The organism is Bifidobacterium pullorum DSM 20433 (genome assembly GCF_000771405.1).
Classification (GTDB): Bacteria; Actinomycetota; Actinomycetes; order Actinomycetales; family Bifidobacteriaceae; genus Bifidobacterium; species Bifidobacterium pullorum.
This window is the reverse complement of record NZ_JDUI01000001.1, coordinates 1-115,343: the sequence shown is the minus strand read 5'-3', so window position 1 is coordinate 115,343 and position 115,343 is coordinate 1. Positions and strand designations below refer to the sequence as shown.

95 protein-coding genes, 3 tRNA genes, 1 pseudogene and 2 riboswitches (1 of these 101 running past the window's edge) are annotated in these 115,343 nt (G+C 66.1%); of the genes and pseudogenes, 75 read left to right on the top strand and 24 right to left on the bottom strand.

The features are described 5' to 3' along the window. Positions 1 to 244, bottom strand: partial view of a ribosome assembly RNA-binding protein YhbY gene (gene yhbY, locus OU11_RS00485; protein WP_033513886.1) — the 5' portion only. It extends 62 nt beyond the left edge of the window; the window shows 244 of its 306 coding nt (coding positions 1–244); it begins with the start codon at positions 242 to 244; its stop codon lies off the left edge, out of view. Positions 245 to 427: 183 nt separating this feature from the next. Beyond that, positions 428 to 529, top strand: a riboswitch (TPP riboswitch). Here yhbY and tenA point away from each other — a divergent pair. After that, positions 520 to 1,266 (top strand): thiaminase II, encoded by a 747-nt coding sequence (gene tenA, locus OU11_RS00480; protein ID WP_033513885.1) that lies wholly within the window; start codon positions 520 to 522, stop codon positions 1,264 to 1,266. It overlaps the preceding riboswitch by 10 nt. Before the next feature lie 139 nt (positions 1,267 to 1,405). Here tenA and OU11_RS00475 read toward each other — a convergent pair whose 3' ends face one another. From OU11_RS00475 to OU11_RS00460, 5 genes and pseudogenes are all read right to left on the bottom strand, one after another. Beyond that, positions 1,406 to 1,999: a hypothetical protein gene (locus tag OU11_RS00475; protein WP_033513884.1), complete on the bottom strand. Its 594-nt coding sequence runs from the start codon at positions 1,997 to 1,999 to the stop codon at positions 1,406 to 1,408. Between the two features lie 41 nt (positions 2,000 to 2,040). Then, complete coding sequence (locus OU11_RS00470) at positions 2,041 to 2,406, bottom strand: YccF domain-containing protein (RefSeq protein ID WP_033514026.1); 366 nt, start codon at positions 2,404 to 2,406, stop codon at positions 2,041 to 2,043. A gap of 189 nt (positions 2,407 to 2,595) precedes the next feature. Further along, on the bottom strand, positions 2,596 to 4,242 hold the full coding sequence (locus tag OU11_RS00465) for a CbiQ family ECF transporter T component (protein WP_420885317.1): 1,647 nt from the start codon (positions 4,240 to 4,242) through the stop codon (positions 2,596 to 2,598). Positions 4,243 to 4,365: 123 nt separating this feature from the next. After that, positions 4,366 to 4,934, bottom strand: a pseudogene (locus OU11_RS09550) (energy-coupling factor ABC transporter ATP-binding protein); the annotation flags it as partial. Positions 4,935 to 5,072: 138 nt separating this feature from the next. Then, positions 5,073 to 5,672 carry an ECF transporter S component gene (locus tag OU11_RS00460; RefSeq protein ID WP_033513883.1) on the bottom strand — a complete coding sequence of 200 codons (600 nt, stop codon included), beginning with the start codon at positions 5,670 to 5,672 and terminating at the stop codon, positions 5,073 to 5,075. 6 nt (positions 5,673 to 5,678) lie between these two features. Further along, a riboswitch (FMN riboswitch) is annotated at positions 5,679 to 5,829 on the bottom strand. 108 nt (positions 5,830 to 5,937) lie between these two features. Between OU11_RS00460 and OU11_RS00455 the strand changes: the two genes are divergently transcribed. Further along, entirely contained in the window at positions 5,938 to 6,984 is a 1,047-nt protein-coding gene (locus OU11_RS00455) for a glycosyltransferase family 2 protein (RefSeq protein WP_052122502.1), read from the top strand. 185 nt (positions 6,985 to 7,169) lie between these two features. Here the strand turns inward: OU11_RS00455 and OU11_RS00450 are convergent, their stop codons facing one another. Next, entirely contained in the window at positions 7,170 to 7,952 is a 783-nt protein-coding gene (locus OU11_RS00450; RefSeq protein ID WP_033513882.1) for a nitroreductase family protein, read from the bottom strand. Between the two features lie 237 nt (positions 7,953 to 8,189). On the opposite strand from OU11_RS00450, the gene ppgK reads away from it, so the two are divergent. Then, a complete protein-coding gene (gene ppgK, locus OU11_RS00445) occupies positions 8,190 to 8,954 on the top strand; it encodes a polyphosphate--glucose phosphotransferase (protein ID WP_033513881.1) in 765 nt (254 codons plus the stop codon). Between the two features lie 57 nt (positions 8,955 to 9,011). After that, positions 9,012 to 10,325, top strand: coding sequence for a pyridoxal phosphate-dependent aminotransferase (locus tag OU11_RS00440; protein WP_033513880.1), 1,314 nt, complete (start codon positions 9,012 to 9,014; stop codon positions 10,323 to 10,325). A 246-nt stretch (positions 10,326 to 10,571) separates the two neighbouring features. On the opposite strand, the gene OU11_RS00435 is transcribed toward OU11_RS00440, so the two are convergent. From OU11_RS00435 to OU11_RS09305, 3 genes are all read right to left on the bottom strand, one after another. Beyond that, positions 10,572 to 11,375 (bottom strand): ATP-binding cassette domain-containing protein, encoded by an 804-nt coding sequence (locus OU11_RS00435; protein WP_033513879.1) that lies wholly within the window; start codon positions 11,373 to 11,375, stop codon positions 10,572 to 10,574. Between the two features lie 213 nt (positions 11,376 to 11,588). Then, entirely contained in the window at positions 11,589 to 13,250 is a 1,662-nt protein-coding gene (locus OU11_RS00430) for an aryl-sulfate sulfotransferase (protein ID WP_033514023.1), read from the bottom strand. Between the two features lie 126 nt (positions 13,251 to 13,376). Beyond that, positions 13,377 to 15,410 carry a glycosyltransferase gene (locus tag OU11_RS09305; protein ID WP_223224073.1) on the bottom strand — a complete coding sequence of 678 codons (2,034 nt, stop codon included), beginning with the start codon at positions 15,408 to 15,410 and terminating at the stop codon, positions 13,377 to 13,379. 230 nt (positions 15,411 to 15,640) lie between these two features. Here OU11_RS09305 and OU11_RS00420 point away from each other — a divergent pair, with 230 nt between their 5' ends. The 5 genes from OU11_RS00420 (at position 15,641) to OU11_RS08575 (ending at position 26,675) form a co-directional block, all read left to right on the top strand. Beyond that, positions 15,641 to 18,922 (top strand): hypothetical protein, encoded by a 3,282-nt coding sequence (locus OU11_RS00420; protein ID WP_033514021.1) that lies wholly within the window; start codon positions 15,641 to 15,643, stop codon positions 18,920 to 18,922. 95 nt (positions 18,923 to 19,017) lie between these two features. Then, positions 19,018 to 21,771: an NAD-dependent DNA ligase LigA gene (gene ligA, locus OU11_RS00415; RefSeq protein ID WP_033513878.1), complete on the top strand. Its 2,754-nt coding sequence runs from the start codon at positions 19,018 to 19,020 to the stop codon at positions 21,769 to 21,771. 126 nt (positions 21,772 to 21,897) lie between these two features. Next, a complete protein-coding gene (locus OU11_RS00410) occupies positions 21,898 to 23,586 on the top strand; it encodes an FAD-dependent oxidoreductase (protein ID WP_033514019.1) in 1,689 nt (562 codons plus the stop codon). A gap of 116 nt (positions 23,587 to 23,702) precedes the next feature. Next, on the top strand, positions 23,703 to 24,800 hold the full coding sequence (locus OU11_RS00405; protein WP_033513877.1) for an Mrp/NBP35 family ATP-binding protein: 1,098 nt from the start codon (positions 23,703 to 23,705) through the stop codon (positions 24,798 to 24,800). A gap of 228 nt (positions 24,801 to 25,028) precedes the next feature. Then, positions 25,029 to 26,675 (top strand): ATP-binding cassette domain-containing protein, encoded by a 1,647-nt coding sequence (locus OU11_RS08575; protein WP_034887720.1) that lies wholly within the window; start codon positions 25,029 to 25,031, stop codon positions 26,673 to 26,675. Positions 26,676 to 26,740: 65 nt separating this feature from the next. Here the strand turns inward: OU11_RS08575 and glnA are convergent, their stop codons facing one another. Continuing rightward, positions 26,741 to 28,177, bottom strand: a complete 1,437-nt coding sequence (gene glnA / locus OU11_RS00395; RefSeq protein ID WP_033513876.1) for a type I glutamate--ammonia ligase — start codon at positions 28,175 to 28,177, stop codon at positions 26,741 to 26,743. 195 nt (positions 28,178 to 28,372) lie between these two features. On the opposite strand from glnA, the gene OU11_RS00390 reads away from it, so the two are divergent. Then, on the top strand, positions 28,373 to 31,048 hold the full coding sequence (locus tag OU11_RS00390; protein WP_033513875.1) for a heavy metal translocating P-type ATPase: 2,676 nt from the start codon (positions 28,373 to 28,375) through the stop codon (positions 31,046 to 31,048). Positions 31,049 to 31,166: 118 nt separating this feature from the next. Here the strand turns inward: OU11_RS00390 and OU11_RS00385 are convergent, their stop codons facing one another. The 3 genes from OU11_RS00385 to OU11_RS00375 form a co-directional block, all read right to left on the bottom strand. Further along, positions 31,167 to 31,952, bottom strand: coding sequence for a DUF4191 domain-containing protein (locus OU11_RS00385; protein WP_033513874.1), 786 nt, complete (start codon positions 31,950 to 31,952; stop codon positions 31,167 to 31,169). Between the two features lie 72 nt (positions 31,953 to 32,024). After that, positions 32,025 to 33,503 (bottom strand): FAD-dependent oxidoreductase, encoded by a 1,479-nt coding sequence (locus OU11_RS00380; protein ID WP_033513873.1) that lies wholly within the window; start codon positions 33,501 to 33,503, stop codon positions 32,025 to 32,027. Between the two features lie 176 nt (positions 33,504 to 33,679). Further along, the gene (locus OU11_RS00375) at positions 33,680 to 34,297 is read right to left on the bottom strand and encodes a DUF3043 domain-containing protein (RefSeq protein ID WP_033513872.1); all 618 of its coding nucleotides are present in this window, start codon (positions 34,295 to 34,297) and stop codon (positions 33,680 to 33,682) included. A gap of 140 nt (positions 34,298 to 34,437) precedes the next feature. On the opposite strand from OU11_RS00375, the gene OU11_RS00370 reads away from it, so the two are divergent. The 23 genes from OU11_RS00370 to OU11_RS00260 all read left to right on the top strand — a co-directional run bounded on the left by OU11_RS00370 (position 34,438) and on the right by OU11_RS00260 (position 63,779). Further along, positions 34,438 to 35,805, top strand: a complete 1,368-nt coding sequence (locus OU11_RS00370) for a dipeptidase (RefSeq protein ID WP_033513871.1) — start codon at positions 34,438 to 34,440, stop codon at positions 35,803 to 35,805. 457 nt (positions 35,806 to 36,262) lie between these two features. Continuing rightward, complete coding sequence (locus OU11_RS00365) at positions 36,263 to 36,877, top strand: ECF transporter S component (RefSeq protein ID WP_033505859.1); 615 nt, start codon at positions 36,263 to 36,265, stop codon at positions 36,875 to 36,877. 175 nt (positions 36,878 to 37,052) lie between these two features. Further along, a complete protein-coding gene (locus OU11_RS00360) occupies positions 37,053 to 39,509 on the top strand; it encodes an ATP-binding cassette domain-containing protein (protein ID WP_052122529.1) in 2,457 nt (818 codons plus the stop codon). A gap of 102 nt (positions 39,510 to 39,611) precedes the next feature. Next, on the top strand, positions 39,612 to 40,250 hold the full coding sequence (locus OU11_RS00355; RefSeq protein WP_052122500.1) for a response regulator transcription factor: 639 nt from the start codon (positions 39,612 to 39,614) through the stop codon (positions 40,248 to 40,250). After that, a complete protein-coding gene (locus OU11_RS00350; RefSeq protein WP_033513868.1) occupies positions 40,229 to 41,530 on the top strand; it encodes a sensor histidine kinase in 1,302 nt (433 codons plus the stop codon). Before OU11_RS00355 ends, OU11_RS00350 begins: the two co-directional genes overlap by 22 nt. A gap of 55 nt (positions 41,531 to 41,585) precedes the next feature. Further along, positions 41,586 to 42,548: a TrmH family RNA methyltransferase gene (locus OU11_RS00345; RefSeq protein WP_033514017.1), complete on the top strand. Its 963-nt coding sequence runs from the start codon at positions 41,586 to 41,588 to the stop codon at positions 42,546 to 42,548. A gap of 81 nt (positions 42,549 to 42,629) precedes the next feature. After that, positions 42,630 to 43,697, top strand: coding sequence for a phenylalanine--tRNA ligase subunit alpha (pheS, locus tag OU11_RS00340; RefSeq protein ID WP_033513867.1), 1,068 nt, complete (start codon positions 42,630 to 42,632; stop codon positions 43,695 to 43,697). A 7-nt stretch (positions 43,698 to 43,704) separates the two neighbouring features. Continuing rightward, positions 43,705 to 46,314: a phenylalanine--tRNA ligase subunit beta gene (gene pheT, locus OU11_RS00335; protein ID WP_033513866.1), complete on the top strand. Its 2,610-nt coding sequence runs from the start codon at positions 43,705 to 43,707 to the stop codon at positions 46,312 to 46,314. Positions 46,315 to 46,418: 104 nt separating this feature from the next. Next, a complete protein-coding gene (locus OU11_RS00330; RefSeq protein ID WP_033514016.1) occupies positions 46,419 to 47,042 on the top strand; it encodes a DUF4190 domain-containing protein in 624 nt (207 codons plus the stop codon). Positions 47,043 to 47,177: 135 nt separating this feature from the next. Beyond that, complete coding sequence (argC, locus tag OU11_RS00325) at positions 47,178 to 48,272, top strand: N-acetyl-gamma-glutamyl-phosphate reductase (RefSeq protein WP_033513865.1); 1,095 nt, start codon at positions 47,178 to 47,180, stop codon at positions 48,270 to 48,272. Next, positions 48,269 to 49,438: a bifunctional glutamate N-acetyltransferase/amino-acid acetyltransferase ArgJ gene (argJ, locus tag OU11_RS00320; protein WP_033513864.1), complete on the top strand. Its 1,170-nt coding sequence runs from the start codon at positions 48,269 to 48,271 to the stop codon at positions 49,436 to 49,438. Before argC ends, argJ begins: the two co-directional genes overlap by 4 nt. A gap of 9 nt (positions 49,439 to 49,447) precedes the next feature. Then, the gene (gene argB, locus OU11_RS00315) at positions 49,448 to 50,401 is read left to right on the top strand and encodes an acetylglutamate kinase (RefSeq protein WP_188599635.1); all 954 of its coding nucleotides are present in this window, start codon (positions 49,448 to 49,450) and stop codon (positions 50,399 to 50,401) included. Continuing rightward, positions 50,391 to 51,692, top strand: a complete 1,302-nt coding sequence (locus OU11_RS00310) for an acetylornithine transaminase (RefSeq protein ID WP_033513862.1) — start codon at positions 50,391 to 50,393, stop codon at positions 51,690 to 51,692. The genes argB and OU11_RS00310 overlap by 11 nt, the downstream gene beginning before the upstream one ends. 22 nt (positions 51,693 to 51,714) lie before the next feature. Continuing rightward, positions 51,715 to 52,680, top strand: a complete 966-nt coding sequence (gene argF, locus OU11_RS00305; RefSeq protein ID WP_033513861.1) for an ornithine carbamoyltransferase — start codon at positions 51,715 to 51,717, stop codon at positions 52,678 to 52,680. A 16-nt stretch (positions 52,681 to 52,696) separates the two neighbouring features. Next, the gene (argR, locus tag OU11_RS00300) at positions 52,697 to 53,218 is read left to right on the top strand and encodes an arginine repressor (protein ID WP_033514015.1); all 522 of its coding nucleotides are present in this window, start codon (positions 52,697 to 52,699) and stop codon (positions 53,216 to 53,218) included. Positions 53,219 to 53,304: 86 nt separating this feature from the next. Then, positions 53,305 to 54,543: an argininosuccinate synthase gene (locus tag OU11_RS00295; protein ID WP_033513860.1), complete on the top strand. Its 1,239-nt coding sequence runs from the start codon at positions 53,305 to 53,307 to the stop codon at positions 54,541 to 54,543. Between the two features lie 170 nt (positions 54,544 to 54,713). Continuing rightward, positions 54,714 to 56,189, top strand: coding sequence for an argininosuccinate lyase (gene argH / locus OU11_RS00290; protein WP_033513859.1), 1,476 nt, complete (start codon positions 54,714 to 54,716; stop codon positions 56,187 to 56,189). Beyond that, entirely contained in the window at positions 56,189 to 58,984 is a 2,796-nt protein-coding gene (locus OU11_RS00285) for an FtsX-like permease family protein (RefSeq protein WP_033513858.1), read from the top strand. Before argH ends, OU11_RS00285 begins: the two co-directional genes overlap by 1 nt. Before the next feature lie 349 nt (positions 58,985 to 59,333). Further along, complete coding sequence (locus tag OU11_RS00280; protein ID WP_033513857.1) at positions 59,334 to 60,803, top strand: anthranilate synthase component I family protein; 1,470 nt, start codon at positions 59,334 to 59,336, stop codon at positions 60,801 to 60,803. Further along, entirely contained in the window at positions 60,800 to 61,372 is a 573-nt protein-coding gene (locus OU11_RS00275) for an anthranilate synthase component II (protein WP_033513856.1), read from the top strand. The genes OU11_RS00280 and OU11_RS00275 overlap by 4 nt, the downstream gene beginning before the upstream one ends. A 42-nt stretch (positions 61,373 to 61,414) precedes the next feature. Beyond that, entirely contained in the window at positions 61,415 to 61,960 is a 546-nt protein-coding gene (locus tag OU11_RS00270; RefSeq protein ID WP_033513855.1) for a pyridoxamine 5'-phosphate oxidase family protein, read from the top strand. A 477-nt stretch (positions 61,961 to 62,437) separates the two neighbouring features. Beyond that, the gene (locus OU11_RS00265) at positions 62,438 to 62,992 is read left to right on the top strand and encodes an HD domain-containing protein (RefSeq protein WP_033513854.1); all 555 of its coding nucleotides are present in this window, start codon (positions 62,438 to 62,440) and stop codon (positions 62,990 to 62,992) included. A gap of 13 nt (positions 62,993 to 63,005) precedes the next feature. Beyond that, positions 63,006 to 63,779 (top strand): putative ABC transporter permease, encoded by a 774-nt coding sequence (locus tag OU11_RS00260; protein ID WP_033513853.1) that lies wholly within the window; start codon positions 63,006 to 63,008, stop codon positions 63,777 to 63,779. 18 nt (positions 63,780 to 63,797) lie between these two features. Here the strand turns inward: OU11_RS00260 and OU11_RS00255 are convergent, their stop codons facing one another. Continuing rightward, the gene (locus OU11_RS00255) at positions 63,798 to 65,663 is read right to left on the bottom strand and encodes a DUF975 family protein (RefSeq protein WP_223224068.1); all 1,866 of its coding nucleotides are present in this window, start codon (positions 65,661 to 65,663) and stop codon (positions 63,798 to 63,800) included. 109 nt (positions 65,664 to 65,772) lie between these two features. Here OU11_RS00255 and tyrS point away from each other — a divergent pair, with 109 nt between their 5' ends. From tyrS to OU11_RS00235, 5 genes are all read left to right on the top strand, one after another. Next, positions 65,773 to 67,095 (top strand): tyrosine--tRNA ligase, encoded by a 1,323-nt coding sequence (gene tyrS / locus OU11_RS00250; RefSeq protein WP_033513851.1) that lies wholly within the window; start codon positions 65,773 to 65,775, stop codon positions 67,093 to 67,095. 149 nt (positions 67,096 to 67,244) lie between these two features. Beyond that, a complete protein-coding gene (locus tag OU11_RS00245; RefSeq protein ID WP_033513850.1) occupies positions 67,245 to 68,915 on the top strand; it encodes a helicase in 1,671 nt (556 codons plus the stop codon). A 6-nt stretch (positions 68,916 to 68,921) separates the two neighbouring features. After that, the gene (locus OU11_RS00240) at positions 68,922 to 69,962 is read left to right on the top strand and encodes an HAD-IIA family hydrolase (RefSeq protein WP_033513849.1); all 1,041 of its coding nucleotides are present in this window, start codon (positions 68,922 to 68,924) and stop codon (positions 69,960 to 69,962) included. Between the two features lie 19 nt (positions 69,963 to 69,981). Then, positions 69,982 to 70,155 (top strand): hypothetical protein, encoded by a 174-nt coding sequence (locus OU11_RS09360; RefSeq protein WP_169743490.1) that lies wholly within the window; start codon positions 69,982 to 69,984, stop codon positions 70,153 to 70,155. Beyond that, positions 70,152 to 70,931: a TlyA family RNA methyltransferase gene (locus tag OU11_RS00235; RefSeq protein WP_033513848.1), complete on the top strand. Its 780-nt coding sequence runs from the start codon at positions 70,152 to 70,154 to the stop codon at positions 70,929 to 70,931. The genes OU11_RS09360 and OU11_RS00235 overlap by 4 nt, the downstream gene beginning before the upstream one ends. Here OU11_RS00235 and OU11_RS00230 read toward each other — a convergent pair. The 3 genes from OU11_RS00230 to OU11_RS00220 form a co-directional block, all read right to left on the bottom strand. Continuing rightward, positions 70,919 to 71,593: a hypothetical protein gene (locus tag OU11_RS00230; RefSeq protein ID WP_033513847.1), complete on the bottom strand. Its 675-nt coding sequence runs from the start codon at positions 71,591 to 71,593 to the stop codon at positions 70,919 to 70,921. The two genes, OU11_RS00235 and OU11_RS00230, sit on opposite strands and share 13 nt — an antisense overlap. Before the next feature lie 149 nt (positions 71,594 to 71,742). Continuing rightward, positions 71,743 to 72,396, bottom strand: coding sequence for a potassium channel family protein (locus tag OU11_RS00225; protein WP_033514014.1), 654 nt, complete (start codon positions 72,394 to 72,396; stop codon positions 71,743 to 71,745). Between the two features lie 52 nt (positions 72,397 to 72,448). After that, a complete protein-coding gene (locus tag OU11_RS00220) occupies positions 72,449 to 73,831 on the bottom strand; it encodes a potassium transporter TrkG (protein WP_052122528.1) in 1,383 nt (460 codons plus the stop codon). 212 nt (positions 73,832 to 74,043) lie between these two features. On the opposite strand from OU11_RS00220, the gene OU11_RS00215 reads away from it, so the two are divergent. From OU11_RS00215 to OU11_RS00185, 7 genes are all read left to right on the top strand, one after another. After that, positions 74,044 to 75,054, top strand: a complete 1,011-nt coding sequence (locus OU11_RS00215; RefSeq protein ID WP_081963356.1) for an NAD kinase — start codon at positions 74,044 to 74,046, stop codon at positions 75,052 to 75,054. 4 nt (positions 75,055 to 75,058) lie between these two features. Next, positions 75,059 to 76,792 (top strand): DNA repair protein RecN, encoded by a 1,734-nt coding sequence (recN, locus tag OU11_RS00210; RefSeq protein WP_033513846.1) that lies wholly within the window; start codon positions 75,059 to 75,061, stop codon positions 76,790 to 76,792. Between the two features lie 95 nt (positions 76,793 to 76,887). Beyond that, on the top strand, positions 76,888 to 77,547 hold the full coding sequence (locus tag OU11_RS00205; protein WP_033513845.1) for an HAD family hydrolase: 660 nt from the start codon (positions 76,888 to 76,890) through the stop codon (positions 77,545 to 77,547). A 116-nt stretch (positions 77,548 to 77,663) separates the two neighbouring features. Further along, complete coding sequence (locus OU11_RS00200; RefSeq protein ID WP_033513844.1) at positions 77,664 to 78,041, top strand: GntR family transcriptional regulator; 378 nt, start codon at positions 77,664 to 77,666, stop codon at positions 78,039 to 78,041. Next, positions 78,038 to 78,925 (top strand): ABC transporter ATP-binding protein, encoded by an 888-nt coding sequence (locus tag OU11_RS00195; RefSeq protein ID WP_033513843.1) that lies wholly within the window; start codon positions 78,038 to 78,040, stop codon positions 78,923 to 78,925. Before OU11_RS00200 ends, OU11_RS00195 begins: the two co-directional genes overlap by 4 nt. A 5-nt stretch (positions 78,926 to 78,930) precedes the next feature. Then, entirely contained in the window at positions 78,931 to 79,635 is a 705-nt protein-coding gene (locus OU11_RS00190; protein WP_223224074.1) for an ABC-2 transporter permease, read from the top strand. 2 nt (positions 79,636 to 79,637) lie between these two features. Beyond that, positions 79,638 to 80,363: an ABC-2 transporter permease gene (locus OU11_RS00185; protein WP_033513841.1), complete on the top strand. Its 726-nt coding sequence runs from the start codon at positions 79,638 to 79,640 to the stop codon at positions 80,361 to 80,363. 201 nt (positions 80,364 to 80,564) lie between these two features. On the opposite strand, the gene thrC is transcribed toward OU11_RS00185, so the two are convergent. Then, positions 80,565 to 82,052 carry a threonine synthase gene (thrC, locus tag OU11_RS00180; protein ID WP_033513840.1) on the bottom strand — a complete coding sequence of 496 codons (1,488 nt, stop codon included), beginning with the start codon at positions 82,050 to 82,052 and terminating at the stop codon, positions 80,565 to 80,567. A gap of 134 nt (positions 82,053 to 82,186) precedes the next feature. Here thrC and OU11_RS00175 point away from each other — a divergent pair, with 134 nt between their 5' ends. The 8 genes from OU11_RS00175 (at position 82,187) to OU11_RS00140 (ending at position 88,636) form a co-directional block, all read left to right on the top strand. Beyond that, entirely contained in the window at positions 82,187 to 83,473 is a 1,287-nt protein-coding gene (locus OU11_RS00175) for a glutamate-5-semialdehyde dehydrogenase (protein WP_033513839.1), read from the top strand. Then, the gene (locus OU11_RS00170; protein ID WP_033513838.1) at positions 83,470 to 84,039 is read left to right on the top strand and encodes a hypothetical protein; all 570 of its coding nucleotides are present in this window, start codon (positions 83,470 to 83,472) and stop codon (positions 84,037 to 84,039) included. The genes OU11_RS00175 and OU11_RS00170 overlap by 4 nt, the downstream gene beginning before the upstream one ends. Continuing rightward, the gene (gene nadD, locus OU11_RS00165) at positions 84,036 to 84,767 is read left to right on the top strand and encodes a nicotinate-nucleotide adenylyltransferase (RefSeq protein WP_033513837.1); all 732 of its coding nucleotides are present in this window, start codon (positions 84,036 to 84,038) and stop codon (positions 84,765 to 84,767) included. The genes OU11_RS00170 and nadD overlap by 4 nt, the downstream gene beginning before the upstream one ends. Positions 84,768 to 84,895: 128 nt before the next feature. Beyond that, a complete protein-coding gene (locus OU11_RS00160) occupies positions 84,896 to 85,918 on the top strand; it encodes a ribose-phosphate diphosphokinase (RefSeq protein WP_033513836.1) in 1,023 nt (340 codons plus the stop codon). A gap of 116 nt (positions 85,919 to 86,034) precedes the next feature. Next, a tRNA-Gln gene (locus OU11_RS00155) sits at positions 86,035 to 86,105 on the top strand. A 68-nt stretch (positions 86,106 to 86,173) separates the two neighbouring features. Further along, complete coding sequence (gene glmU / locus OU11_RS00150) at positions 86,174 to 87,556, top strand: bifunctional UDP-N-acetylglucosamine diphosphorylase/glucosamine-1-phosphate N-acetyltransferase GlmU (protein ID WP_033513835.1); 1,383 nt, start codon at positions 86,174 to 86,176, stop codon at positions 87,554 to 87,556. Between the two features lie 4 nt (positions 87,557 to 87,560). Further along, positions 87,561 to 87,938 (top strand): ribosome silencing factor, encoded by a 378-nt coding sequence (rsfS, locus tag OU11_RS00145; protein WP_033513834.1) that lies wholly within the window; start codon positions 87,561 to 87,563, stop codon positions 87,936 to 87,938. After that, positions 87,935 to 88,636 (top strand): histidine phosphatase family protein, encoded by a 702-nt coding sequence (locus OU11_RS00140; RefSeq protein ID WP_033513833.1) that lies wholly within the window; start codon positions 87,935 to 87,937, stop codon positions 88,634 to 88,636. The genes rsfS and OU11_RS00140 overlap by 4 nt, the downstream gene beginning before the upstream one ends. Before the next feature lie 102 nt (positions 88,637 to 88,738). Here OU11_RS00140 and OU11_RS00135 read toward each other — a convergent pair whose 3' ends face one another. Continuing rightward, positions 88,739 to 89,506: a DUF1287 domain-containing protein gene (locus tag OU11_RS00135; protein WP_033513832.1), complete on the bottom strand. Its 768-nt coding sequence runs from the start codon at positions 89,504 to 89,506 to the stop codon at positions 88,739 to 88,741. A gap of 225 nt (positions 89,507 to 89,731) precedes the next feature. Here OU11_RS00135 and OU11_RS00130 point away from each other — a divergent pair, with 225 nt between their 5' ends. From OU11_RS00130 to OU11_RS00120, 3 genes are all read left to right on the top strand, one after another. Next, positions 89,732 to 90,796: a hypothetical protein gene (locus OU11_RS00130; protein ID WP_052122498.1), complete on the top strand. Its 1,065-nt coding sequence runs from the start codon at positions 89,732 to 89,734 to the stop codon at positions 90,794 to 90,796. A gap of 141 nt (positions 90,797 to 90,937) precedes the next feature. Further along, positions 90,938 to 91,010, top strand: a tRNA-Ala gene (locus tag OU11_RS00125). Between the two features lie 32 nt (positions 91,011 to 91,042). Further along, positions 91,043 to 91,115 (top strand) — tRNA-Ala (locus tag OU11_RS00120). A 206-nt stretch (positions 91,116 to 91,321) separates the two neighbouring features. On the opposite strand, the gene OU11_RS00115 is transcribed toward OU11_RS00120, so the two are convergent. Beyond that, the gene (locus OU11_RS00115) at positions 91,322 to 91,837 is read right to left on the bottom strand and encodes a hypothetical protein (RefSeq protein ID WP_033513831.1); all 516 of its coding nucleotides are present in this window, start codon (positions 91,835 to 91,837) and stop codon (positions 91,322 to 91,324) included. A 434-nt stretch (positions 91,838 to 92,271) separates the two neighbouring features. Further along, positions 92,272 to 92,853, bottom strand: a complete 582-nt coding sequence (locus OU11_RS00110) for a GNAT family N-acetyltransferase (protein ID WP_033513830.1) — start codon at positions 92,851 to 92,853, stop codon at positions 92,272 to 92,274. Between the two features lie 339 nt (positions 92,854 to 93,192). On the opposite strand from OU11_RS00110, the gene OU11_RS00105 reads away from it, so the two are divergent. The 3 genes from OU11_RS00105 (at position 93,193) to OU11_RS00095 (ending at position 95,509) form a co-directional block, all read left to right on the top strand. Next, positions 93,193 to 93,819, top strand: a complete 627-nt coding sequence (locus OU11_RS00105) for an endonuclease III domain-containing protein (RefSeq protein WP_373869289.1) — start codon at positions 93,193 to 93,195, stop codon at positions 93,817 to 93,819. Between the two features lie 174 nt (positions 93,820 to 93,993). Continuing rightward, complete coding sequence (locus OU11_RS00100; protein ID WP_223224069.1) at positions 93,994 to 95,001, top strand: VanZ family protein; 1,008 nt, start codon at positions 93,994 to 93,996, stop codon at positions 94,999 to 95,001. Between the two features lie 103 nt (positions 95,002 to 95,104). Further along, positions 95,105 to 95,509 carry a pyridoxamine 5'-phosphate oxidase family protein gene (locus tag OU11_RS00095; RefSeq protein ID WP_033513828.1) on the top strand — a complete coding sequence of 135 codons (405 nt, stop codon included), beginning with the start codon at positions 95,105 to 95,107 and terminating at the stop codon, positions 95,507 to 95,509. A gap of 113 nt (positions 95,510 to 95,622) precedes the next feature. On the opposite strand, the gene OU11_RS00090 is transcribed toward OU11_RS00095, so the two are convergent. After that, positions 95,623 to 96,135: an LURP-one-related/scramblase family protein gene (locus tag OU11_RS00090; RefSeq protein WP_033513827.1), complete on the bottom strand. Its 513-nt coding sequence runs from the start codon at positions 96,133 to 96,135 to the stop codon at positions 95,623 to 95,625. Positions 96,136 to 96,277: 142 nt separating this feature from the next. On the opposite strand from OU11_RS00090, the gene OU11_RS00085 reads away from it, so the two are divergent. From OU11_RS00085 to OU11_RS00055, 7 genes are all read left to right on the top strand, one after another. Then, complete coding sequence (locus OU11_RS00085) at positions 96,278 to 97,843, top strand: S10 family peptidase (RefSeq protein WP_033513826.1); 1,566 nt, start codon at positions 96,278 to 96,280, stop codon at positions 97,841 to 97,843. Between the two features lie 216 nt (positions 97,844 to 98,059). Beyond that, positions 98,060 to 99,046, top strand: coding sequence for a hypothetical protein (locus OU11_RS00080; RefSeq protein ID WP_033513825.1), 987 nt, complete (start codon positions 98,060 to 98,062; stop codon positions 99,044 to 99,046). A 113-nt stretch (positions 99,047 to 99,159) separates the two neighbouring features. After that, complete coding sequence (locus OU11_RS00075) at positions 99,160 to 99,378, top strand: DUF2628 domain-containing protein (protein ID WP_033513824.1); 219 nt, start codon at positions 99,160 to 99,162, stop codon at positions 99,376 to 99,378. Positions 99,379 to 99,493: 115 nt separating this feature from the next. Next, positions 99,494 to 101,413, top strand: a complete 1,920-nt coding sequence (locus OU11_RS00070; RefSeq protein WP_033513823.1) for a DUF5696 domain-containing protein — start codon at positions 99,494 to 99,496, stop codon at positions 101,411 to 101,413. Between the two features lie 139 nt (positions 101,414 to 101,552). Further along, the gene (locus OU11_RS00065) at positions 101,553 to 101,933 is read left to right on the top strand and encodes a GntR family transcriptional regulator (protein WP_033513822.1); all 381 of its coding nucleotides are present in this window, start codon (positions 101,553 to 101,555) and stop codon (positions 101,931 to 101,933) included. After that, entirely contained in the window at positions 101,930 to 102,826 is an 897-nt protein-coding gene (locus tag OU11_RS00060) for an ABC transporter ATP-binding protein (RefSeq protein ID WP_033513821.1), read from the top strand. The genes OU11_RS00065 and OU11_RS00060 overlap by 4 nt, the downstream gene beginning before the upstream one ends. After that, positions 102,823 to 103,539 carry an ABC-2 transporter permease gene (locus OU11_RS00055; protein WP_033513820.1) on the top strand — a complete coding sequence of 239 codons (717 nt, stop codon included), beginning with the start codon at positions 102,823 to 102,825 and terminating at the stop codon, positions 103,537 to 103,539. Before OU11_RS00060 ends, OU11_RS00055 begins: the two co-directional genes overlap by 4 nt. A 40-nt stretch (positions 103,540 to 103,579) precedes the next feature. Here OU11_RS00055 and OU11_RS00050 read toward each other — a convergent pair whose 3' ends face one another. Continuing rightward, complete coding sequence (locus OU11_RS00050; RefSeq protein WP_033513819.1) at positions 103,580 to 104,110, bottom strand: DNA-deoxyinosine glycosylase; 531 nt, start codon at positions 104,108 to 104,110, stop codon at positions 103,580 to 103,582. Between the two features lie 294 nt (positions 104,111 to 104,404). Here OU11_RS00050 and OU11_RS00045 point away from each other — a divergent pair, with 294 nt between their 5' ends. The 9 genes from OU11_RS00045 (at position 104,405) to tsaD (ending at position 115,219) form a co-directional block, all read left to right on the top strand. Continuing rightward, positions 104,405 to 105,355 carry a magnesium transporter CorA family protein gene (locus tag OU11_RS00045; RefSeq protein WP_033513818.1) on the top strand — a complete coding sequence of 317 codons (951 nt, stop codon included), beginning with the start codon at positions 104,405 to 104,407 and terminating at the stop codon, positions 105,353 to 105,355. Between the two features lie 69 nt (positions 105,356 to 105,424). Continuing rightward, entirely contained in the window at positions 105,425 to 108,391 is a 2,967-nt protein-coding gene (gene leuS / locus OU11_RS00040; protein ID WP_033513817.1) for a leucine--tRNA ligase, read from the top strand. Between the two features lie 304 nt (positions 108,392 to 108,695). Then, positions 108,696 to 109,373 (top strand): ComEA family DNA-binding protein, encoded by a 678-nt coding sequence (locus tag OU11_RS00035; RefSeq protein WP_033513816.1) that lies wholly within the window; start codon positions 108,696 to 108,698, stop codon positions 109,371 to 109,373. After that, the gene (locus OU11_RS00030; protein ID WP_081963353.1) at positions 109,370 to 111,196 is read left to right on the top strand and encodes a ComEC/Rec2 family competence protein; all 1,827 of its coding nucleotides are present in this window, start codon (positions 109,370 to 109,372) and stop codon (positions 111,194 to 111,196) included. Before OU11_RS00035 ends, OU11_RS00030 begins: the two co-directional genes overlap by 4 nt. Positions 111,197 to 111,229: 33 nt before the next feature. Next, positions 111,230 to 112,210 carry a DNA polymerase III subunit delta gene (holA, locus tag OU11_RS00025; RefSeq protein ID WP_052122496.1) on the top strand — a complete coding sequence of 327 codons (981 nt, stop codon included), beginning with the start codon at positions 111,230 to 111,232 and terminating at the stop codon, positions 112,208 to 112,210. Continuing rightward, positions 112,207 to 112,764 (top strand): tRNA (adenosine(37)-N6)-threonylcarbamoyltransferase complex ATPase subunit type 1 TsaE, encoded by a 558-nt coding sequence (gene tsaE / locus OU11_RS00020; RefSeq protein WP_033513814.1) that lies wholly within the window; start codon positions 112,207 to 112,209, stop codon positions 112,762 to 112,764. The genes holA and tsaE overlap by 4 nt, the downstream gene beginning before the upstream one ends. A gap of 61 nt (positions 112,765 to 112,825) precedes the next feature. Next, on the top strand, positions 112,826 to 113,656 hold the full coding sequence (tsaB, locus tag OU11_RS00015) for a tRNA (adenosine(37)-N6)-threonylcarbamoyltransferase complex dimerization subunit type 1 TsaB (protein ID WP_033513813.1): 831 nt from the start codon (positions 112,826 to 112,828) through the stop codon (positions 113,654 to 113,656). Further along, the gene (gene rimI, locus OU11_RS00010; RefSeq protein WP_033513812.1) at positions 113,656 to 114,183 is read left to right on the top strand and encodes a ribosomal protein S18-alanine N-acetyltransferase; all 528 of its coding nucleotides are present in this window, start codon (positions 113,656 to 113,658) and stop codon (positions 114,181 to 114,183) included. Before tsaB ends, rimI begins: the two co-directional genes overlap by 1 nt. Then, positions 114,176 to 115,219, top strand: coding sequence for a tRNA (adenosine(37)-N6)-threonylcarbamoyltransferase complex transferase subunit TsaD (gene tsaD / locus OU11_RS00005; RefSeq protein ID WP_033513811.1), 1,044 nt, complete (start codon positions 114,176 to 114,178; stop codon positions 115,217 to 115,219). The genes rimI and tsaD overlap by 8 nt, the downstream gene beginning before the upstream one ends. The last annotated feature ends 124 nt before the right edge of the window (positions 115,220 to 115,343 follow it).

Below are 115,343 nucleotides of genomic sequence, written 5' to 3'. Positions count from 1 at the left end.
ACCGGTTGCCGATCACCTGCACAAGCTCGGCACCCAGACGCTCGGCCAGCTCCTCGCCGGCCTCCTTGGCAGTCAGACCGGAGCCGTCCAGCACATCGCACTTGATGAGCTCGCGCTTCTCGATCGTCTCGTCGGCCTGCTTGACGGCCGCATCGGACAGATCGTTCTTGCCGACCTGGATGATCGGATTGAGATGGTGGGCCAGCGCCTTGAGCTGCTTGACCTGCTTCTTCGTCAATGCCATGTAAGACTCGCTTTCATCCTCTGCCTGATGCGACTGCACGTCGGTGAACCGACCATCTACGGTACGCGAAGGTACGGAGAATCGCGGCGGCGGATTCATGGTTTGGGGAATGGTCTTGGATGGCTTCGAACGACTCGGACATACGACGGCCGCCGGTTGTACCCGGTGGCATGCCATAATATTGATGGTATGCAGGGGAACCCGTTTGGGTTGAGAAAGGCTTCGGACCTGACCCTTGGAACCTGTTGGTTAACACCATCGTAGGGAGGCATCATATGACCGACACCGCCGTATCATCATTCGACATCGCCACCATGACCCCGGAGCATGTGCCGCCGTTCGCACAGCGGATGCGCGAGGCCGCCGACCTGGTCTGGGAGCAGGGCTACCGGCAGCCGTTCATCCGTGAACTCGGCGAGGGCACGCTGAAGCGCGAACGCTTCGCGTTCTACCTGCTGCAGGATTTCCGATACCTGACCGAGTACGCCAAGGTCCACGCGCTCGCGGCCACCAAAACCGACGACCCGGAGATCATGGCGTTCATGGCGCAGGTGCAGTCGAACATCTTCGCCGTGGAAAGCAGCGTGCATCGCGCGTATATGGCCAGCTACGGCATCAGCGAACAGGAGATGCTCGACGTGCGGCAGTCGGCGTTCGCCCGCGCCTACACGTCGAACATCCTCTCCATCGCCTATGCCAAGCCGTTGGTCGACATCCTGGTCGCCGTGCTGCCCTGCGCGTGGGTGTATGCCGATTACGGACAGCGTCTGGCCCGCGAATTCGCGGACACGCTTGATGCCAACCCGTACAAGAGCTGGGTCGACATGTATAAGACCGATGAGTTCTGGCAGGGGTCGGTGTGGCTGATCGACCACATCGAGCGCCTTGTCGCCGACCTGTCCGAGGAGCGCAAGCGCGAGCTGATCGACATCTTCGTCACGGGCGTGGAGAACGAGTACATGTTCTGGGCCAGCGCCTATGAGATGCACTACTCGTGGAAGCCGGAGTGGGACCGGCGGTAGGTTGGGTCGTCAGCCATCAACAGACATCCGGACATGACGCTGCCCGGCGCATCATCGATACGATGCGCCGGGCAGCGTCATATGAACCGTAGGGCGTGAGCCTCACCACATGCCGGGACGAGGCAAGGCTCACGTCGGATCAGTCGTCGACGCCCATGCGCCGTTCGAGCGAATCCTTGGCTCGGTCGATCTGATCGTCGATCACGTCCAGCCTGTCCTCCATCGTCCACATCGTGTTGCGGTCGATGGAATGGCTGCGATGCGCGGTTTCGACCTGGTCGTCCAGCCAGTCGACCTCGTCGTCCAGCGCCTCCAACGGCCGGGTGGCGTCGAAGTACGCCTGGGGGCGATCCGCGGGGGACGACGGTACGGTCACGGCATCGGCCGTGGCCACCGCGTCGGCCACGCGGGATTCCAGGTCGGAGATCGCCTCATCGAATCCGGCCTCGTCGGTCGGCGTGGCATATGTGGTGCCGGAATCCGAACCGCCGGTCGAACCCGTGGTATCGCCGGACGAGTCGGTGCCGGACGCATCATCGCCGGACGAGGAACCGGCATTGGAGGAAGAACCTGTGGAACCGGAGCGCAGGTCTTCGATTTCACGCTGCATGGTGTCAAGGCGTTCGAGGATTTCATCCGTGGCGTCATCGCGATCGGCACATCCGCCCAGCGACATCGCCAGGGCGGCTGTCAGGCACAACGCGGCGCCAATGCTACGCAGTGTCTTGCTCATACCTATCAGTGTAACGGAGAACGCCTCAGGACAGGCGGACCTTACAGGTTAACGATCTCGGCGCCGAACGGCCACAACGCCAGCTTGGCCATCTTGAACGATTGCAGTCCGAACGGGATGCCGATGATGGTGATGCAGTTCACCAGCCCGGCGAGGACATAGCTCAGCGCCATCCACCAGCCGACCAGAATCACCCACACGATGTTGACCAGGGTGGAACCGATGCCGCCGCCGTACGCCACGGTTTTGCCGAACGGCGTCAGCGTCAGCGTGGCCATCTTGAAGCATTGCAATCCCAGCGGGATGCCGATGATCGTGATGCACAGCACCAATCCGATCAGCGCCCAGCCGATGGCGATGAATAGGCCGCCCAGCAGAATCCACAGGATGTTACCCAAGAGTCTCATGCACCCCAGCATACGCTTGCGCGGGCTGCCCCACCATCCGGGAAACCCCGGAAACGAATCGGGTGCTTTCAGTAGGGGATTATGCGCTTCAGTTGGGAACTGTTCCGTCTTACCGCGTGTGATGGGGTGGAAAATGAGCCAAGTGCAGGCCCGGAACCCGCCGAGGTTTCCAACTGAATGGGGAATCCCCTACTGAATGAGGAGCTGGAGTGCCGCCAGAGCGGCAAGGTACAGTGCGGCCGTGGCGACGAACGCCATATCGCGCCAGCGGACGCGCATCTGCCGCCAATGCGTGCGGCGCGCGCCCTCCTCGTAGCAGCGCGCATCCAACGCAAGCGCCAGATGATCCGCATGACGCAGCGTGCCCGCGAACACCGGCACCGTGATCGCCGCCAGCGAACGGAGTCGTTTGGCGGGGGTGCCGGTTTCGATGTCGCCGCCGCGCGCCGCCTGCGCATCGATGATCGCATGGGTCTCGCGTGCCAACGTGGGCAGGAAGCGCAGCGCCAGGCTCAGCACCAGCGCGATTTCCTGCGTGTGCACGCCGAATCGGCGCAATGGCGCCAGCAGCGAGCCGATGGCATCGGTGAGTGCGGTCGGCGTGGTGGTCGCCAGCATGACCGCGCCCAACAACACGACCAGCGCAAAACGCAGCGTATACAACGCCGCGGTGCCGAGGCCCCCGGTGGTGATGGCGATCGGCCCCCAGGTTGCCAGCACGTCGCCGCCGCGGGCGAAGAAGATGTTGAGCAATCCCATAACCGCCAGCATGCCGAGAATCCACCGTACCGAGGTGAACAGCTGTAGCGGGTTCACCCGTCCGATGGCGATGACGCCCACCGTGAGCACGGCCGCGAGCCCCAGCTGCCAGGCGTTCGATATGGCGAACGCGGTGAACATCAGCACCAGGAACGTGACCATCTTGACCCGCGGATCCAAGGTGCCTAAGGGGCCGTTGACCCCGGAGCGGTGCCGATCGCGGTCGTTCCCGCGGCCGGCATGGCGCGTCGATGTCCGCTGCGCCGCAGTGGCCTGGCCGAGTCCGTCCGCCGTCGCGGCCGGCGTTGCCTCGCCGTTGCCGAGGTCGATGATCCGGGCATGCAACGCTGCGGCTTCGGCTGCGGAATGGGTGATGATGACCATCGTGACGCCCCGCCCGTGCAGCGTGCGAACCAGGTCGTGGATGCGTGCGCTGGCCGCGGCGTCCAATCCCGCGGTCGGTTCGTCCATGACGAGCACGTCCGGCCGGCATGCGATGACCCCGGCGATGGCCGCCAGCCGTTGCTGTCCGCCGGACAGGGCGAACGGCGATCGGTCGGCCAGATGCTCGATGCGCAGGAGCCGTAGCGCCCAGCTGACGCGTTCGCGCACCTCACTGTCGGACAGCCCCTGGTTGCGGGGACCATAGGCGACATCCTGCGCCACTGTTTCTGCGAACAGCTGGCGTTCGGGGTGCTGCATCACGTAGCCGACATGCCGGCGCAGTTCGCGCCGCTGCTTGCGGGAGCCGGTGGGGATGCCCGCCACCGTGACCGTGCCGCCAGCCGGCCTTTCCAAAGCGCACAGCAGCCGGGCCAGCGTGGTTTTGCCCGCGCCGTTCGGCCCCATCAGCGCCACCGTTTCGCCGCGCGCCACGGTCATTGACAGGTCGTCGATCGTGGGTGTTTCGTCCTCCGGGTAGCTGAACGACACATGGGTGACCGCGATGGCCGGTTCGGCGATGGGGGACGACTCGCTGGTCTGCGGCTGTCGGTCGGTGTCGGGGGAGACGGGGCGGTCGACAGCCGAATCGGCTCGGCCGGCAGGGATGTCGCCTCCATCCGCGTCGCGATCCATGACGACTCGGCTGCCGGCCTTGTCGTCAGCTGCGGCGCTGGACAGACCTTGCGTGACATCCGCCGCGATCCGCCCGGCCTTCATGCGGATGATGCGGTCCGCCGCCCGTGTCTGGTCGATGTGGTGGGTGATATGCACGATGGTGGTGCCGCGCGACTGCAGCTCATCGAGAACCGTCATGACCTCGCCGCACGCGACCGGATCGAGCATGGCCGTCGGCTCGTCGAACACGACCATCGCCGGCAGCATGGCCAGCGTGCCGGCGATGGCGATGCGCTGCTGCTGGCCGCCGCTCATCAGGGTCGGATCCGCGGCGCGGAAACCGGCCATATCGACCGAGTCCAGCGCATCGGCGATGCGACGTCCGATATCCGCGCGCGGCACGCCGAGATTCTCCGGGCCGAACGCCACATCGTCCTCGACCACCGTCGTGACGATCTGATCCTCCGGATTCTGGAACACCGCGCCGATACGGCGGCGCGCGCGACGGTACGCATCCGGGTCCGGCCCGGCCCCATCCGTGAACACCCGTTCGCCGAGCAGTGTGACGGTGCCGCCATCCGGTGCGGCCAGTCCCGCGATGACCCGCGACAACGTGGTCTTGCCCGAGCCGTTCGGGCCGACGATGCACAGGCGCTCGCCGGTCCGAACCGTCAGATTCACATCATCCAACGCCCAGGTCGTCCCGCCGTCGTAGCTGAAACGGACGTTGCGCAGTTCCGCGGCGATGGAGGCGCCGGGACCACCGGTGACGCCGTCGCCGCGATCGGCGAGGGAGGCGCCGGCGTTGGAGTCGTCGCCGGCGGACGGCGGGAGGGAACGGTCAGCGTTCATCGATGAAGCAGATTCGAAATCGGCTTGTAGATCAGGAACGTGACCACGCCATGCACCGCCAGCTTGGCCAGGTTGAACGGCAACAGCGCCGGCACGATCATGGCGGCCACCTGTTCGACGGTCATATGCGCGTAGATCGGCGTGACCAGCAGGTTGCCGATGATCGCCATCACCAGCGCCACCACGGCGCCCACGATGATGCCGGCCAGCGCGCCACGGCGTGTCCGCATGCGGCGATACACCAGCGCGGCGGGAACGCTCATCGCCAACGCCACGGCGATCGCCATCAGCGAACCCCACGGGTCGGCGAACACATGCGGCACGAATCCGAGCACGCTGACGATCGCCGCGGCGGCGGGGCCGTATGCGAAGCCGGCCACCAGACTCACGATGCCGGACGGGTCGTATTTCAGCCACGGCACACCGGGGATCAGCGGGAATTCGATGAAGCTCACCGCCATCGACAACGCGACGAACAGCGCGTACACGGCGATGCGGCGTGTGGACCAGCGCCCCGAATCGGCGACGCCGGTGGCGTGCGACGATACGGATGACGCGGACGTGGAATGGGTATCGGTATGCGAAGATACGCTCATGCGAGCACCTCGTTTCTTCCATCCGGACTGTAACCGTTGGCCCCGGATTCGCACCGGATCAACCGCTGACGCGGGTCGCGGGCTTCGACGGCCGCCGTTGTGAATCCGGTTCCGCCGTTACCGCCAGTAAGGAATTGCACCTTCCCTGAAACTTGCAATCCCATTCGTACAACCACGTTGGGACGAGCACGGGCTGCGTGACCGCATATCGGACGATACGGCCATGGGTTGCCCGGTGGCGACGGTGGGTGCAACAATGGAGAGCATGAATGCACGGAACAAACGGAACGCAAGGACTCCGCAGACGCGGCATGCCGAGCGTCCGGGCATCGAGAAACTGGCGATCGTCATCGTCACCTATAAGCGGCAGGAGCTGCTGCGCACACTGTTCCGGTCGATTCTGGACCTGACGCAGGCGCCGTGGCGCATCGTCGTCGTCGACAACGAGCACAGCGACGAGACGCGTGGCATCGTCGAGGGTTTTGCCGCCGCCGTCAAGCGTCAGTGGGGGGATACCGTCTCGGACCAGGAGGGGAACGAACGTCGTGTGGTATACGCGCCGCAATCCGACAACCTCGGCGGGGCCGGAGGATTCTCGGCCGGTGTGAAGAGGGCGTACGAGCTAGGGGCGGCCTGGTTCTGGGTTATGGATGATGACGTGGCCGTGCTGCCGGACGGCATCGAAAAGCTGACGAAGTGGACGAAACGTCATGAGGTCATCCAAGGCAGCCGCTATGACTACGATGGCGGTCCGTTCTACTGGCAGTACCAGTTCATCGTGCCGTTGGGCATCCCCAATCCGATCGCGCCGGCCGCGTTCGGCAAGGCGGGCTACCGGGTGATGAACACGCTCTGCTTCGAGGGTGGCCTGTTCAGCAGGGGCGTCGTGGAGCGGATCGGTTTGCCCGACGCGCGGTTCTTCATCTACTGGGATGATACGATGTACGGCTATCTGGCCAGCAAGGTCACCAATCCGATCGTCGTGCCGGACGTGGTGCTGCGCCGCACGCGCGAGATCGGGAACTGGGATATCGCTGGATTGCGCCAGTTGAACTCCACATCGGACGTGAACCGGTATCACATCATGCGCAACCGTGGGTACATGGCCCGGTATTTCATGGAATACGGCGACTTCCGGCCGTTCCTGTTCGGCTTGGGCACGGCGGCCACCGCAGCCAAGGAGCTGATTCGGCTGGTGGTCGTGGACCGCGAGCATCTGCGCACCGGGCTGGTGCAGATCGCCAAGGGTTGGTGGGATTCGCGCAAGCTGCTGCATGATCCCGACTGGAAACCGATGCCCCCGCTGCACTAGGCGCATGCGCGTATGCGTTAGGGGTGCCCGTCCCCCTTCGGGCGTTTTCCGGATGTCTGCCGCGGATGTCCCCACGGACCTCTCCGGGCGTGTTCTCCTCTCAGACACGGGACTGGACCGGATGCACGGTGACCGTCCCGGTGAGGAAAGGCCACCATGCATCCGAGCCCCGCATCCGGGTCGGATCACTTGTGGGTGAACAGACCGCCGTCTCCCCAGGTCCAGGTGCCCGCGCCAGCGCCGATCTGGAAGTGCAGCTTGGCGATGCCAAGGTCGTTCACCGCCTGACCGCTCTCCACGTTCGGGTCGATCGTCGCGGCGACGGTGCCGTCATCGGGATGGTAGGAGAACACGATCGGCTGGCGGTTCATCGCGCTCGGGGCCTTCATCGCGGCCTCGACGCCGGCCCTGAACCAGTCCGGTGCCGACTCGCGCGCCTCATCGGACATCGGGGCGGTGAACTGTTCGTAGGTCTTCGAATCGCGGTGCGAATCGCGGAACGCGGCCAGTTCGGGGAAACTCTTCGCCATGCGGTCCAGATGATGCTCCGGGTGTCCGATGACGATGCCCAGATACAGCTCTTCGCCGTCGCCGATCCGGCAATGGCGGGCGGCTTCGTCCCGATCCCAGCTGCCGCCGACCCAGCAGGTGCCCAGGCCGCGCAGCGTGGCCGCGAGCACCACGCGTTCGGCGTAGAATCCGGCGCGCTCCCGGGCTTCGGCGTCGTCCTTCGGGCCGACGATGGCCAGATAGTTGGCGGCGTTCTTCAGATGTCCGGAGGCGTTGGCCGCCGCGAACACGGCCGGCTGGTCGCGTACGAGCTGGATGTGTACGCCGGCGAGCATGTTGACCGCGTCGATGGTCATGTCGAGCTGGCGGGCCGTATCATCGTCGATCGGATCGGGGTCGTAGGCACGGATGGAGGTGCGGACGCTGATTGCGTCAATGAGTTGTGTATGCTCTGCCATGATTCCATTATCGCGCGTCGGCGCCGATGATGATGCATTGCGCCGGCGGTCGAGCCTTCGACGGAGCGTGCCCTGTAATCGTGTTCCCGGCTCGGGAACGGACCGATTATGTCGCCGGAACGACAGTTCGTGCATACGTTTGCATCGCATGGTGTGTTGGCGTGCGTGTCGGTGCGGGCACGCGATAGAATGCGGGTACCGGGTTAACCACCAAACCTTCTACGAGAGAGGTCAACGATGATTGAAACAGCACAGGCGTTTGGCGTGGATATCGGCGGCTCCGGCATCAAGGCCGCGCCCGTCAATCTGGAGAAGGGCGAGTTCGCCGAACCGCGACTGAAGATTCTCACCCCCGAGGTGTCCACCCCGCAGGCCGTGGCCGCCATCGTGCGCCAGCAGCTCGACCATTTCGAAGTGCCCGAGACCGCACCGGTCGGCATCGCGTTCCCGGCCCCGATCAAGCCCGGCAAGCCGCTGGACTTCATGGCCAATCTTGACCAGTCCTGGATCGGCGTGGACGTGACCGCCGTGTTCTCCGAAGCCTGCGGCCGCCCGGTCGTGGTCGTCAACGACGCCGACGCCGCCGGTCTGGCCGAACAGCAGTACGGTGCCGCGCAGGGCCAGAACGGCCTGGTCATCGCCACCACGCTGGGCACCGGCATCGGCACGGCGCTGATTTACAACGGCGTGCTGATCCCGAACAGCGAGCTCGGCCATATCGAACTGCCGAAGGGCAAGGGCGACGCCGAGAAGTACGCCGCCTCCTCGGTGCGCGAGCGCGAGGACCTCGGCTACAAGAAGTGGGCGAAGCGCTTGACCAAGTACTACGGCCTGATGGAGAAGTACTTCAACCCGGACCTGTTCGTGGTCGGCGGCGGCGTGAGCCGTCAGAGCGATAAGTTCCTGCCGTACATCGACATCAAGACCCCGATCGTTCCCGCCAAGCTGCGCAACGAGGCCGGCATCGTCGGCGCCGCGTTCTACGCCAGCACCAAGCAGTGAGCATCGCGCGCTGAGCGCTGAAAATAACGCCGCCCCTCATCCGGGCGGCGTTACCATATGGCTGCCGGCTGTGACGTGTACAGTGGAGTCGTGCGTTTTTCGTCCCGTGTTGATATCAGTGAGCCCAATCCCATCGCCCAGGCCGAAGCCGCGGCACGATGCAGTGGCATCGTCCTCGGCAAGCTGAACGATTCGAACCCCACCCGTCATGGTCTGGCCCCGGCGCAGGTGCCGGGCGTGTATGCCGCCGACCCGCGCGGCGACCGTACGGCGCGCGAGGCACTCGCCAGGTTTCTGACCAGGCGGTCATCGGACGGTTGCAGTGAGACGGACACCCGCCATGTGGACAATGCCGGCATTCAACCGGATGTTGCGGATACAGCCGACACCACACACCGGAATGGTGTTGCCGCTCGCGGCATCCGCCCCGTCGACCCCGACCATCTGTATCTGCTCAGCTCCACGTCGCAGGCGTATTCGTGGCTCATCAAGCTGCTGTGCGACGCGGGCGACGCGGTGCTCGCCCCGAAACCCGGCTACCCGCTCATCGAATCAATCGCGCGGCTGGAATGCGTCGAGGCGATCGAATACCAGCTGTGCTACGACGGCTCCTGGTTCATCGACACGGCGGAGTTGCGTGAACTGCTGGAAGGTCCGGACGGCGAGCGCATCCGTGCGCTGATCGTGATCAACCCGAACAATCCGACCGGCTCCTACGTCAAACCGTCCGAACGCGAGGCCATCGTGACGATGTGCCGGACGCATGATGTGGCGTTGATCGCCGACGAGGTGTTCTACGACTACGCGCTGGAGCCGTTCGCCGGCAACGCGCGTCTGGCGGGGGAGCCCGGCGCGCTCACGTTCGCGCTCGACGGGTTCTCGAAGATACTGGCGGCCCCGCAAGCCAAGGTCGGCTGGATTGAGGTGTCCGGCCCCGACGAGGATGTGCGCGAGGCGATGCGCCGGCTTGACGTGATCGCCGACGACTATCTGCCGATGGGCGACATCATCGCCGAGCGGATTCCGGAGCTGTTGGAGGCCGCCCCCGTGCAGACCATGCGTGTGCGGGAACGTGTGCGAGGCAACCTGGCGATGTTGCGGCGCATGTTGGCCGATGACCCGCATGGTGTGACGTCGCTGCCGCGGCCGGAGGGCGGATGGAACGTGCTGCTGCGCGTGCCGTCCGTGATCGACGAGAACGCGCTGGTGCTGCGGATGATCGCCGACCACCGGCTGACCGGGCAGCCGGGATACTTCTTCGACATGACGTCGAACGGATACCTGGCGGTCTCGCTGCTGCCCGAGCCCGACGAGTTCGCGCGCAACATCCGCGCGGTGTTGGATACGATCGCCACGATGATTGGCGAGTAGGACGAAGGCCGTCGCCCGCGGGCATCCAACCTGCTCCGCCCACTCTGCACGCTCTGCCCGCCTCACGCCCGACGCGCCCGGCCTGTGCGGACTCTGATACTTTGTGACCGTGATCTCAATCCAAAAACGTTGGAATTGCAACGATTGAGAACTGAGATCACGGTCACGATGCATCAGAGTCCGGAGAAGCCGGGCATGTCGGGGCGGGTATGGTCGGGTATGGTCGAGTTGGGGAGGGGCGGTGCTTCACGACTGCGCCCTGGCGGCCTCGAACTTGGCTCGGATCAGGTCGTTGTAGAAGGCCACGGACTCCGCCGGCGTGCCGTCGAACACGATCCGATGGTCATCGAGCACCAGTGTGCGGTCGATCGCGTATTCGGGGCGCACGATCATCTCGGTGTCATGCGTGGCGAACACGACCTGCTTGTTGTATCCGAACAGGGCCTTGGCCACATGTGCGGTGCCGATTTCGTCCAATCCCTTGCTCGGCTCGTCGGCCACGATGGCGGCGGGGGAGAAGCTCAGCGCGGAGGCGATGGCCAGCAGATGCCGTTTCTCGGAATCCAACGCCGACGCCGGCTGACGCGAGACCTCCGCCAGACCGAAGTGGGCGAACAGGTTGCCGATGATCGCCTGCCGTTCCGACTCGGGCACCTTGTGCTTCTTCAGCGGCTCGTCGATGGCCTCGGCGATGGTGGCCGCCTTGTAGTAGCTGTTCGGGATCTCCTCGCGCCGCACCCGGCCGACGATGGCCTCGATGCGCTTCAGATTGCGTTTGACGGCCGGGTCGAGCGTCTCGTCGCCGCCTGCGATGCTCACGGTGCCGCTTGTGGCGGTCAGCGCGCCGTCGAGCAGTTTGAGCAGCGTGGTCTTGCCGGACCCGTTCAGGCCGATGACAGCCACGCGCCGTTCGGTGATGGTCAACGAGGTCGGCTCCAGGCCGACGTTGCCGTCGTCGTACGTGTATCCGGCGTCGGCCAGCGTGAACGTGAGTGCGCTCGGCGCGGGGGCGGCCGGCTTGCGGCTCATCAAAGCGTCAAACAATCCCATAGGCGACCATTGTACCGACGCAAGGTTGCGTGAATGTGGAGAGAGAGGCGGCATCCCGGATGCCCCGGCCAGCTTGGACTGGCGGTTCCTGCCTGAGGAACGGAAACATCCGGGTTCGCGGGCCGGTCTTGCGTGACCCGGAGAACCGCCGGGACACGGCCACGTCATGAATCGACCGGGGGCCGCGGGACGACCTCGTGCGACCGCGCGGGATCAGGCGAAGTAGAAGCCCTTGAAATCGTACCGGTAGACCCGGTAGATGTAGCTCGTGTTGAGCTTCATGCGGTACTGCGCCAGCAGCTCCCCGGTCGATTCGTCGTACACGCCGAACAGCCCCTGCAGTCCGGAATCGATGAGCACGCGGTCGCCGTCGAGCTCCTGTGCGGAGCTGACCAACGGCGAGTACGGCACGTCGAAGGCGTTGACCTCGGTGTAGGTGCCGGCGTTCTCGTCGACCAGATACCGGCGGTACTGCGAGTACGCGCCTTCGGTGGCGATGCTGTACTTGGTCACGATGCCGTCGATTACGGTCCAGTCGAAGTCGGGTCGCGTCTGCGCCGAACCGTAGTTGTTGTCGAACATGTACAGATAGTACTGGCCATCCGGCAGCGCCGGATCATCCACGTAGGTGATCGAATGCTGGCCGCCGGTGTCGGAGAAGTCGCCCACCTTGGTCAGGAAGTCATCCTCCTGCGGCGTGCCCGCCCATACCGAGGGTTCGCCGATCATGTAGTCCAGCGTCGGCGTGCCCTCCAGATCGTCGATCTTGATGATGGTGGAGGTCTCGCGTGCCGACAGCAGCGCCGAGCCGTCCGACAGCATCTGGATCGTGTTGAAATGGATCCAATCCCACTTGCCGGTGGCCGTGATGTCGGATTCGTCGATGCCGGCGTGGTCGGTGGACATCTTGTATTCGGGGAACATGTCGCCCATGTCGAGCAGCGGCGTCACCTCGCCGGTGTCCGTGTCCAGCTTGATGATCTGATCCTGCACGCAGCCGTCGTCGCGGTTCAGCTCGGTGGCCAGCAGCACCAGGTTCTGGTCGGCGTCGAACGCGTAGTCATGGTGCAGGATGTACCGGTCGCCCAGGTCCAGGATTCTGACGAGCCGTCCGAGCCGGTCCATCGCCGCCATCTTCTCGGTGGACACGGAGAACCACATCAGTCCGTCGTCGTCGAACAGCAGGCGGTGGCTGCGGTAGAACAGGATCGGCACCTCGCCGCGCAGCACGCCGTTGACGTCGTAATAGAACATGAAATCCTGATCGTCGCTGTCGTTGCCGAGGATCGCGTACAAGCCGTCGCCCAGTTCGGTGCCGTCGGCCGCCGTGACCGGCTGTTCCAGGCGCACCTCCTCGGTGCCGAGCAGCCCCAACCCCTTACGTTCGATGACTCGTTCGACGACATCGCCCGACTCGTCGGTGATGCTCAGCGTGATTGTGTTCGTCACGTCGGGCAACAGGCCGAGCACCAGGAATTCGTGCTCGGTCACGGGGCCGTCGGCACCCTCGTAGGCGTCCGCGGAGAAGTCGGGATACCCTTCGGCCGACACCGTATAGCTGACGCTCGCCGGCTGTTCGGTGGTGAAGTAGACGTACAGCGAGCGCGTGTTCGTGCCGTACGGGTCGTCCTTGACGTAGATGTCGTCGATGCCGTGCGGTTCCTTGTCCCGTTCGGCGGTCAGCTGTTCCTGCCGCATCTGCTGGAAATCGGCGGTGTACACGTTTTCGATCTGCGCGTTGAGGCGTTCGACACGGGTCTGGCGGATCGACGCGTCGACATCGGGTTGCGGCAGTATGCAGACCAGCACCATGACGATCGTCGCAATCGCGGCGAGGATCCAGCGCAGCGTGCGGGAATGCGGGATGGTGGACATGCGGCTCATCGGATGATTGGCCTTCCGTTCCTTCATATGACGGACGATATTGCGATTACGTGCAACCGTTATACGCTCGAAGACCGACGAATGGCTGGCGATTGTCCGATAGACGGCTGGACGTCGTCACAACAGGGCGAACCAGGAACGCACGGTGTGGTACAGGCCGGTATTGACGCCGATGAGGGCGTCGTCTCGTCCGGGGACGAAGAAGCCGAGCACGGTGACCGCGATGACGGCCAGCAGCACGGCCACAATCAGCAGACGGCACACACGCCGCGCCGGTGTCGTTCCGCCGTCGGCGTTGACGATGAAGAGGAATGCGGGCAGCGCCGCCAACGCCATCAGCCATGCGAAATCGATCATATACCGCCAGCCGAGGCCGCCCTCCCAGGCGTCGAACGCCAGCAACGCCAGGGCGAGCGCCAACGCGCAGGTCAACATCGCCCAACAGCCGCTCGGACGCAGCCGATGGCGCAGGAACGGCACGGCGAATGCCAGAACGAGCAGCGGACACAGGGCGAACAGGCCTCCGATCATCTCCTCCGCATACGCCCAGGACGGCAACGGTGTCGGCGAAAGCGTCAGGAAGGGGAAATCCGCCGTGAACCGCAACGGCAGGAACAGGTAGTAGACCATCAGCAGCAGGAAGGTATCGGGCGCGGGGGTGAACCGCGTCATGTCGGTGACGGTGAACTGGTAGCTGTTGCCGAAATCCAGCGGCGTGCCGAACCGGGCGACGTTGTACGCCAGCAACGGCAGCACGATGGCGACGGCGGGCAGCAGCACGGCCAACGGCATGCGCAACGCCTGCCGCACGCCTATCGAGCGGTTCCGGATGCGGCCGCACAGCTCCGTCAACTGCGGCCAGAACAGCGGTATGCCCAACAGCGCGACCAATGCGAACGCGGGACGGCACCCCAGATTGGCGGCGATGCACAACGCGCCGGCGGCCAGATGCCCGAGCTTCAATGGCGCGGCATCCGGGCGCGCCGGGCGTCGGCGCGGCATCGCAGCCCCCATCCACAGCCACAGGCCCAGCGTGGACAGGAGCATCGACGCGGCGCAGGGCACCGAATAGAAGTTCGTGCGGAACCACAGGTATGGCGCGTTCGACCCCACGAGCACGAACACGATCGCCATCGACGTGGCGGCCAGCGAGGAGTGCGGGGCCACACGCCGAATCAGACGGATCGTCAGCAGGCAGAGGAACACCAGCGCGCCGAACATCAGCACCAGCTCGGCCGCCCCCGACGGCAGCATGCGCCCGGTGGCCAGCTGATAGGGCAGGAACAGCAGCACGGCCGGCAGCACGCCGAAATATGAATACCAGTGTTCATCGTGGTAGGCGTAATCCCAGAACAGCGGCACGCCCTGGGACAGCAGCCGGTTGCGCGTGGCCGCATCATACGGGTTCTCTACGATCGTTAACGCCGGATCCACCGGCAGATCCACCCACACGCGTCCGTGGAGCAGCGCGTCGGCCACCCTGCCATACTGTTCGAAATCATAGGTGTAGGCACCCGGCTTGTGGAAGGCGAGCGGCGCCGGGTCCGAGACCAGCTGGCCGGCCAGCTGCGAGACCATCGGTATCAGCGTCGCCACCCCGGCCGCCGTCATGATTCCGGCGAAGATCAGACGTTGCCTGCGGTCTGCCGTATCCAGCGGAATCCGCCACAGGCGCGAACCGGGCCGCCACAGGGCCACCAGCAGCACGACGGCCCCCATCGCCGCCACACGCAACGCATCGACGCTGAACGGCACGCGCACATTGGCGCGGACCGCGGCGAACGGCACCACCGATCCCGCCGGTTCGGCGATCCACAGCCGCACCGTATCGTCCGCCTGCACCTTCAGATACAGGGAGCGCGGCGCGCCGACCGCCACCGACGTCATCCGTCCGGCCCTGCCATCGCCGTCGGCGCGCACGTACAGCGTGCGGTAGGGCGCATCGTCCGGATCCGCCGCGTCGCGAACGTCCGCGGACACCGGATCGATGCGGATATAGGAGGACGTGCCGTCGGCGGACACGTCCAGATACGCCTGGGTCGGGTCGGTGACGACCAGCATGCCGTCGTCCCGTCGTTCCAGGCCCGCCCCCATGACGTTCGCCGCCGACGCCGTGTCCGTGCTGGCCGCCAGCGTGGTCCAGAACGGCATGTTGCACGCCACGCATTCGACGCAGGCGATGATCAGGACCGCAACCAGTACGGCCCACGGCCGGCGGGGATGTCGGGAAGTGCTCACGCGATTATTCTAACGGCTTCATGTCTGAGTGAATTGGGACAATGACAACCATGTCTTCGTTCAACTCACGACCGCAGGGCTCCGGACGCCCCCGCCACGGCTTGGATGCGGTCCTCGGCGCGCTGCGCACCCTGTTCGGCTCCATGACCGAGGAGCGTACGTCCGGGGTGTCGCATGGCAACGCCTTCGAGGCGGCGGTGCGTGCCCCGGAAGACATGCTGGGGGAGTTGGCGCGGCACGCGATCAGACTGACGCCGCTCGTCAAACGTCGGCTGTTCGACGGTTTCGACGGCGTGCCGGAGACGTTGCGGCTCGGATGGGCGCAGCTGCCCAGCAGCGGTCCCAGATCGTTCTCGCTCGGCGTGTTCGTGGATCGTGGGAGGTTCTGCCAGATCGCGCTCGCCGATGCGCAGGGGCGCGTGTTCGTGGGTGACGATCCGACGATGGACACCCACGGCATGGAGACCCGGTTCATGTTCTCCCGTGAGGAGGAGGTGCCGCTGCCCGCGGCATCGGGACGGTCCCGGGGGCGGGGCAAGGCCATCCGCGGCGGCGTGGTCGGACGTGACGCGAACGGGCGGATGATGTGGCTGGCTTCGTGGCTGAAATCCGGCAACCGGTACACGCTCGAGCAGATGCGGGCGAACCTGCCGGACACCATGCGTCATGACCTGGAATACCGTGACGCGATCGCCATCGCGTTCTTCGCCGCCTATATGCTGCCGCAGATGCAGGGGCTGCTGTTGGGCTTCGGCTCGGGCAACATCTTCCGTCGGCTCAACCGCGAGGCGCCGATGGGCGCGATCCGCCGTTCGCTGCGCGACACGATGGAGGCCCGCGCCCACGGGCTGCGTGCCTCGGGTCTTGAGGACCATTTCGCCGATCTGATGCGCGAGGCCGGCGCGCTGGACCAGACGCCGGGGCTTGAGGCCGTGCATGGGGCCGAACCGCTGCATCTGTATACGTCGACCTATTCCGGCTGCTACTTCTTTGCCTGGGACGCCAATATGACCTTCGCCCCGGTGCTCAAATCCCTGAGGATCGAAGGCAATCTCAACCGGTTCGCGGCCGTCAGCGCATGGCTGGAACGTAACGCGCGCCTGGGCCTGCAACCCACGGAGGATACGGTCACCCGCGCCCAGGCCGCGCAGATCGACATGGCGTTGCTCGACGATCCCGCCCTGATCGCCCTGTACAACGCCGAAGGCGACGATATCGCCGTCGATCCGTTGCATGACGACGGCGTCACCGCGGTCGTGCGCATGGTGGACGACGCGCGCCGCCTATCCGCCGACATCTGCGAGAGGCACCCCGATCCCGCCCAGACCGCGCATGAGCCGGGGCAGGGTGCGGACCCCGCGGACGCGGACGGATCCGAATGGGTGTACCGGCAGACCATGTCGCTGCTGCTGCGCCGTCTGCGCCTGCCCTACCGGTTCGACGCGGAGATCCGGTCGAACCTGAAGGACGGCAACGTGGCCATCGCGTTCACGACGGCCGGCGCTTCGATGATGCCGGAAAGCCGGTATGACGCCGACCGCCACGGCTGGGTGGCGATCGACGGGCATCAGCGTGCGGCGATGAGCGCCGCGTACAACCTGCGTGTGGGGCTGCTGATCGCCGCGCTGAGTTTCGGCGCCGACAGCCGGGTACGGCAGGTGTCGTTGCATATCGATTCGATCGGCCTGGAGGAGGCCGTGGCCGAGCAGGACAGCGCGATCAGCGAGCTGATGAGCCAGGCGCTGCACATGTTCGAGCGCATCCGCACCTCCGAGGTCGGCCTGGGCGGGGCCAAGGGCGACCCGAAGGACGGCGACATGCACGGCGACCCCGCCCGCCGGTATATTCCGCAAGCCGATGAGCCGACGGAGCAGCCCGAACCCGCCGACGGTCCGGAGCGGGGTCCGGCATCGGATGGCGATGATGCGCAACGGCTGGACGAGTCGAGCATCGACGCGCAGTTCGAGGATCTGATGCGCGACGTGGACATCGATGCGATGATGTTCGCGTCGCCCGAGGACGTGCAGGATGCCAGTGGGGTCTCCGAATCCACCGACATCACCGCCGACGGGGACGACGACCCCTTGGAGGCGTTGCGGCGCAACCCGACCGTGCGCAATCTGGTGACGGTCACGTTCGGGCGGGAGGAATTCCTGACGCTGCTGCGCCGTGACGGGCTCAACCATCCGTTGGAGACCTACCGGCGGTTCGACGCGGTGCTGGACGTCGACGCCGACGGCGGGCTGCAGCCGGTGGACGCGCAGTTCGACCTGCGCGACAGCCGGTTCTCCCCGGTCGGCTCCCAGGAGGAGCCCGAACTGGCGGAGGTGGAGTTCTCCAAACCCGTGGGCCGTATCCTGGGTGCCCGCGACGTGACGGGACTGTCGATCCAGCGTGCCGATCTGCTGCAGCGCGGTGTGGCGGAATTCCATCGGCTCGCCGCGGACGCGTCCATGCCGACCGTGGCCAAGGCCCAGCAGGCGATGGCGTTGATCGAACGCATCGGCGACCCCGAACTGACCGAATTGGCACCGCAGGTCACCAGCGCCCTGATCGATGGCACGGACACGCCCGACTTCGAATTCCGCGTATCCTCCGATCTGGATGCCGAGCGGCTCAAGTCCCGCGATCTGCTGTTCTCCGGGCGTGCGGAGCAGGCGATCCAGACAGCCGAGGCCGCGCTCGGACAGGTGGAATCGCTGTTCGCCGCCGTGGACGGCGTGCCCCGGTATTTCAACTCGTATGCGGAACGCGTGGTCTACAACCGGCTGTTCGCCACGCCGGGGGAGCGCACGGTGCTCATCCCCGACAACGTGTTCTACACGCATATGGAACTCGCCGACATCCTCTCCCAGTTGAAGGGCGTCGAGGCGGCGCTGCCGCATCTGAACGCCATGGTCGGGTACGCGCCCGCATACCCGTTGGCGCACATGAAGCTGGCCGTGCAGCTGGCGCGCAATGAGGATTGGGACTCGGCGCGTGCCGCCTGCCTGAACGCGTTGCGGGTGGCCCTGGACCGGGACGACGCCGCATTCGCGTACTACCGGTTCGCGTACGCTGAGTGGATGCGTGACCAGTTCGACGTGGCGGCGGCGGCCTATGTGATGAGCGAACACATCGCTCCCGGCAAGATCGGTGCGTTGGAGGCGGAATTGGGCGAACTGGTCGCCCGCGCGCATTCGCAGTGCATCCGCGTGCCCGAAAGCGTGGAGGCGGCGGCCAAGGTGCTCGCCGACCACGACCTGCCGGTCTGGCCCCATACCGAGGTCGCCTCGATCGTGCGCAAGGCGGCCCGCGTCTGCGTGGACCAGGGCATGTTCGTGCCGGCCCGCACACTGTCCGTGGCAGCCGCGCGCATGAACGACTCCGGCAATGACGGCATCGACGTGGTGCAGGCCCAGTTCCTGCGGTCCCTGAGCTCCTGAAGGCCGCCGGGCCGGGGCCATCCGGTTTCGACGGGGTGGAAGGCGGCGGCCGGTAGAATCGAATGAGCATAGCAGTCTAGACGCGGGGAGCAGCGATGGGCAAGACCTCTTCCGGCCAGGAATCCGAGCAGCTGGCATGGGATTTCGACGCGATCGGTGATGCGGACCGGACGCCGGTCGAGGCGGCAACGCCGACGGGCGCGGCCATGTACGCGCCCGGGACGTCGGCGTGGATCGGCGCGCTGCAGGCCACCGACGCCGACGCGATGCGACTGTCCTCACTGGACGTCGCCATGCTGGACGCCGACGATGCGGCGAGGCTGTGGGCCAAGGTGGCCGCATGGGTGGAGACCGATCAGATCGCCTATTACATCGACGACGCGCCCGTATCCTCCGACGCCGCCTATGACGCGCGCATGCGCTGCCTGCAGGCATTGGAGGCGGCGTTCCCCTCCCTGGATTCGCCGCAGTCGCCCACGCACCGCGTCGGCGGCACATTCTCCAACGAGTTCGCCTCGGTACGCCACCCCTCGCGCATGATGAGCCTGGATGATGTGTTCTCGATCGAGGAACTGCGTGACTGGTACGACGGCGTGCGCCGTGACCTGGACTGGGCGGAGGGCCGTCCGCTGCCGATGAGCTGCGAGGTCAAGATCGACGGGCTGGCTCTGAACCTCATCTACCGTGGCGGCGTGCTCGAACAGGGGCTGACGCGCGGCGACGGCGTGACCGGCGAGGACATCACGCTCAACGTGCGCACCATCGCCTCGATACCGCAGACACTCGGCGGCGAGGCCGACGACATCCCCGATTTCGTGGAGATCCGCGGCGAGGTGTTCATGCGATGGGACGATTTCCGCACGCTGAACGCCGAGACCGAGGAGGCGGGGCGCGCCCCCTTCGCCAACCCCCGCAACGCCGCCGCCGGATCGCTGCGGCAGAAGGATCCGCGCATCACCGCCACCCGTCGCCTGAGCTTCTATGCGCACGGCATCGGCCGGCTCGACTGGGGGTCGGGTCGCGCCTCGGGCTCCCATGACGAGGTCGCCGACCAGTCGCAGGCCTACGACCTGTACCGCAAGTGGGGCGTTCCCGTCTCCCCGCACAACCGCACCGTCTCCACCTTCGACGAGGTCCTGGGGATGATCGACTACTACGGCGAACACCGCGGCGACATCGAGCACGCGCTGGACGGCATCGTCGTCAAGGTGGACGACCTGGCCCTGCAGCGAGCGCTGGGCGCCACGTCGCGCGCGCCGCGTTGGGCGGTGGCCTACAAGTACCCGCCGGAGGAGGTCAACACCGAACTGCTCGACATCACTGTGCAGGTCGGCCGCACCGGCCGCGTCACCCCGGTCGCCATCCTCAAGCCCGTGCATGTGGCCGGCTCCACGGTGGCCCGCACCACCCTGCACAACCCCTTCGAGGTCCAGCGCAAAGGCGTGCTCATCGGCGACACGGTCGTCGTGCGCAAGGCCGGCGACGTGATCCCCGAACTGGTCGGCCCAGTGCTGGAACGGCGCAAGGGACGCGAGGACAGGCTGCGCGAGTTCGTTATGCCCGAACATTGCCCCTCATGCGGGGCGAAGCTCGCCCCGGCCAAGGAGGGCGACAAGGATATCCGCTGCCCGAACGTGGAGAGCTGTCCGGCGCAGCTGACCGAACGCATCATCAACCTGGCCTCGCGCAAGGCCTTCGACATCGAGCATCTGGGCGACCAGAGCGCCGTCGCCCTGACCAACCCCGAGGAGAACCGACCCGATTCGGTGGAACAGTACGCGCCGAATCTGGGCGGCAGCCGGCACGAGATCGTGGTGGCCCCCGGCGAGGAACCGTCCGACTACGAGCCTGCACCCGGCCTGACGCTGCCGTCCGTGCAGACTCCCGTGCTGACCAGTGAGGCGGGCCTGTTCTCGTTGAATGTGGACGACCTGCGCGATGTGCGCGTCTGGCGTGAGATCCCGATCATCGAGGTGCGCGAGGTCGCCGGGCAGAACGGCAAACCCAAGAAGGTGCGCAAACGCATCGGCGGCAGCGGCCTATGGTATCAGACCGAGGCGTTCTGGACCGCGCCGGCTCCCGCCCGGAAGCTCACCGCCAAACAATTGGCCGAACGGGGGAGCGCATCGCAATCCGTGGATGGACATGCCGAGGAGCGGACGGACGCGGAGCGCCATGCCGACTACGCGGATGCGACGGCGTATCCGGGCTACGACGTGCCATCCGATGCGGTTGTCGTGCGCACGGAGACGAAGGGGACGGGTGTTCAACCGGTCATCATCAGACCGATGGAGAACACGCGCAAGATGCTCGAGGAGATCGACAAGGCCAGGCATGCGGACCTGTGGCGCGTGCTCGTGGCGTTGTCGATCCGCCGCCTGGGCCCGCCCACCGCACGGCTGATCGCCAACGCCTTCGGCTCCCTGGACGCCATCGCGAACGCGACGACGGAGGAACTCTCGCAGATCGACGGCATCGGCCCGGAGATCGCTGAATCCGTGGTGCATTGGTTCGCCGCGGCACGCGACGGGAACGACTGGCGCGGGGCGACCCTGAACGCGTGGCGCGCCGCCGGCGTCGGCGCCACCGTGGAGACCAACGATCTGCCCCAGACCCTGGCCGGCATGACCGTGGTGGTCACCGGTTCGCTCGAGGACTTCTCCCGCGATTCCGCCAAGGAGGCGATCATCGCCCGCGGCGGCAAGGCCGCCGGATCGGTCAGCAAGAAGACCACCTACGTGGTGGTCGGCGCCAACGCCGGATCCAAGGCCGCCAAGGCCGAGGAATTGGGGGTGCCGATGCTTGACGAGGACGGTTTCAAGCGGCTGCTGGAAACCGGCGAGGCGTGACCGCCGTAGGTGGCGCGCCGGATGGGTCGATTCGGTGCGGCCCGCCGCCGCGGCCGATTCTCGCCGGTTATGCTGAAGGAATACGTCGGCTCGCAGGATGAGCCCATGGTGTGCAAGGAGGTTGCCATGAAGGTCGTGATCATCGGAGGCGTGGCGGGAGGCGCTACCGCGGCGACACGTCTGCGTCGGCTGGACGAGCGGGCCGAAATCGTCATGCTCGACAAGGGCCCGCACGTCTCGTTCTCCAACTGCAGCCTGCCGTTCCGGCTGAGCGGCACCGTCGACGCCACGGACAAGCTCGTCATGATGACCCCGCAGGCGTTCGCCGCCAGGTACCATATCGACGCCCGCGTCAACAGCGAGGCCGTCGCCATCGACCGCGCCGCGCACACCGTGCACGTCAGGAACCTCAACGACGGCGCCGAGTACGACGAGTCCTACGACACACTCATCCTCTCGCCGGGCGCACGGGCCATCGTCCCGCCCATCCCCGGCATCGACCAGGCCGACGTGTTCACACTGAAAACCGTCACCGACGTCGACCGCCTGCACACGTTTCTGAACGAACGCGGCGTTAGCCGGGTCAGTGTGGTCGGCGGCGGGTTCATCGGCGTGGAGACCGCCGTCAACCTCGTCGAGGCCGGCTACCAGGTCTCGCTGGTGGAGGCCGCGCCCCAGATCCTGACGACCTTCGACCACGACATGGTCCAGATCCTGCACAAGGCCATGCTCGACCACGGCGTCAACCTCATCGTCAACGACCAGGTCTCACGGTTCGACGGCAACGACCTGACCCTGGCCTCCGGACGACGCGTCGAAGGCGAAGCCGTCGTCATGGCCGTCGGCATCCGGCCGGACACGGCGCTCGCCGCCGAGGCCGGACTGGACGTGAACGAGCGCGGGGCGATCCTGACCGACGCCTCCTACCGGACGAACGACCCCGACATCTACGCGATCGGAGACGCCATCGAGGTCGTGAACGCACTGACCCACCGCCCGATGATGCTACAGCTGGCCGGCCCCGCGCAGAAGCAGGCGCGGCAGGTCGCCGACCACATCTGCGGACGCGCCGTGCGCAACACCGGCTATATCGGATCCAACTGCATCAGGGTGTTCGAATGGAACGCGGCCGGTACCGGCCTGACCGCCGCGCAGTGCGAGCGGGAGGGCCTGCGCTACGACTACGCGTACGTCATCCCGCAGGACAAGGTCTCGTTGATGCCCGACTCGCGGCCGCTGCACGTCAAACTCATCTTCGAGGTGCCGACCGGACGCGTGCTCGGCGCGCAGGCGATCGGGCAGGGCGACGCCGCCAAACGCATCGACGTGGTGGCCACGGCCATCAAGTTCGGCGCCGTCGTGGATGACCTGCGCGATCTGGAACTGTGCTACGCGCCGCCGTTCTCCAACGCCAAGGATCCGGTCAACGTGGCCGCGCTCGTGGCCGGCAACCTGCTGGGCGGCGACTACCGGCAGACGCACGTGAGCCAGGCGCGCGAACTCGTGGAATCCGGCGCCACGATCATCGACGTGCGCGAACCCGGCGCCTTCGCCAAGGGACACCTCAAGGGGGCGGTCAACATCCCGCTCACGCAGATGCGCGCGCGGCTGGACGAGATCCCGACGGACCGGCCGGTGTATCTGAACTGCCGTTCCTCCCAGACCAGCTACAATGCGGTCCGCCTGCTGCAGGGGCACGGGTTCGCGAATGTGGTCAACCTGGGCGGCAGCATGCTTGGCATCAGCCTGTATGAATACTTCACCGACGTCACCACCGGCCGAGAGCCGATCGTGACCGCCTACTGCTTCGAGTGAGCCGATGCCGGACGCCCGCCGGACCGCCCGACACGGCGGGCGCCGCTCTGGCATGGCGTGCGATCGCACGCTAGGGTGGAAGCAAACCCAAGCAACGGCCGACGCAAGGAGGAGCCATGGAACGGATCGAAGCCGACATCTACGACCGTCTGAGCAAGGTCATCGACCCCGAACTCGGCCGGTCGGTCACCGAACTGGGCATGATTCCGGCAATCGAGGTCACGCCCGCCTCGGACGGCGCCTATGACGTGACCGTACACGTGGAGCTCACCGTCGAAGGGTGCCCGCTGGCGGAGACGATCACCCGCAGGATCAACGCGGCCGTCGCCTCCTATCCGGACGCCGACCTCATCCCGCACGTCGAGGTCTCCACGATGGACGACGACAAACTCGCGGCGCTTGTGGCCGGGCTCAAGGCGGAACGCCGGCAGAACCCATTCACCAAGCCGGGCAGCAAGACCCGCATCTTCGCCGTCGCCTCCGGCAAGGGCGGCGTTGGCAAATCGTCGGTCACAGCGAACCTGGCCGCCACGTTCGCGGCGCTCGGATACGATACGGCCGCCATCGACGCCGACATCTACGGATTCTCCCTGCCGAGTCTGTTCGGCGTGACCAGTCAGCCGACCAATCTCAACGGCATGCTGATGCCGGTGACCGCCTGGGGCGTCAAACTCATTTCGATCGGCATGTTCGCCGGCGCGGACCGGGCGATCCTGTGGCGCGGGCCCAGGCTGCAGCGTTCGCTGGAACAGTTCCTGTCCGACGTATGGTGGGGCGAACCGGACGTGCTGCTGCTCGACCTGGCGCCCGGCACCGGCGATATGGCAATCTCGGTGGCGCAGACCCTGCCGAACGCGGAACTCGTGGTCGTCACCACGCCACAGCCCAGCGCCTCCGACGTGGCGGTGCGTTCCGGACTGGTCGCGCTGCAGGTGCCGATGAAGGTGCGCGGCGTGGTCGAGAACATGAGCTGGTTCGAGCACAAGGGCGAGCGGCTGGAGATCTTCGGCAACGGCGGCGGCGAGCGCGTCTCCGACCAACTGACGCGCGCCCTGGGCTATGAGGTGCCGCTGATGGGCCAGCTGCCGCTGGTCCCGGAGATCCGCGAGACCGGCGAGTCGGGGCGTCCCGCCGTGCTCAACAGGGACGGCTCCCTGAGGACGGACGGCCTGGGCCGCATCTTCAAGTCCGTGGCCGAACGGCTGATGGACTAGCCGGAGTTGGCGGTTGCGCCGTCAACCGCTATACTGGGCGGCGGATATGCAGGACGGTCTCCCCATATGCCAAGGAGGCCTCACGGAAGGATGTTCGGGACATTGCTCAGCCGATAGGATGACTGTTGCGGATGGCGATGCGCATTGAGGCGCGCCGCCGCACCCATCCTATGCCTTCAGCAGTCGCCATTGGTCGTATCCGTTCGCGGCGCGCCTGAGAGGAACATCATGGCGCAACCCATCATGCTGACGTTATCCCATATCGGTTTCACCTATCCGGGAGCCCCCGATCCGCTGTTCGAGGACATCTCCGTCTCCTTCCCGCGGGGATGGACCGCCGTCCTCGGCGACAACGGCATCGGCAAATCGACCCTGGCCGCCATCGCGGTCGGACGTCTTGCCCCCGACTCGGGGAGTGTATCGCCGAATCCAAGAAACCTGATCATCGCCACCTGCCCGCAGTCGACCGACGACGTTCCCGACAACCTTGAGGACTTCGCCGCCGACTGGTCGCCCGAGGCCATGGCGGTCAGACAGGCGTTGGACCTCGACGACGGCTGGCTGTATCGCTATGCCACGCTCTCCGGCGGCGAGGCCAAACGCGTGCAGGTCGCCTGCGCCCTGGCCAGGCAGCCCGACGTGTTGGTGCTCGACGAACCGACCAACCACGTGGACGAGCCGACCCGCAGCGCCATCGCGAAAGCCATGGCCGGATTCCGCGGCATCGGCATCCTCATCTCGCACGACGTCGACCTGATCGACGCCACCTGCGGACGGTGCATGATGTTCGAACGCAGACACATCGGCCATCGCAACGTGACCGTGTCCAACGTCTATCAGGGCGGCTATACGCAGGCCAGCGCCCAGCGACGGGCCAACGACGAGCGTGACGCCGGCCTGCTGCGGTCCGCCCGCCGCGAGCACGAGCGACTGCGCGCCGCGCAGGCCGACCGCTTCCAGCAGGTGCAGCATGTGAACGCGGCCAGGGACAAGGGCGGCCGGCGCATCGACCCGAAGGACCATGATGCGCGTGGCGCCCTGCACTTGGCCAAGGCGACGAGTCTGGACTCCGGCGCGTCACGGGCCTATGCCCAGTTGGACGGTCGCATCGCCGCCGCCGAGCGCAGGGTCGCGTCGCTGAGCGTCGCCGCCAAGCGATACGACGGCGACATCTGGATGGATGCCGCGCCCAGCCATCGCGCGGAACTGATGCGGATCGGGCCGGGCGTCGTGAGATTCGGGGATGCGGCGATCGTCGACGATGGCGCGACGGTGGCGAATGGCCGGACACCGCGTCCGGATGGTTCATCCGATAGCGTGGGGATGTGCTCGCATCTGCACGTCGATGGCGGCGTGTGGCGCATCTCGGCGGAAGGCGACGACCATGACCGTGCCGGAGGCATCATGGGCGTGCGCATCCCGCTGCTGAGCGTCGGCCCGCGCGATCATATCGGCCTGACCGGGCCGAACGGGCTGGGCAAGTCCACAATCATCCGGGCGCTGTTGCGGGCGGCCGCCGACGTGCGGACGCTGACCATCGTCCAGAACACCACCGACGACGACGCGCGGCGTGCGGTGGCCCAGCTGGCGGGACTGCCGGCCAGGGACCGTGCACGGGTGCTCTCGTCCTACGCCCAATTGAACGCCGACCCGGACAAGCTGCTGGCGGGGGAGAGTCCCTCGCCCGGCGAGCTGCGCAAATTGCTGCTCTGCCTGGGGCTGCTGGACCGGCCGGAACTGATCGTGATGGACGAGCCGACCAACCACTTGGATCTGGAATCCAAGGAGGCGCTCGCCAGGGTGCTCGCCGAGTATCCCGGCGCGCTGGTCGTCGTCTCGCACGAGCGATGGTTCATCGAACGGGTTGCCGCATAAGACGCGGGCATACAAGAGGGCCCCGGCCAGCCAGCCGGGGCCCAAGTTAGCTCATCAAGCCAAACTCAGATGTGGAAGTAGAGCTCGTACTCCAGCGGGGTCGGGCACAGGCGGGCCTGGTCGATCTCGCCGCGCTTCAGGTCGATCCACGTCTCGATGAGGTCCTCGGTGAACACGTCACCGGCGGTCAGGAAGTCGTTGTCCTCCTCGAGCGCGTCGAGCGCCTCGGACAGCGAGCCCGGCACCTGCTTGATGCCCGCATGCTCTTCCGGCGGCAGCTCGTACAGGTCCTTGTCGATCGGTGCCGGCGGCTCGATGTGGTTGAGGATGCCATCCAGACCGGCCATGAGCTGGGCCGAGAACGCCAGGAACGGGTTGCAGGACGGATCCGGCGCACGGAACTCGATGCGCTTGGCGGCCGGCGAGGTGCCGGCGAGCGGGATGCGGATGGCGGCCGAACGGTTGCGGGCCGAGTACACCAGGTTGACCGGGGCCTCAAAGCCGGGGACCAGACGGTGGTACGAGTTCAGCGACGGGTTGGTGAACGCCAGCACCGACGAGGAGTGCTTGATCAGACCGCCGATGTACCAGCGGGCGATGTCGGACAGGCCGCCGTAGCCCTGCTCGCTGTAGAACAGCGGCTTGCCGTCCTTCCACAGCGACTGGTGGCAGTGCATGCCGGTGCCGTTGTCGCCGGCGATCGGCTTGGGCATGAAGGTGGCGGCCTTGCCCGCCAGGAAGGCGGTCTCGTGGATCACGTACTTGAACTTCATCAGATCGTCGCCGGCGTGCTGCAGCGTGTTGAAGCGGTAGTTGATCTCCTGCTGGCCGGCGCCGCCGACCTCGTGGTGCGCGCGTTCCAGGATCAGGCCGACCTTCTGCAGGTTGGCGACCATGTCGTCGCGCAGATCCTGGTAATGGTCGCACGGCGGCACCGGGAAGTAGCCGCGCTTGACGCGGTTCTTGAAGCCGATGTTCGGGGTGCCGTCCTCTTCCACGTCGTTGCCGGTGTTCCACGGGGCCTCGATGGAGTCGACCTCGTAGAACGAACGCTGCATCGTGTTCTCGAAGCGCACCTTGTCGAACAGGAAGAACTCGGCCTCCGGGGCGAAGCAGGCGGTGTCGGCGATGCCGGTGGCTTTCAGATAGGCCTCGGCCTTGGCGGCCACCTGGCGCGGGTCGCGCGAATACGGTTCGTCGGTCAGCGGATCGACGATCGAGAACGCCACGTTGAGGGTCTTGTGCTTGCGGAACGGATCGATGTAGGCGGTTTCGACATCCGGGATGAGCTTCATATCGGATTCGTTGATGGCCTGGAAGCCCTCCACCGAGGAACCGTCGAACGGCATGCCCTCGTCGAAGGCGTCCTTGAGGAATTCGCTTGCGGGCACGTTGAAGTGCTGCTGGACGCCGATGAGGTCGGTGAATCGGACGGAGACGTATTCCACGCCTTCCTTGTTGATCAGGGCCTCGGCATCGGCCTTGGTTTGCAGTGCAGTCACTGGACCGCTCCTTTCGCATGAGATGGTTACGAGTTCCAAGTGTAGAAGAAATGGTTTCGGTTACGCGCCCATTGGGTTACGGGAATGTTTCATAAGTGCACCATGAGAGGGATTCGCCGCCGGCTGACGGCAGGTGTGCGGATGCTATGTTGTTATCAGACACGGTCGTCGAAGGTATGAGAGGAGACGCGGACGATGACGCAGGAACGCTATGACGTGACCGGCATGACGTGCGCGGCCTGCCAGGCGCATGTGCAGAAGGCGGTGAGCGGGCTGCCGGGCGTCCGCCAGGTGTCCGTGAACCTGCTGAAGAACAGTATGACCGTGGATTACGATGAGTCGAGTCTGGACGGCCGCCGGATCGTGGAGGCCGTGGAGAAGGCCGGATACGGTGCCACCTTGGAACGGCCGAAGGCGATGGGGGCCGCGGTGCCGGGAACGGCCGAGACGCCGGCGGACAGGGCGCGTCGGCAGTATCGGGTGATGCGCCGCCGCGTGGTGTGGTCGTTCGTGTTCGCCGTGCCGCTGTTCTATCTGGCGATGGGGCACATGATGGGCTGGCCGCTGCCGGGCATCGTGCTGGGCGAACGAAACGCGATGATCTACGCCTTCACCCAGTTCCTGCTGTTGCTGCCGATTCTGGCGGTCAACGCGCAATACTTCAAGGGCGGGTTCACGAGTCTGCTGCACCGGGCGCCGAACATGGACGCGCTGATCGCGCTGGGTGCCGGTGCCTCGGTGGTCTACGGCGTCTATGCGCTGTATAAGATCGCGTTCGGCCTGGGGCATGGCGACACGGCGATGGTCGCGCAGTTCTCCCACGACCTGTACTTCGAGGGCGCGGGCACGATCCTGGCGTTGATCACGCTCGGCAAGTTCTTCGAGGCCCGCGCCAAGGGGCGCACATCCGCCGCGATCGACGCGCTGCTGGATCTGCGGCCCAAGCGGGCCGTCGTCTTGCGTGACGGCGTGGAAACCACGATTCCCGTCGAACAGGTGCAGGTGGATGACGTGCTCGTCGTGCGCACCGGCGAATCGATTCCGGTGGACGGCATCGTGCTCTCCGGCACCGCCGCGGTCGACGAATCGGCGATCACCGGCGAATCCGTACCGGTCGACAAGCAGGTCGGGGATACGCTCATCGGCGCCACGATCAGCCGCAGCGGCTACATCACCATGCGGGCGACCAAGGTGGGGGAGGAGACCGCCTTGGCCCAGATCATCCGTTTGATCGATGAGGCCACGAGCTCCAAGGCCCCCATCGCCAAACTGGCCGACAGGGTGGCGGGCGTGTTCGTGCCGGTCGTCATCGCGATCGCCGTCATCACGGCCGTCGTCTGGCTGCTCGTCGGACAGACCCCCGAATTCGCATTGACCATGGCCGTATCCGTGCTCGTCGTCTCCTGCCCGTGTGCGCTGGGACTGGCCACTCCCACCGCCATCATGGTCGGCACCGGACGCGGCGCGGCGAACGGCATCCTGATCAAATCCGCCGAAGCCTTGGAGATCGCTCATGGCGCGGACACCGTCGTGCTCGACAAAACCGGCACGATCACGCAAGGCGACCCCCGCGTCACCGACATCGCCCATCGTGCGGATGCCACGGTGGACGATGTGCTGCGCGTCGCCGGCGCATTGGAACGCCCGTCCGAGCATCCCTTGGCCAAGGCCATCGTGGCCGAGGGGGAGCGCCGCGGCATGACCGGGACGATCGCCGGGGCATTCACGCAGATTCCCGGACAGGGGGTGCGTGGCGTCGTCGACGGCAAGGATTGTCTGGGCGGCAACATGGCCATGATGACGGCGTTCGGCGTCGATGTGACCGTGGCCGAACCAATTTGCGACCGGTTGGCCGGCGAGGGGAAGACCCCGTTGTTCTTCGCCGTCGAAGGCCGGCTGCTCGGTGTCGTCGCCGTGGCGGATACGGTCAAGCCGAGCAGCCGCGCGGCCATCGCCGATATGAAGGCGATGGGACTCGACGTGGTGATGTTGACCGGCGACAACGACCGTACCGCCCGTGCGATAGGGCACCAGGTGGGCGTGGACCGCGTGGTGGCCGATGTGCTGCCTCAGGACAAGGAGCGTGAGATACGCCGCCTGCAGGATGAAGGCCGGCGGGTGGCGATGGTGGGCGACGGCATCAACGACGCCCCCGCGCTGGTCCGTGCCGACGTGGGGTTGGCGATCGGCGCCGGCACCGACGTGGCCATGGAATCGGCCGACATCGTGCTGATGCGCAGCGATCTCAACGACGTGCCGGCCGCCATCGAGTTGAGCCGCGCCACCATCCGCACCATCAAGCAGAACCTATTCTGGGCGTTCTTCTATAACATCATCGGCATCCCGATTGCCGCCGGCTGCTGGTATGCGGCCTTCGGCCTGAGGATGAACCCGATGGTGGCCGCGCTGGCGATGAGTTTCAGTTCGGTGTTCGTGGTCGGCAACGCGCTGCGGCTGCGCCTGTTCAAACCGAGGTATTCGGCCCTGGCCGGCAGCGCGCAGTCCGATGGCGAACAGGCCGGCGCGGGGGACACGGTGATGGTTTCGGCATTCGGAACGGATGCCGAACCATGCCGGGAAACGCTGCGCACGGAAGAATCGTCGGCGTCGGCCACTGCGGACGGCGCCACACAACCAACCATCCAACAAGGAGGAATCACGATGAGGAAAACACTCGGCATCGAAGGCATGACCTGCGGCAACTGCGTCAAGCATGTCACCCGTGCGCTGGAAGGCCTGCCGGGGGCGAGCGATGTGTCGGTCAGCCTGGAGGACAAGTCGGCCGTGGTCAGCGTGCCGGAAGGCGTGACCGACGAGCAGATCACCGCCGCCGTGGTCGATGCCGGCTACGAGGTCGTCTCGATCGCCTGACCGGTTTTCGCGCTTGCCGTCGATCCCGGCCGGGCGGACCGGCGGGGAATGAACGGCAGAGGATATGGAAAGAGCCGCCCATCGGGCGGCTCTTTCCATGCATGAGATCTGCGCCAGGTCAGCGGCCACGCATGGCGCGACGGCTGATCTTCTGCGGGCGGGTCGGGTCGATGCCCTTCGGGATGCCCAGACCCTGCTTGGTCTGCAGCGTACGCAGACGGTCGTTCAGGATGTCCAGCTCACGCTGCGTGAGCAGGAAACGGGAACGCGGATGGATCTTGGCGATCAGCTTGTTCTTATGGTTCGACGGCACGTAGGACTTCTGCTTGACGATGGTCTTGCGCAGATCCTTGAGCTTGACCTGCTTGTCGCCGGAGCCCACGCAGATGCGGTACACCGGAATCGACGAACCGGCGGTCACGCCCTTGATCGCATGCTCCTGACGGTCCATGGCCCGCATCACACGGCCGTAATCGCCCTCGCCGAGCAGATAGATGCCGTTGAACCCGGTGCCGCGCCAGATGGCGTCCTTGGTCTTGGCATCGAACCACACCGGCTGCTCGGGGAAATTGAAGCCGGCCTTGCTGATGTTGCGCAACACGCTGACGGCGGCGCCGGGCTTGCCCTCCAGATGGGCATAGCCGACGCGATCCGCACGGTTGGTCAGGGTCATGGTGGCGAACAGCGCGCCGATCATGATGGCCATGATCATCACGAAGATCCAGGTCAGCCACGTCCAGTGGAACACAAGACCCAGAATCACGAACACCACCACAGGGGCCAGCCATGCGCCGGCCAGCAGCCACGGCAGCTGCTTGTCGTCGGCATACGTGTACTTGTAGATCTGTGCGATCTGCTTGAACAGGTTCTGCTTCTTCTGCGGCTTCTCGTCCTTGGACGCCATGCGAATCCTCACTTCCGCTCGTTGTACGGACACACTAGACCCTTAGTCTAGCAGTACGGCGACATCGCCGGCCTACCGTGTGTGCAACGGACGGTCATCCGCCTTCAGCAGCGCCTCGCCCATGGTCTCGGCGAATGTCGGATGCGGATGGATGAGCCGCGCGGCCTGCGCGAGCGGCACATGATTGCCGACCAGCTGCTGCGCCTCGGCGATCAGGTCGCTGGCGACCGGCGCCACCATGTGCACGCCGAGCACCAGCTCGACGTCCGGCCGGTCGGCGGCCGCGCCGGTGACCACGGACAACGACCCCGCGGCCCCGCTCATCATCATGCGCGCATTGCCCATCATCGGATACGGCGTCTCGCGCACATCGACCAGATCGGCGCGGGATCGCGCCTGATCCGCGGTCAAGCCGACGCTCGCCGCCTCGGGCAGCGAGAACACGATCTGCGGCACCGTGGTCTCGTCCACCGGTCGGGGATCGCATCCGGCGATCGCCTCCGCCACGACGATGCCCTGCTCGAACGCGCGGTGCGCCAGCGCATGCCCGGGCGTGATATCGCCGACCGCCCACACACCCGGCGCCGAGGTCCGTCCCATCGCGTCGGTGACGACGAAACCTCGGCCATCCCGATCTATCCCGGCATCGTCCATCCAGTCGAAATCGGTGACCGGGTCACGCCCCACGGCCGCCAGCACAATCTGCGCATATGCCTGCTGCTCGCCGTCCTCGCCCTCACGTGTATACCGTACGGTGGCACCGAGGTTCACGCCGGTCTCCACCGCCGTCACATGGCTGCGGGTCACCACGTTCACGCCGGACCGTTTGAGCTCGCGCGTCAGCGTCGTGGCGGTGCGGCGGTCCCAGCCGGAGAGCACACGGTCCTTGCGGATCAGCAGCGTGACCTCGCAGCCGGTCTGGCTCCACAGGGAGGCGAATTCCACGGCGATCGCCCCCGATCCGATGATGATCGCGCTGTCCGGGAACGTGTCCTGCTCCAACGCCTGCGTGGAGTCGATCAGCGCCCCGCGGAACGGTTCGCCCGGCAATGCACGCGGACGCGAGCCAGTTGCCAGTACCACGTTCGCCGCGTCCAGTCGCAGCGAATCCCCTACGGGTTCCGCCACCTCCGCCTTGGCGTACCGCAGCACGGCCCCGCAGCCGGGGGAGGGGGCGACGACGACCTGATGCGCGTCGGCGAGCGCGGCTTCGCCCCGGAACACGATGATGCCGCGGTGCGCCACCAGTCCGGCCAGACCTTTGACCATCGTGTCCACGGCGCGCATCCGGTAGTCGCGCAATGCGCCGAAATCGAATCCGGTCACCTGCAACTGCAGGCCGGCGGTCGACGCCCACTTTGCCGTATGCATCGTGTGCGCGGCGGTCAGCAGCGCCTTGGAGGGGATGCATCCGCGGTTCAGACAGGTGCCGCCGAGCGTGGCGTCGCGTTCCACCAGTGCGACCGACAACCCCAGCTCCGCCGCACGCAGCGCCGTCGCGTACCCGCCGGGACCCGCCCCAATGACGACGATATCGAATGTCTGCGGCATCGATGCCTCCTAAGCATAGTGAACCAATGAAGTGCCGTGTCCCATTGTAGAAACGGTTGCGGAAACCGTCGCGGACACCGCCCCCGGATACGACGAAGGCCGCCGCACGAACGCGACCGGCAGGCGGTGCGATCGTGCGGCGGCCCGTGAGATTTGGGCGAGATCTGGGTTCCCCGTCACTCGGGCCAGTGACCGCGCTTGGGGTACTTGGGCTTCGGCAGACGCCAACGGCGCAGCTGAATGGCGCGGCTCCACGCATAGGAGCCGGAACGCATGCCCTTGGCCACCGACTTCTCGCCGAACTTCTCGATGAGCTTCTTCTTGAGCTTGCGCCACATGACCACCACGTCGATGATCGCGGCGAACAGGTACACGTACAGCAGCAGCATCAGCGGCAGCGACAGAACCGGCCAGAAGAAGGACACGACCATCGAGAGGATGAGGATGCCGAACGCCACCGGGATGAAGAACTCGCCGAGGTTGAAGCGGGCGTCCACATAGTCGCGGATGTACACGCGCCACGGCAGACGCTCGGCCTTGGGCATATGGTTGATGTCGCCGGTGCGCATGGCCTCGTACTCGGCGTTCTCCTTCTCGCGCTGGCGCGCCTTGGCGGCCTTGGCGCTGGCCTTGCGGTCCTTGGGCACCAGCGGGCGCAGGTTCTGTTCCTGGGCGTCCTTGCGCTTCGGGGTGGCATGCCCCTTGCCGGCGGTGGGTTCGGGCCTGGCGGCCTTGGCGGATTCCTCGACGGGCACCTGTGCCTCGTCCTGCTTCTTAAACGGGTTCCATGTCATGCTTGCAGGTTACGGTGACGTCTAGACGCTCGATTCCGGCCATTCGTCGGCACTTCGCCGGCAGCGGCGCACGCGGAGGGCCGGGGCGGGCGGAGGACTACGCCCTGGAAGACCAGGAACCCCAGATATAAAGGAGAAACATGGCATCCGTGAACGTGGATGAGATCCGGTCCCGCGTTGAGGAGGACTGGCCGCGCATCGTTGAACTGATCGAGCGCAAGATCGCGTTGAAGTCGATCTCCGCCGAAGGCATCACCGGCGAGCAGATGCGCCGTTCCGCCGAATTCGTGGCCGAGGAGCTGCGCCTTGTCGGCATCGACGCCAAGGTGGCCCAGGCGCACAACGCCGACGGCACCCCCGGTGCCTGGGAGGTCATCGGCTCGCGCATCGTGGACCCGGACGCCCCGACCGTACTGCTGTATGCGCACCATGACGTGCAGCCGGTTCCGGACCCGAGCGTGTGGCAGACCGAGCCGTTCGTGGCCACGCAGGTCGGCGACCGCCTGTTCGGCCGTGGCTCGGCCGACGACTGCGGCGGCATCGCCATCCATTCCGGTGCGTTGAAGGCGCTCGGCGACGAACTCAAGGTCAATATCAAGGTGTTCATCGAAGGCGAGGAGGAGATGGGCTCGCCCAGCTTCATCCCGTTCATCGAGGCGCACCGCGACGAATTCGACGCCGACGTGATCATCGTGGCCGACTCCGGCAACTGGTCCGCCGACATCCCCTCGCTGACCACGTCGCTGCGCGGCAACACCACGCTCGACGTGCATGTGCGCGTGCTCGAGCACCCGGTGCACTCCGGCCAGTACGGCGGCCCGATCCTGGATGCGAACACGCTCGCCGCCATGCTCATCGCCTCGATGTACGACGCCAACGGCGAGATGCAGGTGCCGGGCGTCGCCGCCGAGGAGCCGATCGGTGGCCTGCAGCGCGATCTGGACGAAGCCGACGTGCGCCGTGACGCCGGCATCCTGCCCGGCTACCGTCTGGCCGGCACCGGCTCGCTCGCCTCCCGCCTGTGGACCAAGCCGAGCGTGACCGTCATCGGCTTCGACGCCCAGCCGGTCGAGGGTTCGTTCAATGTGATCAGCCATGAGACCACGTTTCGTCTCTCGCTGCGCACCGCGCCGAACCAGCGCCCCGAACAGGCGCAGCAGGCGCTGGCCGACTTCCTGGTGGCGCACGCGCCGTTCGGCTGCGAGGTGACCGTGACCCCCGGCGAGAACGGCATGGGCTGGGCCATGGATCCGAACGCGGAGGCCACCAAGGACGCGCTGGCAGCCATGGAGGAGGCCTTCGGCGTCGCCCCGGTCAACAAGGGCGAAGGCGGCTCGATCCCGTTCATCCCGGATCTGCAGCGCATCTTCCCCGAAGCCCAGGTGCTGGTCACCGGCCCGGAGGATCCGAAGGCCAACGCGCACAGCCCGAACGAGTCGATCTCGATGCCGAGTCTGAAGAAGAACATCGTCACCGAGGCGCTGCTGCTCGACAAGCTCGCCCGCTGAGCGGAGAGGGGCGTGGGCGTGGTATGGAAGCGAAATATATCCACTGGAAGGATTCCGTACCGTACCACGGCGATTCAGGCCCGATAGGAATGGCTTGATTCCAAGGAATTGATGGTTGATTCCGTGCCATGGTACGGTACGGAATCAACCATTTGGGGTTAGATGGGTTCCGTACCGCATACTGGTGGTACGGAACCTTTTCCATTGGCCGGATTCTGTACCGTACCGCGCCACACTGTTTCGTGCCACGGTTTTGGACAGGGGATGCGGTAGGGTCGGAAACCGACACGGGGGCTTCGCCGCCGGTTCCCGCATCCGCAGGAACGGCGAGGCTGAGATGAGGGCTACCTCGACCGATTGAACGTATACCGGGTAATGCCGGCGCACGGACGTCGCTCTTTTCCCGTGCCTTGACGCAGCGCCGAAAGTCGGCGCGCGGGAGAGAAAGGCACATCGCATGTCTTCTGCTATTACCGAATCCAAAGCCGTCCTGAAATGGCGTGTCGTCGATATCGCCGTCGCCTCGGTGATCGGCGTGGCCAGCGCCCTGATCTACTGGGTCGTCGCCATCGCCACCGCCGCGCCGTGGAGCGCGCTGGAGGCGATCATCCCCGGCCTGGCCGGCGTGTTCAACGGCCTGTGGCTGTTCGCCGGACCGCTGGCCGCGATCATCGTCCGCAAGCCGGGCGCCGCCGTCTACGCCGAGGTTGTGGCCGGCGTGCTCGAAGCGCTGATGGGCAACATGTGGGGCGGCGTCGAAACCTTCCTGATCGCCCTGGTGCAGGGCCTGTTCGCCGAGATCGCCTTCCTGATCTTCGCCTACCGCAAGTGGAACCTGCCGGTGACGATCCTGTCCGGCGCCCTCTCCGGCGTCGCCTGCTGGGGATACTCCTTCCTGACCAACCTGCAGGCCATCGACGTGTTCCAGACCTACGGCGTGGTCTACGTCCTCACCACGGTGATCTCCGGCATCGTGTTCGCCGGCGTGCTCATGTGGTACCTGTACATCGCGCTCGCCAAAACCGGTGCGCTAGACAAGTTCGCCTCCGGTCGTGAGGTGCGCGGCCGCTGAACCTGACGCATGGCGCGGGCCGCAACGCCCGCGCCGTCAACGTCGTATGAACCGCCGCCTATGCGGCTGAGGACCATCAAGGGGAATCGTGGACGAACAGCTGAGCATCGACACCGCGCGACAGGGAACCGACCCCACGCCGGCGAATCATGACGCAACGCATGCCGACAACGCGGTGCTGCGCTTCGAGAACTGGGGGTACCGTCACGCCTCGCGCCGGCATTTCGCCGTACGGGGGCTGAACATCACCGTCGAGGCGGGACAGCGTGTGCTGCTGCTCGGCGCGTCGGGCATCGGCAAATCCACGATCCTCGAAGGCGCCGCGGGTCTGCTTGGGGGAGAGGAGAACGCGGAACGCACCGAGATGATGGCCGACGGCACGATGCTGACCACCGACGCGGAGGGCGGCGTGACCGAAGGCCGCGTGCTGGTCGACGACGTGCCGGTCACCCGCGCGCGCGGACGCATCGGCCTGGTGCTGCAGGACCCCGATGCGCAGGCGATCTTCCAGCGGCTCGGCGACAACGTGGCGTTCGGCCCCGAGAACCTCAACGTGCCGCGGGACCAGATCTGGCAGCGGGTGCGCGACGGTCTGCGTGCGGTGGGACTGGAAGGGGTTCAGCTGCACCGTTCGACCCTGCACCTGTCCGGCGGGCAGATGCAGCGACTCGCCCTGGCCGGCGCGCTGGCCATGCGCCCGGGTGTGCTGCTGCTCGACGAACCCACGGCGAACCTCGACCCCGACGGCGTCACCCAGGTCGTGGACGCGGTACGCGATGTGCTCGACACCTATCATTCCACGATGGTGCTGGTCGAGCACCGCGCCGGACCGTGGATCGACATGATCGACCGCGTGGTGGTGCTCGGGTTGGAGACTGACGAACAGCAATCCGCCCGCATCGCCCAGCAAGGCGATGAGGAGGAGGTCGACCGCGGCGGATTCAAACGCACGGTCGTCGTCGCCGACGGCACCCCGGACGAGGTGTTCCGTGATCCCGGACTCGACTTCGCCGAACTCGGCATCTGGCTGCCGGATCGATACCGCCGCCCCGAGGACGAGATCGTCCGCATCCACACCGACGATGAGCCGCCATACGATCCGTCCGTCGGTACTGGCCAGGTGCTGCTGTCCGCGCGGGATCTGTCCATCGGCCGCGATGGGAAGGCCATCGCCGAGCATATCGACCTCGATTTCACCGCCGGACAGATCACCGCGCTGGTCGGCGCGAACGGCGCCGGCAAATCCACGTTGTCGCTGACGCTGGCCGGTCTGCTCGAACCGGTGCGCGGGCAGGTGCAGGCTTCGGCCCAGCTGGCCGCGGACGCGGACGGCGACGCGCCGATCGCTTGGAAGTCCACCGAGCTGGCCTCCCGCATCTCCTACGTGTTCCAAAACCCCGAGCACCAGTTCGCGCGCGGCAGCGTACTGGAGGAGGTCATGCTCGGGCCTCTGCGCACCGGATGCAGTGAAGCGGAGGCGGAACGCCGCGCGCGTGAACTGCTGACGCGGTTCCGGCTCATCCAATACGCCCATCAGAACCCGTACACGCTCTCCGGCGGCGAGAAGCGGCGGCTGACCGTGGCCTCCGCCCTGGCCGCGGCGCCGCGCGTGCTCATCCTCGACGAGCCGACCTTCGGCCAGGACCGGCGCACCTGGATGCAGATCGTGCGCCTGATCCACGGCCTGCGCGGCGACGGCGTGAGCATCATCGTGGTCACGCACGACCGCGAACTGGTCACCGCGCTCGGCGCCCGACTGGTGGAGCTCACCCCCTCCGACCGGACAGGGGAGTGGACGGCGTCCGGCGCGTCCGACCCCCGCATCCCCGTCAGCCCGGTCAACGAGCGCGTCGAGGACCCCAAGCCGTCGAGCCGCTCGCCGTTCCTGGCCGCCCGCAATCCCGCGTACCGGCTGATCGGCGCGTTCCTGGCCTCGCTGCCGATGCTGCTGAGCTTGGATTGGGTCTCGGCCACGGTGGCGCTGGCGCTGGAGCTCATCATCCTGTGGTGCATCGGGCTGACCCCCTGGCGCGTCGTCAGGTCCACCTGGCCGATCTTCATCGGCGCCCCGGGCTCCGCCCTTGCCGTGCTGCTGTATGGCAAGGAGGGCGGCGAGACCTGGTGGCAATGGGGACTGATGCACGTCACCGACCGGTCGGCCGAGCTGGCGGTGGCCACCGGCATACGAATCCTGGCCATCGGCATCCCCGCCATCATCGCCGTGCTCGGCATCGACGCCACCGACCTGGCCGACGCGTTCAGCCAGATCCTCAGACTGCCCGACCGGTTCGTGTACGGCGGCCTGGCCGGCATGCGGCTGTTCTCCGTGCTGCATGACGACTGGGCGGCGCTGACCGCGTCGCGCAGGTCGCGCGGCCTGGGCGACGAGAACAAGGTCAAGGCGTTCCTCCCGCAGACCTTCGCGCTGCTGGTGCTGTCGATCAGACGGTCGACCACGCTGGCCACGGCCATGGAGGCGCGCGGGTTCGGCGGCGACGGGCCGCGCAGCCACGCGCGTGTCAGCACCGTGGATGTCCTCGATTGGGTATATCTGTGCGCGTGCATCGCCATCCCCGCGATTGCGTTGATTACAGCGGTTTGCGCCGGGTCGTTCTCCTTCCTCGGGCAATGAGCGGCGCCTGCCGATTTGGATCCGGGGAGGGGGATTACACGTAGGATGCTGATAAGAGGAGACAAATCCCGTATGGGATCAGTGTGATTGGGAGGTATCCGAGTGAATCGGGAAATCACCGTCGGCATCGTGGACAACGACCGATTTGTACTGCCGAGTCTGAAGGCCAGCATCGAGGAATTGTCCGACGACATGCAGGTGATCTGGACCACGTCCGACGGCGGGCAGGCTGTGTCCAACTGCCTGACCGCCGCGACCCGTCCGAAGGTGCTGCTGGCCGACATGTCGATGGAGGGCGTGTCCGGCATCTCGGTGTGCCGCCGCATCCGTACGCGCATCGGCAAGGTCGGCATCCTGGCGATGACCGCCTACTCCATCGACAGATACGCCGAGAAGGCCTCGCTGGCGGGCGCGCAGGGCATCGTCGGCAAGTCCGATGACCAGCAGATCGTCACCGCCATCCGTACCATCGCCTCCGGCGGGACGTGGGGCGATGGATTCGAGATCGCCCTGACCGCGCATGTGCGGCTGAAGAACCAGACCTCCGCCAACGCCGTGTTGACCGACCGCGAATTCGAGGTCATGGACTCGTTCGCCGCTGGCATGTCCATCCAGGCGATCGCCGAGACACTGAACATCACGCCGGAGACGGTCAAGAAGCACGGGCAGCGCGCCATGCACAAGCTCGGCGCGAACTCGCGATGGCAGGCGGTGGCGATGTGGCTCAACTCGCAGGCCTGAACCGGCTGGCCCATATCCTGAGGATCGACGAGACCCCCGAATTCCCGGACAACCACCATCTGGCCGGCACCAAGCCGATTGTCATCAATCCGCTGCGGCATCCCACACGCCTGTGGCAGGTGGGCGCATTGGCGATGGTGCAGCTGATCGAGACCCTGGTGATGCCATCCGGCGACACGTCGAACATGATCGTCGCCCTGATCTTCCTCGCGCTGTATCTGTCGATCTGCGTGTTCCCCGTGCCGTCCTCGGTGATCGTGGCCCTGTACTTCTCGGTGGCCTGCTGCCTGACGCCGCTGCACGGTTCCGGCGAGCTGCTATGCATGGCGTACACGCTGGGCACGTTGGTGTATGACACCAGCATGCGCCTGGGTCTGGTCGCCGCGGTCCCGGTGCTGGTCGGCATCTATGTGCAGGCGTGGCGGTTCCCGGACACCAGCTGGAATCTGGCCCTGAACAGCGCCCCGGTGCTCACGTTCCTGCTGCTGCTGATCCTGAACTTCGGCCAGGTCAACCGCAACCGGTCCAAGCTGATGGAGCTCAGGCTACGGGATGAACGCGCGCAGGACCTGATGCATCGCGTGAAGGTGGCGCGCATGATCCACGACTCGGTGACCGGTGATCTGGCGAACATCGCACGGGTCTCCCAACGGCAGATGCGTCAGTGCGGCGATCCCGAACAGCATGAGGCCTGGCGTCAGATCAACGAGCAGTCTGTCCGCGTGCTCGACGGCGTGCATGCCGTCATCCGCCAGTTGAGCGCCGAGACGGCGGAGAAGCATCCGGACGGAGCGCATGAGGGACCGCAGGAGCGGCTGAACGAGCGCGTGCGCGTATGGGAACGCCGGCTGTCCGAGTCCGGTATCTACGGCGACGTGCGCGTGATCGACCATAACGGCGCCCCGACACCGTTCTCGGGCAAGGATGCGAGCGTACGGCAATCCTGCATGCTGGCGATGATCGACGAGACGTTCACCAATATCATGCGGCATTCCGTGCGCGGCGAGAACGCCTACAACATGGTGATCACCTTGGGCGAACGCCATCTCGAACTCGTGGAGATGAATCCGATTCCGGACGAGCGGAAGACCAGCGACGACATCGATGACATCCTGGATCTGCCCGGCGGCAACGGCCTGCGTCTGCACCGGGAGGAGATCGAATCCCTCGGCGGCGTGATGTCCGTGGGCGAGGAGGACGGCACTTGGGTGCTGTACATGCGTATGCCGTATGCCGGTCCCGACAACGCCGAAGGCCGCACGCCGTTCCGCCGTCGGTGACACGCGTCCCGGCGCGATGCCGGGCCGCGCCATGCCGGGCTGTAGGGTGGAGGGTATGCCGATGCAGCGAACCATCATCGATAACCTGAAGTCCGAACGGGTGCGCCGGGTGGCGGATCTGTCCAACCGGCGGTCCCGGGCCAGAACCGGCCAGTATGTGATCGAGGGACCGCAATCCGTGCGCGAGGCCGTGCGATGCGTGCCGCAGGCCGTGCGTGACGTGTACGTGGCTGTCGACGATTCGGGCGGCGCCGGGCATACCGATATGGCGTTGCTCGCCCGGCACGGCTACGCGCGGATGCCGGACGAGTCATGCGAGGGGATCCCGGTATCGGCGTTGCTGGCCCCGATCGTGGCGGAGGCGTTGCCCCACGGCGTCTATGTGCACCTGTGCAGCGCCGGGGTCATCGAACGGATGAGCCGTGACGCGCAGGGCATCGTGGCGGTGGGGGACATGCAGGCCACAAGGGATGCGATGACCGGCACCGCCCCCGAAACGCCGGGAGTCGGAGGTTCGGGCGGAAGTCCATCACTGGTGGCGGCCTTCTGGCAGGTGCGCGACCCCGGCAACGCGGGCACGGTGATCCGTGCGGCCGATGCCGCGGGCTGTGCGGCGGTCGTGTTCGTGGACGAGTGCGTGGACATGTTCAACCCGAAGGTGATCCGAGCCACGGCCGGTTCGCTGTTCCACCTGCCGGTGCTGACGATGACCACCGAGGAATTCTTCACGTGGTGCTCGGAGCGTGGACTGGCGGTGACGGCCGCCGACGTCTACGGCACGCCCGGGAACCGGCCGGTGCCGCTGCCCGAGCTGTTGGGCGGTGACGGCGGCCGCGATGCCGACCGTGCGGTGCTGTTCGGCAATGAGGCTCGGGGCCTGCCGGACGACGTGCTGGAGCGTTCGGACACGGTGGTTTCGATTCCGATCTACGGCCGGGCGGAGTCGCTGAATCTGGGCACGAGCGCCGCCGTCATGCTGATGAGCATGGCTATGTCGAGTCGCTTTGGGAGAATGTAAAGTCGTAAAACGCCGGTAAATCGCGCTTTTGCGGGTTTGCCGCGCGGCTGACGATGTAGGAAGACGCAGGAAAGGGAGCTCGTGGCACAACAAGCGGTGTTCGATGCTCAGGCGGTGACCGATGCGGTCGCCGAGGGCATCGCGAGGATAGAGAACGCCTCCAGCACGGAGGAACTGAAAGCCATCAAGACGCAGTATGCGGGCGCCGATTCGGCGATGACGCAGGCCAGCAAGGCCATCGGCGCGCTGCCCGCCGACCAGAAGAAGGAGGCCGGCAAGCTCATGGGTCGGCTGCGCGCCGACTTCGGGCGCGCGTTCGGCGCACGTGAGACCGAGCTGAAGGCCCAGGAGGAGGCGCGCGCACTCGCCGCCGAAACCGTGGACATGACCCTGCCGATCCGGCGCAAGCCGTTGGGCGCGCGCCATCCGCTGGCCAAGGTGATGGAGGATTGGGAGGACTTCTTCATCTCGATGGGCTGGCGCATCTCCTCCGGCCCGGAGGTGGAGACCGAATGGTTCGACTTCGACGCGCTGAACTTTGGCCCCGACCATCCGGCCCGCCAGATGCAGGACACCTTCTACGTCAAGGGCTCGCAGGCGCGTGACGCCGCGGGCTTCGTGGGCTCGAACATGGTGCTGCGCACGCAGACCTCGTCCGACCAGGTCCGCGCGCTGCTGGAATACGGCGTGCCGCTGTACATCGCCTCGCCGGGCCGCGTGTTCCGCACCGACGAACTGGACGCCACGCACACCCCGGTGTTCCACCAGTGCGAGGCGCTCGCCGTGGACAAGCATCTGACCATGGCCGACCTGAAGGGCGTGCTGGACAAGCTGGCCGTGGCCATGTTCGGCCCGGAGGCCAGGACCCGTCTGCGCCCGAGCTACTTCCCGTTCACCGAGCCGAGCGCCGAGCTCGACCTGTGGTTCCCGGACAAGAAGGGCGGTGCCGGCTGGCTCGAGTGGGGCGGCTGCGGCATGGTGAACCCGAACGTGCTGAAGTCCGCCGGCCTGGACCCGGACGTGTACACCGGCTTCGCGTTCGGCATGGGCATCGAGCGTACGCTGCTGCTGCGCCATGACATCAATGACATGCACGACCTGGTCGAAGGCGACGTGCGATTCAGCAAGCAATTCGTGATGGGAGAGTGAAAAGCCCATGCCTATGGTTGATATTGACTGGCTCAAGGACCATGTCGAGGTTCCCGAGGATCTGACGTACGAGCAGTTGGCGAAGGACCTGGTCAAGGTCGGCCTGGAGGAGGAGGAGATCCACGCCTCCCAGGTGACCGGACCGATCGTGGTCGGCTATGTGGTGGACGCCACGCCGGAACCGCAGAAGAACGGCAAGACCATCAACTGGTGCCACGTGGACGTCGGCGACGAATACAACGACGTGGACGAGAACGGCAACAAGGTGCCCCGCGGCATCGTGTGCGGCGCCCCGAACATGAAGGCCGGGGAGAAGGTCGTCGTCACGCTGCCGGGCGCCGTGCTGCCCGGTGACTTCCGCATCGAACCGCGCAAGACCTACGGCCACATCTCCGACGGCATGTGCGCCTCCGAACGCGAGCTGGGTCTGGGCGACAGCCATGACGGCATCATCCTGCTGCGCGAGTACGGCTTCACCCCCGCCGAATACGAGGCCCTGAAGCCCGGCGACGACGCGATGCACCTGCTGCATCTGGACCAGCCGCTGCTGGAGATCAACATCACGCCGGATCGCGGCTATGCGCTCTCGTACCGTGGCGTGGCCCGCGAATACCACCATTCCACCGGCGCCGCCTACGTTGATCCGGTGAGTGCGCTGGACGGGAAGACCCCGGTCACCGAGGGCTTGGAACCCGGCACTCCCACGGACATCGAGGTGTCGATCGAGGACGACAACCCGATTCACGGCGTGCCCGGCTGCGACCGCTACTACGCCCGCGCCATCCACGGCTTCGATCCGTCCGCCAAGACGCCGAACTGGATGCGCCGTCGCCTGATCCGCGCCGGCGTGCGTTCGATCTCGCTGGCCGTGGATGTGACCAACTACGTCATGCTCGATCTGGGCCAGCCGATGCACGCCTATGATATGGACAAGCTCGAAGGCCCGATCGTGGTGCGCCGCGCCCGCGAAGGCGAGCATCTGGTCACCCTGGACGGCAAGGACCACGAGCTGAGCGTCGAGGATCTGCTGATCACCGATTCGCCGAACGGTGAGCGCGGTTCCCGCATCATCGGCCTGGCCGGCGTGATGGGCGGCCTGTATGGCGAGGTGACCGCGGAGACCAAGAACATCCTGCTGGAGGCCGCGCACTTCGACCAGGTGTCGATCGCGCGTTCCGCCCGCCGCCACAAGACCCCGTCCGAGGCCTCCCGTCGGTTCGAGCGCGGCGTGGATACGCAGCTGCAGCCGGCCGCCGCGCAGATGGCCGCCGAGCTGCTGATCCGCTACGGCAATGGCGAGGCCTCCGAGCATCCGACCGACGTGAACAACGTGCCGCGCCGCCGGACGATCCATTTCAAGTCCACCGAGGTCGCGCGCGTGACCGGTCTGGATACCGACGTCAACCGCATCAGCGAGATCCTGACCGATATCGGCTGCGGTGTGGCCGGCGGCGGCAACGGCGAGTTCTCGGTCATGCCGCCGAGCTGGAGGCCGGATCTCAACGAACCGTGCGACCTGGTCGAGGAGGTCGCGCGTCTGGTCGGCTATGACGAGATCCCGGTGACCGTGCCGCCCGCTCCGGTGGAGGGCGAGGTCGGTCTGACCGGCGACCAGCGCCGTAAGCGCCAGGTGGCCGACGAACTGGCCGAATACGGCATGGTGGAGGCGCTGACCTACCCGTTCGTGGGCGACGAGGACTACAAGGCCTTCGGTTACGATGTGGACGAGATCAAGCGTGTGAGCGTGGAGATCGCCAATCCGCTGGCCGGCGACCGTCCGTTCCTGCGCCGCGACATCCTGCTGACGCTGGCCCAGACCGTGCGCCTGAACCTGCGCCGCGGCATGGAGAACGTGTCGCTGTATGAGCTGGGCCATGTCTACCTGTGGAACCCGGACGCCCCCGCGATTCCGGCGCTGCCGGGCGGTGTGCGCCCGAGCGACGAGCAGTTGGCGGCGCTGGACGCCGGCCTTCCGGATCAGCCGCTGCACGTGGCCGGCATCCTGACCGGCGATGCGGTCCAAACCGGCTGGCTGGGCGAGCGCCGCGCCGTGGACTGGAGTGACGCCGCCGAAGCCGTGCATCGCATCTCCGAGCGTCTGGGCGCCGATCTGACGTTCGACCAGCCCGCTCCCGCCGACGTGCCCGCCCAGTGGCATCCCGGCCGCATGGCCCGTGTGCTGATCGGCCAGACCGCGGTGGGCGTGGTGGGCGAGCTGCACCCGCATGTCAACGAGGCGTTGGGCCTGCCCGCGCATTCGGCCGCGTTCGAACTGGATCTGACCGCGCTGTTCGCCGAACTGGACAACGCGCCGATCCAGGCCAAGCCGATCTCCACGTTCCCGCCCGTCAAGCAGGATCTGGCGTTCACGGTGCCGCAGTCGGTCACGGCCGCGGCGTTGGAGCGCGCGATTCGCGAGGCGGCCGGCGACGTGCTCGAATCGATCGAACTGTTCGACGTGTTCACCGGCGACCAGTTGGGCGACGGCATGAAGTCGCTCGCCTACGCCGTCACGTTCCGTGCCGTCGACCGCACCCTTGATTCCGAGGACAGCGAGGCCATCCGCAAGGCCATCATCGATAAGGCCGCCGAGCTCGGAGCGCAGCTGCGCGCCTGAGCGATGCCGATACGGGCTTGCCTTCCGGGAGCATCGCCGAAGGCAAGCCCGTGCCGCATCCGGTGGCATCCGCATGGCACCGCATGAATAAGGAGTATCCGTCCATGACCGCCCCGAACGAACAGCCGCAGCCGTCCGCTCCGTCGTCGCAGCCGGAATACGGCGCGATGGCGAACCAGTATCCGGCCGGGTACGATCCCTACGTGTACGGACGTCCCGACGCCGAATCGCAGCCCGCCACGGCACCGTCAGGCGGGCCTTCGGCGCAGCCGCAGCCGTATGCGGGCCATGCCGCGCCGGACGCGGGCAACGGTCCCTATGATCCGTACCGGCAGCAGGAACAGTATGGTCCCGCGCAGGACGGGTGGCGGACGGGAGGGGAGCGGCCCCGGCCGTTCGGCGGCATCGACATGGACGATCCCCGTCAGAACCCGCTGTATGGCCACTGGGATTTCTATGCCATCCTGTCGCTGGTGTTCGCGCTGATACTGCCGGTTCCGGTGCTGCCCGCCGTGATGGGAGGGGTGGCCATGTGGCGCACCCGCACGTTCCGGATGAAGGGGTACGGGCTGGCGCTGGCCGCGGTGATCGTCAACGTGATCTATACGCTGGCCGTGTTGTGGATGACGTTCAACGGCCTGTCGGCGACGGATCTGTATCAGCAGATGCTCGATGGCATGATCGGGCAGGGAAGCACCGGCGACGGGGGAACCTCGGTCAGCGCCTGATGGCGGTCCGCCGGAAGACGGCGGCCGTACGCCGGACACCACACAACATGCATAATTATGCAATGTACTGCATAAAGTGTATGCTGGTTGCTCGTTGGATGCGCATGGCCATCATGCGCGGAAAGGTGACGTGAAATGGCGAAGTACACGGTCGCCGTGGCAGGGGCCACGGGGTATGCGGGCGGCGAGGCGCTGCGCATTCTGGCGGCGCATCCCGCGTTCGAGGTGACGTGCGTGGCCGGGCATTCCTCGGTGGGGGACAAGCTGGGCAAGCATATGCCGCACATCCCGCAGCTGGCCGACCTGGTGGTCGAGGACACCACGCCCGGGGCGCTCAACGGCCATGACGTGATCATCCTGGCGTTGCCGCATGGTGCGTCCGGCGCGATCGCCGCACAGCTCGACCCGAACGCGGTCGTCGTCGACCTCGGCGCCGACCACCGTCTCGAGGAGCGTTCGGCCTGGGACGAATACTATGGCGGCGATTTCTATGAGCACTGGACCTACGGCATGCCCGAGCTCATCGTCGGCAGGGATTCCGACGGCGGATACCTGCGGCAGCGCGTCGCCATCCCCGGCACCAAGCGCATCGCCGGCCCTGGCTGCAACGTCACGGCCGTGACGCTGGCCATGCAGCCGGCGGTGGCCGAGAACCTGATCGAACCCACCGATATCGTGGCCGACCTGGTCGTCGGCTATTCGGGCGCCGGCAAGAACCTCAAACGCGCGAACCTGCTCGCCGCGGAGGCGTTCGGCTCCGCCGTCCCCTATTCGGTGGGCGGCACGCACCGGCACATCCCCGAGATCCTGCAGAACCTCGCGCACGCCGCCGGTCTGGGGGCGGCGGACGCAGAACGTTTCACGCTCGGGTTCACGCCGATCCTGGCACCGATGTCCCGCGGCATCCTGGCTTCGGTCTCCGCGCGCATGACCGACAAGGCCATGGCGATGACGGATGCCGAGATCCACGGCATCTGGGAACGCGCCTACGAAGGGCAGGAATTCATGGTCGTGCTGCCGGAAGGCGTGTTGCCGGCCACGCAGAACATCATCGGGTCGAACGCGGCCCATCTGCAGGTGGTCGTGGACCGCAAGGCGCGGCGTCTGCTCGCCTTCGCCGCCATCGACAACCTCAACCGCGGCACCGCCGGACAAGCCGTGCAGTCGTTGAACATCGCATTGGGATTCCCCGAGGATCAGGGATTGACGAAGATTGGAGTGGCACCGTGAGCGTAACATTCGCCAAGGGATTCGAGGCGGCGGGCGTCGAAGCCGGCATCTCAGCCGTGGAGGGCAAGAAGGACCTGGCGCTGGTCGTCAACGCGGGGCCGCTGGACGCCATCGCCGGCGTGTTCACGCCGAACCGGTTCTGCGCGGCACCCGTGCAATGGAGCCGGAGGATCGTGGCCGACGGGCACGCCAAGGCCGTGATCCTCAACTCCGGTGGGGCGAACGCCTGCACCGGTCAGGCCGGGTACGACCAGTCCGCGGCCACGGCCGCCAAGGTGGCCGGACTGCTCGGCTGCGACGCCGAGGACGTGGCCGTCTGCTCGACCGGTCTGATCGGCGAGCTGCTGCCGCTGGACAACGTCCTGTCCGGCGTCGAGACCGCCTTCGGCGCGCTGGCGGACACCGCCGAGGCCGGCGCCGACGCCTCGCATGCGATCATGACCACCGACACCAGGCCGAAGACCGTCGAGATCGAAGGCGCCGGCTACCGCATCGGCGGCATGGTCAAAGGCGCGGGCATGATCGCCCCCCAGCTGGCCACCATGCTGTGCGTCATCACCACGGACGCCGTGGTGAGCGCCGGGCAGCTGCAGGCCGCGCTGAGCGTCGGCGTGGACACCTCGTTCAACCGCATCGACGTGGACGGCTGCATGTCCACCAACGACACGGTGCTGCTCATGGCCTCCGGCGCCTCGGGCACGGAACCCGACCCCGACGAGTTCAATGCGCTGGTGGCGCAGGCCTGCGCCGCACTGGCCCGGCAGATCATCGGCGACGGCGAAGGCGCGAGCCACGACGTGCGGATCACCGTCACCGGCGCGACCAGCGAGGACGCCGCACTGGCCTGCGGACGCGCCGTGGCCGCGTCGAACCTGCTCAAATGCGCGATCGCGGGCAACGATCCGAATTGGGGCCGCGTCGTCAGCTCCCTGGGCACGGTTCCCGAATCCGTGGCGCCGTACGATCCGAACCAGGTGACCGTGGACATCAACGGCGTGCGCATCTGCGACGGCGGCAAGCCCGGACGCGACCGTTCCGAGGTCGACATGACGCCGCGCGAGGTGCATATCGACATCGACCTGAACGCCGGGGACGCCGAGGCGACGGTGTGGACCGACGACCTGACCCACGAATACGTGCATATCAACGCCGACTACGAAAGCTGAACGATCATCATGACAACTTGGAAGGGACCCGGATACCATCTGGACGTCCACACCGACCTGACGGCCGACCAGAAGGCCGAGGTGCTCATCGACGCGCTGCCGTGGCTGGAGGAGTTCGCCGGACAGCGCATCGTGGTCAAATACGGCGGCAACGCCATGGTCGACGAGCACCTGAAGCAGTGCTTCGCCGAGGACATGGTCTTCCTGCGGCAGGTGGGCCTGCATCCGGTCGTCGTACACGGCGGCGGCCCGCAGATCTCCAAGATGCTCGACGCGCTGGGCATCGAGTCCGAATTCCGCGGCGGCCTGCGCGTGACCACCCCCGAGGCCATGGATGTGGTGCGCATGGTGCTCACCGGCAAGGTGTCGCGCGAACTCGTCGGCCTGATCAACGCGCACGGCCCGTTCGCCGTCGGCCTGTCCGGCGAGGACGGCGCGCTGTTCTCCGCGATGCAGCGCAGGCCGGTCATCGACGGGCACGCCACCGACATCGGCCTGGTGGGCGACGTGGTGAGCGTGGACGCCTCGGCGGTCGAGGACCTGATCAACGCCGGGCGCATCCCCGTGGTCTCCTCGGTCGCGCCGAACGAGGACGACGCCACCGAGGTGCTCAACGTCAACGCCGACTCGGCCGCAGCCGCCCTGGCCGCCGCTCTCGGCGCGCGCAAGCTGGTGATCCTGACCGACGTGGACGGCCTGTATGCCGACTGGCCGGACCGCAACTCGCTGATCGGCCGCATCGGCGTGGAGAACCTGCGCGACATGCTGCCCGACCTGGAAAGCGGCATGCGGCCGAAGATGGAGGCGTGCGTGCGCGCCCTAGACGGCGGCGTGCCCCAGGCGCATATCATCGATGGTCGCAAACCGCATTCGATTCTCAACGAGATCTTCACCACCGCCGGCATCGGCACGATGGTGGTGCCGGAAGACGGCGTGGAAATGAGGAGTTCCTATGGCAAGTGAACAGCAGACGGTCGAATCGCTCGGCCCTGAGGACAACAAGTGGCTGGGTGAGTACTCCCGCGTGCACATGAACGTGTTCGGCACCCCGCTGCGCGTCATGGATCACGGGCAGGGCGCCCGTATCTGGGACGTGGACGGCAACGAGTACCTCGACTTCCTGGCCGGCATCGCGGTCAACTCGCTCGGCTACGCCCACCCCACGTGGGTCAGGGCCGTCAGCGAGCAGGCCGCCAAGGTGGCGCACACCAGCAACTACTTCGCCACCGAGCCGCAGATCGAGCTGGCCGCCCGCCTGATCAAGCTGGCCGGCGCGCCGGAAGGCTCGCACGTGTACTTCGGCAATTCCGGGGCCGAAGGCAACGAGGCCGCGTTGAAGCTGGCCAAGCTGTACGGCCGCACGCTGCCGGGCGCCACGCCCGACATCGGCGGCAAGCCGGCGCGCATCATCGCGCTGACCCACGGGTTCCACGGCCGCACGCTGGGCGCGCTGTCGGCCACCTGGAAGCCGGCGATCCGCACCCCGTTCGAACCGCTGGTGCCGAACATCGAATTCGTGGAGGCCGGCGACCCGCTCGCCCTGTATGAGGCGTTCGGACAGACCGGTCCCGGCCGGTATGGCAAGGGGCCCGTGGCGGCGGTCATCATGGAGCTCATCCAGGGTGAGGCCGGTGTCCGTCCGCTCGGCGCCGACTACGTGAGCAAGGTCCGTGCCATGTGCGACGCGAACAACGCGTTGCTCATCATCGACGAGGTGCAGACCGGCATCGGCCGCACAGGCGCCTGGTTCGCCTTCCAGCGCGAGGATCTGTCCGGCGGCATCACCCCGGATATCGTCACCTTCGCCAAGGGCGTGGCCGGCGGCTTCCCGATGGGCGGCATGATCGCCTTCGGTGAGAAGCTGTCCGCGCTGTTCTCCCCGGGCACCCACGGCTCCACGTTCGCCGGCAACCCGCTGGCCGCGTCCGCCGCGCTGGCCACGCTCGACGTCATCGAGCACGACAACCTGATCGCCAACGCCGAGGCCAGGGGCGAACAACTGCGCAACGGCATCATGGAGGCCGGCAACCCGCTGTTCGAATACGTGCGCGGCCGTGGCCTGCTCAACGCCATCCAGCTGACCCATCCGTGCGCGCACGCCGCCATGGAATGGGCGCTCGAGCACGGCCTGATCGTCAACGCCGTGGCGCCGGACGCCCTGCGACTGGCCCCGCCGCTGATCGTCGGCGAACAGGATGTGAACGACGCGGTCGCCATCCTCGCCGCCATCCCCAACGACCTGCCCAACGACTGACCCCATCGAGAAGGAGACCGACATGACCGGACAGCTGCGCCACATGCTGCGCGACGATGACGTGACCCACGAGGAGCAGAAGCAGATCCTCGAACTGGGCATGAAGTTCCGTGAGAACCGGTATTACCACCGGCCGTTCGAAGGCCCGCAGGCCGTGGCCGTCCTGTTCGACAAGCCCAGCACGCGCACCCGATCCAGCTTCGCCACCGGCGTGGCCGAACTGGGCGGCTATCCGCTGGTCATCGACAAGTCCGGCTCCCAGCTGGGCCGCGGCGAACCGGTGGCCGACACCTCGCGCGTGCTCACCCGCATGACCTCGGCCATCGTCTGGCGCACCTTCGGACAGGACCGCGTCGAGCAGATGGCCCGCTACGCCACCGTGCCGGTCGTCAATGCGTTGACCGACGAATTCCACCCCTGCCAGATCCTGGCCGATCTGCTGACCATCGCCCAGTTCCGCGGCGGCGTGGACGCCCTGCCCGGCAAGACGATCGCCTACTTTGGCGACTGCGCCAACAACATGGCCAACTCCTACCTGCTCGGCGGCGCCGTGGCCGGCATGCACGTGCGCGTCGCCGGCCCGTACGGCTACCTGCCCGACCCGCGGATCGTGGCCGACGCCGAGCGCATCGCCGCACAGACCGGCGGTTCGATCCTGGTGACCACCGACCCGCGTGAGGCCGCAAAGGACGCCGACTGCATCTTCACCGACACCTGGGTCTCGATGGGCGAGGAGGCGGAGTATGCGGTGCGATCCAAGCCGTTCTGGGAGTATCAGGTCAACGATGAGCTCATGGCCCTGGCCAAGCCGGACGCGCTTTTCCAGCACTGCCTGCCCGCGTACCGCGGCAAGGAGGTCACCGAATCGGTGATCGACGGTCCGCAGTCCGTGGTCTGGGACGAGGCCGAGAACCGTCTGCACGCGCAGAAGGCGCTGCTCACCTGGCTGATCGGCCAGCAGCGCGGCGACGACGGCCTGCTGTCCTGAGTGTGGGCGGATGGGCATGTCGGAGACTAACCCGTTGCAGCGGCCCGCGACCCGGGCCGCCCGCCTGAGCGCGGTCGAGGAGGCGCTGCTCAAATACGTCATCACCTCGCAGTCGCAGCTCTCGCAGATCCTGGCCGACGAGGACATCGACGTGACCCAGGCCACGCTGAGCCGCGATCTGGACGAGCTGGGTGCGGTCAAGACGCGTCTGGCGGACGGCACCGTGGCGTACACCATCGACCGGCGCCAGCAGGAGCCCGCGTCCCATGCCGGCGCCAAGGCCGAACAGCAGATGTCGCGGATCCTGTCGGGGTTGGTGACGTCGGTGGCGTCGGCCAACAACCTCATCGTCGTGCACACGCCGTCCGGTGCCGCGCAGTACGTGGCCAGCGTGATCGACCGGCAGCCGCTCGACGGCGTGCTCGGCACGATCGCCGGGGATGACACGGTGATGATCGTCTGCTCGGACGAGCGGACGGCCTCGGACCGGTCGCGGTGGCTGCTTGACATCGCCTCGAAAACCGTGTCGGGGGAGTGAGCTCGGATTCCCGCGACGCACCGGGTGAATATTTATACAAGCCTATGCATATACTTGCATTCAGCGTTCGATAGAAAGGGCTGAACATGAGTGACAAGAACCGTATCGTACTGGCCTATTCGGGAGGTCTTGACACCTCCGTGGCCATCCCGTACCTGAAGGACCGCACCGGCAAGGACGTCGTCGCCGTCTCGCTCGACGTCGGCCAGGGCGGCGAAAGCCTGGAGACCATCAAGGAGCGCGCGCTGGCGTGCGGCGCCGTGGAATCCTACATCGTCGACGCCCGCAACGAGTTCGCCGACGAGTACTGCATGCTCGCGCTCAAGGCCAACGCCATGTACGAGGGCGTGTACCCGCTGGTCTCCGCCATCTCCCGTCCGCTGATCACCAAGCATCTGGTCCGTGCCGCCCACCAGTTCGGCGCCGACACCATCGCCCACGGCTGCACCGGCAAGGGCAACGACCAGGTGCGTTTCGAGGTGTCGATCCAGTCCATCGACCCCACGCTCAAGGCCATCAGCCCGATCCGCGACCTGTCGCTGACCCGTGACGTGGAGATCGCCTACGCCAAGGAGCACCGGCTGCCGATCGTGCAGACCGAGAAGAGCCCGTACTCCATCGACCAGAACGTGTGGGGCCGCGCCATCGAAACCGGCTTCCTGGAGGATCCGTGGAACGGCCCGACCAAGGACTGCTACGCCTACACCGACGATCCGGCCTTCCCGCCGGTCGAGGACGAGGTCATCATCGAATTCAAGCAGGGCATCCCGGTCAAGATCGACGGCCGCGACGTGACCCCGCTGCAGGCCATCGAGGAGATGAACCGCCGCGCCGGCGCCCAGGGCATCGGCCGCATCGACCTGATTGAGGATCGTCTGGTCGGCATCAAGTCCCGCGAGCTGTACGAATGCCCGGGCGCGGTGGCGCTGATCACCGCCCACCAGGAGCTGGAGAACTGCTGCCTGGAGCGCGAGCAGCACCGCATCAAGCGCGACATCGACAAGCGTTGGGGCGAGCTGGTCTACGATGCGCAGTGGTTCTCGCCGGCGGTCAAGTCGCTCAACGCGTTCATCGAGGACACCCAGCAGTACGTCTCCGGCGAGATTCGCATGATCCTGCACGGCGGCCGCGCCGTGGTCACCGGACGCCGTTCCGAGACCTCGCTGTACGACTACAACCTGGCCACCTATGATTCCGGCGACAGCTTCGATCAGAACGCCTCCAACGGCTTCATCGAGATCTACGGCCTGCCCACCCGCGTGGCCGCCGCCCGCGACGTGAAGTTCGGCAACGGCATCGAGGTGCCGGACAACACCGTCGAATAATCGTCAAGGAATCAACAAGCGGATGCCGAGCGGATTCGACCGCTCCGGCATAACGACGTCAGGCTTCCGACCAGGAACGTCATGTGTGTTCACGGATCCGCGGCAGATCGGCCGATGGTCCGGGAACGGACGGACGTCCCGGCGGAAGCCTTCGATGTAAGGTAGGCACTATGACCGAACAGAACGAACATCTCGCCCTGTGGGGCGGCCGTTTCACCTCCGGCCCGTCGCCGGAGCTCGCCAAGCTGTCCAAATCCACGCAGTTCGACTGGCGTCTGGCCGACGACGACATCGCCGGCTCCCGCGCCCACGCCCGCGCGCTCGGCCGTGCCGGGCTGCTGACCGACGACGAGCTGCGGCGCATGGAGGAGGCCCTCGACGAACTGCAGCGTCGCGTGGATTCAGGAGAATTCGCGCCGATCGAGGATGACGAGGACGAGGCCACGGCGCTGGAGCGCGGTCTGCTGGACATCGCGGGCGACGAGCTCGGCGGCAAGCTGCGCGCCGGCCGATCCCGCAACGATCAGATCGCCTGCCTGATCCGCATGTGGCTGCGCCGCCACGCGCGCCGGATCGCGGGGCTCACGCTCGATCTGGTTCAGGCGCTGATCGCCCAGTCCGAGCAGGCCGGCAACGCGGTCATGCCCGGCCGCACCCATATGCAGCACGCGCAGCCGGTATTGCTCGCCCACCAGCTCATGGCCCATGTATGGCCGTTGATCCGTGACGTGCAGCGTCTGGTGGACTGGGACGCCCGCATCGACGCCAGCCCGTACGGTTCCGGCGCGCTCGCCGGCAACACGCTCGGTCTGGACCCGCAGAACGTGGCTGTGGAACTGGGCTTCTCCCGCGTCACCGACAACTCGATCGACGGCACCGCGGCCCGCGACCTGGTCGCCGAATTCGCGTTCGTGGCCGCCATGCTCGGCGTGGACATCTCCCGCCTGAGCGAGGAGATCATCATCTGGAACACGCAGGAGTTCGCCTTCGTGCGGCTCGACGACGCGTACTCGACCGGCTCGTCGATCATGCCGCAGAAGAAGAACCCGGATATCGCCGAGCTGGCGCGCGGCAAGTCCGGCCGCCTCATCGGCGACCTGACCGGGCTGCTGGCCACGCTCAAGGGACTGCCCACCGCGTACGCCCGCGACCTGCAGGAGGACAAGGAGGCCGTGTTCGACCAGGTCGACACGCTCGAGGTGCTGCTGCCGGCCTTCACCGGCATGGTGGCCACGATGCGCTTCGACACCGACCGTCTGGCGGCGGAGGCACCCACCGGATTCGCCCTGGCCACGGACATCGCCGAATGGCTGGTGCGCAACGGCGTGCCGTTCCGCCACGCCCATGAACTCTCCGGCGCCTGCGTGAAGATCGCCGAGGAACGCGGCCAGGAGCTTTGGGACCTGACCGACGACGACTTCGTGACGGTCTTCGCGGACTTCCTGCCCGCCGACAAGGCGCCGCAGGTGCGCGAGGTGCTGTCCACCGAAGGGTCCGTGGCCGCGCGCCGCGGCAAGGGCGGCACCGCACCCGAACGCGTGCGCGAACAGATCATCGACGCCAAGTCCAAGGCGGAATCCCTGCACACCTTCGCCGTCTCCATCAGCGACGGCCCGGCGTACAGGCCCGAAGGCTCGCTCAACTGATGTCCGGCGCGTTCGCCACGGTCATCCGGCGCTCCATCCGCGGGTCGCTCGGCCGGTTCCTGGCCATCATCGGCATCGTGGCGCTCGGCTGCGGGTTCTTCGCCGGACTGCAGATGAGCGGCGCCGACATGCGCGTGGCAGCAGACCGCTACTACGACGGCACGAACCTGTGGGACATCCGCCTGATTTCCACGCTCGGCTTCTCCGACGACGACGTGGACCGGGTCCGCGAGATTGACGGCATCGAGGAGGTGATGCCGTCGATCTCGACCGACGTGATGATGGAGATGTGCGACGAGCAGACCGCCGTCCGGGTCGCGCTGCTCCCGGACGGCGCACCGGAAGGCGAACAAACCGATGACGTGACCGTCACATCCGACGACGACGGGTATCTCAACCGTCTGCTGCTGCGCGACGGTCGCTGGCCCACAGCCGCCGACGAATGCGTGGTCTCCGCCGACACCGCGCAGGGGAAGCCCTCCATCGGCGACACCATCCACGTGCAGTACGGCACCGAGGCGTTGGACGACACGCTCACCGGCAGGGAGTTCACCGTCGTCGGCACGGTCAGCTCATCGAACTATCCGTACACGGTCAGCTTCGGATCCACCACGCTCGGTTCCGGCATGATCGAGCAATACCTGTATGCACCGCGCGACGCCTTCGCCGAGGACGCCGCCTATACCGACATCTACGCCACCGTGGACGGGGCCGCCTCCCATGAGAGCGGCGCCGACGACTACGAGCGGGCCGTCGCCGACGTCACCGACAGGATCGAACGGGAAAGCGACGATCTGGCCGAAGCCCGGCTGGATGACATCAAGAGCCCGTTGCAGCGGGATTTGAACGAACGTCGCAGCACATACGAATCCGAGCGCGACGAGGCGATCGCCCAGCTCGACGACACGGAACGCCAACTCGACATCGCCTCACAGCTCAGTCCAGGTGACAGCCGGATCGCCGCATCCCGCGCACAGCTCGAACAACAGCGGGCCCAAGCCGAGCGGGGATTCGCCGAAGCCGAAGCGCAGCTGGCGGACGCGCAATCCGAACTGGATGCGATGGCAGCCCCGGAACTCTACATCCTCGACCGCACGCACAGCGAGGGCGCGGCCAGCTACCAGGGCGACAGCGAACGCATGGACAGCATCGCCGACGTGTTCCCGTTCATGTTCTTCCTCGTGGCGGCGCTGGTGGCGCTGACCACCATGACACGCATGGTGGAGAACGAACGCATCGAAATCGGCACCTACAAGGCGCTCGGCTACGGTACGGCGACCATCGCCTGCAAATACCTGGCCTACGCGGCCGCCGCCAGCGTCACCGGAGCACTCATCGGCATCGCGGCGCTCAGCCAGATCCTGCCGTACATCGTCATGCAGGCGTACGCGATCATCTACGCGGTGCCCGCGCAAGCCCTGCCGCTGCCCATCCAACCGTCAGCCGCGCTGCTCGCCGGCGGCACCGGCGTGGGCGTGACCCTGCTATGCACCTGGTTCGCCGTGGTCTCCAGCCTGCGAGAAACACCATCCGGGCTCATGCTGCCGCGTCCGCCGAAGGCCGGCAAACGCATCCTGCTCGAACATATCGGACCGCTGTGGCGCAGCCTCTCGTTCTCCTGGAAGGTCACCTGCCGCAACCTCTTCCGCTACAAACGACGGTTCTTCATGACCATCATCGGCATCAGCGGCTGCACGGCGCTGATGCTCGTCGGCTTCGGCCTGCACGACGCGATCTGGGACATCATCGACAACCAGTTCGGATCGATCCAGCGGTACAACACCATCGTCAGCCTGAACGACGACGCCACCGACGAGGACATCGCGGCGGTGCAAGCCAAGCTCGAGGAACACGACGCCACCGACCTGACGCGCGTCGACATCGAGAACATTCAGATCACGGGCGCCGATGACGCCGACGACGACCCGCTGGCCGTACAGGTCATCACGCCGCAGGACGCGGACGCGCTGGCCGACGTGATCACCTTCCGCGAGCGTGCGGACCATGCCGCGGTGACCTTCGACGAGAACGCGGTGCTCGTCACCGAGAAGGCCGCGACGAAGCTCGGACTCCAGGTCGGCGACGGACTGACGCTGCACCGGCAGGACGGCATGGGCAACGCCGTCGGCGACGGGGCGCAGGTCACGATCACCGGCATCGTAGAGAACTACGTCGGCAACATGGTCTATCTGGGGCCCGAAGCGTGGGAACGGGCCGCCGATCAGGACGACGGGCTGGACGCCGAACCCGCATACCTGACCACGTACGCGGTGGCGCCGGACAGCCAACGCGTGCGGGACGAGCTGTCGGCCGACCTGCGCGACGTGCCGCATGTCTCCACGGTGGGCTTCTCGGCGATTTCCATCGACACCTACTCCACGATGCTCAGCTCGATCAACCTGATCGTGGTGGTGCTGATCGTGTCGGCGGCGGCGCTCGCGTTCATCGTGCTCTACAACCTGACCAACATCAACATCGGCGAGCGTGTGCGGGAGATCGCCACGCTCAAGGTGCTCGGGTTCACCCGTCGCGAGGTCCACTCCTACATCTTCCGGGAGATCGCGATCCTGGCGCTGGTCGGCGACCTGATCGGCCTGGTGCTCGGCACCTGGCTGGAGGGGTTCGTCATCACCACCGTGGAGGTGGACGTGGTGATGTTCGGACGCATCATCCACCCGCAGAGCTACCTGTACGCGTTCCTGCTCACCCTGGTGTTCAGCGGCGTGGTCGTGATGGCCATGCGCGGCCGGCTCGATCGGGTGGATATGGTCGAAAGCCTCAAATCGGTCGACTGACCGGCCAGGGCTCGACGCCACGGCCGACGGTCTACATTGTGGAACGGAAACACGTTCGTGACGCATGGTCGGGTATGGTCTGATGCAACACGGCGGCAATCCGCCCCATATCGGAAGAAACGAGACATGCCATGATGATGCAGCACACCATATCGGCGGTGGAGGGTGCCGGCGTGCGCGTCAACGGGATGGGGGCCTCGCCGCTGGGCGGCGTGACCGCGCGATGGCGTCGTTGACAGTATCCGTTTCCCGCCGTTTTCGGGCGGGGCATCTCACCTATTCCGCAATATAACAACGTGGCCGGGGCGCATCGCCTCATCCGGCAATCCATCGATAGGAACCATCCGTCATGTTCAACACCACCAGTGTGGATGAGGTTCGTCGGGCGACCTCATCCGGATCTTTCACCATTGCACCCGTCTGCCGTGAGATCATGGCCGACGACATCACCCCCATCGAGGCGTTGCGGGCGTTGAAGGCCGCCTCGGACCGCTGCTATCTGCTTGAATCCGTCGTAGGGCGCGAAAAACGCGGCCGATATACGTTCCTCGGGTTCGAACCGTCCCTGACCATCACCTGCACCGACGGCGAGATGACCATCGGCGGGCGGACGCTGCACACCGACGATCCCTCTGCCGAAATCCGACGCGTCCTGGAACGGTACCGCAGCCCGCGCATCGAAGGCATGCCGCCGTTCACCGGCGGTCTGGTCGGGTATTTCGCGTTCGAATACCTGAAGTACTCCGAGCCGACGGTTCGACGCGACGTGTCCAACCCGCATCATCTGCGGGATCTGGAACTCATGCTGTTCGACAAGGTCGTGGCCTTCGACAACGTGCGCCAGAGCGTGACCCTGATCGTCAACATGCCGCTGGACGGCGACCTTGAGGCCGATTACCGGCAGGCCGTGGACGAACTCGAACGGCTCGAACGACTGCTGCATGACGGCGAACGGTATCGCGACGGCGCGGGACGCATGACGGGGCAGAGCGTCGCACTGTTCAGCCGCGACCAGTTCCGGGACATGGTCGAACGTGCCAAGACGCACATCCGCGAGGGCGACATCTTCCAGATCGTGCCGTCCAACCAGTTGAGCGCCCCGTTCGAAGGCAGCCTGCTGGACACCTACCGTGTGCTGCGCGTCACCAACCCCTCGCCGTACATGTTCTATCTGTCCGGCACCGACATCGAGATCGCCGGCGCATCCCCGGAGACGCTGGTCCGTTTGGAGGACGGCACGCTGCGCACGTTCCCGCTGGCGGGCACGCGGCCGCGCGGCGCGACCGACGAGGAGGACGCCCGACTGGAACGGGAACTGCTCGCCGACCCCAAGGAACTGGCCGAACACAACATGCTCGTCGATCTGGGCCGCAACGACCTGGGCCGCGTCAGCCGGTTCGGAACCGTGCAGGTCGAACGGCTGCGCACCATCGAACGGTACTCGCACGTCATGCACATCGCTTCCAGCGTGCGCGGCGAACTGCGCGACGACTGCGACGCGCTTGACGCGATCGCCGCGGTACTGCCCGCCGGCACGCTCTCGGGCGCCCCGAAGATCCGCGCCTGCCAGCTGATCGGCGAGATGGAAGGCACCAAGCGCGGCGTGTACGGCGGGGCGATCGGATACCTCGACTTCACCGGCAACATGGATGTGTGCATCGGCATCCGCATCGCCTTCGCGCAGGACGGCATGGTGTTCGTGCGGGCCGGTGCGGGCGTCGTGGCCGATTCGGTGGCCGACAACGAGTATCAGGAGTGTCTGAACAAGGCCGGCGCCACCTTGGACGCGCTGCGGATCGCGGGGGAGGGAATGCGATGATCCTGCTCATCGACAGCTACGACAGCTTCTCATACAACCTGGTGCAGGCGATCGGGTCGATCGACGCCGACATCCGCGTGGTCCGCAACGACGAACTGACGTTGGACGAGATCCGCGCGCTGCACCCCGACCGGATCGTCCTGTCCCCGGGGCCGGGACGGCCCGAGGACGCGGGCGTGATCGTGGACGTGGCGCGCGAAATGAACGGTACGGTGCCAATGCTGGGCGTCTGCCTCGGCCACCAGGCCATCTGCCAGGCGTACGGGGCCACCATCACCTACGCGCGCCGGCTCATGCACGGCAAGCAGTCGCCGACCGAACTCGATCCGCACTGCCCGCTGTTCGCCGGATGCGCGCCCAACGTGCCGGTCGCGCGGTATCATTCCCTGGCTGTGGACCCGGCCACGTTGCCGCCGGAGCTCAGGGTGACGGCCACCGCCGACGATGGCGAGGTGATGGCCGTGGCCGACGTCCGACCCGGACGGGCGCCGGTCTACGGCGTGCAATTCCATCCCGAATCGATCATGACGCCCGACGGCATGACCATGCTGCGCAACTTCTTTGCCTGACGGGCGGTCTTTTCGCAGGCATCCCCGCGGCGCGCATATACGATGGTTCATATGGGATCGACACGACGCAATGATGAACGCACCGTTGCCGGCTGCCATCGGCGGATGAGGCGCACCGACCGGGAGGTCGTCGATCCGGGGATGGTCGAACGCATCATCCGGGATTGCCGCATCGTGGACGTCGCATATGCGGACGCGGAGGGGATGACCATCATACCGATGAACTTCGGTTACGCGATACGACCCGATGGTCTGCCGACGTTGTATTTCCACTCGGCGTCGCACGGGCGCAAGATCGATGCGATCCGGACCGCCGGCAACGCATTGCCTGTGGCGGTATCGATGCGTACGGATTGCAGGCCAATTGAGGGGCGCACACCTTGCGGTTGGGGCGAAGCATTCCGTTCCGTGGTGGCGACCGGCACCGCGTCGATTGTGGAGGCGATGGAGGAACGCCGCGAGGGATTGCGGCTGCTGATGGCCCATCAGGCGGACATGCCGGACGTGACGTTCACCGACCAACAGGTGAACAGCGTGACCGTCTGGAGGATCGACCTCGACCATGTCACCGGCAAGGTTCATGAATGACCTGTTGGCTGCCCTTGGCTCGAGGACGCAATATTCGTTATCCATGGGGCAAATCGAGTGATGCCGTGGTACGGAAGGGATGATTCCCGAGTTCGAAAGTTCCGTACCACAAGGACGTGGTACAGAATGGCATTACGCCCGCTTCAAGGATTCCGTACCGTACCACGACGGTTCGGCAAGACATCCACCCTTGAAATATCAACCTTGTGGATCGGGGTTGTGGTCCGTGGTACGGTACGGAACTCTCAGAATGGGCTGTTGATGGTTCCGTACCACGTATACCTGGTACGGAACCATCAAGAACCTCTGCGTAACGGTTCCGTACCACCGCAGTAGGGCCACTGCCAATGATGGCGGGGTCTCGAGTCGTGATTCTCATCCGAACGAACGACTGCCGGTGACCGCGGCATCTCCTACAATCGGGAGCGACGATTGACGATACCGCGCGCCTGCGCCGACATAGTTGGGGGAGCAGTCATGCTGACACGACGACAGATCCGCATGCTGGTGCATCGGCATGGCCGGGAGATCATCGCACACGAGAACATGATGATCGAACGTCGTTGCTACCAGCATGGGGCCGTGACCACCTTCGCGCACTCGATCCGCGTGGCCTGTCTGGCGGTGTGGATGGCCGACCGGCTGCGTCTGTGGCGGCGCGTCGATCCGCGCTCGCTGATCCGTGCCGCGCTCCTGCACGACTACTTCCTGTACGACTGGCATGACTGGGACAACGGCGAACACCGGCTGCACGGGTTCACCCATGGACGTGCCGCATTGGAGAACGCGATGCGCGACTTCGGCGACCTCAACCATGTGGAGCGTGACAGCATCGCACGGCACATGTTCCCGCTGACCCCGCTGCCGCCGCGGTACATCGAAGGGTATCTGGTCACGATGGCCGACAAGGTGAGCGCCACCCGCGAGACCCTGTCCCTGGACCGGTTCAACAAGCCGAAAGCGCTGGAGCGCGGTGGCATGGCCTCCCGCTCGACGGCGCCGTCCGTGACGGTTCGGAACCGTCGCGGCTGAGGGGAACTCGCCCATGCTCGCCGTCGAACATCTGTTCCTGTGGTTCCTGTTCTACTCGTTCCTGGGGTGGGTCTACGAGTCGATTCTGGTATCCGTGCAGGAACGCCGATTCGTGAACCGCGGGTTCCTCAACGGTCCGCTGTGCCCGATCTACGGCGTCGGGGCCGTGCTGGCCGACCTGCTGCTGGGCGGCATCGCCGGCCATCCGTTGCTGGTGTTCCTCATCTCCGCCGTGGGTGCGAGCGTGCTGGAATACGCCACCTCGTGGGCGATGGAACGGCTGTTCCACGCGCGATGGTGGGATTACACGGATTTCCGCTTCAATCTCAACGGGCGCATCTGCCTGCTGGGGGCCGTGGTGTTCGGTCTGGGCGGCGTGGTGATCGTGCGGGTCATCCAGCCGCAGGTCGAGTATTGGACGGGATTGATGCCCCTGCCGGCGGTGCATTGGCTGTCGATCGTATGCTCGCTGCTGCTGGTCATCGACCTGACCGTCACGGTGGCGGGCGTCGCGCATTTCGACGAAAGCCTGGCCGCGTTCACCGATATCGTGCAGGGGTACGCGGCCAAGGCCGGAGACCACTGGCAGTGGGGACGCGACGCCCTGCGCGGCAAGGTCCATGACTGGGCCGAATCCTCGCAGGAGATCCTGTCCGGCCTGCGAGACGTGGCCACGCTGATGCTCAACGAGCAGCAACGCCGCATGATCGAGGCGTTCCCTCACCTGACATCGGTGAACTACGAGCGTGTCCTCGAAACCATCCGCGAACTGCTGCGCCGCAACTGATATGACGCGGCAGCTCGCTCAGCTTTGCAATACCGGGATCGTCGGAATGGCGGAATCGATGGCGGGCGCGGACACGGTGTCCGAGCCCTTGTAATCGGTGATGCCGGCGCCGGTGTTGGGATGCTGCGACGAATAGATCTGATCGCCGCAATAGGCGACCAGCAACACCGCCGCGATGACGGCCAGTACGCGCACGTTCGCCCGACGCAGCAAGTCGTCAAGCGCCGGGGCGAGCAGGTAGACGATCGCCAGGCCGCCCAATCCGAACGTGAGCAGGCCCTCGGCGCAGATGCGGCCGTTCAGGTTCAGGAAGTACCCGGTGTAATCCCACCAGCGCTGCCCGTCGTGCGTGATCTCCAGATACCAGGAGGAGAAGTATTCGATCGCGCCACACAGCACCATCGCGGCCACGAACTCCAGGGCCGGCTTGCTACGCAGCTTCTTGAGCAGCACGAGGATGGCAATGCCGCCGGTGCCGTAGATCGGCAGCCAGGGGCCATGCAGGGTGCCGCGGTTGACGAACATGCCCTCGGTGATGAACGCCAGCGTGACCTCCCAGACCCAGCCGACGAAGCAGAAGATGAAGAACATCATGATCAGGTTGAGCACCGTGTAGCTGCGCGTGGCGTCCGGGCCGGAGATCGTCTCCACCTTGGTACGAATCGGGGCCGGGGCCAGACGGCCGGGGTAGCAGCGGCCGTCCAGGATGTCCTGGGCATGGTCGAGCGCGTCCACCTGCGCCTCGTGGCGCTGCCAGGCGTCCACCCTGCCGTTGCGTCGCAGCGTGATGCCGAACCAGTCGGCCAGGAATCCGGTGAATCCGGTCGGGCGCTGCACGTGTTCGTGCGATGCGGAGGCGATCGCCGCCGCGGCGTCACCGTAGGCGGCTTCGACGACGGTTTGGTCGGGGCGGACGTACAACGCCTCGTCGCACAGGGCCTCGCTGCCTTCCACGCCGGCGCGCTTGGCGATCTCACGCAGCCGGGCATAGTATTCGGCGAAGAACGCGGCCTGATAGCCGTTGAGCCAGAAGACGCCGACCAGACCGAAGGTCAGCGCGCTCAGGATGTGCCATCCGATGAATGAGAGCTGCATGACGAAGCATTCCCACTTGTGCCCCTTCATCATGCGGCGCGACAATGTGATCGCCTCATTGGCGCCCATCGTCGGGTTCTCGGCCATGATGTACGGCACCAGGAAATAGGAATAGGATTTGATGAACACGCCGACGATGGTGAACGACCACAGGAACAGGTAGACCGTGGTGACGAACATCGTCCAGGCCATGCGCGGCCAGCGGCCGGTTTGGATCGGGTAGAGGAACCGGCGTACCGGCACCTGCTCGTAGGTCCGGGCCTCCAGCATGATGCGTCGGATGACGATGGTGTAGGTCTCCTGAATGAACAGCCAACCGAAGACGTACACGATGAAGCTGATGACGATCAGCACGATGACGCCCGCGTCGGGGGATTGCAGAATCGAACGGGCCGTGTCGGAGATGGTCAGCAGGATGCTGCCGGAGGAGAAGGAGTTCACCAGCGAGGCGAAGACGCCGCGGGAGCGGCCCAGCATGGCGATGGTGTCGGATTCCCGGATGTCCTGCTCGTTGCGCGACACCTCGCTGCGGACCTCGTCCTCATTGCCGGAGGCCATCTGCCCGAGCATCGTCTCGAGCTGATTGGAGGACGTGTCGGCGACGGTCGACTGCGCCATGGTCGGGTCCTCATAGGTTTCCGCCCACAGTGACGACGTGTACTCCGCCCCGATGAGCGCGGCGATCAGGCACATGACGACGATTAGCCAGTAGTGGCGCTTGAACACGCCCTTGGCGCGGGCCTTCATGGCCTTGCGATCCATAACGGTTATCTTCTCCATCTCGGTCATGATTCCCACCCTATCAGGAACGGCGGCAGTGTCGGCCTCTGCTGTCAGACTGGGAAGGCCCGAATCATCGGGCATATCCGACACAACTCGATAGGGAGATGGAATAGCAATGGCTCACGTCATCGACTTCAAGGAGGCGGGGTTCGACACCCTCCTCGATGAATTGGAATGGCGCGGGTTGATTTCCCAGTCCACGGACCGGGAACGACTCGCCGACGCGCTGAACGGTGAGCCGATCACGTATTATTGCGGGTTCGATCCGACCGCGCCCTCCCTACATATCGGCAATCTCGTGCAGCTGATCAACATGCGCCACCTGCAGGCGGCCGGCCATCACCCGATCGCGCTGGTTGGCGGCGCCACCGGTCTGATCGGCGACCCGCGCCAGTCCGGCGAACGCACGCTCAACCCCAAGGACGTGGTGGCCCAATGGGCCGAACGCCTCAAGTCCCAGATCGGCGGCATCCTCGAAACCGAGGGGGCCAACCCGGTGCGCTTCGTCAGCAACTACGAGTGGACCGCGAACATGACCGTCATCGACTTCCTGCGCGACGTCGGCAAGAACTTCCGCCTGGGCACCATGCTGGCCAAGGACACCGTGGCCCGGCGCCTGAACTCCGAGGACGGCATCAGCTTCACCGAATTCAGCTATCAGGTGCTGCAGGGCAACGACTACCTGCACCTGTTCGACGAATACCATTGCACGCTGCAGCTGGGCGGCAACGACCAGTGGGGCAACCTGACCTCCGGCCTGGACCTGATCCACAAGGTGCGCGGCGTGGACGTCAACGTGTTCACCAGCCCGATCATCACGGATGCGCAGGGCAAGAAGTTCGGCAAGTCCGAAGGCAACGCCGTGTGGATCGACGGCACGATGCTCAGCCCGTACCGCTTCTACCAGTTCTGGTTCAACCGCCCGGACGTGGAGATGGAAAGCCTGCTCAAGGCGTTCACGTTCCTGCCCAAGGCCGAGATCGAGCGTCTGGTCGAGGAGTCGAAGACCAATCCGGGCGCCCGCGAGGCGCAGCGCACGCTGGCCTGGGAGGTCACCAGCTTCGTGCACGGCGAGGCCGCCACGCAGGCGGCGATCGACGCGTCGGCCGCACTGTTCGGCCGTGGCGGCGACCTCGGCACGATCGATGAGGCCACGCTCGAGGCGGCGCTCGACGGGTTGAAGGTCGAGAACGGGGACGGGACCAAGGATTTCGCCCGCGTGGCCGTGGGCGATCGTGTGGCCGAGGCCGGGGTGAAGGCCGGCCTGTTCAAGTCGATCTCCGAGGCGCGCAAGACCATTAAGTCCGGCGGCGTGTATCTGAACAACGCCCGCGTGGATGACGAGGACCAGCCGCTCGGCGAGGATGATTTCCTGCATGGCCGCTTCGCGCTGATCCGGCGCGGCAAGAAGGCGCTGGGCGTGGTGGCGTCCCGCTGACGATTCATACTTCCGAATCGTGACGGTGTCCCGTCGTCGGGGTCCAGCGAGGACCGACGCGACGGGACACCGTGCGGTTCGGGCGACGATGTAGGCTATCGGTAACGATGAACGGCCGTTGGCAGCAGCGGCGGATGAAAAGGAACGACATGGCAGAAGGCAACAACAATCACGCTTCGCACGGCGGCCGCTCGTACGGTGGCCGCAAGCCCGGCGCCGGCCGCCCCGGCAATCGCGGCGGCAAGGGCTTCAAGCCGCGCGGCAACGGCGGCAAGAGCTACGGCAACAAGGGCTACAGGCCGCATCGTCACGACGACAACGGAGGGTATCGTCGTCATGACGACGTCCAGCACGGTTCCGGTGACGGCGAGCGCCGCTACGCCCGCGACGGTGAGCGCCGCTACGGCGATGGCGGCCGTCGCAACGGCCAGGGCGGCGGCAACCGTTCCTTCCATCACGGCAACGGGCAGGGCAATCGTTCCGGTTTCCGCCGCAACGGTCAGCACGGTGGCGACAACCCCCGGTACCGCGACGGCAACCGCGACGGGTTCCGCAATCAGAACCGCCAGGACCGTCAGGATCACCAGAACCGCCATCATGACGAGGCGGCGCGCGGCGAGCGTCGCGAGTTCACCGCCGAGGAGAAGCGCCAATACCGCGAGGCCAAGCGCGGCGAGTACATGTCCAAGCCCCGCCGCAACTCCGACGGCACGATGAGCTTCCCCTCGCAGAACCCGTACACCGACCGCCGTCCCGGCGAGCCGAAGATGCCCAAGGGCCTCGAATGGTCGATGCTCTCCAAGGATGAGCGCGAGCGTCTGCGCGGCCTGTCGAAGGAGCACGCCGAGAACATCGGCCTGCATATCCTCGCCGCGTATGCGCAGGAGGAGAGCGATCCGCAGAACGCGCTCGCCCATGCCAAGTGGGTGGCCAAGCAGGCGTCCCGCATCGATTTCGCCCGTGAGACGCTGGCGTTCATCGCCTACCGTCAGGGCGACTACAAGCTGGCGATGCGCGAGTTCCGCACCGCCTACCGCATGAACGGCTATCTGGATTACCTGCCGTTCATCGCCGACTGCGAGCGCGGCGTGGGCAATCCGAAGAAGGCTGTCGAGCTGGCCATGTCCGATGACGCCAAGTATCTGCGCGGCGAGGCGAAGGCCGAGATGTTCCTGGTGTACGCCGGTGCGCTCGGCGATCTGGAGCTGTGGGACAAGGCCATCGAGATCGTGCATACGCTCGGCCGTTCCAAGGGGCTGGCCGGCGCCTACCGCATGCGCGCCATCCAGGCGGAGCAGTATTTCCTGGAGGAGGCCGGCCGTTCGGAGGAAGCGGTCGCGCTCGACGTGATCCTGGACAAGCTGGAGATGCAGTACGCCGACGTGGACGAGGACGAGACCGACGAGGACGTGCTCATTGACTACGATCTGCAGGGCATGTCGGAGGATCTGATGGAGGATCTCGGCATCACCGCCGACGATGCACGCTTCGCGCCGGATGACGAGTCGGATGAGGCGAGGTCTGCGGACGACGGCGCCGATGCCGGCGATGAGTCCGATGAATCCGATGATGTCGACGCCGAGGACGACGGCTTCACCGTGGACGACGAGGTGCGTCAGATCCTGGCCGACGCCGGCATCGACGAGGACGACGACCAGTCCGATGACGAGAGCACGCTGCCTGCGCAGGAGGCCGAGGATGGCGCCTCGTCCACCGTCGAACCCGCGACCGGCGAATCGGACGCCGACGAGTCGCAGGACGAGTCCGAAGAATCCGGCGAAGCGGACGAGTCCGCCGAATCGGACGCCAACGAGGACTGACCGCATATGCCGGGATACCTCCGCGGTTCCGACCGCCCGCTGGCCGAGACCTACGCATTGGCGCTGCTGGACCTTGACGGCGTGGTCTACCGGGGCAAGAATCCGGTGGACCACGCGGCCGACGCCATCCGGCAGGCTGAGCGCAGGGGTATGACCATCGAATACACCACGAACAACTCGTCGCGCTTCCAAGCCGTGGTGGCCGACCAGTTGGTCGGGTTCGGCCTGGATGTCGAACCGTGGCAGGTCATCACCTCCTCGGTGGTGGCGGCCCGCATGGTCGCCCGGGCGGTGCCGCACGGCGCGAAGGTGTTGGTGGTGGGTGCGGAGCATCTGCGTGAGGAGATCCTGGGACAGGGCCTTGCCATCGTGGAGCGGGCCGAGGACGCCCCCGTCGCCGTGGTGCAGGGATGGTATCCCGACATGACCTGGAACCAGATGGCCCAGGCGTCGTTCGCCGTGGAGCATGGTGCCGCCTACTATGTGACCAACCGCGACCTGACCATTCCGCGTGAACTGGGCATCGCCCCGGGTTGCGGGTCGATGATCCAGGCCGTGGTCAACGCCACCGGCGTCGAGCCCATCGCCTCCGCCGGCAAGCCCGAATCCGCCATGTACGACGAGGCGCGTCTGCTGGCCGCCGGCGCCGACCGCCGGCCCGTCGCCAAGGAACGGTGCCTGGCCATCGGCGATCGTCTCGACACCGATATCGAGGCAGGCAACCGCGGCGGCTATGATTCGCTGGCCGTGTTGACCGGGGTCACGAATCCCCTTGAACTGATGCTTGCCCCGCGTCATCTGCGGCCGACGTTCATCGCCCGCGACCTGCGTGCGCTGAACGAACCGATGCCCGCGCCGCGCCGTGAACCGGATGGTCGGTGGGCATGCGGTCGATCCGTCGCCGCACTCGACGCCGACGGACGGGTGAGCGTGAGCGACACAGACTCCATGGATGCGCTGCGGGCCGCCTGCTGCGCCGTCTGGGAGGCGACGGACGGGGGAGTCGCGCTGGATGCCGGCGATCTGCCGGTTTTCGACATCATCTGAACCGGGAGTGGGAGCCATCATGTCGGACATGGGTAGCGGGACGCGGCGGAACCAGCCCGCATCCGCGCTGACCGCGCGTTTTCCGGGCCTTGCGGATCTCGACGGACAGGATGACGAGCAACGCGTCGAAACCTTCCGGCATGTCCTGAAGGAACTGCAACGGGAACTCGACGAAAGCCGGGACGTCCGATGAGCCGCGAACCCGACGGCATCACGATTCCCGACCGTCTCGACGCCGCGTTGGTGGCGTTGGGACTGGTCGAGTCCCGGTCGAAAGCGCAACGGCTGATCAAAGCCGGCAAGGTCATGGTCGACGGTACGGTCATCACCAAATCCTCGCAGTCGATCGCATCCGCCGCGGACATCGCCATCGACAAGGGCGACGACTACGTCTCCCGTGGCGCCTACAAGCTGATCGGCGCCTTCGAGGCGTTTCGAAGCGAGGGACTGCCCGACCCGTCGGGCCTGTCCTGCTTGGATATCGGCGCCTCCACCGGAGGGTTCTGCGACGTGTTGCTGCGCCGTGGCGCCGGACGCGTCATCGCGCTCGACGTCGGCCACGGCCAGCTCGACCCGCGCATCGCGGACGATCCGCGCATCGTCGAGATGAGCGGCGTCAACATCCGTGACGTCCACGACGGCGACCTGCCGTATAGACCGCAGCTGATCGTCTCCGACGTCTCCTTCATCTCGCTGACCTACGTCATCCCGGTCATCGCACGCATCGGCGCTCCCGGCGCGCATATCGTGCTGCTGGTCAAGCCCCAGTTCGAGGTCGGCAAAGGACGGCTGGGCAAGGGCGGCATCGTGGACGATCCGCTGCTGCGCCGGGAGGCGTTGGACGCCGTCATCCGGTGCGCCGCCGACCACGGCCTGGACGTTGTGGCGACCGCCCCCTCGCCGATCGAAGGCACCCACGGCAACCTGGAATACCTGCTCTACGCGCGGATCGGCGTTCAGGCCGCATGACGGCATCGGCACGGACGGCCCGGCGAACGCAGCATGACGGTCGAGGTGCCGTCGTCGGTGAACCGGCTGCCTCCGTACAGCCGTTCGATGCGGCACTGCTCCGATAATTCCACGGTTTGTGCGTGCATCGTGGAACAATGCAGCTGGTGGGCGGTCACGGTGTCTCCGTCCACGGTGCGCACGCGGCTCGGCGTCGCGAAGTCGGGCATGGCGGGCCGCGCGAACATGAGGGCGCGCAGCGGCCAGATGCGCAGACGCGTGGCATGCAGTTCGTCCGCGTGGAGCGTCCCCTCGACCTCGATGCCGTCCGCCTCGACCAGACCGCATCCCGATAGCCTGCCGTGGACCTCCAGCTGCGTATGGCACCGTATGCCGCCCCTTACGTCGATGACGCCCACGAACCGTACGACGTCACAGATCAGGTCGCCGTCGACGACGATGGTGCCATGCCCGCGGAGGGCGTGGACCTGCATGTCGCCGGAACAGCGCAGCATCCCCGATCGGCAGTCGATGGCGCCTCCCGAACATGACGCCGCGTTCACCGGACCGGTGACGATCAGGGTGCCGAAATACACTCCGGATTCGACGGCGGTGCCGCCTCCGGCCGTGATGGTGTGATATCGGCCGGCGCGTATGCTGCCGCCGGATTGACGCAGATCCATCCCCTCATCCCTTCCCCGCGAGTCCAACGCGGTTGATTGCGATTGTGGGTCGCGGGGAAGGGGGTGGTCAAGACGAGTACTGCTTTTTGGACAATCCGCGCCTGCCGGCTCGTGCGGGGGTGTGCGAAGTGGGCATTCGACGTGACGTGTCAGCCGCGGATCAGGCGCTCGATCTGGTCCTGGGTGCCCATGAGGATCAGTTCGTCGTTACGGTGCATGACCAGATCCTTGGACCCGTATTCCAGGTCGCGATTCGGGGATTTGATGGCGACGACCGTGACGCCGTAGCGTTCGTGCACCTTGGCTTCGGCGATGCTGTAGCCGACCAGGTGGCTCGGCGTGTGGATCTTGACGACCGTGTGCGGGCCGTCGATCTCGATATAGTCCAGATAGTTGCCGGACACGAGGTGTCCCACGCGTTTGCCGGCATCGGTCTCGGCGTTGATGACATGCGTGGCGCCGATGCGTTCGAGGATGCGCGCATGCTGCAGGGAAACGGATTTGGCCCAGATATCGCTGATGCCCGCATCCAGCAGGTTGCCGGTCACCAGTACCGACGCCTCCACGCTGTCGCCGATCGCCACGACGGCGGTGTCGAAGTCGGCTACGCCGATCTGTTCGACGGCCATCACATCGGTCAGATCCGCCTGCACCGTGGGCAGGATCGACGACCAGCGGCTGACCAGTTCGGCGTTCCTGTCGACCGCGAGCACATCCTGCCCCATATGGTCGAGCGTGGTGGCCACGGCGCTGCCGAACCGCCCCAGGCCGACCACCAGCACACTGCGATTGCCGTTCGCCATCGTTCCGATCCTTTCCTGGTTGCCCGCCGCATCCATGCCGTGCGGCGACGCGTCAACCAACGATGATACTTTCCTCCGGATACCGCATCGCCTCGGTGGCTCGCGGACGGCTGATCGCATACATGACGGACGTGGGCCCGATCCTGCCCGCGATCATCAGCAGCGCGAGGATCAGCAGCGTGGCCGGTTCCTCCGCATTCGCCACGCCGACCGAATACCCGCCGAGGCTCAATGCCGAACAGGCCTCGAACAGCACGTCGCTCAGCGGCCTGCCGGTCACGGACATCAGCGCGAGCGACGCCGCGAACGTGAGCACGGTGAAGATGAGGGTCACGCTCACCGCCATCATGATCACGCGGGCGGGCAGGCGGCGGCGGTACGCCACAACGTCGGTGTGCCCGGTCAACGCGGCCCTGCAGGTCAGGAACAGCACGGCGAACGTGGTGACGCGGATGCCGCCGGCCGTGGACGAGCTGCCGCCGCCGATGAACATGAGCATGCTCATGAACACGCGGGTCGGATCGCTCAGCTCGGGCACCCAGGACAGGTCGAACCCGGCCGATCGGGGCATGACCGCGGCGGAGAGCGCGGCCTGGATCTTGACGCTCAGATCGGCGTCGGCGTACAGCCGCGGATTGTTCCATTCGACCGCCATATACCACAGCAGCGAGCAGAGCACCAATACGAATGTGGTGACCAGCGTGAGCTTGGTGTGCAGCTGCCAGCGCCGCGGCGGGATGCGATGCCTGCAGGCGCGCGCCAGGTTGAGCAGCACCGGGAAGCCGAGCGTGCCGCAGAACGCGCTGATCAGGATGGGCAGGCCGACCGCCGGGTTGTTGACGTGCAGGCCGGCCGCATCCGGCGTGAAGCCGGTGTTGTTGTAGGCCGACACCGCATAGAACAGCGACTCCCAGGCGGTCTGGCCCACATCGCCCTTATTGATGGCGAACAGTCCGGGGAACAACGCCGCGAACGTGATGCCCTCGATGATGAACGTGGTGGCGAACACCACGGCGAGCACGTCCTTGGTCTCGCCGAGCGTGGCGGCGCCCAGTTCGTTCGCCGTGCGCAGCCGCTGCGAGGCGCGCAGATGCCGTGCCGTGGCCAGCATGACCAGCGAGGCGAACGTCATCACGCCGAGACCGCCCAACTGCACCGACAGCAGGATGACACTCTGGCCGAACTGGCTCCAATGCTCCGTGCTGTTGACGATGGGGATGCCGCAGGTCGACAGCGCCGAGACCGCCGTATAGAACGCGGTCAGCGGATCCGTGGAGTTGGGGGACCGCGAGGAGACCGGCAGCATCAGCAGGATGGTGGCGATGACGACCAACGCGATGAAGTAGATGATGGTCAGCCGCCCCGGATAGGCGAGCAGCAGATCGCTGAGCACCCGTTTGCGGGCCGGCAGGTCCTGATCGGGGTCCACCAGCATGCGCCACAGGTCGGCGTTGCGGCGTGCGCGCCAACGCGTCGCCGGTTCTCGGCCGTTGCGCTGTTCCATGCATTGCTCCTTACCGGACCGGACGGAACCGTGACCCGCCGTTCGGCCATCGGCACCATTGTACGGCGGGGTGGGCGGTTTCGATTAGGATGGGTGTGGTGGTCGGAAGACCTCCGCAGGAACCTCGAATGGAAGGGACGGGTATGGGCAGCGAACGCCGGGCCGTGGTGGTGACGCACAGTCGTCTGCGGGAGAGCGGGACGGTGGTGCCCGAGGCGGTCGAGCAGCTGCGCCATGCCGGGTTCTCCGTCAAGATCGTCGACAACGTCGCCGCGCCGCGGTTCGGTTGCGATTCCCCGCGCGTGGACCCGGACACCGAGATCGTGGTGGTGTTGGGCGGCGACGGCACGATTCTGCGTGCCGCCGAACTGGTGCACTGCACCGACGTGCCGATCCTGGGCGTGAACCTGGGGCATGTCGGGTTCCTGGCCGAATTCGAGAGCTTCCAGATGAGCGAGGCGATCCGGCGCATCGCCGACCGCGACTATTCGATCGAGGAGCGCATGATCGCGCACACCGACGTGTGGATGCCGGGCGCGCAGGAGCCGTTGGAGGATTGGGCGTTGAACGACATCACGCTGGAGCGCGTGGACCGCGGCCGGATGGTGGAGCTGTCCATCCGCGTGGATGACGTGGAGATGAGCTCGTTCGGCTGCGACGGGGTGATCGTCTCCACGCCGACCGGATCCACCGCCTACGCGTTCTCCGCGGGCGGCCCGATCATCTGGCCGAACGTCAAGGCGCTGCAACTGGTGCCGAACGCCGCGCACGCGCTGTTCGCACGTCCGCTGATCATCGGGTCGCAGTCGAAGTTCACGTTGGACATCCTGGAAGAATCCTCCACGAACGGCTGGATCTGCTGCGACGGCCGCCGGCAGCGCGAACTGCCGAAGGGCTCGCGCGTAGAGGTGCGCGAATCACGCAACATGCTGCGTCTGGCACGCCTGTCCGGCGCGCCGTTCACCAGCCGGCTGGTCAGCAAGTTCGACCTGCCGGTGGTGGGATGGCGCGAACAGGCCCGCAAGACCGGCGACGTCCATCATGGACAGGTCGCGGTCTCGTGGCCGGCCGCGGCCAAGGTCGTGCACAGCGACGACTTCGACCATTGCGGGGGCGCGTGTGTGACCGGTGACACCGGCGGGAGCGAGGTCTGAGCCGATGCTGGAGGAGCTGGAAATCCGCGATCTGGGCCCCATCAGATCCGCCGTGCTGACGCCCGCCGCGGGCATGACCGCCATCACCGGCGAAACCGGTGCGGGCAAATCGATGTTGCTGAACGCCATCCGCCTGATCTCCGGGGATACGGCCGACGTGGGCCGTGTCTCGGCCGGAGCGGACGCCGCCTGGGCCCAGGGGGTGTTCGCGGTCGGTTCCATGGATCAGGCCGCCGTGATCGCCGCCGAGGCCGGGGCCGAGCCGGAGGATGGCGAACTGTTCCTGTCGCGCAGCGTGCCGGTGTCCGGACGCTCCCGTGCCACGCTGAACGGTCGCAGCGTACCCCGCTCCGTACTCGGGAAGATCGCCGAGGAACTGGTCACAATCCACGGCCAGGCCGACCAGCTGCGCATCGCCTCCGGAACCCGGCAGCGTGAATTCCTGGATGCCGTGGCCGGGGACCAGGCGGAGCTGGACGCATACCACGGCGCCTGGGAGGCGCTGATGGCCATGGACGAACGGCTGGAACGGCTGACGAGCCAGCAGGCTTCGATGCGTCAGCAAGCCGACTATCTGCGTGAGTCGATCGAACGGATCGATCGCGTCGATCCGCATCCGGGCGAGGACGAGGAGCTGAAGGCCCGCCGCAGCCGCATCGAGAACGCCGCGGAGATCGCCCAGGGGGTGGGCGGCGCGTTGGCCGCGCTGGACGCCTCGGCGGTCGGTGAACCGGATGCGCCGGGTGCGGTGGAGTTGGTCACGCGTGCCGCCCAGCATCTGCGTTCCATCCGCGTGGACGGTCCGTTCGCCGATCTGGCCGACCGGTTGGAATCGATCGGCACGGACCTGTCGGATGTGGTGTTCGGCCTGTCCCGACAAATCGACATGGATGAGGGCGTCGATGACTTGGACGCGATCAACGGCCGCATCCATGAACTCGACGAGCTGACGCGCCGCTGGGGGCCGACGTTGGCCGACGTGATCGCCTGGCGCGACAAGGCCGTGTTGGATGTGGAGGATCTGGACGCCTCTCCGGAGAAGGTGGCCGAACTCGAGGACGAACGGCGGCGGCTGTTCGAATCCGCGTTGCAGGCCGCGGATCGGCTTTCGGAGGTGCGCCGACGTGCGGCATCCGAGCTGTCCGCGCGTGTGGGGGAGGAGCTGTCCTCGCTGGCGATGGCCGGCGCCGGATTGGAGATTCGCGTCACGCCGCGGGACATGGACCGGAATCGTGGCGGCACCTGGCCGTTGGACGCTAACGGCCGCGACGACATCGCGTTCCTGTTCACCCCGTTCCCCGGTTCCCCGCAGCTGCCGATGGGCAAAAGCGCCTCGGGCGGCGAGCTGAGCCGCCTGATGCTGGCATTGGAACTGGTGGCCGCGGAACGTCGCATGGGGTATGGGCCGGATTCTCCCGCCATGACGTTCATCTTCGATGAGGTCGATGCCGGCGTCGGTGGTAAATCCGCCGTGGAACTCGGGCGGCGGTTGGCCCGTCTGGCCCGCGGTGCGCAGGTCATCGTCGTCACGCACCTGGCGCAGGTCGCCTCCTGGGCGGACGCCCAGTTCGTGGTTAGCAAGGGCGAACGGTCGTCGGACGACGGCGTGGCCACCACCGTGCATGAGGTGCGCGGTGCGGACCGCGAACGCGAGATCGCCCGCATGCTTTCCGGCAGCGAGTCGGAGACCTCGCTGGACCACGCGCGCGAACTGCTGGCCGAAAGCCGTCTGGACTGAGCCATCGGCCCGCCCGTCATACCGTCCCGGTCCGCCGTCCCGCGGGATGTCCGAATCGGGGGATTCGGGCGTGTGGGATGGACTATGCTGGGCGTATGGGCATCAATACGGGTAAGGGCGCCATCTTCGATCTGGATGGCACGTTGCTGGACTCCATGGGCGTGTGGGACCAGGTCGACATCGATTTTCTGGGACGTCGCGGCATCGAGGTGCCGGACGACTACATGACCAAGGTCTCCGCGATGCAGTTCCGGCAGATCGCCGAGTACACGATCGCGCGCTTCGATCTGGCGGACACCCCCGAACAGCTGATGGCGGAGTGGGATGAGATGGCCCGCGTCGCCTACTCCACCGTGGTCGAGGCCAAACCGCACGCCATCGAGTACCTGCGTGGACTCAAGGCCTCCGGTGCCAAACTGGCCGTGGCCACTTCGCTGCCTCCCACATTGCGGGAACCGGCCATGGCGCATGTCGGCATCGACGGGTTCTTTGACGAGGTGGTCAGCGTGGATGACGTGGGCGATGTGAGCAAGGAGAATCCGGACGTCTATCTGCTGGCCGCCGAACGGCTCGGCGTCGCGCCGACCGACTGCACCGTCTTCGAGGATCTGCTGGCGGGCATCAAGGCCGCCAAGTCGGTGGGTATGACGGTCTGGGCCATGAACGATGATTCCTCCGCCGGCGACTGGGCCGAGATCTGCGATGTGGCCGACGGCGTCCTCTTCGACTTCGCCGACGCCCCTGTGGCGCTCTAGGCCGCACCTTTGCCAACTGTTATGGTTGGACTTGAACAGTTAGGGTCAGACTGTTATAGTGTTATACAGAACAGTTAATCACTGTTCTGCTAGCACAATCAGAAAGGGGATACGCGGTGAAGCTGATCATCTCATCCGTGTCCGGAGAACCGATCTACGAGCAGATCAAGGATCAGATACGAGCTGCGGTGCTTTCGGGCGAACTGGCCGCAGGGGAGGCGCTGCCCTCCCTCAGGAAGCTCGCCAAGGAGCTGCGGATCTCGGTGCTCACCGTCACCAGGGCGTACAACGAACTGGCCGACGAGGGCATCGTGGAGAACATCCAAGGCAAGGGCACGTTCGTGATGAGCCAGGGGACCGAGCTGATGAAGCGTCGGGCCCGCACGCGCATCAAGCGGATCTTCGACGAGACCTGCACGGCCGCCAAGGCCGCGGACATCCCGTTGCTCGACCTGATGACGATGCTCGAGGAAAGCTACAAGGACCAGTCATGACCACCACACTCCCGATGGCGCTGTCCGTCACGGGCACGACCAAACACTACAATTCCGGCTTCACGCTGGACGACATCACCTTCGACCTGCCGGCCGGGTACATCATGGGCCTGATCGGCCCGAACGGCGCCGGCAAATCCACGCTCATCAAGCTGATCCTCAACATGATCCGCCGCGACGCCGGCCGGATCCAGGTCCTGGGCCTGGACGCGGTCGGCTACGAGGAGGCCGTCAAGGAGCAGCTGGGCGTGGTCTTCGACACCAGCTACTTCGTGGACACCTGGAGCGTCAACAAGGTCGAACGCGTCATGCGCGGCATGTACCGCACCTGGCACGCCGACCTCTTTGACGGCTACCTCAGGCGCTTCGGACTCGACCGCGGCAAGAAGGTCAAGGAACTCTCCCGCGGCATGCAGATGAAACTCATGCTGGCCGTGGCGCTGAGCCACGACGCCCGACTGCTGATCCTGGACGAGCCGACCAGCGGCCTGGACGTGCTCGCCCGCGACGAGCTGATGGACATCCTCGCCGCTTATATCGAGGACGGCGAGCGCAGCGTGCTGTTCTCCACGCACATCACCGCCGACCTGGAGCGCGCCGCCGACTTCATCACCTACATCACCCGGGGCGAACTGTATTTCACCGGTCCCAAGGACGAGTTCGAGGACTCGTTCCGCATCGTCAAGGCCGGCCTCGACCTGCTCGACAGGCTGCCCGCCAAGGCGTGCGTCGGCATGCACCGGTACTCCACCGGATTCGACGCGCTGGTGCGCACCGAAAACCTGCCGCTCTGGCCCGCGGACCAGATCGTCGTCGAACCCGCGTCGATCGATGACATCATCCGCTTGACCAACGTCGGACGGCCCTCGCCGGAGGAGGTGTGATCGTCATGCGTGCGGTCCTGTCATCCTTCCGGCTCGACATGGCGCGCATCGGCGTCCTGTCGGGCGGCAACCTCGTACCGTTGCTCATCCCCATCCTGTTCGCCGTCATCTTCAGCCTGGCGTCCAAAGGCTCAAGCGCCGACTTCGGCACCGGCGGCGTGGTCGGCAGCACCTTCGGCGTCTGCTCGATCCTGCCGATGACCGCCTTCACCTACGAATGGCAGGAGGGGCACCGTCGCATGAACGGCATGATCCCCGTGGGCCGAGCCCACCAGGTCGTCGGACGGTATCTGACCCTGCCGGTCTTCGCGGCGCTGATGTCGGCCGAAATCGCCGTCGCGCTGGGACTGAACGTCCTGATCTCGTACGGGGACCTGTCCCGGATGCCCGCCATGCTGTCCGCGGCGCTGCCGGGCTGCGTCTGGGGGTATCTGGCCCTCCAGCTCGTGATGTTCCCCATGCTGTACCGATGGACCAACGTCAGGAAGGCGACGATGGCGTTCTGCGGACTGTTCCTCGTGGTGTTCGCGGTCCTGATGGCCGTGCTGACGCTGGTTCCGGAACCGACCCTCGACATGATGGCGCAGTGGTGCGTCGACGCACTGGCTACCCCGGCGGTCGGCGTCGGTCTTGGCCTCGGGTCGCTGGCGCTCGTCGTCGCGATCTCGTTGCCGGTGGCCATCCGGACCTATCGTGGGAAGGAGCTCTGATCATGATGCGTGCGACATCCCCGACGCTGCGGGCGATGCGGCTCGATCTGGAGACACTCTCCGACTCCGGTCCCGACCTGAGTCTGATCGCGTACCTGATTCCGTTGTTGTTCCCGCTGTTCGGTCTGCTGATCGGCCCGGTCGGCGCGCTGGCCCTGGGCACGGTGATGACGACCGGATTCTGGGCGCTGTGCGTGGCGGGGCTGTTCGTCAACACCAACGGAGCGCAGTCCGGTCGGCTGAGCGCGCTACTGCCGGTCGTCCGGCCGCGTCAAGTCGCCGCCCGATATCTGATGGCCGGCGTGCTCGGCTTGGCCTGCGTCGTCGAACTGATCGTGCAGGCCGGCACGCTGATGCTGATCGAGGCGATCCGTGGACAGGTCTCTTGGAATCCCGACGCCGTGCCGATGTCGGCCGTGCCGTTGATACCGGTGATCGGCTGCTCGGCGGCGGCGTTCGTCGTGATCGTCGCGCTCGAGATGCCGTTCTACTACGCGTTGGAGTTCACCAAGGCGTCCAACTGGTTCTGGTCGGCCGTGTTCATGGTCTCCGGTTGCGTGGCGGTGGCGATCATGCTGATGCCGGACGAGGCGCTGCACGCCGCGCTCACCACCGCGCTCGCCATGCCCGGATGGCTGTGGGGCCTGATCGGCGTCATCGGCTGCGCTGCGGCGATCGCCGTCTCCTACGCCGTCTCCCGCCATATCTGGCTGCGCAAGGAACTGTAAACCCCGAACCGCGCTGATGCGGCGGCAGCCACACGCCGATACACGCCCGGCCTCTCCGGACCCTGACACTTTGTGACCGTGATCCAATCAACAGAATCGTTGGAATTTCAACGTTTTGTTGATTGAGGATGTGGCCGAAAAGTGTCAGGGTCCGGAGAGGCCGGGCGTGTTGTGGGTGGTATTGGTGCAGGGACTAAGCGGTCAGAGCGTGCGCGCGGCGCGCTCGACCACGCCGGCCATGCCGTCGATCGCGGTGACCTCGTCGAAGCGCACCCCGGCGGTCTCCAGACCGCGCAGCGCGGCGGGGGCCGTCGTCCCGGTCTCATGGGCGAGCACGTCCATGCACTCGAAATCGGTGCCGGTCGCGTCGAACCCGAGCGACTCGTTGACCACGCGCGGGAACTTGTACGGGCTGGCGGTGCTCAGCAGCACGCGCGGCACGGACGGGTCGCGCGGCATCTGCCGCAGCACGAAGTAGCCGCACGCCGTATGCGGGTCGATTACGTAGCGGTTCCTCTCCCAGCAGTCGCGGATGGATTCGCGCACCTGATTCTCGTCCGCCCAGCCGCAGCCGAAGATATGGCGGATGCGCGCCAGCATCTCGTCCGGGATCTCATAGGCGCCCCACTGGTTCAGATCGTTCATCAGCATGGCGATCAGACGCGTGTCCTTGTCGGACATGTAGTACAGCATGCGCTCCAGGTTCGAGGAGATCAGGATGTCCATCGAGGGGGAGATGGTCTGGAAGAACGGGCGCTGACGGTTGTAGGTGCCGGTGGTCAGGAACTCGAAGAGCACGTTGTTCCTGTCCGAGGCCACGATCAGGTGCTTGACCGGCAGGCCCAGCAGCTTGGCATAGTAGCCGGCCAGAATGTCGCCGAAGTTGCCGGTCGGCACGCAGAACTCCACCTCGTCGCCCAGCGTGATCGCCTCGCGTTCCACCAGCTGCACGTAGGCGGAGAAGTAGTACACGACCTGCGGCACCAGACGGCCCACGTTGATCGAGTTCGCCGACGACAGGCGCACATGCGCGTCCGCCGCCAGACGGGCGGCCAGGTCGCGGTCGCCGAAGATCCGCTTGACCGCGGATTGTGCGTCGTCGAAATTGCCCTCCACCGCGCACACGGTCACGTTCGAACCGGCCTGCGTGGTCATCTGCAACTCCTGCACCTGGCTGACCTTGCCCTGCGGGTAGAACACGGTGATCCCGGTGCCCGGGGCGTCGGCGAACCCGGCCAGCGCGGCCTTGCCGGTATCCCCGGAGGTGGCGGTCACGATCATGATCTTCTCGTCGGCGTCCCCATCGGCCGGCGTGGTGCGCGCCATGAACCGCGGCAGGATCTGCAGCGCCACATCCTTGAACGCGGAGGTCGGCCCGTTGAACAGTTCCAGGATCCAATCCTCACCCAGCGGCTTCAACGGGGTGATCGCCGCATCGGACCACTGCGGGCCGTACGCGGCCTCGACGCATTCGCGCAGCTCCGCCTCGGTGAAATCGGGCAGCAGCGCCCCCAGCACCGTCACGGCGATGTCCTGATACGACTTGCCGACCAGCGCGGCCACGTCGACCTGGGTCTCACCCAGCGAATCGGTGACGAACAGGCCGCCGTCGTCGGCGATGCCCTGACGGATCGCCTGCTTGGCGGTGAGCGAATCGGTGGTGCTGCGCGTGCTGTGGAACGTGGTCACGTTGTCTCCTCCGCGAATCGGTGATGGACCAAACGCTCCCCAGTCTATCCTCGAGCATGGGCAGCGGCGCACCACGCCGCCCATATCCCGGAACAACGAATCCGAACCCCCAGGCGTGCGATACCCTAAGGTGTATGACGAACCCCGCAGTCTTCGAATCCGTCTGCGCCCGGGCCGATGCGGCCGCCGCCGCGCAGCAGGCCCTCGCCCGCGCCACCGGCGACACCAGGAACATGCTGCTACTGGCCATCGCCGACGCCCTGGACGCCCAAGCGGACGCCATAGCCGAGGCCAACGCCGAGGACATGGATCGCGCCCGCGCCGACGGCATGGACGACGGCAAGCTCGACCGCCTGCTCTTCGACGCCGAACGTGTCCGCCAATCCGCCCAAGGCGTGCGCCACGTGGCCGGGCTGCCCGACCCCATCGGCGAGATCGTGCGCGGCAGCACCCTGCCGAACGGCCTGCGCCTCAACCAGGTCCGCGTGCCGTTGGGCGTCATCGGCATGATCTACGAGGCGCGGCCGAACGTGACCGTGGACGTGGCCAGCCTGTGCCTGAAATCCGGCAACGCCGCCATCCTGCGCGGCGGCCACGCCGCGGAGCGCACCAACGCGGCCACGCTGCGCGTCATCCGCGCCACGCTGGAGGCCCACGGCTTCGACCCTGCCCTGGTCGCCACCGTCGACGACCACGGACGCGAGGGGGCGGCGGCCATGATGGAGGCCCGCGGCCACATCGACGTGCTGGTGCCGCGCGGCGGTGCAGGACTCATCCAGACCGTCGTACGCAACTCCAAGGTGCCGGTCATCGAAACCGGCGCCGGCAACGTGCACATCTACGTCGACCGCAGCGCCGACCTGGAGAAGGCCATCCCGATCCTGCTCAACGCCAAGACGCAGCGCGTGGGCGTGTGCAACGCCGCGGAGAAGCTGCTCGTCCACCGCGACGTGGCGGAGGGATTCCTGCCTGTGGCGGCGCAGGCGCTCGCCAACGCGCAGGTGGCGATCCGCGCCGACGAGACCGCCTACCGGATCATCGACCAGGCGCATATCGGCAACCTGGATCTGTCCCATGCCGATGCGGAGGATTGGGACACCGAATACCTGGCGTTGAAGATCGGCGTCAAGGTGGTCGACTCGTGCGACGAGGCGATCGCGCACATCAACGCGCACTCCACCGGACACACCGAATCGATCATCACCGAGGACTACACGGTGGCGGAAACGTTCACCCAGCGTATAGACTCGGCAGTGGTGATGGTCAACGCCTCCACGCGCTTCACCGACGGCGGCGTGTTCGGCTTCGGCGCCGAACTGGGCATCTCCACGCAGAAGATGCACGCCCGCGGCCCGATGGGTCTGCGGGAGATGACCACGACCAAATGGATCGGATACGGAACGGGACAGGTGCGGGCATGAGCGACGAACGGCCGGACAACAACGAGACGATGAACCCCTGGGACGCCGATCTGGGCGACCCACGCCTCGATCTGCGCATCGCCTCGGAACGACTGAGCCTGGTGCGGTATGTGTTCCTCGTGCAGATCGAGGACGGCATCGCCACGGCGGGGCAGCGCGCCTCGCTCGAATACGCGGATGCGGTGCTGATCGGATGGCCCGAAAACGACTCGCGGGAGGTCGTCGACCTCGACGAACGCCAGCTGGCGGAGGTCAAGACCCAGATGTCGCTGATGGAGCGGCATATCCTGGCGTTCCGCAGGCAGGAGCGCGACGGCGACATCGACGGCATGACCGATACGCTGGTCAAGGTCACCGCATGCGTCGCCGTGATCCGCGGACTATACCAGCCCGACTTCCCGTTGCCGACGTTCGCGGAGATCCGGCAGGTCGTGCAGGACGAGTGGGATGAGGATATGGACCGCATCGACGCGAACAGCGGCATCGCCACCGTCGACGGGGTCGAACGCGAGACGCGCGAGGCCGACGGCCGGCAGGCCGATGCCGAGGGGGGCGACGTCGTATGACGCTGGTAGCGGATGCAGAGGCGATGGGGGAGTCGGAACGTCGGATGTCCGACCTGCTGCCCGCGGACACGGCACAGAGCGTGCACGCGCCCGGCAAGGGCAAGCTGTCGGCCCGCGGCAACTGGCACAGCCGACCGCGCATCGGCATCATGGGCGGCACCTTCGACCCGATTCACAACGGGCATCTGGTGGCGGCCTCGGAGGTGTCCTGGGTCTACGACCTGGACGAGGTGATCTTCGTGCCGACCGGCCGTCCGGTGTTCAAGCTCGACAAACGCGTGACCAACGCCGAGGACCGGTACCTGATGACGGTGATCGCCACGGCGTCGAACCCGAAGTTCACGGTCTCCCGCGTGGACATCGACCGCCCCGGCATCACCTACACCATCGACACGTTGCGTGACATCCGCGCCCAGCATCCCGATGCGGAGCTGTTCTTCATCACCGGCGCGGACGCCGTGGCCGAGATCATGCAATGGAAGGACGCCGAACTGATGTGGGACCTCGCGCACTTCGTGGCGGTGACCCGGCCCGGATACTCCGGCGCCGAGGGCGCGCATCTGCCCGAAGGCAAGGTCGACACGTTGGAGATTCCCGCGCTGTCGATCTCGTCCACGGACGTGCGCCGCCGCGCCGCGCACGACGAACCGGTCTGGTACCTGGTGCCCGACGGCGTGGTCCAGTACATCGGCAAGCACGGCCTGTACCGGCGGAGGTCGGAACACTAAGGGCGGGATTCCGCCGATGTGAACGATACCAATCGAAGTGCGGTCGGCGTCGTCCGGCCGTGTCGCACGTCGGCGCACATGGTTAGACTAAGGTTCAGTCCACTTCAGCGAAACGCACGTTTGGAGACATGGTGAGCGCAATCCTTGCAGGCAAGCCCGATAAGAACCTCATTCTCGTCACGGGGCGTACCCACCCCAAGCTGGCCGTCGACGTGGCCGAGCAGCTCGGCATCGATGTCCTGGAGACCACCGCCTACGACTTCGCCAACGGCGAGATGTACGTGCGCTACACCGAATCAGTGCGCGGCGCGGACGTCTTCGTCCTGCAGAGCCATGCCAATCCGATCAACAAGTCGATCATGGAGCAGCTCATCATGATCGACGCGCTGAAGCGCGCCTCCGCGCGTTCCATCACGGCGGTCTGCCCGCTGCTCGGCTATTCGCGTCAGGACAAGAAGCACCGCGGGCGCGAGCCGATCTCCTGCCGTCTGATGTTCGACCTGCTGAAGACCGCCGGCGCCGACCGCATCATGTCGGTCGACCTGCACGCCGCGCAGTCGCAGGGCTTCTTCGACGGTCCGGTCGACCATCTGATCGCGATGCCGGTGCTGGTCGACTACATCCGTGACCGTTTCCTCAACCAGCTGGACAACGTCACTGTCGTCTCCCCGGACGCCGGCCGCATCCGCGTGGCCGAGCAGTGGGCGCAGCGCCTGGGCGGCGGTCCGCTGGCCTTCGTGCACAAGACGCGCGACATCACCCGTCCGAACCGCGCCGTCGCCAACCGCGTGGTCGGTGACGTCGAAGGCAAGGATTGCGTGCTCGTCGACGACCTGATCGACACCGCCGGCACCATCGCGGGCGCCTGCAAGGTGCTGCGCGAGTCGGGCGCCAAGTCCGTGACCGTCGTCGCCACGCACGGCGTGCTGTCCGGCCCGGCCGTGGAACGGCTCCGGGACTGCGGCGCGCGCGAGGTCGTGCTGACCGACACGGTGCCGATCCCGGAGGAGAAGCGTTGGGACGGCCTGACCGTGCTGTCGATCGCGCCGCTGCTGGCCAGCGCCATCCGCGCCGTGTTCGAGGACGGCTCGGTCGCCGAACTGTTCGACACGTATCCCGAGCATCACGGGCAGGGCTTCCTGTTCGCCTGACGGCATGCGCCGGACCGTGCCGCGTGGCCCCCGGAACCACGGGGCAACCCGCGGAATCGGTTGACGTGGTCCAGCCGTATGGCATAATGAACACTTGGCGGGATTCGTTCCGCCGTTCCCCCATGGTGTAATGGCAGCACACGGGTCTTTGGAACCCTTTGTCTTGGTTCGAGTCCAGGTGGGGGAGCTTGTTGCCGGGGCGGTGGCCCTCGCGGCCGTCGCCTCAGGCGAATCCACGAGGGAATGGAGCATACCATGGCATTATCCGCCGCCATCATCCTCGCCGCCGGCGAGGGCACCCGCATGCGTTCGAACACCCCGAAGGTGCTGCACACCTTTGCCGGCAAGACCTTCCTCGAGCGTGTCATGGCTTCCGTGGCCGCACAGTCGCCGTCCACACTCGCCGTCGTCGTGCACTATCAGGCCGAGCGTGTGGCCGCGGCGGCGCGCTCGTACGACGAGCATGTCGAAATCGTCAACCAGGACGACATCCCCGGCACCGGCCGCGCCGTGCAATGCGCGATGACCCAGCTGGCCGAACGCGGCGAGCTCGACGGCCCCGTGCTCATCGCGGCCTCCGATATGCCGCTGCTCGACGCGGGCACCCTGCGCGACCTGCTCGCCTTCCACGAAACCAGCGGCAATGGCGCCACCGTGCTGACCACCATCCTCGACGACCCGACCGGATACGGGCGCATCATCCGCGACAGCGACGGCAACGTGCTGCGCATCGTGGAACAGAAGGACGCCAACAGCAGCGAACTCGCCGTCAAGGAGGTCAACACCTCCGTCTACGTGTTCGACGCCGCCGTGCTGGCCAAGTCCATCGCCGGACTCAAGTCGGATAACGCGCAGGGCGAGTTCTACCTGACCGACGCGTTGGAGATGGCCAAGGCCGACGGCAAGGTCGGCGCGTTCGCCGCGCCCGACCCGCTGAGCGTGGAAGGCGTCAACGACCGCGTGCAGCTCGCCGCGCTGTCCAAGGCGTACAACCGTCGCGTCTGCGAACGCTGGATGCGCGAGGGCGTGACCATCCTCGACCCGGAGACCACGTGGATCGAGGACGATGTCGAAATCGCCCGCGACGCCACCATCCTGCCCGGCTCATTCCTGCAGGGGCATACGGTCATCGGCGAGGGCGCGGTCGTCGGCCCGTACACCACGCTGATCGACGCGGTCGTCGACGAGGGCGCCACCGTCGAACGCTCCCGCATCCAGGGCACGCATATCGGCGCGGAGGCCACTATCGGGCCGTGGACCTATCTGCGCCCCGGCAACGACCTGGGTGTGGGGTCCAAGGCCGGCGCGTTCGTGGAGATGAAGAACGCGCACATCGGCGACGGCACCAAGGTGCCGCACCTGAGCTACGTGGGCGACGCCGAACTCGGCGAGCACACGAACATCGGCGGCGGCACGATCACCGCCAACTACGACGGCGTGCACAAGCACCGCACCAAGGTCGGCTCCAACGTGCACATCGGCGCGGGCAATCTGTTCGTGGCCCCCGTCGAGGTCGGCGACAACGTGACCTCCGGCGCCGGTTCCGTCATCCGCCACACCGTGCCGGACGACGCGATGGTCTACTCCGAGAACACGCAGCATGTGGTCGAGGGCTGGAAGCCCGCTTGGGAGCGCTGAGCCGATGACCGCAGCGCACACCACCATCGACGCGATCCGCATCGCCGCCACGGCCGCCGACCGGCTCAAGGCCTCGGACATCGTGGCCTTCGACGTGACCGACCTGCTCGCCTTCACCGAGGTGATGATGATCGCCTCAGCCTCGAACGAACGCCAGGTGCTCGCCATCGCCGAGGAAGTGGAGAAGGACCTGTACCTCAAGACCAAGCGTTCGGCGCGTTCGCGCGAAGGCCTGACCGAGGGGCAGTGGATTCTGCTCGACTACGGCGACTTCGTCATCCACATCATGCATCAGGAGTCGCGCGACTACTACGGGCTCGAACGCCTGTGGCGCGATCAGCCGACCGTCGACCTGCAGCTTGAACATCCGGAGGAGTCATGAGCCAGCACGTCCGTTCCGTCTTCCTCGTCCGTCACGGCCGCACCTCGTACAACGCGGCGCACCGTCTGCAGGGGCAGGTCGACATCCCGCTCGACGAGGTCGGCCGCTGGCAGGTCGAACGCACCGGCGAGACGCTGCGTGAACTGTACGTGGAGCGTCGTCCCGATGTAACGAACCGCATCGTCGTCGCCTCCGATCTGGGCCGTGCCGCCGCCACCGCGCACGCCTTCGCCGATCCGCTGGGATTGGACGTGCGGTTGGATCCGCGCGTGCGCGAGCGCAGCTTCGGCGAATGGGACGGCGTGGCCGTGGACGAGCTCGCCGAACGCTATCCGGAGGATTACCGGTCGTGGGCCGAATTCCGCGGCGGCGAGATGAAATACGGCGCCGAACCGAAGGAGGCCGTGGGCCGTCGCGGCGTCGAGGCGATTACCGAGTGGGCCGCACAGGGCGACGAACACACCGACCTGTTCGTGTTCTCGCACGGGGCGTGGATCTCGCAGACGCTGCAGACGCTGCTCGGCATCAGCGAGGCGTACCCCGATTTCGCCAGCGTGTTGTCGATGCGCAACGCGCATTGGGTGCGGCTGCTGCCGTTGGATCTGAGCGACGGCGGCATGCGGTGGCGTCTGATGGAATACAACCATGGGCCCTCCATCGCCGATACGCCGCTGTGGGAGAACCCGCCGCTCGGCTGAGCGACGCACGGAATCGTCGGATGCCCCGGAATCACAGGTGATTCCAGGGCATCCGACGTTCTGCAGGTACGTGAACCGACGGGGAAGGCGCGTGGGGTGCGCCTAGCCGTTCCACGGCCGCAATACGTCCTGCGGGACCTGCGAGGCGTCGAAACGGTAGTGGCCGGTCACGCTCATGTGCTTGCGGAACGTCAGGTAGTCGTTCTCGCGTTGCCGCTGGCCCATGTTGTGGATGATGAACGGCAGTCCGTCCTTGTCCCGTAGGTCCGAGACCACGCCGATATGACGGGTGTACTCGAACACCACGATGTCCCCGCCCTGCCAGGCGGCCACGTCGGCGGTTTCGGTGGTCAGCGATTGCCCGTATTTCGAGAAGAACACGTCGAGCACGCCGGTGCGGCGGAAGTCGATGTTCGGATCGGGTGAGGGCGAGACGTCCGCATAGTCGGCGGGATGGGCGGCGATGTCGGCGTCCACCATCGCCTTGAGATCGTATCCGGCCTCGGCGAACGCGCGCCAGACCACATCGGTGCAGGCGCCCCGGTCCGCAGGCGGGTAGCCGCCCTGGTAATACCCGTCATCGTAGGTCGGGGCGGCCTCGGCGTCCTTGCGGGCACCGTTGAGGATATCCGTGTAGTCGTCCACGCCGTCGCCGTCGAAATCCACGGGGCTCGGCGTCATCGGGTAACGTTCCCGCATCGACTCTTCCGCGGCGTCCACGGTGCCGGACGGTGGCGTGATGACGCCGGATGATGCCAGATACCCGACGGTTCCGGCGATAATCGCCGCAGCCGCGGCGATCGCGGTGACCAGCAGCGCGATCCGGCGTCCGGTACGGCGGCGCGGCGGCGTGAATGAACCATGGTGCATCGTATATCCCCCTATTCCACGTGCAGTTCCTGCCTCGAATCTACACCGCGCCATGGTGTGGCTCCGTGGGGCTTCGGCATCCGTCACGTCTCCGACACAACCGGCGGCGCCGCGGGCGGCCGGACCTCGGTATGGGTATGGGCGTTGCGACGGTATGGTGAAAATTCGGATGCTTTCAGCGTAAGTCCAGCGTATCGGCAAGGAACGTGGCTACGGTCGGAAGCCGTGAGAAACTTCTTCAAGGGATTGTCCGTCACACAGCTCAGCGCGGGGGCGCTGGCCGCCGTCGCCTCGTTCCTGTTATCCGCGAAGATCGGCATCGCGGGATCGGTCATCGGCGTCGCCGTCGGTTCGGTGGTCTCCGCGGTGGTATCGCAGATCTATCAGAACGTGGTCAAGGCCTCGTCCGAGAAACTGCAGAACGTCGCGCCGTTCCGCAATCCCGGCGGTGTCGGCGGAGACGAGGCCACCGAGGGGGATGCGACCGGTACGGGTGCGCAAACCGTGTCGATGACGGCCGTGATGCCCGCATGCGGCGAATCGCGCGAAGCCACGCGCGTGCTGCCGGTGTCGTCGGCGGACCAGGGAACCGTGGGGCGGACGGTGCGCGGCACAAGCTCGGCGAACATCCGGACGGGCGTGCGATCGGGCGTGCGGTCGGGCGAATCGGGGCGCGTCACTGCGGCCCATGCCGGTGGGGCTCGGTCGTCCGGACGGCAAACCGGCGGCGGACGTGCGGCGATCGCCGTCGCCGTGCTCAGCGCCCTGGCTGCGGTCGGTGTGACTGCGGGCATCATCCTGGCGGTGACCCAGGGGCAGGGGACGGACAGCGTGGTGCGCGACTGGGTCGACTCGTCGCATGTGGAGCAACGGCCGGCGCCCGGGCATGACGGCACGGACGGCAAGGATCCCTCCGATGGCGCCGCCGTGGAAGGCGACACGACCGATGATGCTGGTTCGGATGGGAGCGTGTCCTCGCCCGACGTGCAGGACGATGAGCAATCCGGCGTGGCCGGCGAGACGCAGGGCGGCACATCAAACGGGGGAGTAGGCGACAAGGCCGACACGTCGGATGCGACCGGCGGAAGCGACGGCGCGGCATCCGGCGACAACGCCGGCGGCGGCACCGATGACGGTGGCGACCCGTCTTCGGACGCGTCGACCGACTTGGGCGGAGCGAACGGAACGGGTACAAACGGAACGGGTGCGACGGAGGACGGTTCGCACGCGGCCGATTCGGGAACGACCGGGGCAACGACGGGCGCACAGACGGGCGATGCGCAGCCGTGAACCTCGTAGACCAGACGGTCAGGGGCGCACCGCGTAACCTGCAGGTCGTGCGCGGTTCACGGGTTCGACACGCCGGTTTGCTGAATCCGCGACGGTGTTGTAATGTATCTAAGGCTCTTCGAGAGCGCAAGAACTGAACACGGGGCTATGGCGCAGCTGGTAGCGCATCTCCATGGCATGGAGAGGGTCAGGGGTTCGAATCCCCTTAGCTCCACGAAAGCCGCAAGGCTTCTCACAATTGAATACGGGGCTATGGCGCAGCTGGTAGCGCATCTCCATGGCATGGAGAGGGTCAGGGGTTCGAATCCCCTTAGCTCCACATCTTAAGGGTTCCGGGCATCGCCCGGGACCCTTTTTCGTTGCCTGAAAACCCCGGTATTCCAACGTTTCCGAGCGTTTCCCAGGGTATGGGCCAGATTGCGTGTCCGGTGGTGGGTTATTCGGTGCTCGACGACCAAAATGCAGCCGTCGGTCACGAGTTGCCATGCTTGTTCGGAGTGGGCGTGTGGATCATGCCGTTTGGCTTTACGCTCCACGGGTCGGGGGGACTTCGGCCGTTTTGGGTCTTCCCGCTTTCGCCCCGCGCTTGGCGGCCCATGCGGCGACTGCGTGCTCCGAATATAGCGGCCCCTGGGAGGTCTCAATAACGGGCTTGGGGAATGTTGCGATCTTGGGAAACATCGCCGCACGCTGTCGCGACACTCCGGTCATGCGTGCAATTTCGGCATATCCGACAACCTTGGGGAACAGGGGTTCGCGGTTGAGCAGGCGAGCCTTGTCCTGCTCGATTACATTGATGCCGGATATGTCTGCACTGTTCAATGTTGACGCGTCGGAGAACATGACGAGTGCTACGGATATCGCTTCCATGGCGGAGGCTGCTGTGACGCTTATGGTCAGGCTGCCCCCCATGCCATCCGGGTTCAATGCGGCTGATGCGCCATGTTCCGCGAATTCTTCGATGAGGTCAAATAAGGTTTCCTCTTCAATGGGGATGCTTGTTGTGAAATCGACCGTCACCTGCCAGTCTCTCCCAGTCATGCGCCACCTCCTGCAAACCGTAGACGATGGAATGGCCCGCGACGATCGAGGTCGACTTCGCGGGCCCACCGCTCACCCGAGAAAACCTCCGCGACGCAGGTACTTCATGCAGTTGTCGTACCATCTGGCATCCGAAGGTGTCTTGTGTATGGCTACTGCCTGTTTCGTTGTGTCGGGCGGGTAACACATCCATCCCTTTTTCATGGGTTTGATGCGCCATCCCTGTTCCTCGAGCTGTTCGAGGAGCGGTGCGATGCGTTTATCCTGTATGGGACAACCTTCCATCGTCGTTGCCAGCGAAATTGCTGACAATGTCAATAATATCAAAATTGTTGACGTTGTCAACGGTCGGTAAAGCTTGCTCGGTCGTGGATGGCGGATTCGGATGCGATCCGGGAGCGAACTGAACATCCATGGCCGGTTGCGCCGTTGGATTATTGCGCGTTTGCGACCTTGGCTTCCCACTCCTCGCGGGTGATGCGGCGGATGGCTTGGTCGCGCCAGACGTCGCCCAGCAGTTCCCTTCGCACATGCGGTTCGATGCGGATGAGCCGCAGGCCGAGTTTGTCCATCACGCGGGAGGATTTCGTGTTCTCCACATTGTGCGTGCCCCAGATCGCCTGTAGGCCCAGGTCCTCGAACCCGTGGCGCAGCAGCGCACGCGCCGCCTCCGGAATGAGACCCTGTCCCCAATACGGTTCGCCGATCCAGTATCCGATTTCCATGTCCGAGGGCTGGTATCCCGGTGTGTTGATGACGGACTCGGACGGCTGCTGATGCAATCCGATGCTGCCGATGGGTTCGTCGGTCCGCTTGAGTACGACGGCGTAGGTCTCCGGCGCATTCAGCACCGTGCGGATAATCTCGGCGCTCTCTTCAACGCTCGTGTGCGGCCGCCAGCTCGCGGCGGGCCCTACATTCGGGTTGCTGGCATAGGTGAACAGCGCCTGCGCGTCCGCGGTGTCGCCCACCCTCCAAGGCCTCAATATCAGTCGTTCCGTTTCCAACACGGTCATGAAGATTCCCTCTTGTTATCGGATTACTACCGTTACAATCCATTGGCTTATCACCATAATCACGTGTGCGTGTTGTCGCAAGGGTGCGACAACACGGCGTTTGAGTGGTTGTCTGGCGTGCGTGTTGTCGCAAGCGTGCGACAACACGGCGATTACGTGGTTGGCTAGTGCGCGTGTTGTCGCATGAGCGGGTTGCAGGGCCGGCACAGATGCGTATGGAATGCAGCATGGTAGTATGTCGCGCATTGCTTCAGTGGGCATGTGAAGGCTGGAGGTGGAATCGTGGATGATCGCCGGCGGATTGATGTGCGCGGCCTGTACGAACTGCTGCTGGACCGCATGGGCCCCACACACTGGTGGCCGGCCGATTCACGGTTCGAGATCGCCATCGGCGCGATCCTGACCCAGAACACCGCCTGGGACAATGTGGAGATGGCGCTCGGCCGGATGAAGGCGGCCGACGTGCTGGACGCCCGCTCGATCGTCGACATGCCGGACGAAACGCTGTGGGCGATGATTCGCCCGACTGGATACTACCGGCTGAAGGCCACGTATCTGCGTGCGTTCTGCCAGTGGTTCCTGGACCTGGGGGAGTGGAAAGGCGACGGCGACATCCCCTCCCTTGTGCGGGAACTCGACGACGACGCGCTGCGCCGGGAGCTGCTGGCCATCCGTGGTGTGGGCGGCGAGACCGCCGATGATCTGCTGCTGTACGTGTTCGATCGTCCGGCGTTCATCGCCGACCGCTACGCCCGGCGCATGTTCGAAACGCTGGGCGTGACCGACTTGCCGCAATCCTACGAGGGGTTCCGTCGCCGTGTCATGCCGCATATCGATGTGGACTCCTGGAGCATCCCCGAATTCCAGGAGTTCCACGGCCTGATCGACGAGCTCGGCAAGACCTGCCGTACACCGGAGGACTGGAACCGCACCATTGTGGCGGAATACCGTATGACGCTGCCCTGATCGCCATAGACGGGGGAGTCTCATCCCGTCGGCCGATATCCCCGTTCGCGGCGCTTTCGAATACGCCCCAGGGCCGACTGCGCGCTCGTACGGCGCGGCGTACCGTAGAATCAACGACGGCGTACGCGTGTCGGAAGGTGTACGCCGGACCGAAGACAGGGAGACGAATCTATCATGATGGCGTTCATCGGCGGGTTCAGCCAGCCGTTCATCCTCGCGGTGATCCTGTGGCCGTTCATGTCGGCGCTGCTGACGCTGCCCGTGCTGGCGTATCTGTACCATCGCGAGAACCGCATCAGGTTCACCTCGGTGCTCGCCTCCTACGGGTCGGTGCTGTATCTGTTGTCGCTGGCCTGCTTCACCCTGTATCCGCTGCCCGAGGATCCGGAACGCTACTGCGCCGCCCATCATGTGACGCCTCAGCTGGACGTGTGGCGGTTCGTCGGCGACCTGCAGTACGGCGGACTGGACGCCTTGCTGCAGATCCTGTTCAACGTGGTCTTCTTCATGCCGTTGGGATTCATCCTCGGACGGTTCGTGCGCATGCGGCTGCGGTTCGCCCTGCCGCTGTGCTTCCTGACCTCCCTGCTGATCGAAACCTCCCAGCTGACCGGAATCTTCGGCCTATACCCCTGTGCCTACCGTCTGTTCGACGTGGACGACCTGATCTGGAACACGTCGGGCGGCCTGCTCGGCCTTGTCGTCGCCATCATCGCCAACCATCTGATCCCCACGCGCGCGGTGGACGACGACGTCATCACCACGCAACCCGGATTCCTGCGCCGGTCGGTGGCGTTCTGCATCGACTACGCGTGGACGCTGGTGCTCTACGTGCCGTTGACCTCGCTCATCTACCTCATCGAAGTGAACGTCACCGGATCCCGTCCGCTGACGTTCACGATGGGCGGCGTGATGTTCCTCGGCTGCTATGCGGTGATGGAACTGCTCATTCCCGCCGCACGGCACGGGCGCACGCTGGGCTCCGGATTCGTGCGCATGAGCGTGGAGACGAAACCCAGAACCGGGTTCCGCCGCGCCGCGTTCTTTCTGGTCCGCTTCGGCGTGCTCGCCGTTGTGGCCCACTGGTTCGCCGGCGCCGGACAGGCTTGGATGGGATGGTTCACGCTCGCGCTCATCGTGTTCTGGATCGCCGCGCACCGCATGCCCTACGACTTCATCTGATCGGACGAACGTGAGCTTGGCCACACCGCCGGCTGTTCGCATGGCGAACACGACCGGGGTGAAGTACTCTGGAAGCACCGCGTTTTTCGAAAGGACGGATGCCATGGCCATGCTCACCGAAGAGATGAAGACCTTCATCGAGAACAACCTCGCCTGGGTCGCCACCGTTAGCAAGGACGGCGAACCCGATCTGGGTCCCAAGATGTCGACGTACGTGATCGACGACAATCACATCGCCTACCACGAGCGCACCGCCGGACAGATGTACCGCAACCTGCTGGACGGCAGCCCGCTGGTCATCGCCGTCGCCAATCTGGCCGAGAAGAAGGGCTACCGGTTCCGCGGCACCGTGACCCTGCACACCGAGGGCGAGATCTACGACGCCCAGGTCAAGGTCGCCCAGGAACGGGGCACCAAGATCCCGACCTGCGTGCCGGTGCTGGAGGTCACCGAAATCCAGGACCTGACCCCGGGACCCACCGCCGGCAAGACCATCGTCAAGGACTGATCTGACCGCTCCGATATGCATCATGCCCATCCGGGAACACGCTCCGGATGGGCATGATACGTATCGGGCTTGTTCCGCCCCCCCCGTGGAGGAGATGCATGCCTCCGAGCCATTCAGGCCACGGATGAAGCCGCGGACGAGGCGGACGAGGAATCCCGATCGGCCTTGACCTTGTCGATGGCCACCACCAGGGCGACGATCAGCGTTTCCAACGCATCCTCGACAATCGTGACCTCGTAGGAGTCTCCCCAGCTCAGCCAGCGTTGCGTGATCGCCGCCACCTGCACGCCGTTGCGGGACACGGTGAAGTTCATATCCCACCAGTCGCCCTCGATCGCCAGCCCCTGCGCGTCGATGCGGTACCGGGGTCGGAAGAAGGAGAACTCCTGGTCGATGGCGGCCACTTCGGCGTCACCCATGAACACGCTGAAATGCGGCAGCCAGCTGAACGTCTTCTTCTCTACGCGGGCCACCTCGAACCCGTTCACGTCCCTGATCGAGAACGACTTGGGGATCTGCAGGAAACTGCCCTCCACCGTGTATACGGGCCGCTGCGCCCCATCGGTGACGGTGAACTGCTCGCCGCCGAACGTGAACATCTTCTGCTTGATGTACAGCTGCTTCATGGAATCAGCATTGTAGGTTCGCACTACTTCGGGATGCAAATCCGACAGGGGCGGAAAGCCGGGACTTGGAAGAGGTAATCCCGAAGTAGTGCGAACCGTATCATGGGATACATCCTGTCCATCACCGAGCAAAGGATGATCAATGACCGATCAGGACGCCACCACGACGCAGACACAGGCCGCAAACGCCGACAAGGAGCATCTGCCCGAGCCTTACGAGAAGACCACCCGCCACAGCATCACGCTGGACGGGCGGGAGTGGCGCTATGACGCCACGCTGGGCACCATCGACATCGACACCGCCAAGGCCAAACCGGCCGCCAGCATCTTCTTCGCCGCGTTCAACGCCGTGGACGATCAGGGTGCCGTGGACCCGAGCCGCCCCGTGACGTTCATCTTCAACGGCGGCCCGGGCTCCAGCTCCACGTTCCTGCTGTTGGGGTCCATCGCGCCCAAGCGCATCGACGTGACCGACACGGACCCCGTGCCCGCCGCCCCCTACACGCTCGCCGACAACCCGGAGACCCTGCTGCCGGTCAGCGACCTGGTGTTCATCGACGCCGCCGGCGCCGGCTTCTCGACCATCCTGGACAAGGCCAAGCCCGAACTGTGGAGCGTGGACGGCGACGTCAAGGGCTTCAGCGCGTTCATCCGAGCCTACCTGAGCAAATACCGCCGTTGGAACTCGCCCAAGTACGTGCTCGGCGAATCCTATGGCACCACCCGTGGCGCCGCGCTCTCGTACCGCCTCCAGCAGGACGGCGTGTCCCTGAACGGTCTGGTGCTCATCTCGAACATCCTCGACTATGCGCATGTGTTCGACACCAGCGACCAATGCTACGTCGGCTACTTCCCGACCTACGCCTCGGTGGCGCACTACCACGGCAAGGCCGGCCGGGATCTCACGCTCGAGGAGCATCTGGCACAGGCGCGTGCCTTTGCCGACGGTCCGCTGCGCCTGGCGCTCGCCGCCGGCGCCCGTCTGGACGATGCATCGAAGCGCCGGGTGGCGGAACGGTACGCCGAACTGACCGGCCTGGACGTCGACTACGTATTCGCCTCCGATCTGCGGGTGCTCGACACCCGGTTCCGCAAGCGTCTGCTGCTCGAGCAGAGCCGGATCGTGGGACGGTACGACGGCCGCGCCGCCGGCTACGATCTCGATCCGGTCAGCGACGACGAGACCTTCGTGGTCGACGACGCCTACCTCGATCCCGCGTATTCCAGCCTGGTCAACGCCTATCTGCGTGACGAGCTGGGGTGGGACCGCGTCCCCGAACGCCGGGGGTTCGCCGATTTCGACTGGGAGTCCACCGAGCCGGGCAAGGGGTGGATGTGGTGGCACCGGCTGCCGTCGCACACCAAGTCCGTCGAGGGCGAGATCATCCCGTTCCCGTCGGTCACGGCGGACCTGGCGGCGGCGATCGTGCACCAGCCCACGTTGAAGGTGCTGATCGGCAGCGGCTGGTACGACCTGTGCACGCCATTTTTCCAGACCGAGTGCGACATCGACCACCTGGGCCTGCCCAAGCCGCTGCGGGGCAACGTGGCGTTCACCTACTATCCGGCCGGCCACATGCTGTATTCGGCCAAGGAGAGCCTGCGGAAGTTCTCCGCCGACCTCAAGCGGTTCTACGCGGCCAACGCGGCCGATCTGCCGTCCATCGACGAACGTCCCGCACTGCCTGCGCCGAGTCTGGACGTGTGACCCCGGATGCCGCCGGCATGGCCGCAAGGCCGTGCCGGCGATTGCGCGGGTGAGGCGTTGAACCGTCCGGCGGTGCACGGTGCATAACCGCCGATTCATCCACTTGTCCACATTTTTCCATGATGCGGTGGCGCGCTGCCGCGAACTGTGGCATGCTATCTGGCAACGCCGCTTGGGGGGTGCGGCGCAACGACCGGTTCATGAAAGGGGTGCGCCATGGCGCAGAACGAAACAATCGAGGCATGGGTGGAGCGGTTCAAGGCCGACACCGACAACCAGTACGTGACCGAACCGCATGTTCCACGGGCGGCCGGGGTGCTGAGGCTCATCGGAAGCGGGGCGGCGGAGCGCGGGTTCGAAATCCCGTCGTCGCACGACGCCGACCTGGCGGAGCAGTACGGCGACGATGTGCGGTGGGCCCATATCGTGTTCAAGGTGGAGGACGTGATCTATTTCCTGCGCGTGCAGGAACTATGCGCGCCGAACGCGCCGCGTCGGGACCCCGCCATGGTGGGCAAGGCCGCCCGCGGTCCACGGTGGCTGGCGGAACGGGCGCGTGAATTCGTGGGCACCGGGCTGCTGCAGGTGGCGATACGCTCCGACGGGGATGATTCCTGCCGCAGGACGGCCAAGGACACGACCACTTCATCATTGGAAGAGAAGATCCCATCCGTCCTCAACGAATTCGTCGCCGCGCTCGACCGACGGCGCAAGCAGCGCAAGCAACGTGAGGAATGGGAGGGCGTCAAGGAGCGTGCGCGTCAGCGGTACGATTTCGACCGGATGATAGCCCTTATCGACCATCAGGCGGAACAGTACCAGGCGATGGCGAAACGCCGGGAATTCCTGTCCGCGCTGGAACGGGCGATGGATCGCTACACGGGTGCCGACCGTGACGAGGTGGGGCAGCGGATCGCGCTGCTGCGCAGGCGCATCGAAGCGGAGGATCCGGGCCTGCACCCCGAACTGCTCGACGTCACCGTGCCCGACCCGACCGACGAGCAGCTCGAACCATATATGGAAGGCTGGAGCGCGGAAGGACCGTATCGTGTGCCGGCGTGGACGGTGCACGAGCGCGCCCGCCGTCCGGAACAGATGGGTCCGGGGCGATCCGACGGGTATGACGGCGGATACGGGTCGTCGTCCTGCTATGCGGGCCAGTACGGGTCGGGGCCGGCGGACTGCTGGCAACCGGGCTACTGACAGGCGTCGCGATGGCGGCGGGTCGCCGCACGGCGTGCGCCGATGGCCGGACCGTGCGATGCCGAACGCCGCCCCTCGATATACTGGATGGGCGACAATCCAATCGGGAGGCGATGATGAACAACGGACGCAAGACGCACCGCGGATTCTATATCTTCTGCGCGGTGTTCTTCATCCTCGGCGGTATCTGGCTGGCGGTCGCCGGCGCCTGGCCGGCCGCCGTGCTGTTCGTCATCGTCGGCATCGCCTTCGCCGTGGCCTCCTACCGGATCGGTGTCCGGCAGAAGCGGCGGCGCGAACAGATCCGCCGGGACGCCGGCTTCACCGACTGACCGTTCCGGGATCCGGCGGTGCGGACGTCCCGCCGCATGACGTGACGGACGGGCCCTCCGCGGTCCCGTCATCGTCGGCATCGTGTCCCGCGGGACTTCAAGGAAAGGAACCGGTATGATCGCATGCGACTGCGCCGGCACTCTCGTCGAACTCGACGAGACGACCGCACGGATGACCATCGTCCGCGACGGACACCGTTGGCGGACATCCGAGGCGACGCAACCGGCATTGCGGATCGCGGGCCAGGTGGTCGCCATCCCCTTCTGCCAAGCCGAACACATCACCGCCGAGCGCCGCACCACCGGCACGGGAGAGGCGGTGACGGTCCGCTACGAGGGATTCGCCGGCACCGACTACGCCTTCGAAACCCACGTATGGATCGAATCGACCACCGGCGATATCATCGCCGAATGGGTGCCGCTGAACGACGCCGCACTGGACGTGACCCGCGTCACCTGGCCCGCGCCGTTCGCATTCGACGAGCCGAACGGCGACTGGGTCACGCTCATCACCCACGGCCAAGGCACCATGATCCCCAACGACTGGCCCACGCCCACGTCCGCCATCCCGTTCGACGGGCGCTACTGGACCGAAGGCGGCTACATGCCGTTCCACGCCCAGATCCGCGACCTCGGGCACCCCGACGCGGCGGGATACGTGGCCATCTGCGAGACGCCCGCCAACGCCGGATACGTCATCGACCATCCGGCGCACGGCCCCCACACGCATATCGGCACCTGGTTCGAACCCAGCCTGGGACGCATGGATTATCGCCGCACGGTCCGCTACCGGCTGCTCGCCGGCGAACACGCCACCATCACCGGCGTGGCCAAAACCTATCGCGCTTGGGCCGACGAACACGGCCTGCTGCGCACGCTCGCCGAAAAAGCCGTGCGCAACCCCTCCATACGGCAGCTGCCCGGCTGTATGTGGATGCACGTCGGCGCCAAAACGCACGTCCAACCCGATTCGTCCATGTACGATGCGGAGCATCCGGAACGCAACGACGCGCTCGTCACCTTCGGCCGGCGCGCCGACCAGCTGCGCGCGTTGCGCAAGGCCGGCGTCGACCGGCTGTACATGCACCTCGACGGCTGGGGGCAGCCCGGATACGACAACCAGCACCCCGACTACCTGCCGGCCTGCGCCGAAGCCGGTGGATGGGAGGGGCTGCGCGCGCTCGCCGACACCGCGCACGAGTGCGGGTACCTGTTCGGCCTGCACGACCAGTACCGCGACTACCATTGCAACGCCGCCACGCACGACGACCGCAACGCCGTGCGTCTGGCCGACGGTTCGATCCCCGAACACGCGCGCTGGGCCGGAGGCCGCCAGCAATACCTGTGCGGGCGGCTCGCCCCCGACTACGTCAAGCGCAACTACCGGGAGATCGCCGCGCACGGCGTCGAGCTCGACGGCACCTATCTGGACGTGTTCACCTGCAACGAGGGCGACGAATGCGCGAACCCCGAGCACCGCATGAGCCGGGCCGACTGCTACCGGGAACGCGCCCGCTGCCTCCGCTGGCTGCTGTCGCGCGGCATCCTCACCAGCTCCGAGGAGGTGGCGGACTGGGCCATGCCCGTGCTCGTGTTCTGCCATTACGCGCCTTACGATTTCCAGCTCGCCGCGCCGGACGCGCCGCGCGGGGGCGTGCCCGTGCCGCTGCAGAACCTCGTCTACCACGACTGCGTCATCGAACCGTGGATGATGGACCGTGTGGAGGGCGGGGACGACTACATGCTGTATGCGCTGCTCAACGGGGGAGCACCCTACCTGATTCGTGACGCCGCCTACGCGGGCATCGACGGCGATGTGGGCGGGGCCGGGGTCGCCGGCACGCTGGAGGACGACATCGCGCGATGCCGTGTGGTCGCCGACCTGCACCGCCGGGTGGGCCTGCTGGAGATGACCGGATTCGATGTCGTGGACGGCGACGTGTTCCGGCAGCGCACCGTCTTCGCCGACGGCACCAGCGTGAGCGTGGACCTGCGGGAAGGAACCTACCGTATCGTTTTCGGCGACGTTGCTTGACGGCGCGCCATCGCGTGTATATAGTGTGTATAGAGGGTATATACACTCGCGCTCTTCCGGGAGGACGCTTTCGTCAAGGGCACGGTTCGGACATGCACGCCATGCATGCCCGAACCGGACTTAGCAAAGGAAACACATAGTGGATCTGATCATCTCCAACTCATCGGACAAGCCGATCTACGAGCAGATCACCACGCAGATCAAGGAGCTCATCCTAACCGGCGAACTCCAGCCGGGGCAGAAACTGCCCTCGATCCGCGCGCTCGCCAACGGGTTGCGCATCAGCGTCATCACCACCAAGCGGGCGTACACGGATCTGGAGGCCCAGGGGTTCATCGAAACCGTGCAGGGCAAGGGCAGCTTCGTCACCGGTGGCAACGTCGAACTGCTGCGTGAGGAACGCCGCCGCCAGATCGAGCAGCGGCTCATGCGGCTCGTCGATGATGCGCGGTCCGCCGATATCGGCGACGACGAGCTGCGGGAGATGATGGACCTCATCATGGAAGGTGACGCATCATGAGCGACCCTCGGCCTCTGCTCGAGGCGCATCGGTTATGCAAACGGTACGGCGACTTCGCCCTGCGGAATGTGGACCTGACCGTCCGACCCGGTGAAATCGTCGGCTACGTCGGACGCAACGGGGCGGGCAAGACCACCACGATTAAAGCGCTGTTGGGGCTGGTCGCCCCCGATGGCGGCGAAGGAACGGTGCTGGGCACGCCGATCCGTGGGATGGGCGGGGCGGATGGCGTGGCGGCCAAGGAGCAGGTGGGCGTCGTCTTCGACACGGTGGCGTTCCCCGATACGCTGCGCATCCGGGACGTCAACGGGCTGCTCCGGCGTTGCTACCGGCAGTGGGACGAGCGCCGGTTCGCCGCATATCTGAAGCGATTCGGTTTGCCGGATACCAGGAAGGTCAAGGAGCTCTCCCGGGGTATGGGCATGAAGCTGTCGCTCGCCTGCGCGCTCAGCCATGGGGCGCGGCTGCTCATCCTGGACGAGGCCACCGCCGGACTCGACCCGATGGCCCGCGACGAGGTGCTGGACCTGTTGCGTGAATTCGTGGCGGATGACGAGCACGGTGTCCTCATGTCCAGTCACATCACCTCCGACCTGGAACGGATCGCGGACCGCGTGGTGTGCATCGACGACGGCCGCATCGTCTTCGACAAGCCGAAGGACGAGATCATCGACACCATGGGTGTGGCCCGATGCCGGGCGCGTGACATCGACGCGATCCTTGGGTCGGATGTGTTCGGCGGCGCGACGCCGAGGATCCTGCATCACGAATACGGCGTCGATCTGGCGGTGCCGGATCGGTTCGCGTTCGCCGAGGCGTTTCCGGACATCCCCTGCGACCGCATGACCATCGACGACTATCTGCATTTCATGATCAAGGGGGTTTCACGATGATCCGCGCATGGCATCTCGATCTGATGATGATCCGGCAGAGGATGCTGCTGAACCTGCCCGTATCGCTGGCGCTGTGCCTGTGGCTGGGGCTGCAGACGCAATCCCTGGCCACGGTGGTGGCCGCGGCGTTGTTCATGACCTACCCGATGGTCGGCATGCAGCTGGGCCAATACGATGAGCTGAAGGGGTGGAAGACGTATCGCATGACGCTGCCGCTGAGCCGGCGGGACGTCGTTGCGGGGCGGTATCTGACCCTGTTGACGCTGGTGATCGCCAGCCTGCTGACGGCGGCCGTCGCGGTGGGGCTGAACATCGGCATCGCGGCGGTGGCGCCGGGGCTTGGCGGTCCGACCGGAATGATGGCGGCGATGTTCTCCGCGGATGCCGTGCGCGCGGCGCTTCTGGTCGGATTGGCGTTCCTGATGGTCTGCACCGTCATGGTGTGCGCGATGACCATACTGTTCTACCGGTTCGGCGCCACCACGGCCACCGGTATACTGCCGCTGCTCGTCGTGTTCGCCGTGCTGATGGTGGCGCTGTTCGTGGGCAGTCTGGACGAATCCGCGGTGGCCGCATGGTCCGACGGGCTGCTCTGGCTGCTGTCCCCGGAACGGCTCGCTCTGTGCTGCGGGATATTCGCCGCGCTCACCGTGGCGATCATGGCGGCCAGTGCGGCCATCAGTCTGCGCATCTACGCGCGGACGGAACTGTGACGGGTGCGCCGTCGCGGATATGTCCGCCGCGGCGTCGCGGTCATCGACCCGTAGGCGCCAACGCCTCACGGTACGCGGCGATGAGCCGGTCCAGACTCATCGCCGCGTTCGCCGGACTGGTCGACGGCAATCCCACGTGCGGCACCGTGATCCCGGCCAGTTCCAGCAGCGGCGCGCACAGCCGCCGATACAGCTGCGTCGCCTTGGCGCCGGTTGTGGCCACCAGTGCGATGCGCGAGCCCCGGATCAGCGGAGTCGGGTCGTTCGGCACCGCGTTGGCGATCGACGCGTCGGATGCGCCGACGATATCGCATTCGGCGATGACATCCCATAACGCGATGCCATGCCGCAGCGCGAACGCGCGCCGGGAATCCGGCGTATCGCCCGGCGCATCCTCCAGGTCCGTCGGATCGGCGAACACCGCGGCCATCACCGGCCAGAACCGGTTGCGCGGATGCATGTAATAGAACGACGCCTCCCGCGATTTCGGACTCGGCATCGAGCCCAGCACCAGCACGCGTGAGTCCGCATCCCACACCGGGCCGAACCCATGCTCCACATGTTCCGTCATAACCGCCATCGTAATCGCATCCCGCGCGCAGCCGCCGGTCTTCCGCACTCGGGACCATGGCTGTCGCCGAGCACATCCCACAAGCGGGACGCCGGGTCGGGCAGGCCGGTCCCGCCGCAGGTCGGCGTACGGACCCGCGCCGCAATCCGCCGGATCGCGACGGCGGACATGAACAACGGCTGAACTTGTGCCCGAATAGGGCGCAAAGTCGGGGGACAGGGGCTATGCTTTATACGGCTCGGATGAGCCGCCGCAGGCAATCCAACGGTTTTGTGAAAGGCGGGTGAGGGACCCATGTTGCGTATGTTCAACACCATCAACGGCCAGGTGGAACAAATCAGTAGACCGGAGAACGGTTCATGGCTGTGCCTCTCCGACCCGACCGACGTGGAGCTGGCCACCGTGGCCCAGGAGACCGGCATCGACCTGGCCGACCTGCGCGCCCCGCTGGATGACGAGGAACGCTCGCGCGTGGACGTCGAGGACGATTACACGATGATCATCGTCGACATCCCGACCGTGGAGGAGCGCGGCGGGCGCGACTGGTACGAGACGATCCCTCTGTCGATCATCGTGACCCAGAACATGATCATCACCGTGTGCATGCAGGACACCCCCGTGCTCCACCCGTTCATGGAGGGCACGATCCGCGGGTTCAACACGTATATGAAGACGCGCTTCATCCTGCAGATCCTGTACCGCAACGCCACCATGTACCTGCGGTACCTGCGCATCATCGACCGGGAGAGCGACAAGCTCGAACTCAAGCTGCGCCATTCGATGCAGAACCGCGAGATCCTGATGCTCCTGGAACTGAGCAAGACCTTGGTGTATTTCACCACGTCGCTCAAATCGAACGAGATCGTGATGGAGAAGCTCACCACGCTCGCCCGCATCAAGCAGTACCCGGAGGACGAGGACCTGCTCGAGGACGTGATCACCGAGAACAAGCAGGCCATCGAGATGGCGAACATCTACAGCGGCGTTCTGGCGAACATGACCGACGCCTTCGCCTCGATCGTGTCCAACAACCTGAACAACGTGATGCGCATCTTCACGATCATCTCCATCTCGCTGTCGATTCCCACGCTCATCTTCTCGATGTACGGCATGAACTTCGACGGCGGCATGATGGGCATGCCGTTCACCGACAAACCGTGGGGATTCCTGCTCATCGTCGTCGTCTCGATGGCGCTGGCCGCCGCGGTGACCTGGTTCCTGACCCGTTCCCGCTGGTTCAAGTGACGTGGGGCTCGTCCGGACAGCGGACGATGCCCCGCATGGTGTCCAGTTACGTGGCGATAATCGTTGACCATGAGTGACAACGAGAAGAACACGGCGGCGCCGGCGGTCGATTCCGGCGAGCCCGCCTTCCGCTATAACGCCGCGATGGCCCAGGGCATCGAGGAGCGTTGGCAGCAGTACTGGGACGAGCACGGCACCTTCTGGGCGGCGAACGTCAACGGTGATCTGAAGGACGGCGCGGGCCGCAACGCCGAAGGCCGCAAGTCCTATTTCGCGATGGACATGTTCCCGTATCCGTCGGGCAAGGGCCTGCATGTCGGCCACCCGCTCGGCTATCTGGCCACCGACGTGGTCAGCCGCTACCACCGCATGAAGGGCGAGAACGTGCTGCACGCGATGGGCTACGACGCCTTCGGTCTGCCCGCCGAGCAGTACGCCGTGCAGACCGGCCAGCATCCGCGCGTGACCACCGAGCAGAACATCGCCAACATGCGCCGCCAGCTGCACCGCATGGGCCTGAGCTTCGACGACCGCCGCTCCTTCGCGACGATCGACCCGGGATACGTGCGTTGGACCCAGTGGATCTTCTCCCGCATCTATGACGCCTGGTACGATCCGGAAGCCACGAACCCGAGCGGTTCCAAGGGCTGCGCCCGTCCGATCGCCGACCTGGTGGCCGACTTCGAATCCGGCGCCCGCCCGATCCCCGGCTTCGAGGGCAAGGCATGGGCGGATCTGACCGCCGCCGAACAGGCCGACGTGCTCAACGAGTTCCGTCTGGCCTACATCTCCAAGTCCCCGGTCAACTGGTGCCCGGGCCTGGGCACCGTGCTCGCCAACGAGGAGGTCACCGCCGAGGGCAAGTCCGAGCGCGGCAACTTCCCGGTGTTCCAGCGCGAGCTGCGCCAGTGGTCGATGCGCATCACCGCCTACGGCCATCGCCTGATCGACGACCTGGACACCATCGACTGGCCTGAGAAGGTCAAGCTCATGCAGCGCAACTGGATCGGCGAATCGCACGGCGCCTCCGTGCACTTCACGGTCGAGACCCCGTCCGGCGAGCAGGACATGGAGATCTACACCACCCGTCCCGATACGCTGTTCGGCACCACGTTCGCCGTGGTCTCCCCGGAGCATCACCTGTTGGCCTATGTGCCGGACGCCTGGCCGGAGGGCATCCCCGAATCCTGGACCGGCGGCTATGCCACGCCGAAGGAGGCCGTGGCCGCCTACCGCCGTGCGGCCGAGGCCAAGACCGCCAAGGACCGTGTGGACGAGGCCGGCGAGAAGACGGGTCTGTTCACCGGCTTGTACGCCGTCAACCCGATCACCGGCGCCCAGCTGCCGCTGTTTACCGCCGACTACGTGCTGATGGACTACGGCACCGGCGCGATCATGGCCGTGCCGGGCGGCGACCAGCGTGACTACGACTTCGCCGTCAAGTACGGGCTGCCGGTCATCTACACGGTCAAGCCGCTGCCGGAATCCGGCGACGATCTGTCCGAATACGAGGGCAAGGCGCCGTTCGTCTCGCACGACGGCATCGTCATCAACTCCAGCGTCGAGGCGACCCGCGCCGACGGCCAGCCGTTGTCCATCGACGGCCTGCGCGTCGACGACGCGATCGCCAAGGTCAACGCCTGGCTGGAACAGGCCGGCGTGGGCAAGGGCACGGTCAGCTACCGTCTGCGCGACTGGTTGTTCAGCCGCCAACGTTACTGGGGCGAGCCGTTCCCGATCGTCTACGACGAGGACGGCGTGGCCCACCTGCTGCCGGACGAGCAGCTGCCGATCAACCTGCCGGACGTGCCCGACTACAGCCCGAAGACCTTCGACCCGGAGGACGCCGAATCCAACCCGGAGGCGCCGCTGAGCCGCAACGAGGATTGGGTCAAGGTCACGATGGACCTGGGCGACGGCGAGAAGACCTACTACCGCGACACGAACACGATGCCGAACTGGGCCGGTTCCTGCTGGTACTACATGCGTTACCTCGACCCGACCGACACCGAGCACATGGTGGACAAGGACGAGTACGACTACTGGATGGGCCCGGACCGCGGCAACGGCCGTTCCGGCGGCGTGGACCTGTACGTCGGTGGTGTCGAGCACGCGGTGCTCCACCTGCTGTACGCCCGCTTCTGGCATAAGGTGCTGTTCGACCTGGGCTATGTGGATTCGGCCGAGCCGTTCCACAAGCTGTTCAACCAGGGCATGATCCAGGCCTACGCTTACACCGACGACCGCGGCCAGTACGTGCCGGCCGCCGAGGTGGAGGAGGGCCCGGCCGGCGCCGACGGCGAGCCGACGTTCACCTGGAACGGCCAGCACGTCAACCGCGAGTTCGGCAAGATGGGCAAGAGCCTGAAGAACATCATCACGCCGGACGACATGTACGAGAACTACGGCGCGGACACGTTCCGCCTGTACGAGATGAGCATGGGCCCGCTGGCCGAATCCCGCCCGTGGAACACGCGCAACGTGGTCGGCGGCATGCGCTTCCTGCAGCGCCTGTGGCGCAACGTCGTGGACGAGACCACCGGCGAGGTGCGCGTCACGGATGCGGAACCGGACCTGAAGACGCTCAAGCTGCTCAACAACACGATCGCCGACGTGACTGTGGAGATGGAGGCCATGCGCCCCAACACCGCGATCGCCAAGCTCATCGTGCTCAACAACCATCTGACCTCGTTGGATGCGGTGCCCCGCGCCGCCGTCGAGCCGCTGATCCTCATGCTCGCCCCGGTCGCCCCGCACATCTGCGAGGAGCTGTGGAACCGCCTCGGCCACGCCGAGTCGCTGGCCCACGAGCCGTGGCCGGTGGCCGACGAACGGTATGTCGGCCAGGATACCGTCACCGCGGTCGTGCAGATCAAGGGCAAGGTGCGCGCCAAGCTCGAGGTCAGCCCGGACATCGATCCGGCGGAACTCGAGCGCATGGCCCTCGAAGCCGTGGCCGACCGCCTCGGCGGCAAGGAACCGCGCAAGGTGATCGTCAAGGCCCCGAAGATCGTATCGATCGTCCCGGCCGAGTAATCACCCGACGACCATATCGCGACACGCCTCCGGTGGATAACCGGAGGCGTTCGACCACATAGCCGTCCCGCGCTGGATTTCCCGACGACGTCCATCCCATGATGGGCGTATGCACACACTGCGGGACGACACGGCTGCCGCGGCACGGCTGGAAACGATCATCCGGCCCCGGCCGCGGCTTTCGCATACCTTACATGCCGGCGGAACGGCTACGTCCCCGTCGCCGCTGGATCCCCCCAGACCTCCCGTGGGGGTCCGAACCTCCCCGTCGCCGGTCCCGCGCGTCGGTTCCGGGAAGCGGGCCATGCCTTGCACCGACGAACGGTCCCCGGCAACGAAGCCACGTAGGGGCCTGTCCGATCTGTCCGGCGTCCGCGACCGGGACGGCGACGCCGAGGACGATCCGGTCATCCGCCATCGGCGGGACAAGCCCCGTCTGGCGGTGCGTCCCATCCACGCGCTGATCATGATCATGTTGCTGACCTGCGCGCTGTGCGCCAGCATAACGATGCTGATCCAGCAATCATTGCATTACGTGGCCTACCGGCAGAGCGAGTCCATCCTGCAGGCAACCGGCCGGGCTGCCGGTGGCGACGACATCGGTGGCGACGGCGATGACGTCGCCACCTCCGCCGAAGCCCGCGAGGAGGATGCCGAGCGCTCCGATGAGCCCTCCGACGTGGGGACATCCTCGGATCCAAGCGTCGCGGACACGTCGGACGCGGCAGGCACATCCTCCGGCACCGGGGTGGCCGCGCCGGCCCCCGTGCCGGGATTCGACGCGCAGGGGCGCGTCGACCTGAATGCCGCCACATTGGAGCAGCTGGACACCATCACCGGCGTGGGGCCTGCCATCGCCCAGCGGATCATCGACCACCGCAACGCGATCGGCGGGTTCACCGACGTGGACCAATTGTTGGACGTGCCCGGCATCGGTCCGAAAACGCTGGCCAAGATGCGAGACCAGGTGGCGGTGCCATGACGGGGACGGCGAACGCGGCCCGGGAGCAGGGGAGTCGCGACTGGCGGATGCTGCCGGTGGCGGTGGCCATCTGGTTGGCCAGTCTGGGCACGCATCGATTATTCGCCATGCTGATGGGCACGGATGGCGGCACCGATCGCGCGATGGCCGGTTCCGGGTCGGCTGGCATCGGGTCGACTGGTGCCGGGTCGGCTGGCACCGGGTGGTCCGGTTTCGGGGCGGCCGCCCCCACGCTGCCGGTCGTGGCTGTGCTGGGGGCGGGCGTGCTGATAGGGGCCGCGCTGGCCGTCGCGATGCTGCACCGGCGACGATGGCGGGCATGGTCGGGCGGTGCGGCGCTGCTGTGTTGCGGAGTCCTCCTGTCGGCGAACGCCGCATGGTGCGCGGATCTCGCCGATTGGCATGATCCGGTGTCGGCGCTGGCCCGGCAGGGCGAGCGGACCGTCGTCGCCGACGTGACCGTCACGACCCCGGTGCTCGCTTCGGCGATGTTCGGCGCCGACTGCCAGGCGGACATCCGCGTCGATGCGGTGAACGCGGACGGCCTGGCCGTCGACTCGCGGGCATCGGCGCGCCTGTACGCCACGGGGAGCGGTTGCGGACGACTGGCGCATGGCGCGCGTCTGCGGTTCTCCGGCACCCTGGCGCCGAATGATTTCGGGCCGCGTCGCATCGCGTTCACGGTCGCCGACGGCGATGGGGGACATCCGCTATCCGCCCCGCCCTGGTGGCGGCGTGCCATCAACCGGATGCAGGAGGCGCTGTTCGCGGCGACGGGCGGCCTGTCCGACCAGGGACGGCTGCTGGTGCCGGGACTGACGGTGGGGGTGCTCGGCTCGCAATGGTACGACCGTTGCGATGATGCGGCCGAACAGGTCGACGCCACATACGCCGCGCAGTTGGAGGAACGGTTCCAACGCTCGGGCATCATGCACCTGATGGCCGTGTCGGGCGGGCATTTCGTGCTGGTGACAGGCGTGGTGCGATGGCTGTGCGCACGGTTCCTGGCCCACCGGTATGTGGTGGCGGCCGCCAGCGCGGCCTGCGCGGTGGGGTTGGCGGCGCTCATGTATCCCTCGGATTCGGTGCTGCGGGCGTTGGTCATGGGCCTGTTCGGCGCGGCCGCGACCGCGCTGGGACGGCGATCGCAGGCGTTGAGCGCGTTGTGCTGGACGGCGTCGGCGGTGATCGTCATCGACCCGTCGATGTCGGTCAGTTTCGGTTTCGCCTTGTCCTGCGCCGCGGTGCTGGGCATCACGACGATCTCGGCATCGGTGTCGGCGCGATTGGAGCGTGTGCTGCCACGGGGCGTGGCGTCGGCCATGGCCATAACGGTGGCGGCCACGCTGTTCACGCTGCCGGTGCAGGTGCTGATGGAACCGGTCGTACCGCTGCTGTCGATACCGGCCAACCTGATGGTGGCCCCGGTGGTCGACGCGGCGACGATGGCCGGATTGGGCGCCCTGCTGGTCTCATGGTGTTGCGCGGACATCGGCGCGCTGCTGGCGCACGTCGCCTCCCTGGGCACCAAGATGATGCAGGTGTGCGCCGACTGGCTGGGCGGCAGCGAACGCATGACCTTGCCCTGGGCGGGCGGTGTCGGCGGCATGGCGCTGATCGTGGCCGTGGAATGCGCCCTCGTGGCCATGATGCTCGGCATGGAACGGCTCATGCTCCGCGGATCGGTGCGCGCCGGCCGAAGCGAACCGAACGGCGAGCCGTTGCGACCATGGCGGCTGTGGCATACGGCGGTCGGCCTGTGGCTCGCCCAGACCCCGCAGGTCTTCGATACGTGGGCCTTGCCGCGCGAACATCGGCGGTGACGGTTGTCCAGTGATACGGGGAGATTGAACAGTATGCCCAAAGCCTCATCCCAAGCCCGTGTGAGCATCGTCGTCGGCGGAGACGGCTACCTCAACGACCAGAAGGTCCGCGAGCTGAGCCACCGTGCGCTGCGGGAGCGGCCCGACGCCACGATCACGGAACTCGACGCCGCCGAGGCCGACCGCTACGCGTTCGAGGAGGCGGTCAGCCCGTCGCTGCTGTCGGACAGCTCCGTGGTGGTGGTCAGGAACCTGCAGAACGCCGACGAACGGCTGGGGGAGACGATCGCCGAATACTGCAGTCAGACCATCGGTGACCCCACGGCGAGCGTGGTGATCTGCCAGCATGAGGGCGGCGTCAAAGGCAAGCGCATCCGCGAACAGATCGTCAAAGCGGGTGCCGTCGAGCAGAAGATCCCCGAACTGAAAACGGCGGACGCCAAAGTCAACTTCGTGGTGCAGCGCTTCGAACGCCTGCATCGCCGCGTCGACCCCCTGGCCGCGCAACAGCTGGCGGCGGTCCTGGGGGAACGAACCGGCGAACTGGCCGCCATGTGCGAGCAACTGTGCTTCGACTTCGACGACGATCCGATCGGCATCGACCGCGTCAACCAGTATCTGACCGCCGACCCGCAGGTCACCGGCTTCGCCGTGGCCGACCGGGCCATGGAAGGACGCACCGCGGACGCCATCGTCGCCATGCGCTCGGCCATCGAACAGGGCACCGACCCGATCGCGCTCATCGGCGCGCTGGCGTCGAAGCTGCGCACGTTGGCCAAGGCCTCGGCCGTGCGCTCCGGAGCCATCGCCCGGTCGGAAGCCAACATCAAGAGCGATTATGTATTCAAACTGGCGACGCGTCAGCTGTCGGGATGGTCCTCACCCGGACTCGCACGCTGCATCCAGACACTCGCCTGGGCGGACGAACAGAGCAAAACCAACGGCGGCGACCCGGTGTACGCGTTGGAACAGGCCATCATCCTGATCGGCAGGAAAGGAAGGGACGCACAATGACCACCGTCAGCATCGCCGCGCCTGAAGCCGACGACATGCGCCGACTGGGCGAAGCTATCTCACACATCGTCCGCGGAGGCGATGTCATCCTGCTCTCCGGTCCGCTGGGCGCCGGGAAAACCACCTTCGCGCAAGGCTTCGGACGCGGACTGGGCATCACGGAACCCATCGTCTCGCCGACCTTCACCATCGCGCGCGAACTGGGCGGCCGGTTCCACGACGGCACGCATGCGCACTTGATCCATGTGGACGCCTACCGGCTGGGCGGAACCGCATACGCCCCCGGACAGGACATCGTCGGCCGCCTGCTGGACGAACTGGAATCATTGGGACTGGACGAGGAACTCGACCAGCCGGGCGCCGACACGGTGATCCTCATGGAATGGGGGGAACAGATGATCGCCGCGCTCGCCCCGGAACGCTTGGAGATTCATATCGACAGACCGGCGGACGGCGGCATCGCGGATCAGCCGACTAGCGAAGGGACCCGAACCGTGACCCTGACGCCGTACGGCGGCGACTGGGCGGACCGCATCGCCGCGCTCGTCGGCTGAGCTTCGCCTCGTTGCCACGGGGTTGTACAGTGGGATGGTCAACGCAACGGCAGGAGGCATCATGGCGGATTCGGCGCGCACACTGGTGATTGACACCTCGTATGGGTCGGCGGTCGGCATCGTCGGGCATGAACCGATCATCGAAACCGATTCGCGCACCCATGTCGAGCGTCTCCAGGGCAATGTCGCCCGCGCCGTCGCCGAGGCCGGACTGCGGCCACATGACATAGACACGGTGGTCGTCGGCATCGGCCCGGCGCCGTTCACCGGATTGCGCGCCGGCATCGTGGCGGCCAAAACCATCGCCTACGCCACCGGCGCCACCCTGATCGGGCAGGATATCCTCGCCCCGCAGCATGCACTGGCCGCACTGTTGCGGGATGGATCGATCGCCGCATCCGAAGGGTTACGCGTCGTCACCCCGCCGCAGGGCGATGACGTACGGCTGACGCTCGCCGTCAACGACGCACGCCGTCGTCAGCTGTATGTCGCGCTGTATGCCGACGCCGCGGACGGCGAGCAGGGCGTGCGTACGGTGATCGACATGGATATCGACTACCCCGACCATATCGCCGAACGCGTGAACGCGGCCGTCGCAGACCTGCATGACGCACTGCCGGACCGGCGTATCGTCGTCGACATCATTGGCCATGGCGCGGGCAAATACGCGGCGTCGTGGGACGGCATCGACGCGGTCGGCGTGATCGGCGACGTGACGCCGTTCGATTTCGGGGCCGACGGGCTGGCGCTCTTCGCACGATATGCGGCGGCGGAGCATGCGGACGGTGCCGAGCGTCCGGTGGAACCGCTGTATCTGCGCCGCCCGGATGTGTCGGTGCCCAAGCCGCTCAAGCAGGTGCTGCACCATGGCGGGGCGGAGCGTGGCATCTGATGATCGTGGAATACGCCGCAATGGACGGTGACGCCGTCGTCGCGCGCATCGCCGAACTCGAACGCGACCTGTTTTCGTCGGGAGCCTGGAGCCGGGAGGCGGTCCGTCAGGAGCTCGCTGCCCCGGCACGCACCTATCTGCTGGCGGTGGACGACACCGACCACACCACCATCATCGGGTACGCCGGATTCTGGTATGACGGTGACGACGCCGAACTGATGACCATCGGCGTGGACCCCTCCAGACAGCGGCAAGGCGTCGCCACGCAGCTGCTGGACGCGCTGATCGGCAAGGCCCGCGAACAAGGGGCCCGGCGCATGCTGCTCGAGGTCCGCGTAGACAATACTCCGGCGCTGAACCTCTACCAGCGGCACGGATTCCAGCGGATGGGACTGCGCAAACGCTACTATCAACCGGAAGGCGTCGACGCCTATACGATGGCGCTCGACCTTGCCCCTCGAACGATCGGATTCCAGAGTGCGGCCGCCGCGCCGCAGCATGAGCGGGAGGAGAACGACCATGAGTGAACCGGTGGTGCTCGGCATCGAGTCGACCTGCGATGAAACGGCCGCGGCCGTGGTCCGCGGCAGGCGGCTCCTGTCGAACGTGGTGGCCTCGTCGATGGACGAGCATGCGCGCTATGGCGGCGTCATCCCCGAAATCGCCTCGCGCGCCCACGCCGAAGCGTTCGTGCCGGTGGTATCCAAGGCGCTGGCCGATGCGAACATGACCGTCGACGATGTGGACGCCATCGCGGTATCGGCGGGTCCCGGACTGGCCGGGTGCCTGGCCGTGGGCGTCTCGGGTGCCAAGGCATTGGCGTGGGCCGCGAACAAGCCCATCTATGGCATCAACCACGTCATCGGGCATATCGCCGTCACCCAGCTGCAGTTCGGGCCGTTCCCGCCCGACACGCTCGCCCTGATCGTCTCCGGCGGCCACACCTCGCTGCTGCATGTGGGGGATGTGGCCCGGCATATCGACGTGGTCGGCACCACACTGGATGACGCGGCGGGGGAGTGCTTCGACAAGGTGGCCCGCCTGCTGGGCTTCCCGTATCCCGGAGGCCCGCATATCGACCGGCACGCGCAGTCCGGGGACCCGCACGCCATCGCGGTGCCGCAGGGGCTGACGCAGGGCAAGGCCGGCCGTGAGCATCCGTATGATTTCAGCTTCTCCGGCGTCAAAACCGCCGTGGCCAGGTGGATCGAGGAACGGCAGGACCGGGGCATGGATATCCCGGTGGATGACGTGTGCGCGTCCCTGGCGGATTCGGTGGCCACCGTGCTGGCGAGGAAGGCGATGCGCGGCTGCGAGCAGTACGGTTCGCGTACGCTGGTTGTGGGCGGCGGGTTCTCCGCCAACTCCCAGTTGCGCGCCAAGCTGCTGGAGGCCGGCGCCGAGCACGGTGTCGAGGTGCGTGTGCCCGAGCTCAAGCTGTGCACCGACAACGGTGCGATGGTCGCGATGCTGGGGGTGAACCTGGTGGAGGCGGGTGTGGCCCCCTCGGCCCCCGATTTCCCGATCGATTCGGCCATGTCGTTGGACAAGATTTGTATGTGAGTACGGCGGCGTGCGTGACTGCACCGGTACCGGCGCAGTCACGCACGCCGCCGGGATATGCGAAAGCCCATCTCCTAGGAGATGGGCTTTGTGGTGGCTCCTGCGGCTGGGCTTGAACCAGCGA

Excerpts from the sequence above, each read along its gene's own strand:
- tenA (WP_033513885.1), top strand. The coding sequence starts at position 520 with ATGACCGACACCGCCGTATCATCATTCGACATCGCCACCATGACCCCG.
- OU11_RS00475 (WP_033513884.1), bottom strand. The coding sequence starts at position 1,999 with ATGAGCAAGACACTGCGTAGCATTGGCGCCGCGTTGTGCCTGACAGCC.
- OU11_RS00470 (WP_033514026.1), bottom strand. The coding sequence starts at position 2,406 with ATGAGACTCTTGGGTAACATCCTGTGGATTCTGCTGGGCGGCCTATTC.
- OU11_RS00465 (WP_420885317.1), bottom strand. The coding sequence starts at position 4,242 with ATGGATCGCGACGCGGATGGAGGCGACATCCCTGCCGGCCGAGCCGAT.
- OU11_RS00460 (WP_033513883.1), bottom strand. The coding sequence starts at position 5,672 with ATGAGCGTATCTTCGCATACCGATACCCATTCCACGTCCGCGTCATCC.
- OU11_RS00455 (WP_052122502.1), top strand. The coding sequence starts at position 5,938 with ATGAATGCACGGAACAAACGGAACGCAAGGACTCCGCAGACGCGGCAT.
- OU11_RS00450 (WP_033513882.1), bottom strand. The coding sequence starts at position 7,952 with ATGGCAGAGCATACACAACTCATTGACGCAATCAGCGTCCGCACCTCC.
- ppgK (WP_033513881.1), top strand. The coding sequence starts at position 8,190 with ATGATTGAAACAGCACAGGCGTTTGGCGTGGATATCGGCGGCTCCGGC.
- OU11_RS00440 (WP_033513880.1), top strand. The coding sequence starts at position 9,012 with ATGGCTGCCGGCTGTGACGTGTACAGTGGAGTCGTGCGTTTTTCGTCC.
- OU11_RS00435 (WP_033513879.1), bottom strand. The coding sequence starts at position 11,375 with ATGGGATTGTTTGACGCTTTGATGAGCCGCAAGCCGGCCGCCCCCGCG.
- OU11_RS00430 (WP_033514023.1), bottom strand. The coding sequence starts at position 13,250 with ATGTCCACCATCCCGCATTCCCGCACGCTGCGCTGGATCCTCGCCGCG.
- OU11_RS09305 (WP_223224073.1), bottom strand. The coding sequence starts at position 15,410 with ATGCCGTTCTGGACCACGCTGGCGGCCAGCACGGACACGGCGTCGGCG.
- OU11_RS00420 (WP_033514021.1), top strand. The coding sequence starts at position 15,641 with ATGACCGAGGAGCGTACGTCCGGGGTGTCGCATGGCAACGCCTTCGAG.
- ligA (WP_033513878.1), top strand. The coding sequence starts at position 19,018 with ATGGGCAAGACCTCTTCCGGCCAGGAATCCGAGCAGCTGGCATGGGAT.
- OU11_RS00410 (WP_033514019.1), top strand. The coding sequence starts at position 21,898 with ATGAAGGTCGTGATCATCGGAGGCGTGGCGGGAGGCGCTACCGCGGCG.
- OU11_RS00405 (WP_033513877.1), top strand. The coding sequence starts at position 23,703 with ATGGAACGGATCGAAGCCGACATCTACGACCGTCTGAGCAAGGTCATC.
- OU11_RS08575 (WP_034887720.1), top strand. The coding sequence starts at position 25,029 with ATGGCGCAACCCATCATGCTGACGTTATCCCATATCGGTTTCACCTAT.
- OU11_RS00390 (WP_033513875.1), top strand. The coding sequence starts at position 28,373 with ATGACGCAGGAACGCTATGACGTGACCGGCATGACGTGCGCGGCCTGC.
- OU11_RS00385 (WP_033513874.1), bottom strand. The coding sequence starts at position 31,952 with ATGGCGTCCAAGGACGAGAAGCCGCAGAAGAAGCAGAACCTGTTCAAG.
- OU11_RS00380 (WP_033513873.1), bottom strand. The coding sequence starts at position 33,503 with ATGCCGCAGACATTCGATATCGTCGTCATTGGGGCGGGTCCCGGCGGG.
- OU11_RS00375 (WP_033513872.1), bottom strand. The coding sequence starts at position 34,297 with ATGACATGGAACCCGTTTAAGAAGCAGGACGAGGCACAGGTGCCCGTC.
- OU11_RS00370 (WP_033513871.1), top strand. The coding sequence starts at position 34,438 with ATGGCATCCGTGAACGTGGATGAGATCCGGTCCCGCGTTGAGGAGGAC.
- OU11_RS00365 (WP_033505859.1), top strand. The coding sequence starts at position 36,263 with ATGTCTTCTGCTATTACCGAATCCAAAGCCGTCCTGAAATGGCGTGTC.
- OU11_RS00345 (WP_033514017.1), top strand. The coding sequence starts at position 41,586 with ATGCCGATGCAGCGAACCATCATCGATAACCTGAAGTCCGAACGGGTG.
- pheT (WP_033513866.1), top strand. The coding sequence starts at position 43,705 with ATGCCTATGGTTGATATTGACTGGCTCAAGGACCATGTCGAGGTTCCC.
- OU11_RS00330 (WP_033514016.1), top strand. The coding sequence starts at position 46,419 with ATGACCGCCCCGAACGAACAGCCGCAGCCGTCCGCTCCGTCGTCGCAG.
- argC (WP_033513865.1), top strand. The coding sequence starts at position 47,178 with ATGGCGAAGTACACGGTCGCCGTGGCAGGGGCCACGGGGTATGCGGGC.
- argB (WP_188599635.1), top strand. The coding sequence starts at position 49,448 with ATGACAACTTGGAAGGGACCCGGATACCATCTGGACGTCCACACCGAC.
- OU11_RS00310 (WP_033513862.1), top strand. The coding sequence starts at position 50,391 with ATGGCAAGTGAACAGCAGACGGTCGAATCGCTCGGCCCTGAGGACAAC.
- argF (WP_033513861.1), top strand. The coding sequence starts at position 51,715 with ATGACCGGACAGCTGCGCCACATGCTGCGCGACGATGACGTGACCCAC.
- argR (WP_033514015.1), top strand. The coding sequence starts at position 52,697 with ATGTCGGAGACTAACCCGTTGCAGCGGCCCGCGACCCGGGCCGCCCGC.
- OU11_RS00295 (WP_033513860.1), top strand. The coding sequence starts at position 53,305 with ATGAGTGACAAGAACCGTATCGTACTGGCCTATTCGGGAGGTCTTGAC.
- argH (WP_033513859.1), top strand. The coding sequence starts at position 54,714 with ATGACCGAACAGAACGAACATCTCGCCCTGTGGGGCGGCCGTTTCACC.
- OU11_RS00285 (WP_033513858.1), top strand. The coding sequence starts at position 56,189 with ATGTCCGGCGCGTTCGCCACGGTCATCCGGCGCTCCATCCGCGGGTCG.
- OU11_RS00280 (WP_033513857.1), top strand. The coding sequence starts at position 59,334 with ATGTTCAACACCACCAGTGTGGATGAGGTTCGTCGGGCGACCTCATCC.
- OU11_RS00275 (WP_033513856.1), top strand. The coding sequence starts at position 60,800 with ATGATCCTGCTCATCGACAGCTACGACAGCTTCTCATACAACCTGGTG.
- OU11_RS00270 (WP_033513855.1), top strand. The coding sequence starts at position 61,415 with ATGGTTCATATGGGATCGACACGACGCAATGATGAACGCACCGTTGCC.
- OU11_RS00265 (WP_033513854.1), top strand. The coding sequence starts at position 62,438 with ATGCTGACACGACGACAGATCCGCATGCTGGTGCATCGGCATGGCCGG.
- OU11_RS00260 (WP_033513853.1), top strand. The coding sequence starts at position 63,006 with ATGCTCGCCGTCGAACATCTGTTCCTGTGGTTCCTGTTCTACTCGTTC.
- OU11_RS00255 (WP_223224068.1), bottom strand. The coding sequence starts at position 65,663 with ATGACCGAGATGGAGAAGATAACCGTTATGGATCGCAAGGCCATGAAG.
- tyrS (WP_033513851.1), top strand. The coding sequence starts at position 65,773 with ATGGCTCACGTCATCGACTTCAAGGAGGCGGGGTTCGACACCCTCCTC.
- OU11_RS00245 (WP_033513850.1), top strand. The coding sequence starts at position 67,245 with ATGGCAGAAGGCAACAACAATCACGCTTCGCACGGCGGCCGCTCGTAC.
- OU11_RS00240 (WP_033513849.1), top strand. The coding sequence starts at position 68,922 with ATGCCGGGATACCTCCGCGGTTCCGACCGCCCGCTGGCCGAGACCTAC.
- OU11_RS09360 (WP_169743490.1), top strand. The coding sequence starts at position 69,982 with ATGTCGGACATGGGTAGCGGGACGCGGCGGAACCAGCCCGCATCCGCG.
- OU11_RS00235 (WP_033513848.1), top strand. The coding sequence starts at position 70,152 with ATGAGCCGCGAACCCGACGGCATCACGATTCCCGACCGTCTCGACGCC.
- OU11_RS00230 (WP_033513847.1), bottom strand. The coding sequence starts at position 71,593 with ATGGATCTGCGTCAATCCGGCGGCAGCATACGCGCCGGCCGATATCAC.
- OU11_RS00225 (WP_033514014.1), bottom strand. The coding sequence starts at position 72,396 with ATGGCGAACGGCAATCGCAGTGTGCTGGTGGTCGGCCTGGGGCGGTTC.
- OU11_RS00220 (WP_052122528.1), bottom strand. The coding sequence starts at position 73,831 with ATGCTGGTGGACCCCGATCAGGACCTGCCGGCCCGCAAACGGGTGCTC.
- OU11_RS00215 (WP_081963356.1), top strand. The coding sequence starts at position 74,044 with ATGGGCAGCGAACGCCGGGCCGTGGTGGTGACGCACAGTCGTCTGCGG.
- recN (WP_033513846.1), top strand. The coding sequence starts at position 75,059 with ATGCTGGAGGAGCTGGAAATCCGCGATCTGGGCCCCATCAGATCCGCC.
- OU11_RS00205 (WP_033513845.1), top strand. The coding sequence starts at position 76,888 with ATGGGCATCAATACGGGTAAGGGCGCCATCTTCGATCTGGATGGCACG.
- OU11_RS00195 (WP_033513843.1), top strand. The coding sequence starts at position 78,038 with ATGACCACCACACTCCCGATGGCGCTGTCCGTCACGGGCACGACCAAA.
- OU11_RS00190 (WP_223224074.1), top strand. The coding sequence starts at position 78,931 with ATGCGTGCGGTCCTGTCATCCTTCCGGCTCGACATGGCGCGCATCGGC.
- OU11_RS00185 (WP_033513841.1), top strand. The coding sequence starts at position 79,638 with ATGATGCGTGCGACATCCCCGACGCTGCGGGCGATGCGGCTCGATCTG.
- OU11_RS00175 (WP_033513839.1), top strand. The coding sequence starts at position 82,187 with ATGACGAACCCCGCAGTCTTCGAATCCGTCTGCGCCCGGGCCGATGCG.
- OU11_RS00170 (WP_033513838.1), top strand. The coding sequence starts at position 83,470 with ATGAGCGACGAACGGCCGGACAACAACGAGACGATGAACCCCTGGGAC.
- nadD (WP_033513837.1), top strand. The coding sequence starts at position 84,036 with ATGACGCTGGTAGCGGATGCAGAGGCGATGGGGGAGTCGGAACGTCGG.
- OU11_RS00160 (WP_033513836.1), top strand. The coding sequence starts at position 84,896 with ATGGTGAGCGCAATCCTTGCAGGCAAGCCCGATAAGAACCTCATTCTC.
- glmU (WP_033513835.1), top strand. The coding sequence starts at position 86,174 with ATGGCATTATCCGCCGCCATCATCCTCGCCGCCGGCGAGGGCACCCGC.
- rsfS (WP_033513834.1), top strand. The coding sequence starts at position 87,561 with ATGACCGCAGCGCACACCACCATCGACGCGATCCGCATCGCCGCCACG.
- OU11_RS00140 (WP_033513833.1), top strand. The coding sequence starts at position 87,935 with ATGAGCCAGCACGTCCGTTCCGTCTTCCTCGTCCGTCACGGCCGCACC.
- OU11_RS00135 (WP_033513832.1), bottom strand. The coding sequence starts at position 89,506 with ATGCACCATGGTTCATTCACGCCGCCGCGCCGCCGTACCGGACGCCGG.
- OU11_RS00115 (WP_033513831.1), bottom strand. The coding sequence starts at position 91,837 with ATGACTGGGAGAGACTGGCAGGTGACGGTCGATTTCACAACAAGCATC.
- OU11_RS00110 (WP_033513830.1), bottom strand. The coding sequence starts at position 92,853 with ATGACCGTGTTGGAAACGGAACGACTGATATTGAGGCCTTGGAGGGTG.
- OU11_RS00105 (WP_373869289.1), top strand. The coding sequence starts at position 93,193 with ATGGGCCCCACACACTGGTGGCCGGCCGATTCACGGTTCGAGATCGCC.
- OU11_RS00100 (WP_223224069.1), top strand. The coding sequence starts at position 93,994 with ATGATGGCGTTCATCGGCGGGTTCAGCCAGCCGTTCATCCTCGCGGTG.
- OU11_RS00095 (WP_033513828.1), top strand. The coding sequence starts at position 95,105 with ATGGCCATGCTCACCGAAGAGATGAAGACCTTCATCGAGAACAACCTC.
- OU11_RS00090 (WP_033513827.1), bottom strand. The coding sequence starts at position 96,135 with ATGAAGCAGCTGTACATCAAGCAGAAGATGTTCACGTTCGGCGGCGAG.
- OU11_RS00085 (WP_033513826.1), top strand. The coding sequence starts at position 96,278 with ATGACCGATCAGGACGCCACCACGACGCAGACACAGGCCGCAAACGCC.
- OU11_RS00080 (WP_033513825.1), top strand. The coding sequence starts at position 98,060 with ATGGCGCAGAACGAAACAATCGAGGCATGGGTGGAGCGGTTCAAGGCC.
- OU11_RS00075 (WP_033513824.1), top strand. The coding sequence starts at position 99,160 with ATGATGAACAACGGACGCAAGACGCACCGCGGATTCTATATCTTCTGC.
- OU11_RS00070 (WP_033513823.1), top strand. The coding sequence starts at position 99,494 with ATGATCGCATGCGACTGCGCCGGCACTCTCGTCGAACTCGACGAGACG.
- OU11_RS00060 (WP_033513821.1), top strand. The coding sequence starts at position 101,930 with ATGAGCGACCCTCGGCCTCTGCTCGAGGCGCATCGGTTATGCAAACGG.
- OU11_RS00055 (WP_033513820.1), top strand. The coding sequence starts at position 102,823 with ATGATCCGCGCATGGCATCTCGATCTGATGATGATCCGGCAGAGGATG.
- OU11_RS00050 (WP_033513819.1), bottom strand. The coding sequence starts at position 104,110 with ATGACGGAACATGTGGAGCATGGGTTCGGCCCGGTGTGGGATGCGGAC.
- OU11_RS00045 (WP_033513818.1), top strand. The coding sequence starts at position 104,405 with ATGTTGCGTATGTTCAACACCATCAACGGCCAGGTGGAACAAATCAGT.
- leuS (WP_033513817.1), top strand. The coding sequence starts at position 105,425 with ATGAGTGACAACGAGAAGAACACGGCGGCGCCGGCGGTCGATTCCGGC.
- OU11_RS00035 (WP_033513816.1), top strand. The coding sequence starts at position 108,696 with ATGCCTTGCACCGACGAACGGTCCCCGGCAACGAAGCCACGTAGGGGC.
- OU11_RS00030 (WP_081963353.1), top strand. The coding sequence starts at position 109,370 with ATGACGGGGACGGCGAACGCGGCCCGGGAGCAGGGGAGTCGCGACTGG.
- holA (WP_052122496.1), top strand. The coding sequence starts at position 111,230 with ATGCCCAAAGCCTCATCCCAAGCCCGTGTGAGCATCGTCGTCGGCGGA.
- tsaE (WP_033513814.1), top strand. The coding sequence starts at position 112,207 with ATGACCACCGTCAGCATCGCCGCGCCTGAAGCCGACGACATGCGCCGA.
- tsaB (WP_033513813.1), top strand. The coding sequence starts at position 112,826 with ATGGCGGATTCGGCGCGCACACTGGTGATTGACACCTCGTATGGGTCG.
- rimI (WP_033513812.1), top strand. The coding sequence starts at position 113,656 with ATGATCGTGGAATACGCCGCAATGGACGGTGACGCCGTCGTCGCGCGC.
- tsaD (WP_033513811.1), top strand. The coding sequence starts at position 114,176 with ATGAGTGAACCGGTGGTGCTCGGCATCGAGTCGACCTGCGATGAAACG.